General features: G+C 66.9%; 94 protein-coding genes and 1 pseudogene (2 of these 95 only partly in view). 55 read left to right on the forward strand and 40 right to left on the reverse strand.

From position 1 onward, the window contains the following. From LGN19_RS04750 to LGN19_RS04760, 3 genes are all read left to right on the forward strand, one after another. Positions 1 to 1,027, forward strand: partial view of a M20 aminoacylase family protein gene (locus LGN19_RS04750; RefSeq protein ID WP_226213410.1) — the 3' portion only. It extends 158 nt beyond the left edge of the window; the window shows 1,027 of its 1,185 coding nt (coding positions 159-1,185); its start codon lies beyond the left edge, outside the window; its stop codon occupies positions 1,025 to 1,027. A 44-nt stretch (positions 1,028 to 1,071) separates the two neighbouring features. Beyond that, positions 1,072 to 2,391 (forward strand): MFS transporter, encoded by a 1,320-nt coding sequence (locus LGN19_RS04755; protein ID WP_174956163.1) that lies wholly within the window; start codon positions 1,072 to 1,074, stop codon positions 2,389 to 2,391. 234 nt (positions 2,392 to 2,625) lie between these two features. Next, positions 2,626 to 3,168 (forward strand): cysteine hydrolase family protein, encoded by a 543-nt coding sequence (locus tag LGN19_RS04760; protein WP_226213411.1) that lies wholly within the window; start codon positions 2,626 to 2,628, stop codon positions 3,166 to 3,168. Between the two features lie 85 nt (positions 3,169 to 3,253). On the opposite strand, the gene LGN19_RS04765 is transcribed toward LGN19_RS04760, so the two are convergent. From LGN19_RS04765 to LGN19_RS04785, 5 genes are all read right to left on the reverse strand, one after another. Further along, on the reverse strand, positions 3,254 to 4,360 hold the full coding sequence (locus tag LGN19_RS04765) for a porin (RefSeq protein ID WP_122947280.1): 1,107 nt from the start codon (positions 4,358 to 4,360) through the stop codon (positions 3,254 to 3,256). A 63-nt stretch (positions 4,361 to 4,423) separates the two neighbouring features. Next, positions 4,424 to 4,843, reverse strand: coding sequence for a DoxX family protein (locus LGN19_RS04770; protein ID WP_226213412.1), 420 nt, complete (start codon positions 4,841 to 4,843; stop codon positions 4,424 to 4,426). 185 nt (positions 4,844 to 5,028) lie between these two features. Continuing rightward, positions 5,029 to 6,306 carry a c-type cytochrome gene (locus tag LGN19_RS04775; protein ID WP_226213413.1) on the reverse strand — a complete coding sequence of 426 codons (1,278 nt, stop codon included), beginning with the start codon at positions 6,304 to 6,306 and terminating at the stop codon, positions 5,029 to 5,031. A gap of 2 nt (positions 6,307 to 6,308) precedes the next feature. Then, positions 6,309 to 7,928, reverse strand: coding sequence for a GMC family oxidoreductase (locus tag LGN19_RS04780; RefSeq protein ID WP_122947283.1), 1,620 nt, complete (start codon positions 7,926 to 7,928; stop codon positions 6,309 to 6,311). Beyond that, positions 7,928 to 8,434, reverse strand: a complete 507-nt coding sequence (locus tag LGN19_RS04785) for a sorbitol dehydrogenase family protein (RefSeq protein WP_226213414.1) — start codon at positions 8,432 to 8,434, stop codon at positions 7,928 to 7,930. Before LGN19_RS04785 ends, LGN19_RS04780 begins: the two co-directional genes overlap by 1 nt. A 304-nt stretch (positions 8,435 to 8,738) precedes the next feature. On the opposite strand from LGN19_RS04785, the gene LGN19_RS04790 reads away from it, so the two are divergent. Together LGN19_RS04790 and pbpC are read left to right on the forward strand one after the other, a co-directional pair. Further along, the gene (locus LGN19_RS04790) at positions 8,739 to 14,792 is read left to right on the forward strand and encodes an alpha-2-macroglobulin family protein (RefSeq protein WP_226213415.1); all 6,054 of its coding nucleotides are present in this window, start codon (positions 8,739 to 8,741) and stop codon (positions 14,790 to 14,792) included. 10 nt (positions 14,793 to 14,802) lie between these two features. Next, complete coding sequence (pbpC, locus tag LGN19_RS04795; RefSeq protein WP_226213416.1) at positions 14,803 to 17,055, forward strand: penicillin-binding protein 1C; 2,253 nt, start codon at positions 14,803 to 14,805, stop codon at positions 17,053 to 17,055. Positions 17,056 to 17,078: 23 nt separating this feature from the next. Here the strand turns inward: pbpC and LGN19_RS04800 are convergent, their stop codons facing one another. Both LGN19_RS04800 and LGN19_RS04805 read right to left on the reverse strand, forming a co-directional pair. Then, on the reverse strand, positions 17,079 to 17,753 hold the full coding sequence (locus LGN19_RS04800) for a LemA family protein (RefSeq protein ID WP_226213417.1): 675 nt from the start codon (positions 17,751 to 17,753) through the stop codon (positions 17,079 to 17,081). An 81-nt stretch (positions 17,754 to 17,834) separates the two neighbouring features. Then, the gene (locus LGN19_RS04805; protein ID WP_226213418.1) at positions 17,835 to 19,262 is read right to left on the reverse strand and encodes a TPM domain-containing protein; all 1,428 of its coding nucleotides are present in this window, start codon (positions 19,260 to 19,262) and stop codon (positions 17,835 to 17,837) included. Between the two features lie 342 nt (positions 19,263 to 19,604). Here LGN19_RS04805 and LGN19_RS04810 point away from each other — a divergent pair, with 342 nt between their 5' ends. Beyond that, entirely contained in the window at positions 19,605 to 20,294 is a 690-nt protein-coding gene (locus LGN19_RS04810) for a hypothetical protein (protein WP_122947289.1), read from the forward strand. 39 nt (positions 20,295 to 20,333) lie between these two features. On the opposite strand, the gene LGN19_RS04815 is transcribed toward LGN19_RS04810, so the two are convergent. Both LGN19_RS04815 and LGN19_RS04820 read right to left on the reverse strand, forming a co-directional pair. After that, complete coding sequence (locus LGN19_RS04815; protein ID WP_226213419.1) at positions 20,334 to 20,855, reverse strand: GNAT family N-acetyltransferase; 522 nt, start codon at positions 20,853 to 20,855, stop codon at positions 20,334 to 20,336. Positions 20,856 to 20,876: 21 nt separating this feature from the next. Then, a complete protein-coding gene (locus tag LGN19_RS04820; protein WP_226213420.1) occupies positions 20,877 to 22,130 on the reverse strand; it encodes a multidrug effflux MFS transporter in 1,254 nt (417 codons plus the stop codon). A 140-nt stretch (positions 22,131 to 22,270) separates the two neighbouring features. Between LGN19_RS04820 and LGN19_RS04825 the strand changes: the two genes are divergently transcribed. Then, the gene (locus LGN19_RS04825; protein WP_226213421.1) at positions 22,271 to 22,531 is read left to right on the forward strand and encodes a hypothetical protein; all 261 of its coding nucleotides are present in this window, start codon (positions 22,271 to 22,273) and stop codon (positions 22,529 to 22,531) included. Positions 22,532 to 22,622: 91 nt separating this feature from the next. Here LGN19_RS04825 and LGN19_RS04830 read toward each other — a convergent pair whose 3' ends face one another. Further along, positions 22,623 to 23,519, reverse strand: a complete 897-nt coding sequence (locus LGN19_RS04830; protein WP_122947293.1) for a glutamate/aspartate ABC transporter substrate-binding protein — start codon at positions 23,517 to 23,519, stop codon at positions 22,623 to 22,625. 421 nt (positions 23,520 to 23,940) lie between these two features. On the opposite strand from LGN19_RS04830, the gene LGN19_RS04835 reads away from it, so the two are divergent. The 4 genes from LGN19_RS04835 (at position 23,941) to LGN19_RS04850 (ending at position 29,887) form a co-directional block, all read left to right on the forward strand. Beyond that, positions 23,941 to 25,584 carry a S8 family peptidase gene (locus tag LGN19_RS04835; protein ID WP_174976795.1) on the forward strand — a complete coding sequence of 548 codons (1,644 nt, stop codon included), beginning with the start codon at positions 23,941 to 23,943 and terminating at the stop codon, positions 25,582 to 25,584. Between the two features lie 510 nt (positions 25,585 to 26,094). Next, the gene (locus LGN19_RS04840; protein WP_174956174.1) at positions 26,095 to 26,253 is read left to right on the forward strand and encodes a hypothetical protein; all 159 of its coding nucleotides are present in this window, start codon (positions 26,095 to 26,097) and stop codon (positions 26,251 to 26,253) included. Between the two features lie 47 nt (positions 26,254 to 26,300). Beyond that, the gene (gene mgtA, locus LGN19_RS04845; RefSeq protein ID WP_226213422.1) at positions 26,301 to 29,066 is read left to right on the forward strand and encodes a magnesium-translocating P-type ATPase; all 2,766 of its coding nucleotides are present in this window, start codon (positions 26,301 to 26,303) and stop codon (positions 29,064 to 29,066) included. A gap of 77 nt (positions 29,067 to 29,143) precedes the next feature. Further along, complete coding sequence (locus LGN19_RS04850) at positions 29,144 to 29,887, forward strand: transporter (RefSeq protein WP_226213423.1); 744 nt, start codon at positions 29,144 to 29,146, stop codon at positions 29,885 to 29,887. A gap of 70 nt (positions 29,888 to 29,957) precedes the next feature. On the opposite strand, the gene LGN19_RS04855 is transcribed toward LGN19_RS04850, so the two are convergent. Both LGN19_RS04855 and LGN19_RS04860 read right to left on the reverse strand, forming a co-directional pair. Next, positions 29,958 to 30,242, reverse strand: coding sequence for a hypothetical protein (locus LGN19_RS04855; RefSeq protein WP_011354884.1), 285 nt, complete (start codon positions 30,240 to 30,242; stop codon positions 29,958 to 29,960). Between the two features lie 98 nt (positions 30,243 to 30,340). Then, positions 30,341 to 31,216: a LysR family transcriptional regulator gene (locus LGN19_RS04860; protein ID WP_226213424.1), complete on the reverse strand. Its 876-nt coding sequence runs from the start codon at positions 31,214 to 31,216 to the stop codon at positions 30,341 to 30,343. Positions 31,217 to 31,267: 51 nt separating this feature from the next. Here LGN19_RS04860 and LGN19_RS04865 point away from each other — a divergent pair, with 51 nt between their 5' ends. Continuing rightward, positions 31,268 to 31,585 (forward strand): hypothetical protein, encoded by a 318-nt coding sequence (locus LGN19_RS04865; protein ID WP_174956175.1) that lies wholly within the window; start codon positions 31,268 to 31,270, stop codon positions 31,583 to 31,585. A gap of 74 nt (positions 31,586 to 31,659) precedes the next feature. On the opposite strand, the gene LGN19_RS04870 is transcribed toward LGN19_RS04865, so the two are convergent. After that, on the reverse strand, positions 31,660 to 32,703 hold the full coding sequence (locus LGN19_RS04870) for a hypothetical protein (protein WP_226213425.1): 1,044 nt from the start codon (positions 32,701 to 32,703) through the stop codon (positions 31,660 to 31,662). Positions 32,704 to 32,884: 181 nt separating this feature from the next. Between LGN19_RS04870 and LGN19_RS04875 the strand changes: the two genes are divergently transcribed. The 5 genes from LGN19_RS04875 to LGN19_RS04895 all read left to right on the forward strand — a co-directional run bounded on the left by LGN19_RS04875 (position 32,885) and on the right by LGN19_RS04895 (position 36,871). After that, positions 32,885 to 33,982, forward strand: a complete 1,098-nt coding sequence (locus LGN19_RS04875) for a serine hydrolase (protein WP_226213426.1) — start codon at positions 32,885 to 32,887, stop codon at positions 33,980 to 33,982. A gap of 44 nt (positions 33,983 to 34,026) precedes the next feature. Beyond that, positions 34,027 to 34,260, forward strand: coding sequence for a hypothetical protein (locus LGN19_RS04880; protein WP_046548047.1), 234 nt, complete (start codon positions 34,027 to 34,029; stop codon positions 34,258 to 34,260). Positions 34,261 to 34,333: 73 nt separating this feature from the next. Then, positions 34,334 to 34,789 (forward strand): MarR family winged helix-turn-helix transcriptional regulator, encoded by a 456-nt coding sequence (locus tag LGN19_RS04885; protein WP_174956178.1) that lies wholly within the window; start codon positions 34,334 to 34,336, stop codon positions 34,787 to 34,789. 67 nt (positions 34,790 to 34,856) lie between these two features. Continuing rightward, entirely contained in the window at positions 34,857 to 35,420 is a 564-nt protein-coding gene (locus LGN19_RS04890) for an isochorismatase family protein (RefSeq protein WP_226213427.1), read from the forward strand. Continuing rightward, on the forward strand, positions 35,417 to 36,871 hold the full coding sequence (locus LGN19_RS04895) for a DHA2 family efflux MFS transporter permease subunit (protein ID WP_226213428.1): 1,455 nt from the start codon (positions 35,417 to 35,419) through the stop codon (positions 36,869 to 36,871). The genes LGN19_RS04890 and LGN19_RS04895 overlap by 4 nt, the downstream gene beginning before the upstream one ends. Before the next feature lie 46 nt (positions 36,872 to 36,917). On the opposite strand, the gene LGN19_RS04900 is transcribed toward LGN19_RS04895, so the two are convergent. Continuing rightward, positions 36,918 to 37,517 (reverse strand): LysE family translocator, encoded by a 600-nt coding sequence (locus LGN19_RS04900; RefSeq protein ID WP_226213429.1) that lies wholly within the window; start codon positions 37,515 to 37,517, stop codon positions 36,918 to 36,920. A 104-nt stretch (positions 37,518 to 37,621) separates the two neighbouring features. On the opposite strand from LGN19_RS04900, the gene LGN19_RS04905 reads away from it, so the two are divergent. Continuing rightward, positions 37,622 to 38,488 (forward strand): LysR substrate-binding domain-containing protein, encoded by an 867-nt coding sequence (locus tag LGN19_RS04905; protein WP_226213430.1) that lies wholly within the window; start codon positions 37,622 to 37,624, stop codon positions 38,486 to 38,488. A 13-nt stretch (positions 38,489 to 38,501) separates the two neighbouring features. Here the strand turns inward: LGN19_RS04905 and LGN19_RS04910 are convergent, their stop codons facing one another. Then, positions 38,502 to 40,220, reverse strand: a complete 1,719-nt coding sequence (locus LGN19_RS04910; protein ID WP_226213431.1) for a SulP family inorganic anion transporter — start codon at positions 40,218 to 40,220, stop codon at positions 38,502 to 38,504. A 494-nt stretch (positions 40,221 to 40,714) separates the two neighbouring features. Here LGN19_RS04910 and LGN19_RS04915 point away from each other — a divergent pair, with 494 nt between their 5' ends. Next, entirely contained in the window at positions 40,715 to 41,965 is a 1,251-nt protein-coding gene (locus tag LGN19_RS04915) for a mechanosensitive ion channel family protein (RefSeq protein ID WP_226213432.1), read from the forward strand. 54 nt (positions 41,966 to 42,019) lie between these two features. Here LGN19_RS04915 and LGN19_RS04920 read toward each other — a convergent pair whose 3' ends face one another. Beyond that, complete coding sequence (locus LGN19_RS04920; RefSeq protein ID WP_122947309.1) at positions 42,020 to 43,441, reverse strand: PLP-dependent aminotransferase family protein; 1,422 nt, start codon at positions 43,439 to 43,441, stop codon at positions 42,020 to 42,022. Positions 43,442 to 43,596: 155 nt separating this feature from the next. Between LGN19_RS04920 and LGN19_RS04925 the strand changes: the two genes are divergently transcribed. Further along, positions 43,597 to 45,921 carry an FdhF/YdeP family oxidoreductase gene (locus tag LGN19_RS04925; RefSeq protein ID WP_226213433.1) on the forward strand — a complete coding sequence of 775 codons (2,325 nt, stop codon included), beginning with the start codon at positions 43,597 to 43,599 and terminating at the stop codon, positions 45,919 to 45,921. Between the two features lie 12 nt (positions 45,922 to 45,933). Beyond that, positions 45,934 to 46,854, forward strand: coding sequence for a bestrophin family protein (locus LGN19_RS04930; protein WP_226213434.1), 921 nt, complete (start codon positions 45,934 to 45,936; stop codon positions 46,852 to 46,854). Between the two features lie 190 nt (positions 46,855 to 47,044). On the opposite strand, the gene LGN19_RS04935 is transcribed toward LGN19_RS04930, so the two are convergent. The 4 genes from LGN19_RS04935 to LGN19_RS04950 form a co-directional block, all read right to left on the reverse strand. Continuing rightward, complete coding sequence (locus LGN19_RS04935) at positions 47,045 to 47,536, reverse strand: hypothetical protein (RefSeq protein ID WP_226213435.1); 492 nt, start codon at positions 47,534 to 47,536, stop codon at positions 47,045 to 47,047. 90 nt (positions 47,537 to 47,626) lie between these two features. After that, positions 47,627 to 48,142: a GNAT family N-acetyltransferase gene (locus LGN19_RS39865; RefSeq protein ID WP_226213436.1), complete on the reverse strand. Its 516-nt coding sequence runs from the start codon at positions 48,140 to 48,142 to the stop codon at positions 47,627 to 47,629. A gap of 221 nt (positions 48,143 to 48,363) precedes the next feature. Next, entirely contained in the window at positions 48,364 to 49,167 is an 804-nt protein-coding gene (locus LGN19_RS04945) for a hypothetical protein (protein ID WP_226213437.1), read from the reverse strand. A 564-nt stretch (positions 49,168 to 49,731) separates the two neighbouring features. Beyond that, entirely contained in the window at positions 49,732 to 50,760 is a 1,029-nt protein-coding gene (locus tag LGN19_RS04950; RefSeq protein WP_226213438.1) for an HAF repeat-containing protein, read from the reverse strand. Positions 50,761 to 50,912: 152 nt separating this feature from the next. On the opposite strand from LGN19_RS04950, the pseudogene LGN19_RS04955 reads away from it, so the two are divergent. Next, positions 50,913 to 51,443 (forward strand): annotated as a pseudogene (locus tag LGN19_RS04955) (IS66 family transposase); the annotation flags it as partial. Between the two features lie 143 nt (positions 51,444 to 51,586). Here LGN19_RS04955 and LGN19_RS04960 read toward each other — a convergent pair. Continuing rightward, positions 51,587 to 52,618 (reverse strand): HAF repeat-containing protein, encoded by a 1,032-nt coding sequence (locus tag LGN19_RS04960; protein ID WP_226213439.1) that lies wholly within the window; start codon positions 52,616 to 52,618, stop codon positions 51,587 to 51,589. Between the two features lie 201 nt (positions 52,619 to 52,819). Then, positions 52,820 to 53,068 carry a hypothetical protein gene (locus LGN19_RS04965; protein WP_226213440.1) on the reverse strand — a complete coding sequence of 83 codons (249 nt, stop codon included), beginning with the start codon at positions 53,066 to 53,068 and terminating at the stop codon, positions 52,820 to 52,822. Positions 53,069 to 54,515: 1,447 nt separating this feature from the next. Between LGN19_RS04965 and LGN19_RS04975 the strand changes: the two genes are divergently transcribed. After that, complete coding sequence (locus LGN19_RS04975) at positions 54,516 to 55,751, forward strand: right-handed parallel beta-helix repeat-containing protein (protein WP_226213441.1); 1,236 nt, start codon at positions 54,516 to 54,518, stop codon at positions 55,749 to 55,751. 29 nt (positions 55,752 to 55,780) lie between these two features. Then, positions 55,781 to 55,927 (forward strand): class I tRNA ligase family protein, encoded by a 147-nt coding sequence (locus LGN19_RS04980; protein ID WP_226213442.1) that lies wholly within the window; start codon positions 55,781 to 55,783, stop codon positions 55,925 to 55,927. A gap of 36 nt (positions 55,928 to 55,963) precedes the next feature. On the opposite strand, the gene LGN19_RS04985 is transcribed toward LGN19_RS04980, so the two are convergent. Then, positions 55,964 to 57,994, reverse strand: a complete 2,031-nt coding sequence (locus tag LGN19_RS04985; protein ID WP_122947317.1) for an FUSC family protein — start codon at positions 57,992 to 57,994, stop codon at positions 55,964 to 55,966. 146 nt (positions 57,995 to 58,140) lie between these two features. Between LGN19_RS04985 and LGN19_RS04990 the strand changes: the two genes are divergently transcribed. The 19 genes from LGN19_RS04990 to LGN19_RS05080 all read left to right on the forward strand — a co-directional run bounded on the left by LGN19_RS04990 (position 58,141) and on the right by LGN19_RS05080 (position 79,131). Next, entirely contained in the window at positions 58,141 to 59,043 is a 903-nt protein-coding gene (locus LGN19_RS04990) for a LysR family transcriptional regulator (protein WP_174956193.1), read from the forward strand. Positions 59,044 to 59,436: 393 nt separating this feature from the next. Next, positions 59,437 to 60,996, forward strand: coding sequence for a DHA2 family efflux MFS transporter permease subunit (locus tag LGN19_RS04995; protein ID WP_122947319.1), 1,560 nt, complete (start codon positions 59,437 to 59,439; stop codon positions 60,994 to 60,996). 175 nt (positions 60,997 to 61,171) lie between these two features. Continuing rightward, positions 61,172 to 61,501: a hypothetical protein gene (locus LGN19_RS05000; protein WP_122947320.1), complete on the forward strand. Its 330-nt coding sequence runs from the start codon at positions 61,172 to 61,174 to the stop codon at positions 61,499 to 61,501. Between the two features lie 257 nt (positions 61,502 to 61,758). Next, entirely contained in the window at positions 61,759 to 62,094 is a 336-nt protein-coding gene (locus tag LGN19_RS05005) for a sugar ABC transporter ATPase (RefSeq protein WP_174956194.1), read from the forward strand. 136 nt (positions 62,095 to 62,230) lie between these two features. Further along, positions 62,231 to 63,820: an ABC transporter substrate-binding protein gene (locus LGN19_RS05010; protein WP_043183867.1), complete on the forward strand. Its 1,590-nt coding sequence runs from the start codon at positions 62,231 to 62,233 to the stop codon at positions 63,818 to 63,820. A 271-nt stretch (positions 63,821 to 64,091) separates the two neighbouring features. Then, positions 64,092 to 65,345: a hypothetical protein gene (locus LGN19_RS05015; protein ID WP_226213443.1), complete on the forward strand. Its 1,254-nt coding sequence runs from the start codon at positions 64,092 to 64,094 to the stop codon at positions 65,343 to 65,345. 216 nt (positions 65,346 to 65,561) lie between these two features. Continuing rightward, entirely contained in the window at positions 65,562 to 66,443 is an 882-nt protein-coding gene (sapR, locus tag LGN19_RS05020) for a sap1 transcriptional regulator SapR (RefSeq protein WP_226213444.1), read from the forward strand. Between the two features lie 24 nt (positions 66,444 to 66,467). Next, the gene (gene ddpX / locus LGN19_RS05025; protein ID WP_226213445.1) at positions 66,468 to 67,031 is read left to right on the forward strand and encodes a D-alanyl-D-alanine dipeptidase; all 564 of its coding nucleotides are present in this window, start codon (positions 66,468 to 66,470) and stop codon (positions 67,029 to 67,031) included. A gap of 78 nt (positions 67,032 to 67,109) precedes the next feature. Further along, positions 67,110 to 68,711, forward strand: coding sequence for an ABC transporter substrate-binding protein (locus LGN19_RS05030; protein WP_226213446.1), 1,602 nt, complete (start codon positions 67,110 to 67,112; stop codon positions 68,709 to 68,711). Between the two features lie 10 nt (positions 68,712 to 68,721). Further along, positions 68,722 to 69,792, forward strand: coding sequence for an ABC transporter permease (locus LGN19_RS05035; protein ID WP_122947327.1), 1,071 nt, complete (start codon positions 68,722 to 68,724; stop codon positions 69,790 to 69,792). A 66-nt stretch (positions 69,793 to 69,858) separates the two neighbouring features. After that, positions 69,859 to 70,773 carry a nickel transporter permease gene (nikC, locus tag LGN19_RS05040; protein WP_226213447.1) on the forward strand — a complete coding sequence of 305 codons (915 nt, stop codon included), beginning with the start codon at positions 69,859 to 69,861 and terminating at the stop codon, positions 70,771 to 70,773. 1 nt (position 70,774) lies between these two features. Next, the gene (locus tag LGN19_RS05045) at positions 70,775 to 71,689 is read left to right on the forward strand and encodes an ABC transporter ATP-binding protein (RefSeq protein ID WP_226213448.1); all 915 of its coding nucleotides are present in this window, start codon (positions 70,775 to 70,777) and stop codon (positions 71,687 to 71,689) included. Then, on the forward strand, positions 71,686 to 72,462 hold the full coding sequence (locus tag LGN19_RS05050) for an ABC transporter ATP-binding protein (protein ID WP_226213449.1): 777 nt from the start codon (positions 71,686 to 71,688) through the stop codon (positions 72,460 to 72,462). The genes LGN19_RS05045 and LGN19_RS05050 overlap by 4 nt, the downstream gene beginning before the upstream one ends. Before the next feature lie 402 nt (positions 72,463 to 72,864). Next, complete coding sequence (locus LGN19_RS05055; protein WP_226213450.1) at positions 72,865 to 73,416, forward strand: fimbrial protein; 552 nt, start codon at positions 72,865 to 72,867, stop codon at positions 73,414 to 73,416. Between the two features lie 112 nt (positions 73,417 to 73,528). After that, on the forward strand, positions 73,529 to 74,269 hold the full coding sequence (locus LGN19_RS05060; RefSeq protein ID WP_226213451.1) for a molecular chaperone: 741 nt from the start codon (positions 73,529 to 73,531) through the stop codon (positions 74,267 to 74,269). A gap of 194 nt (positions 74,270 to 74,463) precedes the next feature. Continuing rightward, complete coding sequence (locus LGN19_RS05065) at positions 74,464 to 77,061, forward strand: fimbria/pilus outer membrane usher protein (RefSeq protein WP_226213452.1); 2,598 nt, start codon at positions 74,464 to 74,466, stop codon at positions 77,059 to 77,061. A gap of 9 nt (positions 77,062 to 77,070) precedes the next feature. Next, positions 77,071 to 78,054: a fimbrial protein gene (locus LGN19_RS05070; protein ID WP_226213453.1), complete on the forward strand. Its 984-nt coding sequence runs from the start codon at positions 77,071 to 77,073 to the stop codon at positions 78,052 to 78,054. A gap of 155 nt (positions 78,055 to 78,209) precedes the next feature. Continuing rightward, positions 78,210 to 78,464, forward strand: coding sequence for a GlsB/YeaQ/YmgE family stress response membrane protein (locus LGN19_RS05075; RefSeq protein WP_122947335.1), 255 nt, complete (start codon positions 78,210 to 78,212; stop codon positions 78,462 to 78,464). Between the two features lie 331 nt (positions 78,465 to 78,795). Then, a complete protein-coding gene (locus tag LGN19_RS05080) occupies positions 78,796 to 79,131 on the forward strand; it encodes a type 1 fimbrial protein (RefSeq protein WP_226213454.1) in 336 nt (111 codons plus the stop codon). Between the two features lie 67 nt (positions 79,132 to 79,198). Here the strand turns inward: LGN19_RS05080 and LGN19_RS05085 are convergent, their stop codons facing one another. From LGN19_RS05085 to LGN19_RS05095, 3 genes are all read right to left on the reverse strand, one after another. Further along, on the reverse strand, positions 79,199 to 80,074 hold the full coding sequence (locus tag LGN19_RS05085; RefSeq protein WP_226213455.1) for a LysR substrate-binding domain-containing protein: 876 nt from the start codon (positions 80,072 to 80,074) through the stop codon (positions 79,199 to 79,201). A gap of 106 nt (positions 80,075 to 80,180) precedes the next feature. Further along, positions 80,181 to 81,080 (reverse strand): class A beta-lactamase, encoded by a 900-nt coding sequence (gene bla, locus LGN19_RS05090; protein WP_174956204.1) that lies wholly within the window; start codon positions 81,078 to 81,080, stop codon positions 80,181 to 80,183. Between the two features lie 210 nt (positions 81,081 to 81,290). After that, complete coding sequence (locus LGN19_RS05095; RefSeq protein WP_122947338.1) at positions 81,291 to 82,151, reverse strand: peptidoglycan DD-metalloendopeptidase family protein; 861 nt, start codon at positions 82,149 to 82,151, stop codon at positions 81,291 to 81,293. 519 nt (positions 82,152 to 82,670) lie between these two features. On the opposite strand from LGN19_RS05095, the gene LGN19_RS05100 reads away from it, so the two are divergent. From LGN19_RS05100 to LGN19_RS05110, 3 genes are all read left to right on the forward strand, one after another. Then, complete coding sequence (locus LGN19_RS05100; RefSeq protein WP_174956205.1) at positions 82,671 to 83,567, forward strand: LysR substrate-binding domain-containing protein; 897 nt, start codon at positions 82,671 to 82,673, stop codon at positions 83,565 to 83,567. Between the two features lie 32 nt (positions 83,568 to 83,599). Further along, positions 83,600 to 84,349 carry a hypothetical protein gene (locus tag LGN19_RS05105; protein WP_226213456.1) on the forward strand — a complete coding sequence of 250 codons (750 nt, stop codon included), beginning with the start codon at positions 83,600 to 83,602 and terminating at the stop codon, positions 84,347 to 84,349. Positions 84,350 to 84,869: 520 nt separating this feature from the next. Next, on the forward strand, positions 84,870 to 87,038 hold the full coding sequence (locus tag LGN19_RS05110) for a hypothetical protein (protein WP_226213457.1): 2,169 nt from the start codon (positions 84,870 to 84,872) through the stop codon (positions 87,036 to 87,038). A gap of 96 nt (positions 87,039 to 87,134) precedes the next feature. Here the strand turns inward: LGN19_RS05110 and LGN19_RS05115 are convergent, their stop codons facing one another. Both LGN19_RS05115 and LGN19_RS05120 read right to left on the reverse strand, forming a co-directional pair. Next, positions 87,135 to 87,875, reverse strand: coding sequence for a sulfite exporter TauE/SafE family protein (locus tag LGN19_RS05115; RefSeq protein ID WP_226213458.1), 741 nt, complete (start codon positions 87,873 to 87,875; stop codon positions 87,135 to 87,137). 362 nt (positions 87,876 to 88,237) lie between these two features. Then, positions 88,238 to 89,254 carry an aldo/keto reductase gene (locus tag LGN19_RS05120; RefSeq protein ID WP_226213459.1) on the reverse strand — a complete coding sequence of 339 codons (1,017 nt, stop codon included), beginning with the start codon at positions 89,252 to 89,254 and terminating at the stop codon, positions 88,238 to 88,240. 140 nt (positions 89,255 to 89,394) lie between these two features. Here LGN19_RS05120 and LGN19_RS05125 point away from each other — a divergent pair, with 140 nt between their 5' ends. Then, positions 89,395 to 90,306, forward strand: coding sequence for a LysR family transcriptional regulator (locus tag LGN19_RS05125; protein WP_122947343.1), 912 nt, complete (start codon positions 89,395 to 89,397; stop codon positions 90,304 to 90,306). A 45-nt stretch (positions 90,307 to 90,351) separates the two neighbouring features. On the opposite strand, the gene LGN19_RS05130 is transcribed toward LGN19_RS05125, so the two are convergent. Beyond that, the gene (locus LGN19_RS05130) at positions 90,352 to 91,506 is read right to left on the reverse strand and encodes a porin (RefSeq protein ID WP_174956208.1); all 1,155 of its coding nucleotides are present in this window, start codon (positions 91,504 to 91,506) and stop codon (positions 90,352 to 90,354) included. Positions 91,507 to 91,888: 382 nt separating this feature from the next. Between LGN19_RS05130 and LGN19_RS05135 the strand changes: the two genes are divergently transcribed. Further along, a complete protein-coding gene (locus tag LGN19_RS05135) occupies positions 91,889 to 92,986 on the forward strand; it encodes an OpgC domain-containing protein (RefSeq protein ID WP_122949544.1) in 1,098 nt (365 codons plus the stop codon). 61 nt (positions 92,987 to 93,047) lie between these two features. Then, complete coding sequence (locus LGN19_RS05140) at positions 93,048 to 93,983, forward strand: alpha/beta hydrolase (protein WP_226213460.1); 936 nt, start codon at positions 93,048 to 93,050, stop codon at positions 93,981 to 93,983. A gap of 140 nt (positions 93,984 to 94,123) precedes the next feature. Here the strand turns inward: LGN19_RS05140 and LGN19_RS05145 are convergent, their stop codons facing one another. After that, the gene (locus tag LGN19_RS05145) at positions 94,124 to 95,338 is read right to left on the reverse strand and encodes an FAD-dependent monooxygenase (RefSeq protein WP_226213461.1); all 1,215 of its coding nucleotides are present in this window, start codon (positions 95,336 to 95,338) and stop codon (positions 94,124 to 94,126) included. A gap of 166 nt (positions 95,339 to 95,504) precedes the next feature. On the opposite strand from LGN19_RS05145, the gene LGN19_RS05150 reads away from it, so the two are divergent. The 3 genes from LGN19_RS05150 (at position 95,505) to LGN19_RS05160 (ending at position 97,756) form a co-directional block, all read left to right on the forward strand. Beyond that, positions 95,505 to 96,449 (forward strand): LysR family transcriptional regulator, encoded by a 945-nt coding sequence (locus LGN19_RS05150; RefSeq protein ID WP_226213462.1) that lies wholly within the window; start codon positions 95,505 to 95,507, stop codon positions 96,447 to 96,449. Positions 96,450 to 96,483: 34 nt separating this feature from the next. Beyond that, positions 96,484 to 96,843 (forward strand): hypothetical protein, encoded by a 360-nt coding sequence (locus LGN19_RS05155; RefSeq protein WP_175219855.1) that lies wholly within the window; start codon positions 96,484 to 96,486, stop codon positions 96,841 to 96,843. Positions 96,844 to 96,991: 148 nt separating this feature from the next. Further along, on the forward strand, positions 96,992 to 97,756 hold the full coding sequence (locus tag LGN19_RS05160) for an SDR family oxidoreductase (protein WP_226213463.1): 765 nt from the start codon (positions 96,992 to 96,994) through the stop codon (positions 97,754 to 97,756). A 110-nt stretch (positions 97,757 to 97,866) separates the two neighbouring features. Here LGN19_RS05160 and LGN19_RS05165 read toward each other — a convergent pair whose 3' ends face one another. Then, entirely contained in the window at positions 97,867 to 98,202 is a 336-nt protein-coding gene (locus LGN19_RS05165; protein ID WP_226213464.1) for an H-NS family nucleoid-associated regulatory protein, read from the reverse strand. A 338-nt stretch (positions 98,203 to 98,540) separates the two neighbouring features. Between LGN19_RS05165 and LGN19_RS05170 the strand changes: the two genes are divergently transcribed. After that, a complete protein-coding gene (locus LGN19_RS05170; protein WP_226213465.1) occupies positions 98,541 to 99,167 on the forward strand; it encodes a TetR/AcrR family transcriptional regulator in 627 nt (208 codons plus the stop codon). 185 nt (positions 99,168 to 99,352) lie between these two features. On the opposite strand, the gene LGN19_RS05175 is transcribed toward LGN19_RS05170, so the two are convergent. Next, the gene (locus LGN19_RS05175; RefSeq protein ID WP_226213466.1) at positions 99,353 to 100,225 is read right to left on the reverse strand and encodes an NmrA family NAD(P)-binding protein; all 873 of its coding nucleotides are present in this window, start codon (positions 100,223 to 100,225) and stop codon (positions 99,353 to 99,355) included. A gap of 86 nt (positions 100,226 to 100,311) precedes the next feature. Between LGN19_RS05175 and LGN19_RS05180 the strand changes: the two genes are divergently transcribed. Then, positions 100,312 to 101,241 carry a LysR family transcriptional regulator gene (locus LGN19_RS05180; RefSeq protein ID WP_226213467.1) on the forward strand — a complete coding sequence of 310 codons (930 nt, stop codon included), beginning with the start codon at positions 100,312 to 100,314 and terminating at the stop codon, positions 101,239 to 101,241. A 16-nt stretch (positions 101,242 to 101,257) separates the two neighbouring features. Here LGN19_RS05180 and LGN19_RS05185 read toward each other — a convergent pair whose 3' ends face one another. Next, complete coding sequence (locus tag LGN19_RS05185; protein ID WP_226213468.1) at positions 101,258 to 102,151, reverse strand: LysR family transcriptional regulator; 894 nt, start codon at positions 102,149 to 102,151, stop codon at positions 101,258 to 101,260. A gap of 158 nt (positions 102,152 to 102,309) precedes the next feature. Here LGN19_RS05185 and LGN19_RS05190 point away from each other — a divergent pair, with 158 nt between their 5' ends. Beyond that, on the forward strand, positions 102,310 to 103,302 hold the full coding sequence (locus LGN19_RS05190) for an alpha/beta hydrolase (protein WP_319000622.1): 993 nt from the start codon (positions 102,310 to 102,312) through the stop codon (positions 103,300 to 103,302). 182 nt (positions 103,303 to 103,484) lie between these two features. Here LGN19_RS05190 and LGN19_RS05195 read toward each other — a convergent pair whose 3' ends face one another. The 7 genes from LGN19_RS05195 to LGN19_RS05225 all read right to left on the reverse strand — a co-directional run. Further along, positions 103,485 to 106,154: a LuxR C-terminal-related transcriptional regulator gene (locus LGN19_RS05195; protein ID WP_226213470.1), complete on the reverse strand. Its 2,670-nt coding sequence runs from the start codon at positions 106,152 to 106,154 to the stop codon at positions 103,485 to 103,487. A 242-nt stretch (positions 106,155 to 106,396) separates the two neighbouring features. Then, positions 106,397 to 108,394 (reverse strand): acetoacetate--CoA ligase, encoded by a 1,998-nt coding sequence (locus LGN19_RS05200; RefSeq protein WP_226213471.1) that lies wholly within the window; start codon positions 108,392 to 108,394, stop codon positions 106,397 to 106,399. After that, complete coding sequence (locus LGN19_RS05205; protein ID WP_226213472.1) at positions 108,388 to 109,242, reverse strand: hypothetical protein; 855 nt, start codon at positions 109,240 to 109,242, stop codon at positions 108,388 to 108,390. Before LGN19_RS05205 ends, LGN19_RS05200 begins: the two co-directional genes overlap by 7 nt. Positions 109,243 to 109,359: 117 nt before the next feature. Further along, positions 109,360 to 111,606 (reverse strand): hydantoinase B/oxoprolinase family protein, encoded by a 2,247-nt coding sequence (locus LGN19_RS05210; RefSeq protein WP_226213473.1) that lies wholly within the window; start codon positions 111,604 to 111,606, stop codon positions 109,360 to 109,362. A gap of 14 nt (positions 111,607 to 111,620) precedes the next feature. Then, on the reverse strand, positions 111,621 to 113,750 hold the full coding sequence (locus LGN19_RS05215; protein ID WP_122947359.1) for a hydantoinase/oxoprolinase family protein: 2,130 nt from the start codon (positions 113,748 to 113,750) through the stop codon (positions 111,621 to 111,623). 19 nt (positions 113,751 to 113,769) lie between these two features. Further along, positions 113,770 to 114,234, reverse strand: a complete 465-nt coding sequence (locus tag LGN19_RS05220) for an acetone carboxylase subunit gamma (RefSeq protein ID WP_011354810.1) — start codon at positions 114,232 to 114,234, stop codon at positions 113,770 to 113,772. Continuing rightward, positions 114,234 to 115,343 carry the 3' portion of a hydantoinase/oxoprolinase family protein gene (locus LGN19_RS05225; protein ID WP_226213474.1) on the reverse strand. The gene runs 888 nt beyond the window's last position, so 1,110 of the gene's 1,998 nt are visible here — the last part of the coding sequence; its start codon lies beyond the right edge, outside the window; its stop codon occupies positions 114,234 to 114,236. Before LGN19_RS05225 ends, LGN19_RS05220 begins: the two co-directional genes overlap by 1 nt.

Consider the following 115,343-nt stretch of genomic DNA (forward strand, 5'->3'; position numbering starts at 1 on the left):
AGTGCATCGAGGGATCGGCAAGACGGGCGTGGTCGGCGTGCTGCGCGAAGGGCAAGGCACGCGCACGGTCGGGCTGCGCGCCGACATGGACGCGCTGCCGCTCGCGGAGGCCACGGGCCTGCCGTACGCGAGCCGCCATGCGAACAAGATGCATGCGTGCGGCCACGACGGCCACACCGCGATGCTGCTGTGCGCGGCGCGCCACCTCGCGGCCACGCGCCAGTTCTCCGGCACGCTGAACCTGATCTTCCAGCCGGCCGAGGAAAACTTCGGCGGCGCGAAGGCGATGATGGACGACGGCCTGTTCGACCGCTTCCCGTGCGACGCGATCTTCGCGATCCACAACATGCCGGGCCGCGCGGCCGGCGACATGGCGTTCCGCACCGGCGCCGCGATGGCGTCGGCCGACCGCGTGACGATCACGCTGCGCGGCGTCGGCGGCCACGGCGCGATGCCGCATTTCGCGCGCGATCCGATGTCGGCCGCGGGCAGCATCATGGTCGCGCTGCAGACGATCGTCGCACGCGAGGTCGATGCGCAGCATGCGGCCGTGATCACCGTCGGCAGCGTGCAGGCCGGCGAGACGTTCAACATCATTCCCGAAACCGTCGTGATGAAGCTGTCGGTGCGCGCGCTGAACGCCGACGTGCGCGCGCTGCTCGCGCGCCGCATCGAAGCGCTCGCGAAAGGCCAGGCGGAAAGCTTCGGCGTCACGGCGGAAGTCGACTACGACTACGGCTACCCGGTGCTCGTCAATCACGCGGAGCCGACCGCGCTCGCGGCCGACATCGCGCGCCAGATGCTCGGCGCCGAGCGCGTCGAAACCGATGCCGCGCCGTTGATGGGCAGCGAGGATTTCGCGTTCATGCTCGAAGCGCGCCCCGGCTGCTACGCATTCATCGGCAACGGGATCGGCAGCAAGGGCGGCTGCATGGTGCACAACCCCGGCTACGACTTCAACGACGACATCCTCGCGATCGGCGCGAGCTACTGGGTTCGCATCGCCGAAGCCTGGCTCGCGGCCTGACAGCCCTTCATCCCATCGTTCCGCGCCAACCGGGGAAGCCCCACATGGAAACGTCCGCCCTTTCGTTCGCCGGCACGCCGGCCGATGCACGCGCCGCCGCGAAGAAACGCCGGCTGATCGCGGCCGCCGCCGTCGGCAACGCGCTCGAGTTCTACGACTTCACGGTCTACAGCTTCTTCGCGATCCTGATCGGCAAGCTGTTCTTTCCCGTGCATTCGTCGTTCGGGCAATTGATGCTCGCGGTTGCGAGCTTCGGCGTCGGCTTCGTCACGCGCCCGCTCGGCGGGCTCGTGATCGGCATGTATGCCGACCGCGCCGGCCGCAAGAAAGCGATGATCCTCACGCTGCTGCTGATGGCGCTCGGCACCGCGACGATCGCGGTCGCGCCGACCTTCGCGCAGATCGGCCTCGCCGCGCCGCTGCTGCTCGTGCTCGCGCGCCTGCTGCAAGGGTTCGCGTCGGGCGGCGAAGTCGGCGCATCGACGACGCTGCTGCTCGAACAGGCGCCGCAGCATCGTCGCGGCTTCTACGCGTCGTTCCAGTTCTCGAGCCAGGGGCTCGCCGCGCTCGCCGGTGCGCTGACCGGCGTCGCGCTGACATCGACGCTGACTGCCGCGCAGCTCGAAAGCTGGGGCTGGCGCGTGCCGTTCATCATCGGCACGCTGTTCGTGCCGATCGGCTACTGGCTACGCCGCACGGTCGAGGAGGTACCGGCCGCCGCGCCCGCCGCCACGCATGACGAGCCGGTCGCCTCGCTGCCGCTCGCCGCCGTGCTGCGCCATCACGGAAAGGCCGTGTTCGCGGGCCTCGGCGTGACGATCGGCGGCACGTCGATCCACTACATCATCGTGTTCTACATGGCGATCTACGGCGTGCAGGTGCTGCACCTGCCGACCTGGCTGTCGATGACGGCCGGCTGCGTCGCCGGTGCGATCCTGATGCTCGTGACGCCGATCGGCGGCCACCTGTCCGACGTCTACGGGCGCAACCGGATCGTCTGGTGGACGCGCATCGTGCTGATGGCCGCGATCTACCCGGCGTTCATCGCGCTGAACCGCTGGCCGGGCGCCACCTCGCTGCTGTCGATCATCGCCGCGCTGTCGATCGTGCACGCGATCAACATCGGCGCGACGGGTGCGATGCTCGGCGAACTGTTCCCGCGTGCGGTACGCGCCACCGGCGGCGCGCTCGTGTACAGCATCGGCGTCGCGATCTTCGGCGGCTTCGCGCAATTCTTCGTCACGTGGCTGATCGCCGCGACCGGCAATCCGAATGCGCCTGCGTGGTACGCGATCGGGTGTGGCGCGATGACGCTGCTCGCCGTGCGCTGCATGGATGAAAAGGCCGGGAAGGCGCTCGATTGACCGGCGGCTGATGCCCGATGCGCGATTGACTTGGTGCGCGCGCATCGGGCATGATCGCTCCATGCGCCACATCACGACCTCCTCCTCGACCACGACGCGCACGACCGCCTTCGGCGGGCTCGTGCGGCGAGTGCGCGCAAGGTCGTAGCGCCATCCCTCACCTCACAGGCCCCGCCGGTTCCGGACGGGGTCTTGTCGTTTCTCCGTCCGCATCGGTCACTCAGGAGAAACACCATGCCCGAAGTCTCATCCCCGAAACGCGCACTGCTCGTCATCGACATGCAGGTCGGCCTGTTTCACGGCCCCGAGCGTCCGTACGACGGCGAACGCGTGCTCGCGAACATCAACCGGTTAATCGATCGCGCGCATGAAGCCGGTGCGCCGGTGTTCGCCGTCCGGCATACCGGGCCCGCCGGCTCGCCGATTGCGCCCGGTTCTCCGCTGACCGCGCTGGTGCCGGAGCTCGCGATCGATACGACGCGCGACATCGTGTTCGACAAGGCGCAGTCGAGCAGCTTCGCCGGTACGCGGCTCGCCGAATGGCTGCGCGAGGCCGGCATCGGCGAGATCGTCATCGCAGGAATGAAGACCCAGTACTGTGTCGACACGGCGTGCCGTGCGGCCGCCGATCACGGCTTTCGTGCGGTGCTCGTGACCGATGCGCACACCTGCATGGATACGCCGGAACTGCCGGCCGAGCGGATCGTCGCGCATCACAACGCGACGCTTGGCGGGCCGTTCGCGACGCCGACCACGACCGACGCTTGCGTGTTCTGACCGGCAGCAGTCACACACCGTAAACGCAACAACGCACGAGCGGCCACCGCCCGTGCGTTGCGTACCGGTCACGTAACCGCCCCGCTCAGAACGTATGCATCATCCCGACATACGCACCCGTCTGCGACTCGCCCGTCAACGGGCTCGTCCCCGACGTCGCGTCGCGCGGCGTCGCGAGCAGCGAGAAGTTCGAGTTGCCGCCGTTGCGCACATACGCGACCGTGCCGTACAGGAACGTGCGCTTCGACAGGTTGTACGTGGTGCCGAGCACGTACATCATCGCGTGCCCCGACGGATCGTGCGACGCATCGCCACCGCCGTCGCCCACCTTCACGTAGTACCCGCCGCCCGTCACGGCCCATTGCGGGGTCGCCGAATAGGTCGCGCCGAGCCAGTAGTGATCGGCTCGATCGGCCACGCCGGCCGGGCTGTCCGGTGCCTGGTAGTGCGTATACGCGCCCTGGATCTTGAACTTCGACACCTTCACGTTCGCCCCGACGAAATACTCGCGTGACGCGGTGAAGATGTTGCTGAACTTGCCGTTGTTGTCGCGCAGTTCGTCGTAGATGCCGCGCACGTCGAGCAACGGCGAGTGGTACGAGATCATGATCCCGTCCGAGCGGCCGAAATCGTCGGCCGCGCCGTAGTTGAAGCCGCGTGACTGGTTGCCGAACGCGTATTGCGCCTGCACGTCGAAGCCGCCGATCACCGGGCTGTGATACTCGATGTTGTTGCTGGTTTGCTGCCAGTTACGACCGCGCACGAGCGATGCCGACGAAAACGCCTGCTGCACGAACGGGTCGAATTCCCACACGCCGTCGCTGTCGATGAACAGGTTGCGGCCGGCCTGCAGCTGGCCCCACGTGTTGCTCTTCAGCCCGACGTACGCACGCCGCGACCACATGCGGCCGCCGCCCGTCTGGCCGTTCATCACCTGGAACGCGGTTTCCAGGTTGAAGACCGTCGACAGCCCGCCGCCGAGATCCTCGATGCCCTTCAGCCCGAACATGCTGGTGCCCCAATCGCCGCTTTCGGCGCTCCAGCGGGTCCCGCTGCCGCCGTTCGGCTTCGCGATGTGGTTCAGGTATTCGATGCCGCCGTCGACGCGGCCGTACAGCGTCACGCTCGTCTGTGCAAAAGCGGCCGCCGGTGTGGCGGCCGCGATCAGCCATGCGAAATGTTTGAGTCGCAAAATGATGCCCCCTCGAAGTCTCGACCGTCCGGCGCGCGCCCCATGCGCGCGCCCCGGGTCCGCTTATCCGCGATCGATCGAAAAACGCCCGGGGCCCGCCGCGCAAAGCGCAAGCAGGCCGCCGGAGATCGCGATGTTCTTGTAGAAATGAATCATGTTGTTGATCTGCTCGCCGCCCGTCATCGTCCAGTAATGGTGGCCGATGATGCCGGTGCCGATCGTGTAGAGCGCCAGCAGCAGCGCAAGCGCCCGCGTCTGGAAGCCGACCAGGATCGCGATCCCCACTAACAGCTCCATCACGACGGAGATTGCAGCGGAGATGATCGGCGCGGGCGCGCCTTCCGAACCCATGAACGCGATAGTCCCGGGGAAGTCGATGATCTTCTTCCAGCCGAACATCACGAACAGGATCACGAGCAGGATCCGGGCAAGCAGCAGCAGCACATCGCGCTGGGACGCGAGAAACGGTTGATTCGGTGTCATGGTGTCGATCAACGAAAACGATGCGCGTCGCTGAAACAGCCCCGGCGCACCGGATTGCGAATGAACCAGGACGGGCGGCCGCCTGCGCCGCCCGCCCCGCTCTGCAACAACCGGCATCGGGCAACAACCCGATGTGCTGTGCTCCTCCTCTTGTCAGTTATCGCCCTGCTTCGTCACGTACCGCATCAACGCAGCTTCGCGACGTCCTGCTCGGTCACCTTCGCGGCCGGATTGCCGAACTGCCCGGTCAGGTAGTTCGTCAGCGCGGCGATCTGCGCATCCGACAGCTCGTGACGGAACGCCGGCATCCCGACGTCCTCGCTGCCTGCCTTGCGCTGCACGCCGTTCAGGATCACCTGCACGAGGTTGGTCGGATTCGACGCACCAACCGTCGAGTTGTGGAACAGCGGCGGGTAATAGCCGTCCGGCGTGCCCTTGCCCTGCATCTGGTGGCAGGTCGCACAGTTGCCGAGATACAGCCGCGTCGGATCGATGCCCGACGTTGCCAGCGGCACGCCGCGCAGCTTCTCGCCGTCGTCGGACGGCTTGCCCCACGACGCGCGCGACTGCTTCGCGTCGCCATTGGCGACGGCCGGCACTGTGCGGATGTACGTCGAGATCGCGCCGATGTCGGCTTCCGTCATCTTCGAGAAGCTGTGCTCGATCGCCTCGGCCATCGGGCCGGCCGCCTGCGCGAGACCCGGCACGCTGCCGGTGCGCAGGTACTGGACGAGCTGCTGCTGCGTCCAGCCGCCGATCCCTGCATTGGCGTCGGACGTGATGTTGTAGCCGTCCCAGCCCGCGAGCACCGAGCCCGACAGGAAGCTGCCGCCCGTCTCGTCGAGCGACTTCTCCTGCATCGCGATGCCGCGCGGCGTGTGGCACGTGCTGCAGTGAGCCAGACCCTGGACGAGATACGCGCCACGGTTCCATTCGGCGCTCTGCGCCGGCTTCGGCTCGTACGCGCCATCCTTCAGGAACAGCCAGTTCCAGATCTTCAGCGGCCAGCGCATGCTCAGCAGCGCGGGGATTTCGTTCTTCGGCGGCGCCTGCTTGACCGGTTCGACGCCGTGCATGAAGTACGCGTACAGCGCCTGCACGTCGTCGTCGTTGATCTTCGCGTACGACACGTACGGCATCGCCGGATACAGGTTGTCGCCGTTCTTCGACACCCCGTGACGCACCGCGCGCTCGAAGTCCTCGGCCGACCAGTTGCCGATGCCCGTGTCGGGATCGGGCGTGATGTTGCTCGTGTAGATCTTGCCGAGCATCGGGATCGGCATGCCGAGACCGCCCGCGAACGGCTTGCCGCCCTTCGCGGTGTGGCACGCCATGCAGTCGCCCGCGACCGCGAGATATTCGCCGCGCTTGACCAGCGCCGGATCGGCCGCATCGGCCGCGCGTACGAGACCCGGCAGCGCGAGGCAACCGGCGAGGAGGAAGGTGAGAGTAGATTTCCGCACGGTCAGACTTCCTTCTTCAGCGTGTCCGACATCCGCAGCGCGAGCGCCGCGATCGTCAGCGTCACGTTCACCGTACCGACGGTCGGCATCGTCGAGCTGCTCGAGATGAACAGGTTCGGATGGTCGAACGTGCGGCAGTCCTTGTCGACGACCGAGTCGCGTGCATCCGCGCCCATGATCGTCGCGCCCGTGATGTGGTTGTTCGGCGCGAACTCGTCGTTGAAGACGACTTCGGTGCCGCCCAGCACCTTCGCGGCCGTCGCGTAGACCTCGCGCGTGTGCACGGCGCCGCGCTTCACGTAGTCGTCGATCGCATACGTGATCTCGGGGCGCGGGATGCCGATCGCGTCGGTGGCCGTCTTGCTCGGCACGATGCGGTTCTCGGGTTGCGGCAGGATTTCGTGGAAGCAGTCGAACTGCACGAAACGCGCGGAACGGTCGCGGATCTGCGCGTCGAGCTCCGCGGGCTTCATCAGCTTGCCGCCCTTGAAGATCTTCTGCGTTTCCTGGTTGATGCGCGACATGTTCGACAGGTGGATCTTCTTCGCGGCTTCGGTCGCGCGGAACGGACCGTCGCGGAAACCGATCAGCGACGTCATCTCCTGCGGGCCGCGGCCCGGCCACAGCTTCTCGTTCGCGTAGAACGACACGCCGGTACCCGGGTGATCCATCAGGTTGCGCCCGACCATGTCCGAGCTGTTCGCGACGCCGTTCGGGAAATCGCGGTTCGCGGACATCAGCAGGATCTTCGGCGTCTCGATGCCGTTCGCGGCAATCACGAAGTACTTGCCTTCGACGCGGTGGTCGGCGCCCGTCTTGTCCTTGTAGACCGCGGCGGTGATGCGCTTGTCCGGCCCGGTCTCGAGCTTGTAGACGACCGCGCTGTCGATCAGCTTCGCGCCGGCCTGCTCGGCCTTCTCGACGTGCACGATGCCGTTGTACATCGCGCCGATCGGGCAGATCGGCATGCAATTGTTGTTCCCGCAACAAGTCGGCCGGCCGTCGTACGGGCGGCTGTTGCGCGCGACCGGCTCGGTCACCACGTGGAACTTCGGGTCATAGCCGTTGAGCGCGCTCTTGATCGTCTGCTCGTTGAACGACAACGGCAGCGGCGGCATCGGGTACGGCTCCTTGCGCGGCGAGTACAGGTCTTCCTCGGGGCCCGGGCCCCACACGCCGAGTTCCTCTTCGGCGCGCTGGTAGTAATGCTCGATATCGTCGTACTGGATCGGCCAGTCGCGGCCGACGCCGTACACGGTCTTCATCTTGAAGTCGTTCGGGATGAAGCGCCACGCCGACGCGGCCCAGTGCCACGTCGTGCCGCCCACCGCGCGGATGTACTGCGAGTTGAACTTGTGCTCGCCCTTCAGGACCAGGTAGTCGTTCGGCGGGCCGTATTCAGGATGCGGCGCCCACGCGCTCGACGGGTACGGCGCCATGAAATCGGTCTTGTCGACCTGGTTGCGGAAGCGCTCGACGATTTCCCAGCGCGGCATGCGCGGGCCGGCTTCCAGCAGGATCACGGACTTGCCCGCCATCGCGAGCTGATGTGCAACGATCGCGCCTGCGACACCCGACCCGACGACGACGACGTCGGCCTTCTGCGTATCGGTATCGGCCATCAGGCTTGCCTCTCGATCGGTTTGTCGGCCCAGAAGCCGGGTTTGTTGGGGCAATACGACGGGATCACGAGCGTATCGGATACGACGCTGAACATTAATGCTTCTTCATAGGTAATCACGACGTTGTCGACGATACCGAGATACCACGCTTCAAGAATCTTGAGCGCGAGTGCTTCCTGATCGGGATTCAGCGAACCGGACGCGAGTGCGCCGGCGAGTTGCGGCAGGCTGTCGGCCGTCTTGAACGAGCCCTTCTGCAAGGCCTGCAGGAAGCGCTGGCCGAGCACGCGGCTCAACCCTTTCTTGCCGGTCAATGCTTCGGAGAGCGTCATGAACGTATCGAGCGGCGCGGTGCCGGGATCGTCAGCCAGGGCCCGCAACGCCAGCGAGCCTGTGAGGCCCGCCGCCGTCAGCGCCAGTGCGCCCTGCAGCCATTGACGCCGTGTGATGCCAGTTACGGATGCGTCGCCAGAGCGACGCGAGTGGGGGGTGTTGTCGTTGTGCATGTTTCCTTCTCTCGAACACCGGATTCGGGAAAACCACGCTTGATATTTCTCAAACATTGGCGCGGACCTGAAATGTACGCGCACAAATCGGATCGAACAATCTTTTTATAGTCCATTAAATGTTCCGTCATCCGAGACAATCGACATTTCGCTGCATTTTTGTGTCGTCGGCGCGACAAATCTGCGGCAAGCACATCGTTGTCGTACACCGACGACACACTGTGCAGCGCGATGCACGCGCATGTCGGTCGGTTAGAATCCCGTGCAATCAAACAGAAAGCTTCCCTCCGAGGGCAATCGAGCGATGAAGCAGCACAACAAACAGAACAAAGCGAAACGAACCGACCACACCACCCGGCTGCTCTGGCGCATCGGCGCCGTCGCTGTGCTCGGCGGCGCCACGGCACTGTCGCTGCATGCGGGCGCGGCGCGCACGGTAAGCGTGTCGCCGCAAGGCACCGTCACCGAGGTTCGGCAAACCGTCGTCAAGTTCGACGAACCGATGGTCGCGTTCGGCTCGGCCTCCGCGCCGAATCCCGCGCGCGTCACCTGCAACGATTCCACGGCCGCGCGCGGCCAGGGTCACTGGCTCGACGACAAGACCTGGGTTTACGATTTCGAAAACGACCTGCCGCCCGGCGTGCGCTGCGCGGTCGCGCTCAACGACACGTTGCGCTCGGTCGCCGGCAATGCGGCCAGCGGCCCGCGCCGCTTCACGTTCCAGACGGGCGGCCCGTTCCCGGTGAACGTCCGCCCCGGCTCGCGCGAGATCGAGGAACGGCAGATGTTCGTGCTGAAGCTGAACGGCCCGGCCGAACCGCGCTCGGCGCTCGCGAACATCTGGTGTGAAGCGGCCGGCATCGGCAACCGCATTCCCGTCACGGCCGCCGACGACGATGCGCGCAACGCACTGCTCGATCACTTCGGGCTGAAGAAGGATGCCGCGCGCGTGCTGACGCTGTCGTGCGCGCAGGCACTGCCGGCGAGCGCGAAGATGCAGCTCGTGTACGGCAAGGGCGTGACGAGCCCGAGCGGGATCCCGAACGAAACGGAACGGCGCTTCGATTTCACCGTACGCGCACCGTTCGCCGCGAGCTTCTCGTGCGAACGCGAGAACGCGAAGGCACCCTGCACGCCGCTGCGCCCGCTCACGCTGTCGTTCAACGCGCCGATCACGCGCAAGAACGCCGAGGCGATCAAGCTGCGTGGCCCTGACGGTTCGCTCGCGCCGACCTTCGCGGCCGACGACAAGAGCGAGGAAGTCACCACCGTCACGTTCAACCCGCCGCTGCCCGAGCAGGCCGGCCTGACGATCGAATTGCCGTCGGGCCTGCGCGACGTGACCGACCGCTCGCTGTCCAACGCTGACCTGTTCCCGCTCGCGACACGCACCGCGCCGATGCCGCCGCTCGCGAAGTTCTCGTCGGGCACCTTCGGGATCGTCGAGCGCTTCGCAGAACCCGATACGCCCGCGCTCGTGCCCGTCACGCTGCGCAACGTCGAGGCCGACCTGCATATCGACGGCCTCAACACCCAGGGCGCGCAGTTCTCGAACCTGAAGGTCGACGACGACACCGCGATTCGTCAGTGGATGCGCACGGTCGACCGCTTCGACAACTGGTCGATGACGGCCGGTTCGATCGACAACCAGATTCCCGGCCTGCTCGAACGCAAGGGCCAGCACCCCGTCTACGTGCCGCGCGAAGCCGGCGAGAAGGCGCCCGCGCCGAAGGATCGCCGCATCGACGTGCGCTCGCTGACGCTGCTCAAGGGCCAGCCCGGCGTGCAGGCGCTGACGCTGCCGAAGGCGGACCCGAAGGCACTGCGTCCGTTCGAAGTCGTCGGCGTGCCAATCGACAAGCCCGGTTTCTACGTGCTCGAACTCGCGTCGCCCGCGCTCGGCCGCTCGCTGCTTGCGAAGCCGTCGAGCATGTACGTGCGCACCACGGTGCTCGTCACCAACCTCGGCGTGCACCTGAAACAGGGCCGCGAGAACAACCTCGTGTGGGTCACGACGCTCGACAAGGGCAAGCCGGTGCCGAATGCGCAGATCCGCGTGTCGGACTGCAACGGCGACGAGATCGCCTCGGGCAAGACCGACGCGCAGGGCCTGCTGAAGATCGACGGCGCGTTCGAATCGAAGCGCGCCTGCAGTTCGTCCGATTCGGAGCAACGCTTCGACGACTACTTCGTGTCGGCCCGCGTGAACGATCCGAAGACGGGCCCCGACATGGCGTTCGTCAGCTCGGGCTGGAACCGCGGGATCGAATCGTGGCGCTTCAACGTGCCGACCGACACCGACAGCGCGCGGACCGTGCGCGCGCATACGGTATTCGACCGCACGCTGCTGCGCGCGGGCGAAACCGTGTCGATGAAACATTTCATCCGCGCCGAAACGCTGCAGAGCCTCGCGTTCCCGTCGCAATACCCGACGCGCGTGACGATCCGCCATCTCGGCACGGGCCAGACCTACAAGCTGCCGCTCACGTGGGCGGCCGACCACAGCGCCGATACGCAGTTCACGCTGCCGGCCGCCGCGAAGCTCGGCGAATACAGCGTCGAACTCGAAGGCGGCCCGGAAGACGCGCCGACCGCCACCTATTACAGCGGCAGCTTCCGCGTCGAGGCGTTCCGCCTGCCGGTGCTGAAAGGATCGATCGGCGCGCGCGACGCGCAGAAGAGCCCGCTCGTCGCCGTGAAGGAAGCGCCGCTCGCGGTGCAGATCGACTACGTGTCGGGCGGCGGCGCATCGAACCTGCCGGTGCAGGTGTCGGCGCTGATGAAGTGGGCGTCGCCGCCGTTCGCGGATCGCTTCGAGGATTTCAGCTTCACGCCGTATCGCGCCGACACGAGCGACGGCAATGCCGACGATGATTCGCAGGACGGCGACAACGCATCGGCGTCGAACAACGATCCCGACGCGACGAAGCTGATCGCCGACAAGCTGCCGCTGACGCTCGACCGCAACGGTGCCGGCTCGGTCACGCTGAAGGGCCTGCCGGACGTCGACGCACCGAAGCGCATCGCGCTCGAAGCGACGTTCGCCGACCCGAACGGCGAAGTGCAGACGATTCGCGGCGATACGATCCTGTGGCCGGCCGCGGTGGTGGCCGGCATCAAGGCGGGCCGCTGGGTATCGGTCGGCCAGCATGTGCCCGTGCAGGCCCTCGCGGTCGACCTGCAAGGCAAGCCGCGCGCGTCCGTGCCGATCGAGATCAAGGGCGTCGCGCACATCACGACGTCGTCGCGCAAGCGGATGGTCGGCGGCTTCTATGCGTACGACAACAAGAGCGACACGCGCGACCTCGGCGTGCTGTGCTCGGGCAAGACCGACGACAAGGGCCGCATGGCCTGCGACGCGACGCTCGAACAGGCCGGTAACGTGCAGCTGATCGCGGTGGCCAAGGACGGCGACGGCCGCACGTCGAACGCATCGACGTCGGTGTGGGTCACGCGCGAGGACGAACTCTGGTTCGGCGGCGACAACACCGACCGGATCGACGTGATCCCGGAGAAAACCTCGTACGAACCCGGCGAAACCGCCCGCTTCCAGGTGCGCATGCCGTTCCGCTACGCGACCGCGCTGGTCGCGGTCGAACGCGGCGGCGTGATGGAAACGCAGATCGTCGAGCTGAACGGCAAGAACCCGACGGTCGACCTGAAGGTCGGCGAATCGTGGGGGCCGAACGTCTACGTGTCGGTACTCGCGCTGCGCGGCCGGATTCGCGAAGTGCCGTGGTACTCGTTCTTCACGTGGGGCTGGAAGGCGCCGGTCGAATGGGCGCGCGCATTCTGGCGCGAAGGCCGTCACTATGAAGCGCCGACCGCATTCGTCGACCTGTCGAAACCCGCGTTCCGCTACGGCCTCGGCGAGATCAAGGTCGGCACGGGCGTGCACCGCCTCGGCGTGACCGTGACGACCGACGCGACGCGCTACACGGTGCGCAGCAAGGCGCAGGCGCACGTGAAGGTCACGCTGCCGAACGGCCAGCCCGCGCCGGCCGGCACGCAGATCGCGGTCGCGGCCGTCGATGAAGCACTGCTCGAACTGATGCCGAACAACAGCTGGGACCTGCTCGACGCGATGCTGCGGCGACGCGCGTACGGCGTCGAGACGGCCACCGCGCAGATGGAAATCGTCGGCCGCCGCCACTTCGGCCGCAAGGCCGTGCCGGCCGGCGGTGGCGGCGGCAGCGCGCCGACGCGCGAACTGTTCGACACGCTGCTGCTGTGGAATCCGCGCGTGACGCTGGATGCGAACGGCAGCGCGACCGTCGAGGTGCCGCTGAACGACGCGCTCACGCGCTTCCGGATCGTCGCGATCGCGGCGGTCGGCCCCGACCGCTTCGGCACCGGCAGCACGTCGATCCGCAGCACGCAGGATCTGCAGCTGATTTCCGGCCTGCCGCCGCTCGTGCGCGAAGGCGACGCGTTCCGCGCGCAGGTCACGCTGCGCAACACGACCGACCGCGCGATGCAGGTCGTCGTGACGCCGCGCGTGACCGGCGTCGAGGTCGCACCGCAAACCATTTCGCTCGCGGCCAATACGGCAACCGAAGTCGCATGGACGATCACCGTGCCCGAGCAGGCGCTCGACGCGGCCGGCGCGCTGAATTGGCGCATCGAAGCGGCCGAGCAAGGCGGCAAGCGCGCGTCCGACGCGCTGGCGGTCGCGCAGAAGGTCGTGCCCGCGCTGCCAGTCACCGTACAGCAGGCGACGCTCGCGCAGGTCGACGGCACGCTGACGGTGCCGGTGGCCTCCCCGGCCGGCGCCGCGAACAACGCGCAAGGCTTGCCGCGCGGCGGCATCGCCGTGTCGCTGCAGTCGAAGCTCGCCGATGGCCTGCCCGGCGTGAAGCGCTGGTTCGAGCGCTATCCGTACCGCTGCCTCGAACAGCAGACCTCGCGCGCGATCGGCCTGCGCGACCCGGCGCAATGGCAGGCGCTGATCGCACGCATGCTCGTGTATCTCGACAGCGACGGGCTCGCGAGCTACTTCCCGCCGTCGTCCGACGATTCGCATGCCGGCAGCGCGACGCTGTCGTCGTACCTGCTCGTGGTGTCCGACGAGGCGAGCCGTCTCGACCCGCGCTTCGCGCTGCCGGAAGACCTGCGCACGCAGCTCGAGGCCGGGCTCGCGCGCTTCGTCGACGGTCGCCTCGAGCGCAACGCGTGGGCGCCGCGCCAGGATCGCGACCTGCGCAAGCTCGCCGCGATCGAGGCGCTGTCGCGCTACGGCGCCGCGCAGGGCCGCATGCTCGGCTCGATCGAGATCGCACCGAACCAGTGGCCGACGTCGGCGGTGATCGACTATCACGCGATCCTGACGCGCGTGAAGGACATCCCGCAACGCGACGAGAAACGCGCGCAGGTCGAACAGATCCTGCGGGCACGCCTCACGTACCAGGGCACGCAGCTCGTGTTCTCGACCGCGCGCGACGACGACCTGTGGTGGCTGATGACCAGCAACGAGACCAACGCGGCACGTCTCGCGCTGGAATTCGCGGGCGACCCGGCGTGGAAGGACGAGATGCCGCGCGTGACGGCCGGCCTGCTCGCACTGCAGCGCCAGGGCGCATGGCAGACCACGACGTCGAACGCGCTCGGCCTGCTCGCGGTCGAGCGCTTCTCGCGCACTTACGAGAGCACGCCGGTGGCCGGCGCGACGAAGGTCGCGCTCGGCGGCGACGAGCGCACGATCTCGTGGTCGCAAGGAGCGGCACCGGCACCCGCATCTGCCGACACGCCGGCGTCGGCCACCCCGGCCACCCGCGCCGCCGCGGCCCGCAGCTTGATGCTGCCGTGGCCGCGCGCGTCGCAGGCGCCGGCCACGCTGTCCGTCACGCAGGACGGCACGGGCCGCCCGTGGGCCACGATCGAAAGCCTCGCGGCCGTGCCGCTGCGTTCGCCGTTCGCGGCCGGCTACCGGATCACGAAGACCGTCACGCCCGTGTCGCCCGCCGTCAAGGGCGTGCTGACGCGCGGCGACGTCGTGCGCGTGCATCTCGACATCGATGCGCAGAGCGACATGACGTGGGTCGTCGTCAACGATCCGGTTCCGGCCGGTTCGACGATCCTCGGTTCCGGCCTCGGCCGTGACTCCGAAGCGGCGACGCAGGGCGAGAAGACGCCGGACGGCGCGTGGCCGGCGTTCATCGAGCGCGACTTCGACGGCTACCGCGCGTACTACGACTATCTGCCGAAGGGCAAATTCTCGGTCGAGTACACGGTGCGGCTGAACAACGTCGGCACGTTCGGGCTGCCGCCGACGCGTGTCGAGGCGCTGTATGCACCGTCCGTGTACGGCCTGTGGCCGAACCCGCCGATGACCGTGAAGGCGGCCGACGCGGGCAAGTAACGAGACCTTGATGATCGATCTGGTATTGCCGCGGCCGGCGCGTTTCGCCGGCCGCGTATTCGTTGCCGTCGTGCTGGCCGCGCCGCTCGTCGCGCATGCGCTGCCGAGCTACGACGAAGTGCGCCGCAACTGGCGCAGCTCCGACTGGGTGCTGCTCGCGCGCGACGGCACGCCGCTGCAGCGCACGCGCGTCGACCTCACCGAACGACGCGGCGACTGGGTCTCGCTCGCCGACGTGTCGCCTGCGTTTCGCGAGGCGATTGTCGTGTCCGAAGACAAGCGCTTCTATGAACACAGCGGCGTCGACTGGCGCGGCATCGCCGGCGCCGCGTGGGGCAACCTGTGGAACGAGCGCACGCGCGGCGCATCGACCGTCACGATGCAGCTCGCCGGGCTGCTCAGCGATTCGCCGCGCCGGTCGGGCCAGCGCTCGCTGCCGCAGAAGGCGTCGCAAGCGGTCAACGCGCTGCTGCTCGAACGCGGCTGGCGCAAGGACCAGGTGCTCGAGGCGTACCTGAACCTCGTGCCGTTCCGCGGCGAGACGATCGGCCTCGCCGCGTTGTCGCAGGTGCTGTTCGGCAAGGCGCCGTCGGGCCTCGACGCACGCGAAGCCGCGATCGCGGCCGCGCTCGTGCGCGCGCCCAACGCAACGCCCGCGAAAGTCGCCGAGCGCGCGTGCCGGATCCTGCGCGACATGCATGCGGAGCAGGCCTGCGCATCGCTCGACGGCTACGTGCAGCTCGTCATCGCGCGTCCGGCCAGCGCCGCGCGCGACGATGGCGCCGCCCTCGCCCCGCATTTCGCGCGACGCATCGCGGCCGAGGTCCGGCCAACGGCCGGCGCGCAGGTACGCACGACGCTCGATGCGCCGCTGCAGCGGTTCGCGCGCGACACGCTGGTGCGCGCGCTGACCGAACTCAACGCGCCCGCGCACCGGCGCAACGTGCAGGACGGTGCGGTCGTCGTGATCGACAACGCGACCGGCGAGATTCGCGCGTGGGTCGGATCGTCGGGCGCGCTGTCGAGCGCACGCGACGTCGATGCCGTGCTCGCGCCGCGCCAGGCCGGCTCGACGCTCAAGCCGTTCCTGTATGCGCAGGCGATCGACGAGAAACGGCTGACGGCCGCGTCGCTGCTCGACGATGCGCCGATCAACCTCGCCGCCGGCGGCGGCCTGTACATTCCGCAGAACTACGACAAGGATTTCAAGGGCTGGGTGAGCGTGCGCAGCGCGCTCGGCGGCTCGCTGAACGTGCCGGCCGTGCGCACGCTCGTGCTCGTCACGCCGCACCGCTTCGCGCGCACGCTGACCGCGCTCGGCCTGCCGCTCGCGCAGGAAGGCGACTACTACGGCTTCAGCCTCGCGCTCGGCAGTGCGGACGTCACGCTGCTGTCGCTGACCAACGCATACCGCGCGCTCGCGAACGGCGGCGTCGCCCGCAAGGTCATCGACCTGCCCGCGGCGGCTCCGACGTCCGGCGCATCCGGCGCGTCGGCCGCGTCACCCGCCCGCGCCGCCGACGGTACGCGCGTGTTCAGCGAGGCGGCCAGCTTCGTCGTCACCGACATCCTGTCCGACAACAACGCGCGTGTGCGCACGTTCGGCTTCGACAATCCGCTCGCGACACGCTTCTTCTCGGCGGTCAAGACCGGCACGAGCAAGGACATGCGCGACAACTGGACGGTCGGTTTCACGTCGCGCTATACGGTCGGCGTGTGGGTCGGCAATGCGGACGGTTCGCCGATGTGGGACGTGTCGGGCGTCACGGGTGCGTCGCCGGTGTGGTCGGCCGTCGTCGGCTACCTGCACCGCGACCAGCCGAGCCGCGCGCCGCGCGCGCCGGCCGGCATCGAGACGCGCCGGATCACGTTCGAACGCGATATCGAACCGTCCCGCAACGAGTGGTTCGTCGCGGGAACGGCGGTCGACACGATCCGGCTCGCCGCTCCCGTCACGCCGGGCAAGGACGGCGCGCGCGCGCCGCTGACGATCGGCACGCCGACCGACGGCACGATCTTCGCGATCGATCCGGACATTCCGCCGAAGAACCAGCGGATCTGGTTCGAGCGGTCGGCCGGGCGCGCCACGAAGTTCGCGTGGCGGCTCGACGACAAGGTGATCGGGCATGCCGATCGCATCGCGTGGATGCCGTGGCCGGGCCGGCACCGGCTCGAACTCGTCGATGCGCGCGGCAATGTGGCCGATGCGATCAGCTTCGAGGTGCGCGGCGCGTTCGCGAAGGCGGCCGCGCGCAAGCCCTGAGCGCCTGAGCGGGTGAGCCGGCCTTACTCGGCGGCCGCGTTCGCCTTCGGCGACTGCGGTTGCGGTTGCGGTTGCGGTTGCGGTTGCGGTTGCGGTTGCGGTTGCGGTTGCGCGGAGAAGTCGAGTGCCGGCGCGGTCGAGATCGCCGCCTCGTTCGCGACGCCGAAGTTCGGGCGCGGCTGGTAGCCGAAGATCTTCGCGATCACGACGCCCGGGAACTGGCGGATCTGCACGTTGTACTGCTGCACGGTCTTGATGTAGCGGCCGCGCGCGACCGCGATGCGGTTTTCCGTGCCTTCGAGCTGGGTCTGCAGGTCGCGGAACGCTTCGTTCGCCTTGAGCTCCGGGTAGCGCTCGGACACCACCATCAGCCGGCTCAGCGCACCCGACAGCTCGCCCTGCCGCTGGTCGAACGCCGCGAGCGCGGCCGGATCCCTGGCCATCTCCGGCGTCATCTGCACGCTGCCCACGCGCGCACGGGCGGACGCCACCTCGGTCAGCACGCGTTCCTCGTGCGACGCGTAGCCCTTCACCGACGCGGCGAGGTTCGGCACGAGGTCGGCGCGGCGCTGGTACTGGTTCAGCACTTCGGACCACGCGGCATTGATGTTCTCGTCGGACGACTGGATCGCGTTGTAGCCGCACCCCGCGAGCGGAGCCAGCACGCAGCACACGAGCAGGATTCGAAACCATTTCATTGTCGATGTTTCCGGTTGAACGCTCCGGGTGGAGCCATAGGTGAAAAGAAACGGGGGCGCAGGCACGCTGCGCGCGGGTGGCTACCAGCGGCCCGATGCACCGCCGCCGCCGCTCGAACCGCCATCGCCGCGGAACGAATCGGCGCTCGAGCGCGATCGGGAGCCTGACGAGGAAGACGACGAAGACGAGCCGATGCCCATCAACTTCGCCCAGATCACGGCGAGCACGCACAGCACGCCGAAGAGGCCGGACAGCACTTCCTCGACCGAATAATCCATCTCGCGCCCGATCGCGATGATCATGAACAGCGTCCCGCCCACGATCGCCGTGTATTTGCGCACGCGCGCCGAAAGAAACAGGTTGATGCCGAGCAGGCACGGCGCGACACCGGCCGCCGCCGGGACGAACAACGCGGCGCCCAGGATGGCTTCCAGATTGCCGTTGAAGATCGTGCCGACCGGCAGCATCACGATCGGTACGACGGCCGCCACGAGCCACGCTGCCAGGAGTGCCACCCGGCGGCGCAGCTGGCGCCACTGCGCGACCACGCCCAGCACGACGTTGGCCACCCCGAGCAGGAACCAGAACCGCACGCCGCCCGTGTTCACATGTTTCCGCACCGGCAGGCCGTTCGGCTGGTACTGTTCGCCGCCGGTCCGTGCGTCACGGGGCGGTGCATTCGTGGCATCCGTCGTGGTCGCCGTGGCCGCTTCGTATGCGTCGTCACGCCCGCCGGGCGCCGTCGCGGGTGCCGCCTGCTCCGGCGTGGCGACGTCCGCCGGCATCATTTCGCGTGCCAGCGCGTCCACCGCATCGCTGATGCCGCCTTCGATACGGTTCTCGCGGAATGCCGGCACGATCCGCTCACGGATGATCCGGCCCGCGACGATGTCAGGAATCGTGCCTTCGAGCCCATAGCCGACTTCGATCCGCACGGTATGGTCGTTGAGCGCGGCAACGAACAGCAGGCCGTTGTTGACCTCGGCCTTGCCGAGCTTCCACTGGTCGAATACGGTGGTCGCGAACTGTTCGATCGTCGACTGCCCGGTCGACCCGACCAGCAGGATCGCGATCTGCACGCCGAGCCGTTGTTCGAGCGCAGCGAGGCGGTCGGTCAGCTCGGATGCGCAGGCGGCGCTCAGCACGCCCGTGGTGTCCGTCACGCGGCCTTTCAGCGGCGGTGCGGCTTCGGGTTTTGCGGCGACCGGATAGGCCGCCGCCGCGGCCACGTGCGAACAGGCCGATTGGGACGGGTTAAATGGCGTGGCGGCCGACGATGCCGCGACGGCGTTGCTGCCGTCTTCGGTTGGCGCTGCAATGGCCGCACCGCCGAACAGCACGACCGCACCCGCCAGCAAGGCCGTGGCCTTCCAGAAGCCGGGGCTCCGGGCCTCACCCTTCGTGCTGCGTGCGTGCCGAATGCCGTTTCGGGTCGTGCCTGCCCACGATGCCGGCTCGCCCTCGCCACCCGGCAGGCCCGGCCGGCCCGTCTGTCGTTTCAAGTTCATGTCGGAAACGGCGCGCCGGCTCCATCGGGCGCGGCGCGTTCTCTCGTCGTTTTTAATCGTCCCGCAGCATAACCAATCGCGAAGGGAACTGAAAGGTTTCCGGTCGACTTCCGGACCTCGTCATTTCAGTCTGCCGTCGTATCGCCCCGATGCCGGCAATGCCGTGCAGCGCATGACACGCTCGACGGCAGGTCGCCCCCGGCCGCAAGCGGCCGCAAGCGGCCGCAAGCGAGCCAAGCGGACCAACCGGGCAAGCAGCCCCCCGTTTCGGGACCTAGAATATGAACGGCACCGCCTCACCGGCGCCTACCGGTTGCCCCACTCTCCTCAAGGCCAGCGACCATGAACATTCACCCCAGCCGTTTCATCCGCCCCGCGCTGGGCACGCTCTGCATCGCCACCCTCGCGACGCTTCAGGCGTGCGGCGGCGATGCCTGCTTCGGCGTGGATGCCTGTTTCAACAACAACACGCAGACCGTCGCGCTCTCGGGCACCGCCGCGACGGGCGACGCGCTCGCCAGCGCGCAGGTGGCGGTCAGCTGCGTGACGGGGTCGGCGACGACGCTGACGGACGGCGGCGGCAACTACCAGGTGACGGTCAATGCCGTGCTGCCGTGCGCGATCACCGTGACGTCGGGCGGCACGAGCCTGCATTCGCTAGCGTACGCGGGCGGCACGTTCAATACGACGCCCGAGACCGAGCTGATGCTGGTCTATCTCGCCGCCCAGCTCGGCACGAACACGGCCACATTGATCGGCAATTTCCAGCAGAATTCGCGCTACCAGCAGGCGATGAACAATGCGAACACCGTACAGGCCGCACAATCGGCCGTGGTGACGAACCTGCAGCAGCGCTATTCGGTCACGCTCGCGGCGCCGGCATTCCTGACCACGTCGTTCACGGTCGGGCAACCGGGCGTCGACAGCGATCTCGTCGCACTCGCGAAAGCCGGCGCGATCGACTCGAACGGGATGCCGGATCCGGTTGCCGTTTCGCTGCTGACGCAGGCCGGCGCGGCGCATCCGCTGTAAGCGGCCGGCGGCGGGAAGAAGCTCGCCAAGGATCGGGCGTCAGGCGCGCGCTTCGGGCTCGCCGTCGGCCAGCAGCGCCCACCGTTCGTGGTCGCGCCATTCGCCGCCGATGCGCAGATAGCGCGGCGAAAAACCCTCTTTCGTGAAACCGAGCCGCCGGACCAGCGCAATCGATGCGTGGTTGCCGGGCTGGATGTTCGCTTCGAGCCGATGCAGCCCGAGTTCGCCGAACGCGACGCCGATCGCCGCGCGCAGCGCCTCGGTCATCAGCCCCTGGCCGCTGAACGCCACCATGCCGTAGTACCCGAGATACGCGCTCTGGAACACGCCGCCGACGATCTCGTTGAGGTTCACCACGCCGACCACCGCCCCGGACCCGCGCTCGCGGGCGACGAGGCCGACGTTCGGCCCCGTCAGGCAGCGGGCGAACCACTGGTCGAATCCCGCCTGGTCGGTGAACGAGTCGACCCACGGCAAATGGTGGCTCCGGCTCGCGCGGTTGGCGGCGATCAGGTCGGCGCCGTCCGTTCGGGCGACGCGGTTCAGCAGGATCGAGGGCATGAGTCGGTCGACGGGCAGCACTTAAGCGGCCTCCCCGCTCCCGCACACGACGGACGCAGCCTGGGCCTGCTGCTGCGACAGGTACCGCAGCAGCTTGGTGACCATCCACACGACGATGCACGACAGCGCGACGAAGAACACCGCGAGCGGCGTCAGGACGTGGATCGACACGAAACCGGCCAGCCCCATCATCGCGGACGACACGAGCAGCAGCGCGCAGCCGAGGATCGCGCTCGTCAGGCCGGCGATATGCGGAAACAGCGAATTGCCCTTGGCCATCAGCGTCGGGTACATCGCGCCCGCGCAAAAGCCCATCACGAGCACCGGCGTCGCGAGCGTCCATACGCGCAGCCCGACTGTGAGCGCCAGCACCAGCATCGCAACCGACGCCCCCGCCATCACGCGCGCGCCGATGCGCAGCCGTTGCTCGGCGCTCGGCAGCCCGCGCCCGTGAATGCGGTTCGACAGGCCGCCGAGGAAATACATCAGCCCGATCCCGAGCGCGAGATAGCCGAAGAAGGTCGGCGGCTTGTGCAGCGTGGTCTGCACCATGAACGGCCCGACGATGTTGAACACGAGCAGGATGCTGTAGCACAGCCCCTGTGCCAGGAAGCAGCTCTGGAACACCGGGCTCGCCAGCACCTTGCCCGCGTTCGTCATCAGCGTGCGCGGCTCGAGATGCACCGGTTTCGGCAAGGTTTCGCGGTAACGCCACAGCAGCGCCCACATCGCCAGCGAGTACACCAGCAGGAACACGAGGCACGCGCGCCAGCCGAACCATTCCTGCAGGTGCGCGCCGATCACCGGCGCGATGATCGGTGCGAGCCCCCACGCGATCGACATGTACGTGAACGCGTGCATCAGCGCCTGGCCGGAGAACGAATCGGTGATGATCGCCTTCGCGAGCAGGTTGGTGGTCGCGATGCCGAAGCCCTGCAGGCAGCGTGCCAGCACGAACGTCTCCAGGTTCTGCGCGCCGAGCGACAGCAGGCAGCCGATCGTGTAGATCACGAGCCCGAACGCGAGCACGCGCTTGCGGCCGTAAGCGTCGGCGATCGGGCCGAAGATGAGCTGGCCGAGCGCGTAGGCCGCCATGTAGCCGGACACGCTCGACTGGATCGCCTGTGGCGTGGTCGCGAACGAACGCGCCATGTCGGGCAGCGCGGGCACGTAGATGTCGATCGCGAGCTGGCCGGCGGACGCGAACAGGCAGATCAGGAACAGCAGGAAACGCGGCGAGTTCGACTCGCGCGCGGAAGTGAGCGTGGCGTTCATGACGACTGGGAAGGATGACGGACAGCAGTGACGCAGCCGTGCGATGTTCGAACTGCGAACACACGTGCGTCATGGCGAATGCCGTATTGTGCCTGTTGTCCGGTCACGCAGCCGGATTCCCCTGGCGTGGACGAGGTTGAATGCCGATTGCGGCATGCCAGGAAATCCGCTATCGGCATGGCGTCCGCAGCTTTTATCCTGACTTGAGCCGGCACCCGATGGCCCGCCGGCACGTCGCGCTCGCCAACGCACGCGCGATGCCGATGCCGCACCCGGTCGGGTTCGCGATGGCGCCGTGGGCGATATACCCGTCATCGCGCCGGCGTGGCCGCCGGCACCTTCGGCAGCGCCAGCAACCGCCGGCCGTGCCGGCTGCGCGCGTGCCGGAAATCAAGGCCTGACGCGTTTCGCGCCCCCCGCCTTCCGCACCGTAACCGCCGGCACGCGCCGGCGGTTTTTCACGATCAAACGTCGATCAGCACCGCATCCAGATCAATACTGCGCCTGATCCGTCGGATTCCTGAACAGCTGCTTCATCTCCGCCGACAGCGGATAGTCGAGGCTCACGCCCTTCGGCGGAATCGGCTGCGTGAACCACTGGTTATAGAGCTTCTCGGCCGCACCCGACGTCTGCATCTTCGCGATCACGCCGTCGACGACATGCTTGAACGCCGGATCGTCCCTGCGCATCATGCACGCGTAGTTCTCGTGGACGAGCGGCGTGCCCGTCACCGTGTACGCGCCCGGGTTGCGGTCCTTCGCGATCTCGCCGTACAGCAGCGGCTCGTCCATCACGAACGCCACCGCGCGCCCGGTCGTGACGTTCATGAACGCTTCGGCGTGATCCTTCGCGCTGATGATCGTCATGTTCATCGCCTTCTCTTCGTTGAGCTTGCGCAGCAGGCGCTCGTCCGACGTGCCGGCCGTCGTCGCGACCGTCTTGCCGGCCAGGTCCGCGAAATCCTTCACGCCCGAATCCTTGCGCGTGCTGAAGCGGATGCCGTACAAAAAGATACTGTTCGAGAACGCGGCCTGCTTCTGTCGCTCGAGCGTGTTCGTCGTCGATCCGCATTCGAAATCGATCGTCCCGTTCTGCAGCAGCGGAATCCGGTTCTGCGACGTGATCGGGATTTCCTTCACCGCGAGATTCGGCACGTTCAGTTCCGTCTTCAGCTGGTCGATGATGCGCGACGCGATGTCGCGCGAATAGCCGATGTTCTTCTGCTGGTTGTCCGAATACGAGAACGGCACCGACGATTCGCGAATGCCCAGCGACACGACACCCGTGTCCTTGATCTTCTTCAGCGTGCCGGTAAGGGCCTGCGCGTGCGCGGTACCCGCCAGCGCACAGGACAGCGCGACGGCCAGCCAGCGTAAGCGGCGATCCATGCTTTTCTCCTGACGAAACATTGATCGAATCGCGATCGTACGCTCGACAAAATTCGCGTCGCATCAGGGAAAGCGTAAACAACCTTCCACCGTGGCCGCCCGTTGAAAGACGTTTGCCGTGCCGCGCAAACCGGCCCGCGGCGCAGGTTTCGCCCGACCGGCCACGCGTGGACTCGCCCCGCCTTCTGTGCCACACGTTCCAAACGCGCGTTCATGCTGCAACGCACCAACGTAATCGTTTGCGCGCCCGCGGATTTTTCTCGTGAAACGTACTCAAGAAGCCGCCACGCCGGCCGTTACCCAGTGCATGGCGCGTCGCAGCAACCTTGCCGCGACCGTCAGAAAAAAAAGACAAGGTCCGGGTCAGCCGGACCAGCGCCACCGCCGGCACGACGGTTATCTACGAGGATCGAGTTTCGACATGAGAGCCAAACGTTTCAATTTCGCGCTGGCGCGCTCCGCACATGCGCGCATGCTCGCCGGCATGCTGTCAGCCGCCGCTCTCCTACCCCTCGCCGGTTGCGGCGGAGGCGGCGGTGACGGCAGCAACCCGTCTTCCTCCAACGCAGCGCCGGCCCCGACGCCCGCTCCGACCACCCCGACACCCACTCCCACGCCCACCACGACCGGCAGCAATGCATGCGCGACGCAACAGGCCGCCGTGCAGATGGCAGCGCAGACCGCGCCGGCCGAACCGCCGATCGATCACCTGATCGTCAAGCTCAAGACGCTGACGGCCACGCGTGCGATGGCGGCCATCGACAACGGGACGCGGCTCGACGCCGTGATCCAGCGCTCGATGACGCGCTGGACGGCGCCGGTCGCCGGCAGCGCACGCGCCTATGCGAGCACGGTCGGGCAAGCGCCGGTGAACGTGCAGGTCGAACGGACGATCTCGAGCGGCGCGGCCGTGCTGTCGCTCGGCCAGCGTATGGCCGCCACCGACGCGGCCGCACTCGCGCAGGCATTCGCAGCCGATTCGGACGTCGACTACGCGGAACCGGATCACCCGATGCAGATCCGCGATACGCCGAGCGATCCGCTGTACAGCCAGCAGTGGTACCTGTCCGACCCGACCGCCGGCATCGACATGCCGCCGGCCTGGAACGTGACCAAGGGTTCGCCGACCGTCGTCACCGCCGTGCTCGACACCGGCTACCGGCCGCATGCCGACCTCGCCGCCAACCTGATGCCCGGCTACAGCTTCATCAGCAACGTCAACACCAGCAACAACGGCCTGACGCGCGGCCCTGACGCAACCGATCCGGGCGACTGGGTCACGCAGCAGGAACTCAGCAATGCGAACGGTCCGTACTACAACTGCGCACCCCAGCCGAGCGACAGCAGCTGGCACGGCACCCGCGTGATGGGCGTGATCGGCGCGACCGCGAACAACGGCGCCGGCATCGCCGGCATATCGTGGCTCGGCCGAATCCTGCCGGTTCGCGTGCTCGGCAAGTGCGGCGGCACGACGAGCGACATCGCGGACGGGATGCGCTGGGCGGCCGGCATTCCTGTCAGCGGCGTACCCAACAACCCGACGCCCGCGAAGGTCATCAACTTGAGCCTCGGCGGCGTCGGCGCGTGCAGCACGACGTTCCAGCAGGCCATCGACGACGTGACCGCGAAGGGCGTGACCGTCGTCGTCGCCGCCGGCAACGACGGCCTGTCGACCGGGCTCGACCAGCCCGCGAACTGCCGCGGCGTGATCAGCGTCGGCGCAACCGACGCGACGGGCCGCCGCGCGTCGTTCAGCAACTTCGGCGCCGATGTCACGCTCAGCGCACCGGGCGTCAACATCCTGTCGACGTCGAATACCGGCACCACGACGCCGGGCTCGGACACCTACGGCCTCGCGAACGGCACCAGCCTCGCGACGCCGCAAGTGTCGGGGGTCGCCGCGCTGATGCTGTCGGTGAACGGCAATCTCACGCCCGCGCAGATCCAGCAGAAGCTGCAGGGCGGCACGCGCACGACCAAGCTGGCGGCCGGCACGTCGTGCACCGCGATGCCGGCGGGCTCGGGCATCCTCGATGCAGGGGCCGCCGTCGCGTCGGCCAACTAGTCACCGGCACCCTGCTTCGACGCGGCCGCGCGCATGCCGATCTCGCATGCGCGCGGCCGTTTCATGGGCGGCGAGCCGGCGTTTCTCCGCTCGCGCATCGACTCGATTACATTTCTCGAAATAACGACTGACAAAAGGGTTGACGCTTCGCACAGCGACCCATTACCATCGCTCCCGTCTAATTACATGGAGTGTTCTGTGAACACCGATGCGAGTTGTAGTTGGTGCTTGACCAACTTGACTGCTGCCTGAGGAAAACGCGCAGAGCCTCGTCTTCTGCCGCATCCCGGGAAGCAGGATGCGGCGTCCTTCCGGCCTGACTGGCCAGATCTCCCGCCGAATTTTCATTGTTGTCGAATGCACGCGATGCGCCGTCGCGCGCGTGCGTTCGTGTTGCGCGCAGCGTCAGCCGCGCGCGCCTTCCGTTCGCGTGCCGTCCGGCCGCGCGCCTTCGTGCGTGCGTCGCTGTCGATCGCCCGTGCCGATCATTCACAACCGAAAGGAGTGCAGATGAACTCAGACGACAGTAGTCGATTACCGCTCGCCGGTGCGACGCTGCACATCGCCCCTTCGGCCGCACCGCACGCGCCGGCGAGCGTTCCCGCCTTCACCGATCCACAGCCGATCGCGCCCGACGCGACGCGGCGGGAAGCGCTCGTGCGTCGATAACGTCACGGTCGCTCCCCGCCCGCCGACTCGTGCGCAAGGAGCGACTCATGACGACACGACACAACACATCGCAAAAGAAACAGCGTGGCTTCATCAAGGCCGGCACCGGCCCGCAGAATGACCCGCGCATCATGCGCGCCGCGCAGGAAGCGGCCCGCCCGCTCGAAGACACGCTGAAGTCGCTGCACACGAGCACGCGCGGCCTCACCTACGACCAGGCCGCCGACCGCCTGCAGCACTACGGCCCGAACGAAATCGCACACGACAAGCCGCCGCACTGGACCCGCCAGTTGCTGCTCTCGTTCCACAACCCGTTCGTCTACGTGCTGCTGGTGCTGGCCGCCATCAGCTTCTTCACCGACGTCTACTTCGCGGCACCCGACGATCGCGACTATGTCGGCATGACGATCCTGCTGACGATGGTCACGATCAGCGCGCTGCTGCGCTTCGTGCAGGAATTCCGTTCGCTGCGCGCGGCCGAGAAGCTGAAGGCGATGGTCCGCACGACCGCGACCGTGCAGCGCTCGGTGACCGACACGTCCGAACCGGCCCGCCGCGAGGTGCCGATGCGCGAAGTCGTGACCGGCGACATCGTGCACCTGTCGGCCGGCGACATGATTCCGGCGGACGTGCGCCTGCTCGCGTCGCGCGACCTGTTCATCAGCCAGGCCGTGCTGACCGGCGAGGCGCTGCCCGTCGAGAAGTACGACACGCTCGGCGCGGTCGCCGGCAAATCCGCCGGCACGCGCGCGGCTGCCGCTGCGACCGATACGTCGGCATCGCTGCTCGATCTCGAGAACGTCTGCTTCATGGGTACCAACGTCGTCAGCGGCACGGCGACGGCCGTCGTCGTCGCGACCGGCGAGGACACCTACTTCGGTTCGCTCGCACGCAACGTCGTGAGCCACAAGCGCATCGAGACGAGCTTCGACCGCGGTGTCTCGAGCGTGAGCTGGCTGCTGATCAAGTTCATGTTCGTGATGGTGCCGATCGTGTTCATGATCAACGGGCTGACAAAGGGCGACTGGCTGAGCGCACTCACGTTCGCCCTTGCGGTGGCCGTGGGCCTCACGCCCGAGATGCTGCCGATGATCGTCAGCGCGAACCTCGCGCGCGGTGCGGTCGCAATGGCGCGCCGCAAGGTCGTCGTCAAGCGGCTGAACTCGGTGCAGAACTTCGGCGCGATGGACGTGCTGTGCACCGACAAGACCGGCACGCTGACGCAGGACAAGATCATCCTCGAGCATCACCTCGACCTGTCGGGCCACAAGGACGAGGAAATCCTGCGGCTCGGCTGGCTGAACAGCTTCCACCAGAGCGGCCAGAAGAACCTGATCGACATCGCGGTCGTCGCGCGTGCCGACGAGATCGGCGAGCGCGTGAAGCCGCAGGGCTACAAGAAGATCGACGAACTGCCGTTCGACTTCGTGCGGCGCCGCCTGTCGGTCGTCGTCGAGGATGCGCGCGGCACGCACCTGCTGATCTGCAAGGGTGCGGTCGAGGAGATGCTGGCCGTCTCCACGCACGTGCAGGATGAAGACGGCGTGCGCCCGCTCGACTTCGTCGCGCGCAAGCGGCTGCTCGAACAGGCCAGCGCGTACAACGAGGACGGCTTCCGCGTGCTCGTGCTCGCGACGCGCACGATCCCGCGCGGCGACGAGCGCCAGCAGTACCGCACCGCCGACGAGCACGACCTCGTCGTGCGCGGCTTCCTGACCTTCCTCGATCCGCCGAAGGAATCGGCCGCGCCGGCGCTCGCCGCGCTGCGCGAAAACGGCGTCGCGGTGAAGGTGCTGACGGGCGACAACCCGATCGTCACGATGAAGGTGTGCCGCCAGGTCGGCCTCGAACCCGGCAAGCCGATGCTCGGCACGGAAATCGAAGCGCTCGACGACGCGACGCTCGCGCAGGTCGTCGAACGCACGACCGTGTTCGCGAAGCTGACGCCGCTGCAGAAGGCGCGCATCGTCAAGGCGCTGCAGGCGAACGGCCACACGGTCGGCTTCCTCGGCGACGGCATCAACGATGCGCCCGCGCTGCGCGACGCCGACGTCGGCATCTCGGTCGACAGCGGCGCCGACATCGCGAAGGAAACCGCCGACATCATCTTGCTCGAAAAGAGCCTGATGGTGCTCGAGGAAGGCGTGATCAAGGGCCGCGAAACGTTCGGCAACATCCTGAAGTACCTGAACATGACCGCGAGCTCGAACTTCGGCAACGTGTTCTCGGTGCTCGTCGCCAGCGCGTTCCTGCCGTGGGAGCCGATGCTCGCGACGCAGCTGCTCGTGCTGAACCTGATCTACGACACGTCGCAAATGCTGCTGCCGTGGGACAAGATGGATCCCGAGTTCCTGAAGAAGCCGCGCAAGTGGGAAGCCGGCAACATCAGCCGCTTCATGCTGTGGGTCGGGCCGACGTCGTCGGTATTCGACATCACGACCTACATCCTGATGTGGACCGTGTTCGGCGCGGGTGCGATGTATCACCTGAACGGCGGCACCGGCGGCCAGATCGTGATGAACTCGGGCTGGTTCATCGAGAGCCTCGTGTCGCAGACGCTCGTCGTGCACCTGCTGCGCACGCAGAAGATCCCGTTCCTGCAAAGCACGGCCGCGCTGCCGGTGCTGCTGTCGACGTTCACCGCGATCGCGATCGGCTGCTGGCTGCCGTTCTCGCCGTTCGCGGATTCCCTCGGCTTCATGCACCTGCCGGGCACCTTCTGGCTGTGGCTCGCCGCGACGATGGTCGGCTACATCCTGCTCGCGCAGATCGTCAAGACGATCTACGTGCGCCGCTACAAGCAGTGGTTCTGATGGTCCTGGCCTGAAGCCGGCCGGCCCGCGCTCCCCGGCGTGGGCCGGCCGGCTCGCCACGCACGACAGGTGATCCAATGAAGAGAATGCTTCCGCTCGCAGCCGCGAGCGCCCTCCTCGCGCCGTTCGATGCCCTCGCCACCCATCCGCTCGTCAGCGACGACACGGGCACGCAGGGCAACGCGAACTGGCAGTTCGAGTTCAACGCCGAGGAAACCTCGAAACAGGAAGAAAACGGCCGCCACCAGCTGTGGAATGCAACGCTCACGCGCGGATTCGGCGACCACGTCGATCTCTACGTGAACGCGCCTTACACGCATCTGCAGACGCGCACCGATGAAAACGGCGCCGGGATCGGCGATGTCGAGATCGGCATGAAATGGCGGTTCGTCGAGCGCGGCCCGCTGTCGATCGCGCTGAAGCCGAAACTGACCGCGCCGACCGGCAACGACCGGCGCGGACTCGGCACCGGCCGCGTGGGTGCCGGCGCCACGCTGCTCGCGCAGCTCGACGTCGCACGGTTTTCGTTCCTCGCGAATGCGGGCATGACGTACCAGCCGAATCGCCAGGGCGACCTGACGTCGATCTGGGCTGTGTCGGGCGCGGCGATCTACAAGGCGACCGACACGCTGCAGATCGTGGCCGACATCGGCACGTCGCGCAACCCGGAAAGCGGCGCCGGCGCGAATCCGGCGTTCGTGATCGCGGGCGCGATCTATTCGCCGAAGCCGTGGCTTGATCTCGACATCGGCTACCGGCGCGGGCTGAACGACCAGACCTACGATCATTCGGTGATGGGCGGCATGACGGTGCGGTGGTAACGAGCCGATACCCCGCATCGAACCGCATACCGAGCCGAAAGACGACGGGCCGCTTCCAGCGGCCCGTTTTCTATTGCGCGTCGTTCGCGCCGAACAGTTGCGCGCACACGGCGCGACCTTCATCGGTCAGCGCGGCGCTGCCGGTGCCGTCCTCGTTCAGCGTCGTCGCGCTCAGGCCCGCGGCATCGAGCTGCGTCAGCACACGGCGCAGCGTGCTCATCGGCAGTTGCGTGCGTTTCGCGATCTTCGGCAGCGACCAGGTCTTGCCGGCCGGATCGCTCGCGGCATCGTTCAGTGTCGCGAGCGTCGCGACGAGTGCGGGATCGAGCGGGGAGTCGTCGGATTCTGAAGTCATGGGTTGCGGTCGGTGAGCGAGACTGGGGCTTTCGTTCGGGCATCCGGCACGCGATCGGGCGAGCGCCGCCGGCTGAGGACACTATACCGCTTCGTCCATCATGCATTCTTGATCGCGGCACGCATGAACGACACGAAGCGTGTGGTGACGGGATCGTCGCGGTCCGACAGCCACGCGAGCCCGACGCGCCACTTCGCGTCCTTGCCGTCGAGCGGCAATACCGTCGCGTCACGCAGCAGATATTGCGCACGCGACGGAATGAACGCGACGCCCGCGCCGGCCGCGACCGACGCAAGCACCGACTGCACGTCTTCGGCCTGCTGCGTCACCTGCGGAACGAAGCGGCGCTCGACGCACCACCGGTCCACCTGCGCGGCCAACCCTTGCCCGCGTGCACGCTGCAACGCGATGAAGCCAATCTCGTTGAGCGTGCCGAGATCGGCCGGCACGCGCTTCAGGCCGAGATGCGGCGGCACCGCCAGCGCCAGCGCCTCGTCGATCACCTTGAACGACGACAGTCCCTCGTCCGACGGTAGTCGCAGGAACCCGGCGTCGAGCTTGCCCGCGCGCAACCGACGCGTCTGCTCCGCGGACGACAGGTCGCTCAGCGTAACGGCGATGCCGGGATTCCGGCTGCGAAACTCGGCGACGAGCTTCGGGACGAGCGTGAGCACCGACAAGCAGATACCCAGCCGCAAATGACCGCGCTGCCCGCTCGACAGCTCACGCGCGCGGGCGAGAATCTCGTCCGCATCGCGCACCAGCGCCTGCGCGTCGGGCAGGAAGCGCTCGCCGAACGATGTGAGCTCCGCGCCGTGCCGGCCGCGCTCGAACAGCTTGCCGCCCAGGCTCGCCTCGAGCGCGCCGATCTGCTTGCTCAGTGCCGGCTGGCTCATGTGCAATGCATCGGCCGCGCGGCTGAAATGACACAGCTCGGTGACAGTCAGGAAGGTTCGCAGCAGTTTCAATTCCATTCTTAAAAGGAATCGTAACGATAGAAACATTCATTTTACCGATCGAATGCGATGACGTTCAATACGGACATGCCCTTTCCGGAATCGACCGTCATGTCCCTTGATCTCGTCTGTGAATGTCCGCCCGACGACACTTCGTGCGCACCGGCCGCCATCGACAAGCGCGCCGCGACAGCCGATCTGCGTGCGCCGAAACGTCGTGCTGAGCGAGTCGAGCGTACCGAACGCGCTGACGGCCGCGGCCGCCGCTTTCGCTTCGGCGACGCCGTGGACGCGATGACCACGCTGAACGACGCGCCGCCGCGCCCCGTGACCGGTTCGATCGCGATCAGTTTCGCGGTGGTGTCGCGGCGCAACTGGCCGCGTTGAATAGCGTGCGGCACCCGTGCATGCTTTTCATGCCGGTCGCCGCCATCGCGAGCGACGTCAAATGCGCGATGCGCTTACCCGAGCGCCAGGTCGGCGATATCGATCCGATAGAGGTTACCGTCCGTACCGACCGCATGAAGCACCCGGCCGCGGCCAGTCATTCGCGCGATTCCGACCGGTTCGGCACCATTGCGCTGCAAGCGATACGTGCGCACCAATCGAGCATCGCCACCGCCATCGATACGCACCAGGTACAACATGTCGCGTTCCTGATACGAGCCGCAGAACAGCGCCACGTAGCCGTCGTGCCGCGTCGCATCCTCCATGACCGCGAACGCGTAGCTGCCGTTGACCGGCATGCGCGATGACCAGACTGTTTGCCGGTCACGCACGCGGACGAGCGCGAATGTGTTGTAGTAGTAGATCCACGCGTCCCGGTCGTTCGGAACATTGAGCGCGTAACAGCAGTCGATCGGGCCGAACCCCGGCGACGGAGCAAACGCATAGCGCTGCTCACCGGCCCGGCTCCACGCAACCAACCCGGATTCGCCGACCGGCGAATCCCAGCCGAGATTGCCGTACACGCCCTCGTCGAAATAGGACGTCCAGATATCCCCGGCAGCCGTGGCCTGCACGGCCTCGATGCCGTCGCCAAGCAGGATTGCGCCGCACGGCGTGCCGTCGCGCCGATAGAAACGCCCGTTCAGGTCGAAATCATCGTCTCCGCGACGGACGGACCGGCAGCAAACCAGCAGCAGATCGTCGCCGACAGGCTGGACGTCGTGAATATTGAACGGCTCGTTGTCGATCACGCAGTCCATGCGAACCTCGCCGCCGTGCCAGGCCATCACGCGATACCGCTGCGACGTCGACGGCACCGTTTTCGGAAACGACGCGCCGCCGGCCCCCTCGGTACGATAATCGAGCGGCTCCAGCGCGAACACCATGTAGACGGCATCGTCCGGCCCCACGTTGAAGGCCACGAGATCGCCCGTCTCGCCAAGGCTGTCGATCGACGCATACGGCGACACGGTCAAATCATGCGGGCGCGCGGACACGGGAAGCTCCTGAAAGGTGACCCCGGCATCTTGCCGACGCAGCCACCGTTTGTCACGCATGCGCGGTGGAGCGGCTCGCGTGCACGGCGCGACGCGCCATGACGGGCACCGGCGCGCGAATCGTCGCTCCATGCGTAAACGAATCGTCATCTTCGCGCGATCGACCGTATAATTTTCCGCATCCCGCTGACCGCCCACGCATTTCACGCAGCCTCGCCACGCGTGAAAAGGAGACTTTCGCTTGACCGGCCTCATCGCGCGCCTGCCTCTCGCCCGGACCACCCTGCTCGTCGCCCTGTCGATGCTGATGCTCGCCTTCTCGACGAACGCATCGTCCGCACAACGTCAGTCGCCGCAGCGCGCAGCGCACGCGCAGTCGCATGCGAAAAAGGTCGTCAAGCAAGCCGCCAGGAAAAAGCCCGCGCAGCGCAAACAGAAGGCCGTCAAGCACCGCCGCCCGCGCGTGAAGCATCACGCGGTCAAGCGTCAGGCGGCACCGGCCCCGCAGCAGCGCCGCGCGAAACGTTCGAGCGCCGTGCGCCCGCGTCCGGCCGCCGGGCCGCGCCTGATGGCGAGCTGCGGCTACACCCCACGCGCGGTCAACTCGCTCCATTCACGGGCGGCCTACGTGCTCGACGTCGATTCGGGCACGCCGCTGCTGGCCCGCAACGCGCGTACCGTGCGACCGATCGCATCGATCTCGAAGCTGATGACGGCCGTTGTCGCGCGCGACGCCGACCGTCCGCTGAACGGCGTGCTGCGCGTCACCGCGCACGACCGCGACACGATCAAGTTCACCGGGTCGCGCCTGCAGGTCGGCTCGGAACTGTCGCGCCGCGAGATGTTCCATATCGCGCTGATGTCGTCGGAAAACCGCGCGGCCGCCGCGCTGAGCCGCGACTATCCGGGCGGGCGTACCGCGTTCGTCAACGCGATGAATAGCGAAGCGCGCCGGCTCGGCATGCGCCATACGCACTTCCGCGAGCCGACCGGCCTGTCGCCGCACAATGTATCGACGGCCGAGGATCTCGCGAAGCTCGTCGGCGCAGCGGCACATGATCCGCTGATCCGCTATTTCTCGACCGATACGTCGACCACCGTGCGCCCGGGCGACGGCGAGCTGCTTTATGTGAATTCCGACCCGCTCGTCCGCTACCGCCGCCTGCCGATCCGGCTGCAGAAGACCGGCTTCATCAACGAGTCGGGACACGGCGTCGTGATGCGCATGCGCGTCAAGGGGCGCCGCGAAACGGTCGTGTTGCTCGGTGCCCCGACCCGCGCGGGCGTATCGAGCGATGCCATCAAGATCCACCGCTGGCTGTCCTGCTCGATCCAGTAAGCGCGCACGGGCGGCCGGCGCGTTCACCCAACGGGAGCGATGCCATGCAGGACGAATACCGCTTCAACGCATTCGGACGGCCGCTCGCCGTCGTGCGGACCAACGACGGCTGGGCCGTGTTCGATCTCGGCGCCGAAGGCAAGCGGCGCCCCGCCAATCTGCATGTTCCGCCCACGCTCGCCGCGGACGAACTCGCGCAATACCTCGGCGACCTGCTGCACGAAGCCGCGACCCCGCGATACAACGAAGTCGTCCCGATCCCGCCCCGCGGCGCGTAACCGCGCACCGGGCCGCATCTCGATCCGGCGGTCAATTCGACAGTTAAACTTGCAAGTTTGACTGTCGTGTTCTATGATCCGCCGCATGAACCCGCCACGCAAACCCGGCGTTTCCGCCGATATCGTCGCCGCCGACCTGACCCTCGCGGTCGGCCAGTTGATCCGCCGGCTCCGCTCCGAGATCGAATCCGGAGGGCTCGGCATGTCCCAGACGAGCGCGCTCGCGCGACTCGAACGGCACGGGCCGATGACGACCGCCGATCTCGCGCGTGCTGAAGCGATGAAGCCCCAGTCGATGAAGGCGACGCTTGCCAGCCTCGAGGAAGACGGCCTGGTCGAGCGCGAACCGCATCCGACCGACGGCCGCCAGATCCTGTTCCGGCTGACCGCGGCCGGCCTCGACGCACGGCTCAAGCGCAACGCCGCGAAACACCAATGGCTCGGCGCCGCGATCGAGCAGCTCGATCCCGAAGACATCGATACGCTCGCCGCCGCAATCCCGCTGATCCGCCGCATCGGCGAGCAATGAATCCGGCCCGCGCGCCCCTCGGCATCCGCGCGCACGGCTTTCTTCGTCCCTTTCACGGAGCCCCATCATGAGCGCAACCCGTCTCGACACGCACACCGCACTCGTCGTCATCGACCTGCAGAAAGGCATCGTCGCCCTCCCCACCGCGCACCCGGTCGAACCGGTGATCGCGCACACCCGCGCGCTGCTCGACGCATTCCGCAGCCGTGGCCTGCCGGTCGTGCTCGTCAACGTCGCGGGCGGCGCACCGGGCCGCACGCAGCAGCAGGTGCGCCTGGACGCCCTTCCCGCCGACTGGGCCGACCTCGTGCCCGAACTGAACCGGCAGCCGGGCGACCACCTCGTGACGAAAAAGACCTGGGGTGCCTTCACCGGCACCGACCTCGACGCGCACCTGAAAGCCGCCGGCGTCACGCAGATCGTGCTGACCGGTATCGCGACGAGCATCGGCGTCGAGTCGACCGCACGGCAGGCGCACGAACTCGGCTACAACGTGACGCTCGCCGTCGACGCGATGACCGACCTCAGCGCGGACGCGCATGTGAACAGCGTCGAGCGCCTGTTCCCGCGCCTCGGCGAGACGGGCACGACGCAGGACATCGTCGCGCTGCTCGACCGGCGCGGCGCGTGAGCGACCCGCGCACGCGGCCGGCGCAGGACCCCGCGACCGGCCGGCCCGATCCGTCGATCTGGAAGGTCAGCGCGGTCGCGGTGCTCGGCTCGCTGCTGTCGCAGCTCGACGCGACGATCGTCAACGTGTCGCTGTCGAGCCTCGCGACCGACCTGCACGCGAGCCTCGCGACGATCCAGTGGGTCACGAGCGGCTATCTGCTCGCGCTCACGCTGGTGCTGCCGCTGAACGGCTGGCTCGTCGACCGGATCGGCGCGAAGGCGCTGTACCTGTGGTGCTTCTCGGCGTTCACGCTCTCGTCGGCGCTGTGCGGGCTCGCGTGGTCCGCGCCGTCGCTGATCGCCTTCCGCGTGCTGCAAGGCGTGAGCGGCGGGCTGCTCGCGCCGATGGCGCAGATGATGATCGCGCGCGTCGCCGGCCAGCAGATGGCGCGCGTGATCGGCTACGCGGCCGTGCCGGTGCTGGTCGCGCCGATCCTCGGCCCGGTCGTCGCCGGCGCGATCCTGCAGCACGCGTCGTGGCGCTGGCTGTTTCTCGTGAACCTGCCCGTCGGCGTCCTGGCGCTCGCGCTGGCCGTGCGGTTCCTGCCCGGCGACCGCGACGACACGCAGCCGCGCGAACTCGACTGGGTCGGCCTCGCACTGCTGTCGCCGGGGCTCGTGCTGTTCCTGTACGGCATCGAGCGGATCAACCAAGCGCTCGGGATCACGGCGATCGTCGCGGCTGCACTGTTGCTCGCGGCGTTCCTGCGGGTCGAAACGCGCAAGGGCGACCGCGCGCTGATCGACCTTGCGCTGTTTCGCGGCAAGGTGTTCGGCGCGGCCGCGTCGACGCAGTTCCTGTCGAACGGCGCCCTGTTCGCGGGCCAGATGCTGATTCCGGTGTTCCTGATCCAGGCGTGCGGCCGCACGCCCGGCGAAATGGGCTGGCTGCTCGCGCCGATGGGACTCGGCATGCTCGTCACGTATCCGTCGATGGGCGCGCTGACGAGCCGGTTCGGCGTGCGCCGGCTGGCCGCCGCCGGCGCCCTGCTCGCGCTGTTCGCGACGCTGCCGTTCGTGTTTCTCGCGCTAAGCGGCTACGATCCTTACCTGCTCGTGCCGGCGCTGTTTCTGCGCGGCATGGGCCAGAGCGCGATCGGCGCGCCGTCGATCTCCGCCGCGTATGCGTCGGTCGAGCGCCGCAACCTGCCGATGGCGACGACCTCGCTCAATATCGTGCAGCGTCTCGGCGGCCCGACGTTTACGACGGTGTGCACGCTGTTCCTCGCGTGGCGGCTGCAAGCCGAATCGGCGACGGGCGGCGACACACCGGCGAACGCCTATGCGTGGGCGTTCGCCCTGCTTTGCGTACTGCACGCGGCGAGCTTCGTCACGACGCTGCGGCTGCCGTTGTGGTCGGCCAGCGCGGGCGGGCAACCTGCCGGCGCCGCGCGCGCCGGTACGCGCTGACCGCGGACGCTACGTCATGCTGCGCCGCGCCGCATGCGTAGCGTCGCTACGGCAGCCACATCGGCACGATCGACACCACGAGCAGCACGCCGAGCGCGGCATTCAGCCAGTGCCACTGCCGCTCCGTGCGCAACACGCGCGCGAACAGCAGCCCGGCGAAACACCAGAGCGACAGCGACGCCATCGCGGCCACGCCGAACGCCAGCCCGAGCAAGACGCCGAGCCGCGCCGGGCCGGACGCGAGCGCGGCGAACGACGCGGCCGCGCCGAGCGTCATCGCCCAGCCTTTCGGGTTGTGCCAGAGCATCCAGACGCCGCTGACGAACCCCTGCGGCCGGTGCACCGCAGCATCGAGCCGCGGCTTTCCGCCGCGCCCGATACGCACGGCCAACCACACGAGGTACACCGAACCGACCGCCTTCATCGCGAGTTGCAACGCGGGCAGCGCTAGCAGCACGCCGCCGAGCCCGGCCGCGGCGGCGGCGGCCATCGTCGCCAGGCCGACCGCGATGCCCGCCATCAGCGGCAGCGACCGTCGATAGCCGAAATGCGCGCCCGAGGCGGTCGCGAGCGTCGTCGCGCCGCCCGGCGTCACGGTGGATACGATCACGAACAGCATCAGCGGCAGGTAGTCGCGGAACGGCACGGAAGCTCCCGGTTGTCGTCGTCGAAGCCCCGTTTTACCCGCGATCCTGGCATTACGACAGCGAAAGCTTTTTATGCCTGTCATTAGCGCTCATAATACGCCGCATGGTACGCAATCTCGACATCGCGCTGCTGCGCGCCTTCGTCACGGTCGCCGATCATCGCAGCATGACGGCGGCCAGCCGCGCGCTGCACCTGACGCAAGGCGCGATCAGCCAGCAGGTCGCACGGCTCGAAACGCTGTCCGGCCCGCTGTTCGTCCGCGAACACCGCAACCTGCTGCTCACGGCCGACGGCGAGCGCCTGCTCGGGCAGGCGCGCCGGCTGCTCGCCGTGCACGATGCGCTGCTGACCGACCTGACGGCCGGCGCGGTCGAAGGCACGGTGCGCGTCGGCGCACCGCAGGATCTCGTCGGCACCTGTCTCGCACCGATCCTGAAAGGCTATGCGCAGGCGCATCCGCAGGTCGCGCTCACCCTCGTGTGTGCGGCGTCGCCGGAGCTGCGCCGGGGGCTCGCGCAGGGCGAACTCGACGTCGCGCTGATCGAGGCGCCGGTCGGGACGTCGCGCGGCGAGTGCATCGCCGTCGACCGCCTGGTCTGGGTCGGCGCGAAAGGCGGCACCGCGTACCGGAATACGCCGCTGCCCGTGTCGATGGTCGCGCAGACCTGCGCGTTCCGCCCGACGGTGCTCGACGTACTGCGTGGCTGCGATCGCGCGTGGCGCACCGTGTTCGAGAACGGCAGCATCGACGCGACGGCCGCGACCGTGCGCTCCGACCTCGCCGTGACCGCCTGGCTCGCGTCGACCGTGCCAGCCGACCTCGACATCCTGCCGGCCAGCAGCGGCCTGCCCGCGCTGCCGAACTTCGCGATCAACCTTCATCTGCCGCGCGGCCAACGCACGCCGGCCGCGACGGAACTCGCCCGCCACCTGCGCAACGGTTTCGCGCGGGTGCGGGCAGCAGCCTAGCTGCCGGTTCCCGCTACACCATGCCCGGTTCCTGCGGCGCCGGCGTCGTGCCGGCGGCCTCGAGCGCCTGGTGCAGCGTCGGAAAAATGCGTGACGGGCCGACGATTTCCGTGATCCGGTGACGATCCATGTCCGCGCGCAGGTAGCGGTTGACCCGCCCGAACAGCACGCCGATCCCGCGTGCCTGCAGCATCTTGACGAGATCGGTCAGCGTCCGCGCGGCCGAATAGTCGACGTCGGTGATCGCGCCCGCATCGACGACGAACCAGCGCACCGGCACCGGCGCCGCCTCGACGAGCTCGGTCACTTCGGCGGTGAACAGATGGTCGTTCGCGAAGAACAGGTCGGAGCCGAACCGGTAGACGATCAATCCCGGCGCCGTCATCGCACCGCGCCGCGCGGGCACGGGCTGCCACCGCCCGTTGCCTTCGACCGGTTCGAGCACCATCGTGTGCGGCTGGTAGCTGTGGCGCACGTGCCGCATCAACGACAGCGCGACGGCCAGCAGGATGCCGTGCTCGACGCCGACCGTCACGACGGCCACGGCCGTCACCAGCGCGAGCGTGAATTCGCCGGGGCTCTCCTTGCGGATCGCGGCGAGGCTGCGCACGTTGATCAGCCCGAGCGCGATCGTGAACACGATGCCGGCCAGCACCGCATGCGGCAGATACTGCAGAAACGTGCTGAAGAACAACAGGACCACCGCCACCACGGCGGCAAACGCCAGATGCCCGATCTGGCTGCGCACGCCCGCGCCGTCGGCCATCGCCGTCTGCGTCGGGCTGCCGTTGACGACGAATGCGCCGCCCACCGCCGCAGCCGCGTTCGCGGCCGCGAGGCCGAGGATGTCGGCATTGGTATCGACCTCCTCGTCGTACTGCTGCGCGAACACGCGCGCGGCGGCCGCGCTCTGCGCAATGATCATCACGAAGCACGACGCGGCGACCGGCACGAGATCGAGGAACTGCTGCCACGTGACGGACGGCCAGCGCAGCGGCGGCAACCCGCCCGCGACCGGCCCGAGCACCGCGATGCCATGCGCGGCGAATCCGAACACGTCGCTTGCCGCGATGCTGCCCGCAACCGCGATCATCGGCATCGGCACGCGCGGCAGGAACCGCTTGCACGCGAGAATCGCGACGACGACGAGCGCCGCGAGCGCGAATGTCGGCCGGTTCGTGTGGACGAGATGCGTGACGACGTAGTCGAGTTGCGCGAGGCTGCGCGACGCCGGATACGGCACGGCCAGCCCGAGCATGTCGCCGAGCATCGCGATCGACACCTGCACGCCGACGCCGGCGAGAAAACCGACCAGCACCGTACGCGACAGGAAATCGGCGAGAAAGCCGAGCTTGAAGATGCGCGCGAGCAGCAGCATCGCAGCAGTCAGCAGCGCGACCATACCGGCCAGCGCCACATACTCGGCGCTGCCGGCCGGCGCCATCGACGACAGCCGGCTCGCGAAGATCGTCGCGGTCGCGGAATCGGCCGCCACCACCAGATGCCGCGACGCGCCAAAGCACGCGAACGCGACGAGCGGCAGGAACACCGTGTAGAGGCCCGTGACGGCCGGCATGCCGGCGATGCGCGCATAGCCGAGCACCTGCGGGATGTCCATCGACGCGAGCGACATGCCCGCGAATATGTCGCGGATCGCCCCGCCGCGGCGGATCGGGAGGATGCCTTTCAGCAACCGCGCGCCTGACGGGCGGCTTTCGTTGGAATCTTGCATGCGTGAATTGCGTGAATATGGGGTGACGCGGTTCGCGAAATCGTTCGCGCATCGTGCCCCGTGCAGGCATTGCATGGCAAGTGCGCGAAGGTGGCGCATGGCGCTCACCGTCGGTGGACGGGCCGCGCGCAAAGACGAACGGCGCACCGACAATCCATGCGACGCCTGCATGATTGCACGGATCGCCGCTCACGCGCATTGAAGCGCGCAGGCCCGCGGTAGCGGGGCCGAGCCGATCTCGGGGCGATGTGCAACGCATCCGGCAAGACACGCGCGCGGCGCCATTCGGTGACGCGCTTTCATCCCGCGCCCTCACCCGATTACAGAGGAGACCTGCGCAATGGTGAGAAGGTTCGGGAGCCTCGCGCCCGGCATTCACCACAACGTGCGCGGAACCCGATGGCACAATCACGGTCCCTTTCATGCGCCCTTCACCGGGCGCGCGCCGCATCGCGGCGCCGATTCAACGCACGAGAAGGCCCCTGTTTGCCCCTATGACCCTGAACGAATCCTGGTTTGCGCCGCTCGTCGGCATCCTCATCCTGCTCGCCGCCGCCGGCGCGATCACCGCTGTCGTCCATTTCCTGCTGTTCCGCGTGGTCGCGCGGCTCGCGCGGCTGTCCGCCACGCGGATCGACGACGCGCTGTTCGAGTTCGGCGCATTCAAGTGGCTGAACCGCATCGTCCCGTTCGTCGTAATCAAGCTCGGGCTCGGCGCGGTGCCCGGCATTCCCGAGTCGGCCGCGCAGGCCGCCGACAAGGTGCTGTTCGCGCTGATCGTGTTCCTCGTGACGATGACCGTCAGCGCGACGCTTTCGGCGCTCGAACACACGCATCGCACATACCAGCGCGATCAGCGCGACCAGCCGCACCTGTCGCTGAAAGGCGCGATGCAGCTCGTCAAGCTCGTGATGTTCATCACGGCCGCGCTGGTCGTGATCGGCGACGCGACCGGCAAGCAGATCGGCCTGCTGCTGTCGGGCATCGGCGCGATGTCGGCGGTGCTGATGCTGATCTTCAAGGACACGCTGCTCGGCCTCGTCGCGGGTGTGCAGCTGTCGTCGAACGACATGCTGCGGATCGGCGACTGGATCACGATGCCGTCGGCCGGCGCGGACGGCACCGTGATCGACATCACGCTGAACACCGTCAAGGTCGCGAACTTCGATCACACGATCATCACCGTGCCGACGTGGAAACTGATCACCGAGAGCTACCAGAACTGGCGCGGGATGACCGAAGCGGGCGGACGCCGCATCAAGCGCGCGCTGTTCGTCGACGCGACGAGCGTGCGCTTTCTGTCCAACGACGAGATCGAACGGCTCGAACGCCTGACGCTGCTGAAGGACTATCTCGAGGACAAGGTCGACGCGATCGAGCAATGGAACGGCACACTCGGTGCGGCCGGCGACTGTCCGGCGAACCGCCGCCAGCTGACGAATCTCGGCACGTTCCGCGCGTATGTCGCGAACTACCTGAAAGGCCATCCGCGCATCCGCCGCGACATGACCTGCATGGCACGGCAGCTGCCGCTCACGGCCGAAGGCATTCCGCTCGAACTGTACTGCTTCACCGACACGACGACGTGGGTCGACTACGAGGCCATCCAGTCCGACCTGTTCGATCACCTGATCGCGGTGCTGCCGGAGTTCGGGCTGCGCGTGTACCAGCACCCGTCGGGCTTCGACATGCGACAGATGGCCGGTGCCGCGCAAGCCGGGCGGCAGGCGCCGCACGCGGGTTGACGCACGCGACGGCGGCCGGTCATCGGCCGCCGCCTGCCGCGCGGCCCCCGGCACTCAGCGTGCCGCGCACTCCGACGCGAGCCGTCCGAGCACCTTCAACGCGTCCTCGATCTGTCGCGACCACGGATAGCTGTAGTTGAGCCGGATGAAATGCCGGTAATCGGTGCCGGCCGAGAACATGTGCCCTGGCCCCACCGTGATCCGCTGCGCGAGGGCCAGCGAATACAGCTTCATCGCATCGACCTGCGGCGGCAGCTCGACCCACAGCACGTACCCGCCCTGCGGCTGCGACAGCCGCGTGCCTTCGGGAAAGAAACGCCGCACCATCGCGCTCATCAGGCTCGCCTGCTGCGCGTACTGCTTGCGCATGCGCCGCAGGTGGAAATCGTAGCCGTCGTATTTCAGGTATTCGGCGATCGCGAGCTGCTCGATCGCGGGCGTGGCCAGCGTGTTCAGGAATTTCAGCTTCTCGACCTGGTCGCGGTAGCGGCCCGGCATCGCCCAGCCGATCCGGTAGCGCGGCGACAGGCTCTTCGTGAACGATGCGCAATGCAGCACGAGCCCGTCGCGGTCGAACGACTTCAGCGCGCTCGGCGTCGCTTCGCCGTAGTGCAGCTCGTGATACACGTCGCTCTCGATCGCCGGCACGCCGTGTTTCGCGAGGAGTTCGACGAGCGCGCGCTTGCGCGCATCCGGCATCTGGAAACCGAGCGGATTCTGGAAGTTCGGCATCACCATGCATGCGGCGATCCGTTCGCGTTCGAGCAGCCGTTCGAGCGCGTCGAGATCGATGCCGTCGACCGGATGCGTCGCGACCTCGAGCGCACGCATGCCCATGCGCTCGATCGCGTGCAGCATCGCGTAGAACGTCGGCGATTCAACGGCGATCGTGTCGCCGGGCCGCGCCACCGCCTGCAGGCACAGGTTGATCGCCTCGGTCGCGCCGATCGTCATCACGATCTCGTCCGGTTCGACCGGAATCCCGCGCTCCGCATAGCGTCGCGCGATCTGGCGGATCAGCTCCTGGTTGCCGGGCGGCAGATCGTCGATCACGCCCCAGCGCGTGCGGCGCCGCCCGATCGTCTGCGCGTAGCGCGCGAGCTTCTGTACCGGAAACTGCGACGCATCGGGGTACGGCGAGCCGAGCGGCACCGCGTCGTCACGCGCGATCGAGCGCAGCGTCGACAGCACGAGCCGGCTCACGTCCACCGCCGACGGCTCGGCCGCCGGCGCCGACACATGCAGCTCGGCCTCGGCCGGCGCCGGGGCCCGCGCGCGCACGAAATAGCCGGACTGCGGCCGGCTCTCGATCAGCCCGCGGCTTTCCAGCACAAGATACGCGCGCAGCACGGTCGTGACGCTGAGCTGCTGCTGCCGGCTCGCCTGCCGCACCGACGGAATCCGCTCACCGGGCCGGTACACGCCACGCTCGATTTGCGCGTGGAGTTCGTCGGCCAGTTGTTCGTAGCGCTTCACCCGCCTCCCTTTCAAAAACCATTCAACAACACAGTTGCGATCCGCACTGTGCGAGTTGGCGCAACTGTACTCTTTTTTGAAGTGAACAGGTGTACACACAGCCGGACGGGGGCCACGCGTACTCTGCAGCCATCGACCCCGACACCTGCTGCATCATGAAAAAGAAATCCGCCACCGCGCGCATCGAACCGTACACCCACCCGGCCGCCGGCTGGGGCGCGCTGAAAGCCGTCACGATCAACCTGATCAAGGAAAAGGTCGCAGGCGGCAACTACCGTACGCTGCTGCGCCAGAACCAGCCGGACGGCTTCGACTGCCCGGGCTGCGCATGGCCCGACCGCCAGCACGCATCGACGTTCGAATTCTGCGAGAACGGCGTGAAGGCGGTGGCCGCCGAAGCGACGAGCAAGCGCGTGACGCCCGAATTCTTCGCCGCGCACACGGTCACCGAGCTGCTCGAACAGTCCGACTTCGAACTCGAACAGCACGGCCGGCTCACCGACCCGATGGTGTACGACGCGCGGACCGACCGTTACGTGCCGATCGCGTGGGACGACGCGTTCGAACTGATCGCGCGTCATCTGCGCGCCCTGCCCGACCCGAACCAGGCCGCGTTCTACACGTCCGGCCGCGCGAGCAACGAAGCGGCGTTCCTGTATCAGCTGCTCGTGCGGCTGTACGGCACGAACAACTTCCCCGACTGCTCGAACATGTGCCACGAGGCGACGAGCCGCGGGCTGCCGGCGTCGGTCGGTGTCGGCAAGGGCACGGTCACGCTCGACGATTTCGAACACGCGGACACGCTGCTGATCTTCGGCCAGAACCCGGCCACCAACCACCCGCGGATGATGGGCGAACTGCGCGAGTGCGCGAAGCGCGGCGCGACGATCGTGTCGATCAACCCGCTGAAGGAACGCGGCCTCGAACGCTTCGCCGATCCGCAAAGCCCCATCGAAATGCTGACGATGTCCGGCACCAAGATCGCGTCGACGTTCATCCAGCCGACGATCGGCGGCGATTTCGCGCTGATCAAGGGGATGGCGAAGCGCGTGCTCGAACTCGACGACGCCGCGCGCGCCGCCGGTGCGCCGCGCGTGCTCGACACCGCGTTCATCGATGAACACACGGCCGGCTTCGACACGTTCGCCGACGACCTGCGCAATGAAAGCTGGTCCGCGCTGACGGCCGAAAGCGGCGTGCCGTACGAACAGATCGACAGCCTCGCACAGCTCTATGCGAGCAGCGAGCGCGTGATCGCAACGTGGGGCATGGGCATCACGCAGCACAAGCATTCGGTCGCGACCGTGCAGATGCTGACGAACCTGATGCTGATGCGCGGCAACATCGGCCGCCCCGGCGCGGGCCTGTGTCCGGTGCGCGGCCACTCGAACGTGCAGGGCAACCGTACGGTCGGCATCGAGGAAAAGCCGTCGCAGGCGTTCCTCGACCGGCTCGGCCAGGTGTTCGATTTCGAACCGCCGCGCCACCACGGCTACGACGTCGTCGAGACGATCGAGGGGATGCTCGAAGGCCACGTGAAGGTGCTGATCGGCCTCGGCGGCAACTTCGCGATGGCGACGCCCGACACGCCGCGCACGTGGGAAGGCATGCGCCGCTGCGACCTCTCCGTCCATATCACGACGAAGCTGAATCGCAGCCACCTGATCCACGGCCGCGACGCGCTGATCCTGCCGACGCTCGGCCGCACCGAGATCGACCTGCAGGACAACGTCGCGCAAGGCGTGACGGTCGAGGATTCGATGAGCATGGTCCACGTGTCGTACGGAATGAACAAGCCTGCGTCGCCGAACCTGATGTCGGAGCCCGCAATCGTCGCGCACATGGGGCACGCGCTGTTCGGCAGCGGCAAGATCGACTGGCTGGCCTACAAGGACGACTACGCGAAGATCCGCGACGCGATCGAGGCGACGCTCGACGGCTTCTACGACTACAACACGCGCATCGCGCGGCCGGGCGGCTTCCACCTGCGGGTCGCGTCGCGCGACCGCGAATGGCTGACGCCGACGGGCAAGGCGAACTTCATCGCGCACGCGCTGCCGGCCGACACGCCGATCCAGCGTGCCCGCGCGCAGCACGGCGAACGCCTGATGACGCTGATGACGACGCGCTCGCACGATCAGTACAACACGACCGTCTACGGGCTCGACGACCGCTATCGCGGCGTGTTCGGCCAGCGCCGCGTGGTGTTCGCGAACCGCGACGATCTCGCGATGCTCGGCCTGAAGGCCGGCGACTGGGTCGACATGGAAACCGTGTGGCACGACGGCATCGAGCGGCGCGCGGACGGCTTCCTGCTCGTCGAATACGACATCCCGCGCGGCTGCATCGGCGCGTACTACCCGGAAACCAACCCGCTCGTGCCGCTCGACAGCGTCGGCGACGTATGCAACACGCCGACGTCGAAGTCGATTCCGGTGCTGCTGCATCGCGCGGCCGCGCCGGCCTCGATCGCCGCCTGACGGAGCGCGGCGATGATCGTTCGTCCGCGCGAGCACTGGCTGCGGATGCTGCTCGTCTGGAACGGCTCGGTGCTGCCGACCATCCTGCCGCAGCTCGTGCTGACGCTCGCGATCAGCCTGGTCGCGGTATGGGGCGGCGGCCGCGTGCTCGGCGAGAAAGTGCCGCTGAACCCGACGCCGTTCACGCTGATCGGCCTCACGCTCGCGATCTTCGCGGGGTTTCGCAACAACGCGAGCTACGAGCGCTACCGCGAAGGCCGGCAGCTGTGGGGCGGCGTACTGACCGCCACGCGCACGCTGGTGTCGCAGGCGCTCTGCTACGGCGCGATCGACCGTGACGATGCGTCGCGACGCGCATTCGTGCGGAAGGTCGTCGCGTACGTCTATGCGCTCAAGCATCAACTGCGCGGCACCGATCCGGCTGCGGACCTGCGCGGGCTGCTCGACGATGCCACCTATGCGCGCATCGCCGGTTCGCGGTTTCGCCCGGTCGTGATCGTACATGCGCTGCGCGAAGCGTTCGCTGCGCGTGCCGATGCAGGCCGCCTCGCCGACACGCGGCTCTGGATGCTCGACGCGCGCCTCGACGATCTGGTCGCGATGGTGAGCGGTTGCGAGCGCATCGCGTCGACGCCGATCCCGTTTTCATACGACGTGCTGCTGCACCGGACCATCTATGCGTACTGCGTGCTGCTGCCGTTCGGTCTCGTCGATTCGATCGGCGCGGCGACGCCGTTCGTCACCGTGTTCGTCGCCTATACGCTGATCGCGCTCGACGCGATCGCGCATGCGATCGCCGAACCGTTCGGTGACGGGCCGAACCATCTCGCCCTCGATGCGATGACGCGCCAGATCGAGCGCACGCTGCTCGAACTGAACCGCGAGCCGCTGCCGGCGGAAGTGACGCCCGGCAAGGCCTATCGGCTCAGTTGAGCCGGCCGACTCAAGCCGACAGTGGCACCGGTGACGGCTTCCACACCGGCTGACCCACGGCCAGGGGCCGCGTAGCGCACGCTGATGATGCAGCAGTACCTGCGCCTTATATGACAGGGATCAGCGCGCAAACCTATGCCGCGAACTACGCTTGCCCTTTCGAGAATCGACGCGTTCCGACCTGAAGCAGTCAGCCAATTTTCTCGAAGCTGGCCGTTCGATCCAGGCGCGAGTTCGCTCCAAGCGCATCCCAAACTTGCATTCCCCGATACCAACCGACGATGGGTATCAGTGCCGCTGCGCCGAAAATTGAACTCATTAAAATGGCAAGTAGATGCTCGCCCGCAACTGACCTGAAAACAAACCCTAAAACGACGACGGCCACGAAAAGCGCACCAAACAAAATGGCGACAAAGCGCAGCGACGATATTGAGGAAACACCCTCAATGCGGCCGCTCTGATGGTCGCGCCACCCCTCCAACGTTTGCCAATCATTCGGGGCCCGGAGTACTGCGGTTACGATCATTCCGCTCTCAACTCGAACAGTTCCGAGGATCTGCACAGCGTATTGTCGCTGACCGTCTATGGTGGCATTGAATACAGTGTTCGTCCCGAACCTTGTTCGGGTCGTTACCGCGCCCGACACATCGTCGATTGCCGCTGTAACCCGGTAGAGCTTCATTTTTCTAATGCTCCAGTCATCCAACGACGCTGATTGTCGACGATGCAGGCAATTGCGTCGAGCGACTCTTCATGGCCGGTAACGAGCGTTCTAGTCAGGTCCATGCAGAGCAAGCTCGTGAGCGTCTGCCAGTCGGATTTCAAAGTGCGCACGCCCGCGAATCTCTGCGATCAGGCGAAATCCGCATTTTTCCGCTACCCGAACAGAGGCTCGATTTTCAACCGAGCATGACGCTGCCATGCTTACGATTCCACCCGAGTCAAACGCCCGCAGCAGAAGTTCGCGAACCGCCGGAACCGCGTAGCCTTCTCCCCAAAAGGCGGGTAACAGGAACCACCCACAATCAGCCAACCCGAGATCCCGAACTGTATATCCGACGCTTCCGATCATCCCTGCCACGTGCTGAAATTCCACGGCATAGAAGAACCGTACCCGCTCGGCGGAACTTTGCTGCGCTATCGCGTCAGTCAGAGCTTTTTCGCATTGCTGTCGCGTTCGCGGGAGCCATGACACATATCGTGCGACACGAGAACTCATCTGCAATTCGCAGAACCGATCGGCGTCAGACAGCACATGCTCACAGAGTCGAATACGGTGCGATTTCATCCTGATACGCCGGCGTTCGAGAACCCAATTTGTCAACGATCCGTCCGCATGCGTCGAGCGTCGGCTATTGGCCGCATGGCGACATTACCGCATTGCAACGTACGGCAAACAGGGAAACCCGGTGACCCGACGATATTTGCAGGCAGTAACCGCCCGACGAGGCAACGGACTACCGCTCATAATTCAGCCACCGCCGACGATCTGCTTAAGGTCAACTTCGGTCAGGGTTGCACATTCCCTTGCCTGGAGCCGATGGCCGCAGCAATGCGGCTTTGCGCAGCGACGAGTTGGTCATCCGTGGTCGCCACCAGCCACAGACGTGCCTGCTCCTCGATTTGGCGGTTGTGATCCTTCAACGGGCCCATCGCGGCAGCGGCCTTCCAGACGACCGGGGCGATTCGGCTTTTCCTGCCTGACGGCGCGCCTACCAGCAGGCAGTAAGGTCCCAGCGGGAGCGATACAAACGGAAGTGCCGGACTGGCACGCACGCGCCAGTCGATGAAGGGCGTGTCGCCGATAAGCAGCGGCATGGGCAAGCCGTGGAGCACACTGAAATCGTACAGCGCCAGTTGCTCCCGCATGCCGGCGTAAATACGCCGGATGTCGTCGACAACCGCCGCGCGGATCTCGTCATCGAACATTGGCTCCTGCGCGTATCGGGCAAACGCCTTTCGAGCCTCCCATTGATATGCGCTGAACAGGCCAATCTCCACGCAGTCCTGCACTGCGCGCTGGACATCCGCTACAGAACCGGCTTCCTCCGGCGTACCCAACTGCGCGGCCCGCAAAAACCGGGCAAGTCCAGCCTCGTGGATCGCAGGACCCTCCGCAGATGCATCGTCTTCAGCGCCCTTGCCAAGGGGCACATAGATATATTTCTCGGCCGCGAAATGCGACTTCTTGCCCTCGTCAAACCTGATTTCGCCATCAACGCAGTCCAGATAGCGAGTCCCGATTCGACCATGCTCCCAAACCCAGTTTTTCAGGAGCGGACGTAGTGGATGCAGTCTGTCGTGATCGGTCATGGAAACCTCCAGGTTGCCCAGTATAGTTCCAAGTTGTCGATTGTTTCGTGGAGGACATCGCGATCAATCGGTCCACTACCGCCGTTGGAGCCCGCGCAGCCTCAACGGCTGTTTAACCGGATATCAGTGGCCCCGTGCCTACGCGCTGAGCGGCAAGTGCTCGGCCTTTGCAGGCGTTCACGTGTCGGCTGCGGTAGGTCGACTTGACGCTACCTTGCAGACGTTCGGCTGAGCATCTGCACCGAACGTCTGCTGTATGGCTCAGCGAATAGGCACTTTCGCCCCTTCTCGCTCATTCGACAACAGCTCGCCTCGCTGTCTCTTCCGGTGACACAGCGGCCATTCGCTTGCTGGATTCGCCGGCGCGTGCTCGAGCCGTTGGCTCGCAGTGAATGGCAATCTCTTTTATCGGAACCGCTTAAATTGCGGATCACGAAAGCCGAAGACTGCCATTGCCTTCGGCACGAAAACCGGGGCCGCTCAGTTAGGTAATGACGGGTCAATCATGCTCCGGCTCCTTGGTCGCTTTGCCGTTCAATGATCTTGACTGGCACCCCGAAAATGCTAACGGCTCCATAGCACCGCGTGATTGACCCCGTCGCTAGTTTGCGACCACCCGACGACCTCACCTCTCTCGTTGATGCCAGTGGCAGCGCTGTAGTTGCCACCAGGAAGCGCGCCTAGATCGATCATCACGCCCTTCTCAAACAGAAATGCGTGCACGACCCCACTCGCGATATCCGAATAGCCGACCACTTGACCGCCATTGTTAATAGCAGCCGCTCCGCTCCTGCTACCCCCAGGCAGTGTCCCGAGGTTGGTCATCACCCCATTGTCGAACAAGAATGCGTGCTCGTTCGTCGTTCCGCCTGAGATGCCAACGACTTGGCCGCGATCGTTTATTCCGGCAGCAACGCTATAGAGCGCGCCAGGAAGCACGCCCAGGTCCGCCATCACCCCGTTGTCATACAGAAAAGCATGTTTCCCGTTCTGGGCAATCGACGCACCCACGACTTGGCCGAGATTGTTGATCCCCGATGCGTCGCTGAAGTTACTATCAGGGAACGCGCCAAGATCCTTCATCGTGCCTTTTTCAAAGAGAAAGGCGTGCCTGAGGTTGCCTGCGGTTCTCGACTGCCCGACAATCTGTCCTCGCTCGTTGATCGCGGAAGCGCTGCTCGTTATGCCACCGAGCGTTCCGAGGTCGGTCATTGCTCCATTCGCAAAAAGAAAGGCGTGGGGGTGGAGTGCGGTGCTCGATGTACCAACCACTTCGCCGCGACTGTTGATCGCCGCAGCTCCACTTCCGTTTCCGCCCGGAAGCGTGCCGAGGTTGGTCATCCCTCCGTTACCAAGGAAAAATGCGACGCCGTTGTTCGGGTCGCTTGCGGGGGCCGCTTGTCCAACCACTTGCCCCTGACTGTTGATTCCAGTCGCAGAACTATTGATGCCACCGGGCAGCGTTCCTAGATCCTTGATAGTGAAGCTTTGGCCTGCAGCAGGTTCAATCGCCATGACGCACAGCAAGGCGAAGGTTGTCAGGACGCGATAAACGCAGCGCCCATCGATTGATAGCTTCCAGGGGGAGTACATTCTTGCCACCTTTCGTAAGAAGAGAGATCGTCTAGGCGTGCGTTGAAACTACGCCGAACCAATTTCCCCCGGGCAATCAATGTCTCCAGTCCACCTTGCCTGCAGTGGACGTACTTCTTGGCTGCGTGTGAAATGAATGGCGTCCGTTGATGGGCGTGAAGCTCGATCCGGCCAGCATGGGCCGCTGGGTCGGCCAATGTGAGGCGCTTTGCGAGCCGCTGACCGAGGCGCTGCGCCGCTACACGATGGCAACGTCGAAGTCGCACGTGGACGACACGCCGATCCCGGTGCGGATGACGGACAAGCTCGCCACACTGTCGAAGAAATCCGAACTGACCAAAGCGATCCGTTACTCGCTCAACCAGTGGGACGCGCTCGTGCTGTACTGCGAAGTGGGCAATGCGGAGATCAGCAACGCCCTGGCCGAAAACGCACTGCGCTGCGTGAGTTTGGGTCGCAAGAACTTCTTGTTCGCCGGCTCCGATAGCGGGGGCGAACGAGCTGCCGCGATGTACGGTCTGATCGGGACGTGCAAGCTCAACGGGATCAACCCACGCACCTACCTCGAATACGTCCCGACCCATATCGCTGACCATCCGATTAACCGCATCGACGAACGGTTGCCCTGGAACGTGGCCAGAAAGCTGCCTCGGCAGGTTGACCCGCCGGCGTCAACTGACTGATTGCCACCCAGTGACAACCAGGTAGTCCGATGCCCGATCATGCCTCACGCGGGCGTCGTGTTGTGGACGGCCGTCGTGAGGTGCTTACCGAGCTTGCTCAACACGATGGTGTTCACGCACATCCCGGTAAAGCCTGTTTCCGTCTATGGCGTCCAGAGAACAGCGTGCATGGCTCCGCTCGCAGTATTCGCGACGCCAACCACTTGTCCATGATCGTTAATCCCCAAAGCTCGGCTGAAGGTACCACCCGGGAGCGTACCGAGATCGGACATCACCCCGCCTTGAAACAGAAAAGCATGCACGGCTCCGCTGGCGGTGCTCGCCTCGCCGACCACCGCACCGCGGTTGTTGATTCCGAAAGCTGCGCTATAAGTGCCACCGGGGAGCGTACCGAGATCGGACATTACCCCGTTGCGAAGCAGAAAGGCGTGCAGGGGCCCGTTCGCGGTGCTCGCCTCGCCGACCACCTCGCCGAGGTTGTTGATCCCGAAAGCTTCGCTATAAGCGCCACCGGGGAGCGTGCCGAGGTCTGACATCACCCCGCTTTCAAACAGGAAAGCATGTGCGGGCCCGGTTGTGAAAACCGCCCAACCCACGATTTGGCCGCGGTTGTTGATCCCGGTCGCGACGCTAAAAGCGGCACCGGGGAGCCAGGTCACCCCCCCGTTTTCATACAGAAAAGCCGCTGAATGTGGACGACCGTGTCTGGGGCCAGCGTTGCCGACCACCTGGCCGCGATTGTTGATGCCGGTAGCGTCGACGCGGCTGTCAATAGCGATGTTCAGGCCGGTCATCACCCCTTTTTCAAACAGAAAAGCGTCCGTAGGCCCGACGCTCCTGATAGTCGAACTTCCGACCACCTGGCCTCGCTCGTTAATCGCGTAAGCTTGGCTGGATCCGCTGCCGGAGAGCGTGCCGAGGTCGGTCATCACCCCACCTTCAAACGAGAAGGCATGCGTGTCCCCGCTCGCGGTGTCCGCTTGGCCCACCACTTGGCCGCGATTGTTGATCCCGGCAGCTTGGCTGGCGTTGCCACCGAGCGTGCCCAGGTCCTGTATGGCGACACTTTGGGCGGAGGCAGGCTGGAAGGCCGCGACAGCCAAAAGGGCGAAAGCCATCAGGACGCGGTGAACGTAGTAGCGCCCACCGCTATTTACTTTGCGTGCGGATTCCATCTTGATCCCCTTCCTGGGACATGGCCCACCTCGCAATCTGTCGCAGCCAGGGCCAAAGCTGCCGCGAAGGCTACCGACAGACTGTTCGGATACGTCGTGCTCATGACGCGCGCACCGATCAAGCCCAATTGACTGGAGGTATGCGGGTTTTGTCTACAAACGCACTAACCCTCGCCCCTCCCCGGCGCCTGCGTATCCAAGCTATAGGCGTGCCCGACGTGTTGGGGCATTGATTTCATTGAAAAAAAACCGGCGATTGGTTATGGCTTGGTTGAGAAAATCGAAATATGTTTCATGCACGACACGGCGCGGACCTCGCCAAGCCGTGGAGCGTAGACGAAGAGCCTCTTTGCGCTCGTCGATATTGGCTTCCGGCGAAAACACGATGTGTTTCAATGCTGGGACTCGGCCAAGCTCGGACACCGGCGGACAAATCGCGATCGTCTCCATGATTGGCGATCGTGGACGCGATCTCATGCGATGCCCAGGTTAGCCCGGGATCATGCATGCCGAGCGTGCGGAACGGGAAACGGCCTTGGCGAGGCACTTACCATTCGGACATGTACCAGCGCGTTCCACCGCAATAGATAAAAATCTGACCATTGATTTGGAAGTCTGCAAAGAATGACTGATAGCGGCGCGCTAGCCAGTCGCCACAACCTGCGCCGGCGTCAGGATGGCGTGAAGGCAATGGTGAACACGTGGCCCGACAAATTGAACCAGTGCCGGCTGTAACGTCGCCGGTACGGTTAAGGCAAACGAGCCGTCGAATTGCATTGCCTAACGAACGACCGCTATGGTTGGTCAAGCCGACGTTCCAATGTCCTCGTGACCGCGTGGACGAACGGCCGGTAGCTGTCACTCGCCATCAGAGACAACTGCCGAATGACGAACATCGAGCTGCCCCGTTGGGCTGCTGACAAACTCGGGCTATATCTAGCCGATCCAAACTTCCGTACCGATTGGAACCTCGGGCTTGGATAGCGCTTCAAGCGTGCACGACCAGCGTCGCTCCCGGGATCGCGGAGATGACTTCGAGTGGTTTTATGCAAGCAGTCTGAAGCTCGAAGACGCTAGCTGGGAGTTTTCCACGCACTGCGCGTGACCCAACGCCGCCGACTCCGCCGGCAGTCTGAATACAGAACGAAAACAGTGACATGAGCGACAGCAAATTATCAGATGAAGATCTGGCGCGAGCGGTCTCGACCTACCTCCTTCGCAAGCAATTGCGGCCGAGCAAACCTTGCGTAAAAGGCAATTGAGACCAATGCCATCATTGGACATCCTCACCGCCGCCAATGGCTTTGGAGGATTATTCATTAGCCGGAAGTGCCGAGAAATCGGAAACCGCTATGACACGTGCAACCGTTTACCGATATAGGTGGTACGACCTTTCCACCGACACCAACGATGTCCGCCCGATGCGCGGAGCGCGAGCCGAATGCAGCATCCGTGCAAGAGCTGGGGAAGCTTTTACGACAGTGCGATGACGATCGCCGGCTGCTGCGCTGGCACCGACAGGATCATGCCGCAATGACGGCGATTATCGACCAATATGCTGCTGTGAGACACGAATTGGCGATGCATCGAGCATTAAATGCTGACGCTACCCCGTCGTCAACGTCAAGAACCTGGGCATGACGTTCGACGGTCGCCCGGTTGTGTCGGAGGAAGATAAAACCGCTTGCGGCGCAATCCTCATTGCTTCGCAATCCATTAATCCGCGCGCGCATTTTCGAGTACCACACTGCGATCTCACTACATCGTTATTTTTCTGCGCGCCATCATTATCTTCACCTTGATTCCATTAATGTTGCCTGACGCACTGACGCATCAGGTTCACGACCCATAACGTCATTACGCTTCACCCAACTTCACACCCAATAAGAGTTCCGATATGAATCGATCATTCCGAATCGCCGCCGTATCGATCGCCGCGCTTTGCGCCGCGTCATTCCAGATCGCGCACGCCGCGCCCCCCGACGTCACGGTCTATCCGCCCGCCAATGGCAGCGATCAGTCCGATGCGCTGCAACAGGCGTTCGACGCGCTGCAGCCCGGCCAGCGGCTCGTGCTCGCGCCCGGCCAGTACGTGGTGAGCCGCTCGCTGACCGTGAAGAATCCGCAGGTCGTGATTTCCGGCTATGGCGCGACCCTCAGCGCCACCCGCAGCGAAGACCAGACCATCGTGATGAGCGGCAAGAACTCGACGCTTGTCGGCGTGACGCTGGTCGGCACCGGCACGACCCGGCTGACGACGCCCGAGTCCACCAAGGTCGAGGTCACCGGCATCGGCGTGCAGGTGCTCGACGTCTCGGTGCGCGGCGGCAGCAGCGCCGGGCTGTTCGTGTTCGGCGGCACGGACGTCGCGCTGGTCGGCAACGACGTGCGCGACACGCTCGCGGACGGCATCCACACCACCTACGGCTCGCGCAACGTGCTGGTGCAGGACAACACCGTGACCGGCACCGGCGACGACCTGATCGCGGTCGTCAGCTACATCCCCGACGGCGCGATCAGCAGCAACGTGCTGATCCGGAACAACAACGTGTCCGGCAACTACTGGGGGCGCGGCATCACGGTGGTCGGCGGCGCGGACGTGACCATCACCGGCAACACGGTGCGCGGCGTGGAGAAGGCAGCCGGCATCCTGGTCGGCCAGGAGGACGGGTACAACACCTACGGCGCGACCAACGTCGTGGTGTCGAACAACACGATCTCCGACATCTCCTTGCCCAATCCCGGCAACACCCGGCCGGAAACCGGCATGGCCGGCATCGACCTGAACACCTACTCCGGCAAGGTCACCCGTGTCGCCGTGCTGGACAACCGGTTGTCCAGCGTCCGGTACTCCGGCGTCCGCGCGCTCGGCAACGTGTGCCAGTTCAGCATCGAACGCAACACGCTCACGTCGATCGGCGGCACGGCGCTCGACCTGATACAGGCCCCCAGCTGCGCACCGAGCCAGATCGTCTGCACGGCCAATACGCTCGATGGTCGGGCGTTGACGCCAACGGGCTGCGTGGCGAGCGCGACGCTCGACATCACCGGCGCGAACGTCTCGCGCATGCCGGTGGTGCGCGATGCGTTGCGGCAGCCGCGCAACGCGGCGGCCACCGCGCAGGCGCACTGACATCGCGACGCGGGGCGCGCGGCGAGGCGTTGCACTGGCATCCGCCGTTCATGGGCCAGCGCTATGCGCACTGGGTCGACGGGCTCAATGGCGACTGGCTGATCAGCCGTCAGCGCGCGTTCGGCGTGCCGCTGCCGGCGGAAGTGACGCCCGGCAACGCCTATCGGCTCAGTTGACGCACAACCCGCCGCGCACGCGCGTCGAGCGCTCCGTCAATCCCGGCGGCCGCGCAGGAAGCCATCGTGCGCGGCCGCCGTCTCCGCGATCGTTCTCAGCAACACCACACCGCGCAGCAGCGCGCGACCGTCGTCGCTGTCGACTTCGGTCACGCGTCGCAACAGCGCGCGGGCTGCCGCGTTGCTGGTCCGCTCCAGCCGCGCGAAGTCCGCGTGCCCGACCCGCCCCCGTACCAACGCGACCGCACGGCGCGCCGCCGGCTCGCGCGTCGCCAGTTCGGCCAGTGCCAGCAGGCTGTCGCCGATCGTCCAGGCCGCGAGCAGGTCGCGCAGGTCGCGCTCGATCAGGCTGGGTGGCAGACGGCCCGCGAAACCGAGTTCACGCCCGAGACGGTCGGCCGTGCGGCTCAGCCACGCGCTCGCCCGCCACGCCCGCGGATTGCGCGCGATGCGCGCCAGGTCGTCGCGCACCGCGCGATGCAGGCGCCGCCGGCTCGTGCCGGGATCGCCGGGAAACACGAGCGCGAACACCAGCGCCCCGAACGCGATGCCGAGCAGCGTGGCGAGCGCCGAATTGAGAAACGCGGCGTCGCCGATGCGCGCGGTATTGTCCGGCGACGTGAAATTCCAGAAGAAGATCGAGAAGCCGCTGCCGATACCGGCCGTGCGCGGATTGCGCATCGCGATGCCCGTGCCGATCATGAATACGCCGAGGATGTACGCGAGCATCTCGAAGCCCGACACCGCCGGCAGCAGCACGAAATTGCAGAGGGCGCCCGCGACCGCCGCACCGGCCGCCCCTTTCAGGAAGCCGACCGTGGCACCCACCGAGTTCGGACGCGTCGAGAACAGCGCGCAGACCACACCCGTGATCGCGACGAACCCCGCGCCCGACGGCCACGCGGTGACGATCCAGAGCGCCGAGGCGACCAGCACCGCGATGAACGCGCGGATCCCGTTGTGCCACGCGAGCACCGGATCGTGGTGGAACGCATAGCGCACGCGCGACGTCGGCGGATTCGGTCGGTCCAGCTGCGCCTTGCCCGCCAGGGCGGCGTCGAACCCGGCAAGCAGCGCCGCCAGCCGGTCGAGCGTGAGCAGACGCGACGGGTCGGAGCCGGCCGGCTCCGCGGCCTCCGCACGCACCGCGTCGTCCACGCGCGCGCGCAATGCAGTCAGCGCCGGGCCCGCTTCGCCCGACGCCGCCACGCCGTCGAGTACCTGCGCGGCATCGGCGACCAGCGGGTCCGGCGTGCCGCCGCTGCGCGCCGCGTGCTCGTGCAGCGCCTGCCCGGCGGCCTGCGCGGACAACACGCCCAGCACCGCCGCGCGCAGGTGGCCGATCGCGTTGCGCACCGGGGGCGCGCCAGCGGCAGCATATTCGGCCGCCGTGTCGAGTTCGAGCGCGTCCGCGAACAGCCGGTGCACGGCTGCGCCGTTCGCCTCGCGGCGCAGCGCGCCCGCGCCGACGGCCACCGCGCGGTCGAGATAGCGCGCGAGCCGCGTGCGGACGTCAGCCAGCGGCGAACCCGGTGCGAACACCGTCTCGAACGCCGCGCCGCACAGGATGCCGACCACCACGTACAGGAATCGCGCGGTCGCGATGTCGAACGCGTGCAGCGGCGCGGAGACGGCATCCATCGCGATGATCGCCGCCGTATAACCCGCAAGCACGGCCGCATATGCGCGGAAATTGCGCAGGAAGGTCGCGACGCCCGCGCACAGCCCGATCCACGCGGCGAGTGCCGGCAGGAACAGCTCGGGCGTCTGCGCGAACGCACCGGTCAGCATGAGCGCAACGGCCGCGCCGATCGCGGTGCCGAGAATCCGGTACTGGCTCTTCGACAAACCCATCCCGCGACTGCCCTGCGCGACGATCCATACGGTCGACGCGGCCCATTTCGGGTCGTCGAGGTTCATCCGGAAGGCGATGTAGAGCGCGAGGAGCGACGCGGCCGTGTTGCGCAACGCGAAACCGAGGGCGCCGGGCGGCAGCGTGGGCCGTGCGTCGCGCAGCGCAGTGCGCACGGCCGCGAGCGACGGGAGATGGGGCAAGGCGAATTTCATGCGGCGAGCATACGGGCGCGCGCCGCCGCCACTAAGAGGCGCGGACAGGATGCGTTATTGCACCGGGCAAGATAATCGCTGCCGCATGAAGCATTTCCGCCGCGCAAAGGTAAGATGCGCGCAGACCGAACACTGAAGCACCCCGTATGGACTTCGAAAGCATCCGGATATTCCTGCGCGTCGTCGAGCGCGGCAACTTCACCGCCGCCGCCACGCACCTCGACATGCCGCTCAGCCGCGTAAGCCGCAAGGTCAAGCAGCTCGAGGACGAGCTTGGCGTCCAGCTGCTCTACCGCACCACGCGCCGCGTATCCGTCACCGAGGCCGGACGCGACTACTACGAGCGCTGCCTGCGCGCCGAGGACATCCTGCTCGACGCGGATCGCCAGGCCCGCGCGCTGCGCACGGCGCCGGAGGGCACGCTGCGCGTGCTGGTGCCCTACTCGATCGGCCTGTTCGAACTGGAGCCGACGCTCGCCGAGTTTCGCCGGCGCTATCCGCTGGTCCAGCTCGTGCTCATCTACGACAACAACCCGCTCGATCTCGTCGAGCACGGCTTCGACGTGGCGCTGCGTGCGGGCGTGCTGACCGACTCCAGCTACATCGCGCGCTCGCTCGGCTGGTCGCAGGCGAAGCTCGCCGCGAGCCCCGCCTATCTCGACCGCGCCGGCCGGCCCGTCACGCCGCAGGATCTCGCGCAGCACGATCTGCTGCTCGTCGGCCGCGACGCGCCCGGCCTGACGCTGCGGCTCACCAATGCGGCCGGCGACGTGGCCGACGTGCCGGTGCGGCCGGTGCTGATCACCAACGAATCGGTGACGGTGCTGCGCCAGGCCGCGAGCGGCGGCGGCATCGCGCTGGTCTCGACGCACTACACGGCCCGCCGGCTCGAACGAAACGAACTCGAAATCGTGCTGCCCGACTGGCACCGGGCCGACGACGTCGAGCTGCACGTGCTGTACCCGCGGCGCGCGACACTCGACAGCAAGGTGCGCGCGTTCGTCGACTTCCTCGCGGAAGTGTTCACCGCATGGCGAACCGCACCGTAACCGGCCCGGTTCGCCCACCGATTATTGCGCGCTGCGAAATCGATTAATGAGCCGGCGCGTGTTGATGGCGGCTCGCCACCCCGTTAGCCTGTCGCGATGCAAAACGACTCCATACGCGACATCAGCCGCCTGAGCGCTGCCCGCAGGCGCGTCACGCGCGTCCCGCCTTCCTGACCGGCAGTCTCCTGCCTCCCGAAGCCCGCCACGGCTTCGCGCATTCGATCGAGTCGCACGTCGCACGCGTCGGCCCCATGTAACGGGCCGCGTCGCGCACGCCGTGCCCCCTTCCGTGCAGCAGCCGCGCCGCGCCTGCGTCGCTTTCGCGCGCGGGCGCGGCCGCGCGTGCCCGCCGCAACGGGCCGCATCCGTCACGCACGTTACGCAGGAAACCTCATGTCCACTCCGTCATCTCCAGCGCCGCTGTCGGGCGGCCGCCTCGCGATCGGCACGATCGCGGTATCGCTCGCGATGTTCATGAACGTGCTCGATTCGTCGATCGCGAACGTCGCCATTCCGACGATCTCGGGCGACCTCGGCGTGTCGGTCGACGAAGGCACGTGGGTGATCACGATCTTCGCGGCCGCGAACGCGGTGTCGATTCCGTTGACGGGCTGGCTCACGCAGCGCTTCGGCCAGGTACGCCTGTTCGTCACGTCGATCCTGCTGTTCGTGTTCGCGTCGTGGCTGTGCGGGATCGCGCCGAACCTGCCGACGCTGCTCGCCGCGCGGATCCTGCAGGGCGCCGTCGCCGGGCCGCTCGCGCCGCTGTCGCAGGCGCTGCTGCTCGGCGCGTGGCCGCGGCAGAAATCGTCGAGCGCGCTGGCGCTGTGGTCGATGACCGCGCTCGTCGGGCCGATCGCGGGGCCGTCGCTCGGCGGCTGGATCACGTACGACTACAACTGGTCGTGGATCTTCTACATCAACATCCCGGTCGGCTTCTTCGCGGCGGCCGTCACCTGGATCGTGTTCCGCGATCGCGAATCGGCCACGAAACGCATGCCGATCGATACGGTCGGCCTGCTGCTGCTCGTGCTGTGGGTCGCATCGCTGCAGATCATGCTCGACAAGGGCAAGGATCTCGACTGGTTCAACTCGCCCGTCGTCGTCGCGCTCGGCGTCGTCGCGCTGATCGGCTTCGCGTTCTTCCTCGTGTGGGAGCTTTACGAAACCAACCCGATCGTCGACCTGCGCCTGTTCACGCAGCGCAATTTCGCGGGCGGTACGATCGCGATCTCGGTCGCATACGGGATGTTCTTCGGCACGCTGGTGCTGCTGCCGCAGTGGATGCAGGGCTATCTCGGCTACCGCGCGGTCGACTCGGGGCTCGCCACCGCGCCGCTCGGCGTGTTCGCGATCCTGCTCACGCCGGTCATGGGACGCTTGCTGCCGCGCACCGATCCGCGCTACATCGCGACGCTCGCGTTCGTCGGCTTCGCGGTCGTGTTCATGATGCGCACGACCTTCTATACCGACGTGTCGCGCTGGGATCTCATTTTGCCGACGCTGCTGCAGGGCGTCCCGATGGCGATGTTCTTCGTGCCGCTGACGTCGATCATCCTGTCCGGGCTGCCGCCGGAAAAAATCCCGGCCGCCGCCGGCCTGTCGAATTTCGGTCGCACGTTCTGCGGCGCGGTGGGCACGTCGCTGATCAGCAACGCATGGAACGACCGCACGATCCTGCATCACGTGCGGCTCACCGAACAGGCGAGCGTCACCAACCCGATCTTCGCGCAGCAGGTCGACACGACGCGTTCGCTGCTGCACCTGAGCCCCGATTCGGCGCTCGCGTTCTTCAACGCGTCGGTCGATTCGCAGGCGGCCGTGATGGGGTTGAACGACATCTTCTACGTATCGGCGATCATCTTCATCGCGATCATTCCGCTCATCTGGATCACGAAACCGTCGCGCTCGGGCGGCGGCGATGCCGATGCGGCGGCGGCCGGCGCGCATTGATCCGCCTGCGCGACGGGCGGGCTCCGTGCCGCGCACGCCGGGGCCCGCGTCGCCACGCGCGGACGTAATAAAGACTTGCAATCGATACAGGCCGAAACGTCAACAGGTGGGGCCCGCTCCGCGTTTTTTCATCAAGCGCCCACGATCCGGACGCGCAACGACAGGAGAAAACACCATGCGAGCCCTTACCCGCCATCTCGCGATTGCCGCCACCCTGATGTCGGTGCTGACCGGCACCGCGTTCGCCGACACGCCGTGGCAACAAGCGCATCCGCGCCGCGAAGAGGTCAACCAGCGCCTCGCAAACCAGAATCGCCGGATCCATCACGAAGTGAAGGAGGGCGAGATGTCGCACGCACAGGCCGCGCGCCTGCACCGTGACGACCGCAAGATCCGCCAGGAAGAGCGGGACATGGCTGCGCAGGATCGCAGCCACATCACGAAGAGCGAAAAGCACGTGCTGAACCAGCAGGAAAATGCGGTCAGCCACCAGATCGGCCAATAAGATCGACACCACCGGCAAGTGCCCATTCGCCATCACCTGAAACGCCCGCTGCCGCCATGCGGTAGCGGGTGCTTGTTGTGTATCGAATCGTTTCAACGCGTCAACGCCGTCAAATGCTGCGGGTATACTCGACCGTCAGCCGCCTGTCGCATCGTCGTCCGTCATCAACGGCCCGATTCCGGGCGGTTTCGTCGCGAAGCTTCGCGTTTCGCCTCCCCCGCGCCCCAGCCTCGATACGAGACACACGACGACCCATCATGAAACGATTCCTGCTGCTCCTTCCCGCCGCCCTGCTCGCCGCCTGCGGTTCCGCGCCCTCGTCCGACTCGGCCGCCTCGTCCGGCGCAGCGCCGATGATCTACGTGTCGTCGCAACGCCCGGCCTACGCGATCGCCAACTGCCTCGACAGCCGCCTGTCGGGCACCGAGCAATCGCAGCACAACGGCGTGACCGATATCGCCATCGGCTCGAACTCGTACTTCGTCACGCTGACGCCGTCGGGCAACGGTTCGGTCATCAAGGTCGTGCGCGGCTCGGGCAACGAGCCGGCCGAGGAAGCGATGCGCTTCGCGGTCGCGCGCTGCGCGATCTGATCCGAACCTGCCGATGCCGGGCGTCCGCCCGGCTCGCTGCTGCGCGCCACCCCGCCGGCGCGCACGCCGAATATTTTCATCCGGGCGGCCGTCGATGAGAGAATCGCACCCACGATTCCCTTTCCACGGAGCCCGCATGAAGCACCTGCTGTCCCGCCTGTTCGTCAGCGCCGCGCTCGTCGCGCTTGTTCCGGCGCTGCCGGCACAGGCGGCCACGCCGCCCGGCATCTTCGTCGTCGCCACGCAGCTCGGCGAATTCACGACCCTCGACCCGAGCGGGATCTACGAGCTGGTGCCGTCCGAGTACGTTGCGAACACCTACGAACGCCTGGTGCGCGTCGACCTGAAGGATCCGACGCGCTTCGACGGGCAGATCGCGCAATCGTGGACGGTCGGCGCCGACGGCGTGACCTACACGTTCAAGCTGCGCCCCGGCCTCACGTTCCATTCCGGCAACCCGGTGACCGCCGACGACGTCGCGTGGTCGTTGCAGCGCACCATCCTGCTCGACAAGGGGCCGGCCGGCGTGCTCGCCGATCTCGGTCTCACGAAAGCGAACGTGACGCAGAAGGTGCGCGTGGTCGATCCGCAGACCGTCGTGCTCGAAACCGACCGCAAGTACGCACCGAGCTTCGTGCTCAACGTGCTGAGCGCCTGCCCGGCATCGGTCTTCGACAAGAAGCTGCTGCTGTCGCACCAGCAGGGCAACGATTTCGGCAGCGGCTGGCTCCGCACCAACGACGCGGGCTCGGGCCCGTACCAGCTCGTCAAGTGGACGCCCAACGAGAGCATCGTGCTGCAGCGTTTCGACAAGTACCGCACGCCGTACCCGATGAAGCGCATCGTGCTGCGTCACGTGCCCGAAGCGTCCGCGCAACGGCTGCTGCTGGAGAACGGCGACGCCGACGCCGCGCGCAACCTGAGCCCCGACAGCCTCGCCGCGCTGACGAAGGCCGGCAAGATCAAGGTCGCGTCGTGGCCGGTGTCCGCGCTGCTGTACCTGAGCCTGAACACGAAGAACCCGAACCTCGCGAAACCCGAGGTGCAGCAGGCGATGAAATGGCTCGTCGACTATGACGGCATCCAGCGCAACATCGTCAGCACGACCTACAAGGTGCATGAAACCTTCCTGCCCGAAGGCTTCCTCGGCGCGTCGAACGCGCGGCCGTACAAGCAGGACGTCGCGAAGGCGAAGGCACTGCTCGCGAAGGCCGGCTTGCCGAACGGCTTCGACGTGACGATGGACATGCCGAACGACTATCCGTACCTCGAGATCGCGCAGGCGCTGCAGGCGAACTTCGCGCAGGGCGGCATCCGCGTGAAGCTGATTCCGGGCGATGCGAAGCAGGCGATCGGCAAGTATCGCGCGCGCCAGCACGACATCTTCGTCGGCGAATGGTCGCCCGACTACATGGACCCGAACAGCAATGCGCGCGGCTTCGCGTGGAATCCGGACAACTCCGACCAGTCGCCGACGAAGATGCTCGCGTGGCGCAACAGCTGGGACATCCCGCAACTGACGAAGGACACCGAGGCCGCGCTCGTCGAGCCGTCGCCCGCGAAGCGCGCGCAGCGTTACGACGCGCTGCAGAAGGCCGTGCTCGCGAACTCGCCGTTCATCATCATGTTCGAGAAGGTCGTGCAGGTCGCGACGCGCCCCGGCGTGACCGGGCCGGAAATCGGGCCGATCAACGACCTCGTGTCATACCGCACGCTCGCGAAGTAATGGCGGCGACCCGCGCGGCCGGGCACACCGGCACGCGGGTAATCGCCGCGGCCCGCCGCGCCGGCGCCAGGCCGGGCGGCGGCCGTGATCTACAATGAGCGGCGCTACCGCCCCGCTTCGGCCCGTCGGCACGCACGATGATCGTGCCGCACGACATCACCGCGTCCGCCATCGAAAAGCCGTGTTCCAGCGGCGGCAGGACAGCAGGCAGTCAGACACGCAGCACGAGCGCCGCACCGGCTACCGGGCGTGCGCTCCACGGGGAGAAGACATGCATTCGAGCGAGCACGCGGTCTGCGTGGCGATCAACGACAACAACCGCGCATGGTATGAAATGCTCGTGCCGTTCCTGCTGTCGCTGCGGCACACCGGCTACGACGGCCGGATCGCGGTGATCGGCTACGGCCTCTCCGAACGCAAGCGGCAGATCCTGGCGAGCCAGTCGGTCGACGTCATCGAAGCGTCGGACACGTATGCGCTGCCGGTCGGCCGCTTCATCGAGGCCGCCGAGTATTGCGCACGCAACCCGCAGATCCGCAAGCTCGCGCTGTACGACGCCGACATCTGGTTCTGCGCGCCGGGGTTCGACCTGTTCTCGCAGATCGGCGACGACCGGATCCACGCGTGCCCCGACCCGCTGTTCTGCACGTTCGTCGTCGCGCCGCTGATCGGCGAGCGGCGCGATCATCACTGGCGGCTCGTCGTCGACGAAGTCTCCGCGCGCCACGGCGGTGCGCTGCAGGCCGGGCTCGTTGCCGGGACCGCCGACGCGTGGGCGCGCTACGCGAGCCATCTGCGCGACTGCATCGCCCGCATCGGCACCGATTTCCAGGAATGCTTCGGGATCGATACGACGTTCCTGCACCTGTGGAGCGCACAAGGCGAAACGGCGCTGCTCGATCCGGTCCAGAACTTCGTCAGCAAGTACGGCATTCACGAAGCGTTCGACGGGAGCAACGGCACGACGACGCTCCGGTATCGCGGCGAGCCGATCCGCGCGCTGCACATGACCGGCGACATCCGCTTCCTCGACCGGTGGCGCTACTACGCGAACCGCACCGACGCCGCGCTGCGCGACGGCGCGCCGTTCGCGCTGTCGGACGGCACGCCGGCACAGTCCGACGCAGTCGCGGCGCGCATCGCGGCGACCGACTACGTGCGCTCGGCCGGGCTGACCATCGCGTCCGCCGCGATCGAGGAAAGCGCGGGCGCCTACCTGCAGGCGATCGACGAACCCGGCGGCACGATGCTGATCGGCAGCGGGAACCACGAAGTCGTGTTCACCGCGACACGCGACATCGCGCGGCTGAACGTCTACGTCACGCACCCGTCCGGCTCGCCGTCGCCGCTGCTGTGCGAAGTGCAGGTCGACGGGCAGGCGCAGCGCAAGGGTACCGAGCTGATGGCGCATTTCTCGTATCGGATCGTGGCCGGCACCGTCATCACGCTGCGCTCGACGAGCCTCGGCGGCCAGCAATGCAATGCGATCTGGCGGTTGCGCGAGGCGCCGGACATGCAGCAGTAGGCTGCCGGCGGGCTGCCGTTTCCTGACAGGCATAAACGCAAAATATGCCTGTCAGGAATAATTTGCCGGCGTACTCATGCCCCTTCCCCGCCATCCAGCGCGCTTCCGACCCTATCACCTATCCTCACACCATAGTTTTTATCCGCTGGCGCGAATGATTTTGGCTTCGTTAGATGGATGACATTCGATCATCAGACGACAACGATCTAACAGCCGATGACCTGCGCGTTTGCCCATACCGTCGAATCCCGCTATGCCGAGCTGACGCCGACCGCCAAGCGCATCGCGAGCTACATGCTCGCGAACCTCGACCGGCTCGGGCTCGAAACGGCCGACCAGATCGCGCAGCAGGCCGGCACCAGCGGCATCTCGGTCGGGCGGTTCCTGCGCAGCGTCGGCTATCGCAATCTCGACGACCTGAAGCGCGAGCTGCGCGGCGGCGGCGACCGCCCCTGGATGATCACCGACCGGCTCGACGAATACCGCCGCGTCTCGGGCACGCAACCGGCCGAACCCAACGGCAGCCGTACCGAAGGCCCGCTCGCGTCGTCGCTCGAACGCGAGCTCGATGCGATCCGTCACGTGTACCGGCTCGCCGAAGGCCCGGTGTTCGCACAGGTGGCCGACCGGATCGCCCATGCGGATGCCGTGTTCATCCTCGGCATCCAGTCGACGCGCGGGATCAGCAACGCATTCAGCAGCTACCTCGAATACCTGCGCCCGCGCGTGTTCTATTCGGACGGCCAGTCGGGCTCGTACGTCGATTCACTGAACTCCGAATTCGAGCGGCCGTACTGCATCGTTACCGACACGCGCGCGTATTCGCGCAGCGCGCGCCGCTATTGCCAGGCGGCCGCCGAGCGCGGGCAGCCGTTCGCGCTGGTCACCGATCTCTCGTGCCCGTGGGCACGCGACTGGCCGTCCGACCTGCTGCAGGTGAAGACCGACGTCGGCCAGTTCTGGGATTCGCTCGCGCCGCTCACCTGCCTGTTCAACCTGCTGATCACGGCCGTGGTCGACCGCCTCGGCCCCGCGATCGACCGGCGCGTCGCGCGCAACCGCGAACTGCAGCACACGTTCGATCAATTCGAATCCTGAATGCGAGGGCCTTGCGAACCACCGATGAATACTCACCGCCTCGTTGAAATCACGCCCGCCACGCATCGCGTCGACATCGATCTCGTCTACGCGACCGACCGCAACCTGACCGGCAAGCCGATCTACCGCCACGCGCACTGCCTGCTGCTGGAGCCGGCCGAAGCCGCATTGCGCCGCGCGGTGAACGTCGCGGCGCAGGCCGGCTTCACGCTGCGCATCTACGACGCGTACCGGCCGCCGCAGGCGCAGCAGGTGCTGTGGGATTTCCTGCCCGATCCGAATTTCATCGCCGACCTCGGCCGCGGCTCGAATCACAGCCGCGGCACCGCGCTCGACCTGACGCTCGTCGGCGCGGACGGCGAGCCGCTCGACATGGGCACCGGCTTCGACGAGATGGTCGCAGCCTCCGGCCACTTCCACGCGGGGCTGCCCGAAACCGTGCAGCGCAACCGCCTGCTGCTGCTCGGCGTGATGCACGCGGCCGGCTTCGCACATATCGACAGCGAGTGGTGGCACTACGAATTGCCGGGCTCGCGCGGGTTGCCGCAGATCGACAATGCCGACAGCGGCCCGTGGCGCCTGATGTGATGGCCACACGCATTCCCTTCACCGTTCACGTTCGACGCTTTCAACGACTTCAACGACTTCAACGACACTGGAGCGCACATGAAATTGCTGACATCCCGGCTCGTCGCGGCGCTGGCCGCCGCGTCCGTACTCGCCGCCGTTCCGCTTTCCGCCGCGCGCGCGGAAACGCCGAAGGACATGTTCGTGATGGCCACGCTGCTCGACGAATTCACGACGCTGGATCCGGGCGAGATCTACGAGCTGGTACCGGAGGAATACGTCGCGAACACGTACGACCGGCTCGTGCGCGTCGACCTGCGCGACCCGTCGAAATTCAACGGCGACGTCGCGCAGTCGTGGACGGTGAGCCCCGACGGGCTGACCTATACGTTCAAGCTGCGCCCCGGCCTGAAGTTCCACTCGGGCAACCCGCTGACGGCCGACGACGTCGCGTGGTCGATCCAGCGCGCGGTGCTGCTCGACAAGGGCCCCGCCGCCGTGCTGACCGGCATCGGTCTCACGAAGGCGAACGTCGTCGCCAATGTGAAGAAGCTCGACGACCTGACGGTGTCGGTCACGACCGACCAGAAGTACGCGCCGACCTTCGTGCTGAACGTGCTCGGCTCGTGGCCGGCGTCGGTGCTCGACAAGAAGCTGCTGCTGTCGCACCAGCAGGGCAACGACTTCGGCAACGCGTGGCTGAAGACCAATGAGGCCGGCTCGGGCGCATACAAACTGGTCAAGTGGACCGCCGGCGACAGCCTCGTGCTGCAGCGCTTCGACGACTACCGGCTGCCGCTCGCGATGAAGCGCATCGTGCTGCGCCACGTGCCCGAAGCCGCGAGCCAGCGCCTGCTGCTGGAGAACGGCGACGTCGATGCGGCGCGCGACCTGAGCCCCGACGATCTCGCGTCGGTCGTGAAGTCCGGCAAGGCGAAGGTGTCGGCCTCGCCACAGGCGACGCTGCTGTATCTCGGCCTGAACACGAAGAACCCGACGCTCGCGAAACCCGACGTGCAGGAAGCACTGAAGTGGCTCGTCGACTATGCCGGCATCCAGGGCAACGTGGTGAAGACGACCTACAAGGTGCACCAGACCTTCCTGCCCGAAGGCTTCCTCGGCACGCTGAACGCGAACCCGTACAAGCTCGACATTGCGAAGGCGAAGGCGCTGCTCGCGAAGGCCGGCGTGCCGAACGGCTTTTCGGTGACGATGGACGTGCGCAACGACTATCCGTACACCGAAATCGCGCAGGCCGTGCAGGCGAACTTCGCGCAGGCAGGCATCAAGGTGCAGCTGATCCCCGGCGACAACAAGCAGACGCTCGCGAAATACCGCGCGCGCCAGCACGACATCTACATCGGCGAATGGTCGGCCGACTACATCGATCCGCACAGCAACGCGCAGGGTTTTGCGTGGAATCCCGACAATTCCGACAAGTCGAGCTATAAAATGCTGGCCTGGCGCAACAGCTGGGACATCCCGCAACTGACGAAGGAAACCGACACCGCGCTCGCCGAACCGACCGCCGCGAAACGCGCGCAACGGTATCAGGCGATGCAGAAGGAAATGCTCGCGCGCTCGCCGTTCGTGATCATGTTCGAGAAAGTCGCGCAGGTCGCGACGCGGCCCGGCGTGAGCGGGCTCGAAGTCGGGCCGATCAACGATCTCGTGTCGTACCGCAACCTGAAGAAGCAATAAGATTCGCCGCATGTCGACTCCCGTCTCCTCCCTCGAAGCACTGCGCACGCTGCCCGCGCGGCGCCCGGCCGTGCGCTGGGCCCTGCGCGTGCTGCGCTGGGCGCTTACGCTCGCCGTCACGTTCGTGGGGCTGCTCGCGCTGACGTTCGTGATCGGCCGCAAGGTGCCGATCGATCCCGTGCTCGCGATCCTCGGCGATCGCGCGTCGGCCGAGGCGTACGCGGCCGAACGCATCGCGCTCGGGCTCGACAAGCCGCTCGTCACGCAATTCCTGATCTATGCGCGCGACGTGCTGCACGGCAATCTCGGCATGTCGCTGCTGACCGCGAACCCGGTGCTCGACGACATCAAGCGCGTATTCCCGGCCACGCTCGAACTGGCGACGATCGCGACGCTGATCGGCATCGCGATCGGCGTGCCGCTCGGCGTCGCGGCCGCCGTGAAGCACAACCGGCCGATCGACCACATCGCGCGCTTCGTCGGGCTGATCGGCAATTCGGTGCCACTGTTCTGGCTCGGACTGATGGGGCTGCTGCTGTTCTACGCGCGGCTGCACTGGGTCGGCGGGCCCGGCCGGCTCGATCCCGTGTACGACGGGATGGTCGACACACGCACGGGCAGCCTGCTGATCGACTCGGCGCTCGCGGGCGAGTGGGACGTGTTCCGCAACGCGGTGTCGCACATCGCGCTGCCGGCCGCGATCCTCGGCTACTACTCCGTGGCCTACCTGAGCCGCATGACGCGCTCGTTCATGCTCGACCAGCTGAGCCAGGAATACATCGTCACCGCACGCGCGAAGGGGTTGTCGGAACGGCGCGTGATCTGGCGGCACGCATTCGGCAACATCATGGTGCCGCTGCTCACCGTGATCGCGCTCACGTACAGCAACCTGCTCGAAGGCTCGGTGCTGACCGAGATCGTGTTCGCGTGGCCGGGGCTCGGCTCGTACCTGACCGGCGCGCTGCTGAACGCCGACATGAACGCGGTGCTCGGCGCGACGCTCGTGATCGGCGCGATGTTCATCACCGTCAACCTGCTGACCGACGCGCTGTACCGCGTGTTCGATCCGCGGGCGCGCTGAGGGCCGCATCGACATGACCGCTTCCACCCTGCTTCTTTCATCGCCCATGCCGAAGGTCATCCAATCATGAACGCCGAGCGCCTCACGCTGCGCGCATGGCTGCTGTCCGACGCACCCGCGTCGCGCTCGCAGGCCGCGCTCGGCCTCGCGTACCGACGCTGGCGCCGGTTCGCCACCAACCCGCTCAACCTGTTCGGGCTCGCGATCCTCGTCGCGCTGATCGTGGTCGCGATCATCAGCCCGCTGATCATGCCGCACGATCCGCTGCGCCAGGTGCTGTCCGACCGCCTGCTGCTGCCCGGCTCGCCGTCGCACTGGTTCGGCACCGACCAGCTCGGCCGCGACATCCTCTCGCGACTGATCGCCGGTTCGCGCCTCACGCTCGGCATCGCGCTGCTCGTCGTCGTGATCGTCGTGCCGATCGGCCTCCTGATCGGCACGACGGCCGGCTATTGCGGCGGCTTCGTCGACAGCGTGCTGATGCGCATCACCGACGTCGCGCTCGCGTTCCCGAAGATCGTCCTTGCGCTCGCGTTCGCGGCCGCGCTCGGGCCTAGCGTGATCAACGCGGTCGTCGCGATCTCGATCACCGCGTGGCCCGCGTATGCGCGGCTCTCGCGCGCGGAGACGATCCGCATCGCACAGGCCGACTACATCCACGCCGCGCGGCTGCAGGGCGCGTCGGGCCCGCGCATCCTGCTGCGTTACATCATGCCGATGTGCATGTCGTCGGTGATCGTGCGCGCGACGCTCGACATGGCCGGCATCATCCTGACCGTCGCGGGCCTCGGCTTCCTCGGCCTCGGCGCGCAGCCGCCGAGCCCCGAATGGGGCTTCATGGTCGCGTCGGGCCGCAACGTGCTGCTCGACGCATGGTGGGTCGCGACGCTGCCCGGCTGCGCGATCCTGCTCGTGAGCCTCGCGTTCAACCTGCTCGGCGACGGGCTGCGCGACGTCTTCGATCCGCGTCATGGAGCGTGACATGCCACTGAATTCCGCCCCCTCGCCCGTGCCGCTCTGCGAAATCGACGGCCTGAAGATCGGATTTCGCGGGCACGACGGCACCGTCACCGATGCCGTGCGCGACCTGTCGCTGACACTCGCCCCCGGCGAACGGCTCGGCATCGTCGGCGAATCGGGCTCCGGCAAATCGCTGACGGGCCGCGCGCTGCTAGGCCTGCTGCCCGACGCCGCGCGCTGGTCGGCACGCACGATGCGCTTCGCGGGCCACGACCTGCTCGCGATGGCCCCGGGCGAGCGCCGGCGGCTGTGCGGCAGCCAGATGGGCATGATCCTGCAGGACCCGAAATATTCGCTGAACCCGGTGATGACGGTCGCGAAGCAGATGGGCGAAGCGTTCCGGCTGCGCGAGCCGGGCCTGCGCGGCCGCGCGCTGCGCGAGCGGATCGTCGACGCGCTGTCGGCGGTGCAGATCCGCGACCCGGCGCGCGTGGCCGATGCGTATCCGCACGAGCTGTCGGGCGGCATGGGCCAACGCGTGATGATCGCGATGATGGTGTCGACCGGTCCGCGCCTGCTGATCGCCGACGAGCCGACTTCCGCACTCGACGTCGCCGTGTCGATGCAGGTGCTCGCGGTGCTCGACGCGATGATCGCGCGGCACAACACGGGCCTGATGTTCATCAGCCACGACCTGCCGCTCGTGATGTCGTTCTGCGATCGCGTCGCGGTGATGTACGCGGGCCGCGTGGTCGAAACCTGCGCCGCGCGCGACCTGCGCGACGCATCCCATCCCTATACGCGCGGGCTGCTCGCGGCGAACCCGCCGCTCGCGAACCCGCCGGACGAACTGCCCGTGCTGCGGCGCGATCCGGCGTGGCTCGAGCCCGCGTCGCACGCCGGCACGCCCGCCGATCGACAGGAGGCCGCACGATGATCGACGTCGATCACGCATCGATCCGTTTCCCGACCCGCACGGGTCACGTCGACGCCGTGCGCGACGCGAGCTTCGCGGTGCGCGACGGCGAGGTGTTCGGGCTCGTCGGCGAATCGGGCTCCGGCAAGTCGACGCTGCTGCGCGCGCTGACCGGCCTTGTGCCGCTCGCGTCCGGCAGCCTGTCGATCGACGGCCGGCCGGTGGGCGGCACGCCCGATCGTGCGTTCCGCCGTCACGTGCAGATGGTGTTCCAGGATCCGTACGCGTCGCTGCATCCGCGCTTCACGGTCGACCAGACGCTGCGCGAGCCGCTGTCGATCCATGGCATGGGCGACACCGATGCGCGCATCGCCCGCGCGCTGTCCGAGGTCGGACTCGGCCCCGCGTTCCGGTTCCGCTATCCGCACCAGTTGTCGGGCGGCCAGCGCCAGCGCGTCGCGATCGCGCGCGCGCTGATCGTCGAGCCACGCGTGCTGCTGCTCGACGAGCCGACGTCCGCGCTCGACGTGTCGGTGCAGGCCGAGATCCTGAACCTGCTGCGCCGCCTGCATCGCGAACGCAACCTGACGATGATCCTCGTCAGCCACAACCTCGCGGTGATCGGCTTCCTGTGCCAGCGCATCGCGGTGATGCAGCATGGCGAGATCGTCGAGCAGCTCCGGATCGAGGACGTGCGCGCCGGGCAGGTGGCGCGCGATTACACGCGCACGTTGCTGAATGCGACCGCAGGCTATCGCCGTCTCGACCCGGCGATCGGCGCGCCGGCGGCCTGACGCGCGGCACTCGGCGAACGCGCGCCCCTGCGCGCGCGTCGCCTGACATGACCCGAACGCGACGCGACAGGCCTGCCGGCCTCATGCTCCGTCGGCCGGTTATTCCAGTTCCAGTCCGCTTCGAATAGCGCGACCGCCAGAATCGGCCCCTCGACCGATTTCCGGTGTCGGCATGCTCGCCCGCGCGAGCCCCCTCCTGCCGGCCCCCACCTCCCTCCGCCCGTCTGCCGACTTCGGCGAAAAATAAATTAGTACGTGTACTAGGCGAAATCACCAATCATTAGTACCAGTCAAATTACAAAATCCTTACATAGATCGCATAATTTCATCCGAAACGCGCCATTCTGAGATTTAAATTCAACGAGCGCTTTCGAAAACCGAAGTTTATTTGGAGATTTAAATATGCGAATCATCAAGCGCAGCGCAATCCCGTTCCTGCTCATCGCCGCCGGCGCGGCCTTTTCGTCCGCGGCCCACGCCGCGGACGGCACCGTCAACTTCCGCGGCAACGTCATCGCGTCGACGTGCAGCGTAGACAGCGGATTGGATCTCACCGTCCCGCTGCCGCCCGTCAGCACCAGTTCGCTCGCCGATGTCGGCTCCGTCGCCGGCCGCAGCGGGTTCTCGCTTGCGCTGTCGGGCTGCACGGTCGGAGACAACAACCCGGTGAAGGTCGGCGTCGTGTTCGAGAACGGCTCGAACGTCGATCAATCGAGCGGCCGACTGACGATCGATTCGGGCGCCAAGGCAGCCGAGGGCGTCCAGATCAACGTGCTGGATTCGCAGCAGCAGCTCATCCCCATCGGCGCGCAAACCGGCGCAAGCACCCAGTTGGTCGATATCGATGCCGACGGCAAGGCAAAGCTGAACTACTTCGCCGAGTACTACGCCTCGGGTGCCGTGAAGGCCGGCGACGTCGCTTCGCGTGTCGAGTACTCGCTGATCTATCAGTAAGGACCCGCGTGTGGAGATCGCTGTCCCGGCGATCTCTACCCGTCACGCCGCGCGACGCGGAACCCGCCGTTTCCGCCCGCTTCCCGTCCCATCGATCCGAGTCCACACGCCCATGAAACTGTTGAAGCTCTTCCGTACGCTGACCCTCGCCGTCGCCGCATTCGCGTCGCAGGCCGACGCGAGCGTCGTGATCGCCGGCACACGCGTGATCTTCCCGTCGAGCGAGCGCGAAGTCACGATCCAGCTCACGAACGACAGCAAGCGTCCGGCGCTGGTACAGGCATGGCTCGACGATGGCGACAGCCGCGCGTTGCCGGAAAACATCGACGTGCCGTTCACGCTGACGCCATCGATCTTCCGGATGGAAGCCGGCAATGGCCAGACGCTGCGTCTCGTGCACACCGGCGAACCGCTTCCCGCCGACCGGGAATCGCTGTTCTGGCTGAACGTGCTCGAAGTGCCGCCGAAGGCATCCGCGGCCGAGAGTCGCAATCGCATCCAGCTGGCGTTCCGCTCGCGCATCAAGATCATGTATCGCCCGACCGGGCTGGCCGGCAACGTGGACGACGCACCCATGCAGCTCGGCTGGCGCGTGGTTCGCGCCGACGGCGGCTATGCGCTCGAGGCCAGCAATCCGACGCCGTTCGTCGTCAATTTAGGCAACGTGCTGCTGAAATCCGGCGGGCGCCAGCATGACGCCGGCATGGGCTACGTGCTGCCCCGCAGCACGCAACGATTCCCGATCAAGGATCTCGCCGGTGCACCCGCCGCCGGTGCAACCGTCGAGTTCGGCAGCATCAACGACTGGGGCCGGGCAACCGACATCGAACGTCCGGTCAGCGTCGAACCGTAACGCGACCGAGGCCGGCAGCGCATCGCAACGGTGCGCGCCGAGCGCTCTCCCTCTTTTCGTCCGACGTCGCTCCGGCCGTTCAGACCGACACGGAAACCCCTGATTTGCCATTCGCCGCCGCGCGGAGTGCACGCCTGCGCACCTGCGCCGGCGAAACGCGCCCGCACGACCCGAACCTTTCTGGAGTATTGCGCATGACCCCGACCCGACTGCCGCGCCGCGGCGCGGCCGACGTGCCGCGCGTCAAGCCAATCCATCTGCTGGTGGCGGCCTGCGTCGCCGCGTGGTCCGTCGATGGCCGCGCAACGACGCAGGCCGCCGCCGAAAGCACGCTCGCGCACGTCGAGTTCGACGGTGCGTTCCTGCAGAATCGTCTGGGCAAGCACGTCGACGTGTCGCGCTTCGCCCAACGCAACGTGACGGCCCCCGGTGTGTACTCCACCGACATCCATGTCGGTCCCGACTGGATCGGCCGCTACGACGTGCGCTTCGTGGCCGCGCCGGATTCGGGCGACGCCCGGCCGTGCTTCGACCGCGCGCTGCTCGAGCGCGTCGGCGTCGATTTCGGCAAGCTCGCGCCGGACGTCGTCGCGCAGCTTGGCGACGACGGCGCCTGCCAGCGACTCGAGCAAGTCGTGCCGGGCGCCAGCGCGGCATTCGACTTCGAGCGGCAGACACTGCGGCTGTCGATCCCGCAGGCGTCGCTCGTGCGCAAGGCGCGCGGCTACGTGAGCCCCGATCAATGGACCTCCGGCGAAACCGTCGGCCTGCTCGGCTACAACTTCAATCTCTACACGTCGAAGGCCAGCGGCCACACCGCGCAGACGCAAGGCTATCTCGGCCTGAACGGCGGCGTGAACCTCGGCAACTGGCGCTTTCGCCACGAAGGCTCCTATTCGTGGTCGTCGCGCGGCGAGCGCCGCTACCAGGACATCGCGACCTATCTCCAGCGCGACTTGCCGTCGCTGTCGTCGCAACTCGTCATCGGCGAAAGCTACACGTCGGGCGAACTGTTCGACTCGACGCAGTTCCGCGGCGTGCGCCTGTCGACCGATGACCGGATGCTGCCCGACTCGCTGCGCGGCTATGCGCCCGTGGTGCGCGGCATCGCGAACAGCAACGCGAAGGTGACGATCCGCCAGAACGACGTGACGATCTACGAGACGACGGTCGCGCCCGGCAATTTTGAAATCGACGACCTCTATCCGACCGGGTACGGTGGCGACCTGCAGGTGTCGATTGCCGAAGCCGACGGCTCCGTGCATTCGTTCTCGGTGCCCTACGCCGCCGTGCCAATGTCGCTGCGGCCGGGCATCGGCCGCTACAGCTTCGTCGCGGGCACGCTGCGCAATCCCCACGGATCGAGCCAGCCGCTGTTCACGCAGGCCACCTACCAGCGCGGCCTGACCAACCTGCTGACGGCCTATGGCGGCGTCACGCTCGCCGGCGGCTACGCGTCGGCGATGCTGGGCGGCACGTTCAACACGTCGTTCGGCGCGTTCGGCGCGGACGTCACGCATGCGCTGACCGCGATCCCCGGCGCGAAGCGCTACAGCGGTTCGAGCGTGCGCGTCAGCTACGCGAAGTCGGTCGACGCGACCGGCACCGATATCGCACTCGCCGCATATCGTTATTCGACGGACGGCTATTTCGGCCTCAACGATGCGATGCAGGCGCGCGACGCCGCACGCGACGGCCGCTCGGCCCAGTCGGTCTGGCGTCAGCGCCATCGCGCATCGCTGGCGCTCACGCAGCGCCTCGGCACGACCGGCGGGCGCATCAATGCGACGGCATCGGCCGTCAACTACTGGAATCGTCCGGGCTCGGACGTCAACTACTCGGTGGGCTACACGAACCAGTTCCGCAACCTGTCCTACAGCCTGACGGCCACGCGGCAGCGCAGTGCCGGTGGCGACATGGGCACGCTCTACTACGCCAGCGTTACGATCCCGTTCGGCCGCGAGCGCCCGATGACCGTCTCGGGCAACGTGTCACGCGACACGCTCGGCCGCACCCGGTTGCAGTCGACGTTGTCCGGATCGCTCGGCGACGACCACGCGCTGTCGTACAGCGTCAGCGCGAACCACGCGTCCGGATCGAACTCGGCCACGGACGGCAGCGCCAACGTCACGTACCGCACGCGCCTGGCGGAAGTCAACGCCAGCGCGGGCGCGAGCACGGATTTCCAGCAGGGCTCGCTCGGCGTGCGCGGCGCGCTGGTCGCGCATCGCGGCGGCATCACGTTCTCGCAGCCGGTATCCGAGACGTTCGCGATCGTCGAGGCGCCCGGCGCAGCCGGCGCGCGCGTCACGAACGCGGCGGGCGTCAGGGTCGACGGCAACGGCTACGCGGTCGTGCCGTACCTGACGCCATACAGCCTCAACACGGTCGCACTCGATCCGAAGGGCATCCCGATGGATGTCGAGCTGAAGGAAACCAGCCGGCAGATCGCGCCGCGTGCCGGTGCGGTGCCGCTCATCCGGTTTGCGACCGACACCGGCCGCGCGGCGCTCGTTCAGGCGCGCCAGGCCGACGGCACGCCGCTACCGTTCGGCGCCGCCGTGCACGACGACACCGGCAAGGAAGTCGGCGTCGTCGGCCAGGCGAGCAAGATCTTCGCGCGCGGGCTCAACGACAGCGGTTCGCTGACCGTTCAGTGGGGCGCCGACGCCCACTCCGCCTGCCGGATCGCCTACGCGCTGCCGGTTGCGGAGCGTCGCCGGCCATTGCCCGGCATACAGACCGTCAAGAGCACGTGCCTGTCCGATTCGACGACCGCCGGCATTCAGTAAGGAATCCCTATGTCTCACTTTCGCCAATCGTCCGCATTGACCCGAACCACGAATCCGGCCGCCGCGGTGCGCGTCGCATGCCGCCCGCTCCGCACGCTCGCGGGCGCCTCCGCGCTTGTGCTCGCATCCGTCGCCTTCGCGACCGACACGATCGCCGCCTCCCTCTATGCGTTCGGGCAGGCCACCGTTTCCAGCCCCGGAAACGCCACGCCGGGCATGGTCGTCGCGCGTCACTACTTCACGCCGCAGGACGTATGCGGCGCGAGCACCTGCCAGATCACGGGCATCAGGATGTACCCCAAAGGCGGGGTGTGGGTGTCCGACGGCCCCGACCTGGAAACCAATGTGTCCGGCTTGTCGACGCGCATGCTCATCGACGGCAACGTGGCCGTCTCGTCGACGAAGGCGACGCTGCGCAATACGCTCGAAGTCATGCTGTTCCGCGACAGCCGGCCGCCGCAGGATGGGTCGCTCAATTCGGGGGCGCTCAGCGCCTATTACTCGATCGAATACAAGTCCGGCATCTTCGGCGCCTCGTCCCCGGTCTTCCTCGCCGCGAAGGTCAGCTTCATCAACGGAACGTGCTCGATTCCCGACCAGACCGTCACGCTGCCGCCCGTGCAGCACCATGTGTTCAAGGGTGTCGGTTCGACCGCCGGCGCGACGGACTTTCAGGTGCAGTTGAACAATTGCCCGGCCGGCTACAACCGGATCGGCTATCAACTGGCGCCGCTGGACGACATGGTCACCGGGTCCCCCGGCGGGATGCAGTTGCGCCCGGATGCCACGGCCAGCGGCATCGGCATCCAGATCGCCGACGCCGCGACGGGCCAGCCGCTACCACTGAGGAAGTCGCACACCGTGACGAGCTACAACCCGGCCACCGGCGGATCGCCGTCGATTCGGCTCCGTGCGTCCTACCTGCAGACAGGCGCGAAGGTCGGTGGCGGTTCGGTTCATGCCGCGACGCAGGTTCTGCTCGACTATCAATGAATGACGCGCCGCCGGGGCGGCCCTGACATCCGCATGACGCGGCAGCGTGCGATACTCGGCCCGTCGCGGATCTGTTCGGCTCCACCGGGAACCCCGGTGCGCCGGACGAGTCCATCTCCGTTCGTCAACAGCTCAACCGCATTAGGGAGGCGTTCATGCTGCAATTCATCGAAACCCTGGTCGTCGGGCTCATCGTCGGCCTCCTCGCCCGCGCGCTCAAGCCCGGCGACGACAAGATGGGCATCCTGATGACCACCGTGCTCGGCATCGTCGGCTCGCTGTTCGCCGGCTACGTCGGTCGCGCCGCCGGCTGGTACGCGCCGGGCCAGGGCGCGGGCTGGATCGCGTCGATCGTCGGCGCGATCGTGCTGCTCGTGATCGTCGGCGCGGTACGCAAGCGCATGAACTGAACGGCGCCCCTTCGGCTCCGACGCAAAACGGCCGCTCGGCTCCGAGCGGCCGTTTTGCTTTCCGGGCGGCGCAAGGCCGTTGCCTACACAACGGTCATGACGACCGTTCGTCCGCCAATCTTATGCCACCCGGCATTTCCCCGACTTGCGATTGCGCAGATTCAAACTACATTGTTTTTAGCAATAGGCAATCGTTTGCTTATTGCCATTATCTCGATTTTTTCATTCAAGAGGCCGGATCGTTTTGCCGTTTACGCATACAGCATCGCAGCGTTGACGGACTGCCACCCGAGCGGCCCCGCTGCGACGCGCTTCCTCTCTGGAGCCTGTCATGAAGCATCGCCATATCGCTGCCTCGTTCGCCCTGGCTGCCTCGCTTCTGGCCACTTCCTCGTCCTTTGCCGCCGGCGCGTCCGGCATCATCCACTTCTCCGGCATGATCGTCGAGCCGCCCTGCTCGTTCGCGCTCGATACGGCCGATCTCGCCCAGGGGCACGTACGGCCCGACTGTCCGCGCCCGGCAAGCGGCCAGATCGCGTTCGTCGACGCCGCGAGCCAGCAGGCCATCAAGACCACGACCTTTACTCAGGCCTCGCGCGCAATCGTTTTACCGAACCGTCCGGGCAACAATCAGGCGCCGATGATCGCCGTCGTGACGTACCAGTAAAGCCGTTCGCCGGCGCGGTATCCAACGGATTCCGCGCGCCGGTTTGCGCACGTGCGCGCTTCGCCGGTCAATCGCGATGGCGCGCGATCCAGTCGCTGAACGCGCGGATCTTCTGCTGGTTGCCGATGTTCTCGGGATAGACGAAGAAGTAGCGCGCGCCCGTCTCGAGCACGATGTCGAACGGCCGTTCGAGCCGGCGCGCGCTGACGTCGTCGTCGACGAGCGTCACGTCGCCGATCGCGACGCCGAAGCCCTGCATCGCCGCGTTCGTCGCGAGATCGAGCGTGTCGAACGTCGGCCCGCGCGCGGGATCGACACTGCGCTCGCCCGCGTGATCGAGCCACGCGCGCCAGTCGCGATGGTCGCGGGTCGGATGCAGCAACGTATGGCGCACGAGATCGCCGACCGCGTCGAGCGGCGACGTCTGCCGCAATTCAGGCGCGCACACGGGCGTCAGCCGCTCGTCGAACAACGGCAGCGCGAACACGCCGGCGCCCGGCGGCGACGTGCCGTAGACAATCGCCGCGTCGAACGGCTCGGTCGAGAAATCGACGACGTGCTGCCACGCGGTCGTGATCTGCACATGGAGATCGGGATGCTCGCCCTGGAAGCGCATGATGCGCGGCAGCATCCAGCGCATCACGCAGGTCGGCACCTTCAGCGCGAGATCGGTGCGCTGCCGCGTGAGCTTCATCGAAATATCGTCGATCCGCGCGAAGCTCTCGTTGACCACCGGCAGCAACTGCTCGCCCTCCGCCGTCAGCGTGAGGCCCTTTGCATGCCGCTTGAACAGCGGAAACCCGTAATGCGCCTCGAGCGTCTGGATCTGCCGGCTCACCGCGCCCTGCGTGATGCACAGCTGCTCGGCCGCGCGCGTGAAGCTGCGGTGGCGAGCCACCGTCGAGAAGATCTGCAGCGCGTGCAGGGGCGGAAGTCGGCGCATGAAGAAGGCAAACGGAAAAACGGCGCGGAAGGACCGCGCGCCGAACCCGGCGCGCGCTGTCCGACACGATAAGCCAAACGCCGGTTTTGCGCGAGGCGCGGGACGCTCAGGCCGTCGCGGTGAGCGCGCCCGCCACGATGCGCGCCGCCGACGCGACGACGTCCGCGCGGGCCGCGGCGGCGGCCTGCGGCTGCGTGAACGACACGGCCATCACGATCGGCGCGCGCGACGGCGGCCACAGCACCGCGACATCGGTCGTCGTGCCGTAACCGCCCGTACCGGCCTTGTCCGCGACGCGCCAGCCGGGCGGCACGCCCGCCGCGATGCCGGTCGCGCCGCGCGCGCCGCCGACCATCCATTCGGTCAGCTGCGTGCGCTGCGGCTCGAGCAGCGTGTTGCCGAGCAGCAGCCGCTGCAGCGTGTCGACCATTCCGACCGGTGTCGACGTGTCGCGTTCATCGCCAGGCGCCGCGTTGTTCAGTTCGGGTTCCCAGTGATCGAGGCGGAACGACGTGTCGCCACTCGCGCGCGCGAACGCCGTGACGGCCTGCGGGCCGCCGAGCACGCCCATCAGCAGGTTGCCGGCGCCTTTGTCGCCCGACTGCAGCATCGCCACGCAAAGCTGCTCGATCGTCATGCCCGTGTCGACGTGGCTTTCCGTGATCGGCGAGCCCGACACGACTTCATAGCGGCGGTACAGGATGCGGCGCGGCAGCAGCGACGCGTCGAGCGAGCCGCGCGCGAGCATCGCGGCGGCAGCGACGACCGCGTACGTGCCGCACAGCGGGAAGCGCTCGCGCGCATGGTGAGCGATGCGCACGCCGTTCGACGTATCGAGCGCGGCGACGCCGAGCCGGCCATTCGAGGCCTTTTCGAGCGCGGTCAATTCGGCCTGGGCGGCATGGGCGCGCCCCTGGTCGGCGACCGGCGCGGAGCTGCACGCGGCGACGAACGGCGCGGCAACGGCGGCAAGCAACAGCGAGCGGCGGGTCGGAGAGTGGTCCATGAATGTGGTGGGTTCTATCGGAAACGGTGGCACGGAGCAACGCGGGCACGCGTCGAAGCAGCGCGCCCGTTCACGCCGACGGCCGGCCCGCGGCGGCATCCGCCGCACATCCCCGAAAGACGACCGTCGGCCCCGCGAAGCGCGGGACGCGCATGAACAGGCCCTAGCGTAGCAGCGACCGCCGCCACGTTCCAGCGCGACGGCCCTGCTTCACCCTTGTGACGAAGGCAGGTACGGCATCGGATTGACCGGCTTGCCGTCGCGCCGCACTTCGAACAGCAACGCGACACGCGCGTTGTCGAGGTCGCCCATCTCGGCAATCTCGTCGCCCTGGCGCACGATGTCGCCCGTCTTCACGAGCAGCTTGCGGTTGTGCGCATAGGCGGTCAGGAAATCCGCGTTGTGCTGGACGATGATCAGGCTGCCGTAATCGTTCAGGCCGGTGCCGGCATACATCACGCGGCCGGCGGCCGCGGCACGGACCGGGTCGCCGGGCCGGCCGGCAATCTGGATGCCGCGGTTCTGCCCCGGCCGGAACCCGTCGACGATCTTGCCGTTCGCGGGCCACCTGAGCGCGACACCGCCCGCATGCCGCTTCGTTTCCTTGACGACCTGACGGTCGCTCGCCGTCGCTGCGGCGGTCTGCGTCGTTGCAGGGTTGCCCGCTGCGCCGTTGCTCGCGGCCGACGATGCGGCCACCTGCGTGCCGGCCGCGCCCGGCGGCGGCAACGGCTGCTGCTTGACGATGCGGAGCACCTGTCCCATCCGCAGCTTGCCGTTCGCGCCCAGCTTGTTCCAGGTGCGCAGGTCGGCGATGCTGCAATCGTTCGCGGACGCGATGCCCGTCAGCGTGTCGCCGCGCTTCACGACGTACTTCTGCGCGACCAGAATCGGCGCCGGCGGCGGGCTGGAGGCCGACGGCGCAGCGACGGGCGCGCTCGACGGCGACGACTGTCCCGCCTGCGTGTCGCTCGGCGGGACGGACTGCGTGCCTGCACAACCGGCCATGACGAGCACGGCGGCCAGGCCCGGCAGCCACGCCGCGTGACGGTGAATCTCGCGCGTTTTCATGGACGATCCGACTCCGGTTTGACAATCTTTCAAGCATCTCAAAAACGGAACGGCCGACGTGTAACCGGATGCAAACAATGATGACAAACGATCACGAACCGGATGCCGGCCGGCATGCGTTACCGGTAATACGGTCCGATCCAGAAAAACTTGATGGTCTTTTTGCAGGAAAGCGGAAGAATTTTCGTCTCGGGAAACTATGACGGATTTGTTTCAATAGACGCGAAGCGGCGACAGCCATCCGCCGCGACGTTCAACGCAACCATGTGACGAGTTCGGAACAGGCCCACGCGATGCCGATGCACAGGAACAGCACGTGCGTCGCAATCTTGAACGACACGCCCCACGACGGATCGATCTGCATGACAGGCTCCCCGGTTGATGTGCGGCCATGATCCGCCACCGATCGCGCCCCGAAAATGCGGAACCGGCGAATCGAACCTCAGGCTGCGCCTGAGACCCCGGCCGGGATTCCCTGCTAACTTATCGGCCATTCCAACATGATCGCCCCCACTCATCATGCGCTTTGACCTGACCGACCTGCGGCTCTTCCTGAACATCTGCGAGGCCGGCACGATCACGAGCGGTGCCGAGCGGACCCACATCACGCTGCAGGCCGCGAGCGAGCGCATCCGCGGCATGGAGGACGAACTCGGCGTGCCGCTGCTGCACCGGACCAAGTCGGGCGCGCAGGCAACCGATGCCGGCCGCGCGCTCGAACACCACGCGCGCACCGTGCTGCAGCAGATCGACCACATGCGCGGCGAACTGCAGCAATACGGGCAGGGGCTGCGCGGGCATATCCGGCTGCTGTGCAACACGGCGTCGCTGAGCGAATACCTGCCCGACGCGCTCGCCGACTACCTGCCGCATCATCCGAAGCTGTCGATCAGCGTCGAGGAGCGCTCGAGCCAGGAGATCGTGCATGCGATCCGCAACAAGACGGCCGAGGTCGGCATCGTCGCCGATTCGGTCGGGCTCGGCGGGCTCGAACAGAAGCCGTTCCGCGAGGACTGGCTGATCGTCGTCGTGCCGGCCACCCATCCGCTCGCGGCACAGGACACCGTCGCGTTCGACGCGATCGCCGATGCCGACTTCATCGGCCTCACCGACGGCAGCGCACTGCAGGTGCATCTCGCGGACCAGGCGCGCGCGCTCGGCAAGCGGATCCGCTATCGCGTGCAACTGAAGAGCTTCGATGCGATCTGCCGCATGATCGCCAGCGGCGTGGGCATCGGCATCGTGTCGCGCCACGCGGCCGAGCGCGCGATGCAGACGATGGATGTGCGGCTCGTCGAGCTGTCCGATCCGTGGAGCCACCGTCGGCTGAAACTGTGCGCGCGGTCGTTCGACGCGCTGCCGAAGTACACGCGCGAATTCGTCGCGTTCCTGTCGGGGGAAGCGGGGGCGCGGTAACCTGCCGTACCGATGCATCCATCCGCTCCGACATGATGCCCGCCACCCACGATTCGCCCGCCCTTCCTGCTCGCCGGCTGGTGATCGTCGAGGGCATGATGGGGTCCGGCAAGTCGACCGCGATGCGCTTCATCGCGAAGCACCTGATGGCGGCCGGGCGCGACGCCGTGGCGATTCACGAACGGACGGACCCTCATCCTGTGCGGGCCACTGACGAACTCGAACACTGGTTCGAGCCGTGGCGCGATGCGACGGCCGCGCAACTTGCCGGGCGCGCGCTCGCGCGATGGGCAGCGTTCGCCGCCGACGGGCTACGCAGCGACACGATCACCGTGCTGGACGGGCAACTCTTTCACGGCGACCTGACCCACCTGCTCCTGATGGAAGGCGCCCCGCCACTGATCGAGACGTACGTGCGCGAACTCGCCCGCACGATCGCCCCGCTCGCGCCGCTCGTCATCTACTTCTGGCAGCGCGACATCGACGCAGCCATCCGCACGGTCTGCGCCGAGCGCGGCGACGACTGGGTCGCCTATCAGACTCGCTGGAAACTGGCCGCGCCGTACTGCGTGCGGCGCGGGTTCACCGGTCTCGACGGGCTGATCGCGCTGTACCGCGACTACCGTCGACTGACCGACGCACTGTTCGATCAACTGCCGCTCGACAAGCTGTCGATCGAAAACGGCGACCGCGACTGGTCGACCGTCGAATGCCGGATACTCGACGCGCTGAAGCTGCCGCGCGCGACTGACCGGGACGACCGTCATGGGCAAGCCCTCTAGGACACTGCTGTTCGCAGCGGCGCGCACAGGGAACTGGCACATCGTCGCGACCCCGCTGGCCGATGCGCCGGCGCGCCGATGACCGCCGACTTCACTGCGAACCTTATGGATAACGTTTTCTCTTAAATATTGGTGAACCTGCGTCGCCGAAAAGTCCTTCAGCCAGTCGCTTCCGCATCGACTTCCCGCGCTGCGCCTCATAATAAATTCCGCTAATTCACGAGATATTCGGATCTCGCCCCCTCCCTTCTTCCCACCATCCGGGTTTTTCCCGCCCCGCCAGACGTGAAAGTTCATTGACATCATGCCGATCGCTGCCTAAATTTGGAAAACGTTTTCCAATGCATCCGCGCGACGCCGGTCACGGCCCGTGCAGGGAGAACGCTTGCCCGCTCGATTGGTAATTCAGGCCGTTTGCCTTCAGGGATCAGGGTTGCAAGGCGGAGGCCAGGTACGGGCATCGAGCGCGGCGACGGCCACACCCGCCCGTCCTTCATCACTATTCAAAACTGGAGACACAATGCATCCGCGCAGCAGATTCGCGCTCGGCGCCGCGCTCAGCGCCCTTTCCGTCCTGTTCGTCAGCGCCTGCGGCGGCAACGACGTGACCGATACGCCGCCATCGTCTTCGCCGCCCCCGTCCACGACACCGTCGCTCGCGGCCAACTCGCTGCAGGCGCTCGTCTACGGCGCGCCCGACACCAGCGTGCCGGCCGGCACGAACATTCCGGTCACGATGATGGGCCAGATGCGCGCACTGTTCGACCTGATCCGGAAATCGTCCGACTTCACCCAGGTGGTGATGGATCTCGGCGACGGCACGCCGGTCCACGTGCTCGACACGAACACCGGCGACAAATTCCTGCCGGGCAAGCTCGCGCTCGGTCTGTCGTACATCCTGATCGACATGAAGTCGAAGAACGATCCGCAATACGCGAGCTACCTCGCGACCTACCAGACGATCACGACCGCGATGATGGCGCAGTCGGGCAGCAACTACACGTATGCGAATACGTCGTGGGGCGAGTACTACTACCTCGTCGCGCTGAACAACCTGAAGGCGCACGGGATGCTCAACGAAGTCTTCAGCGACGCGATGCTCGCGACGCTGCAGCAGCGGCTCACCTTCTGCGACATGTTCGGCCCCGATGCAAGCGGCAAGACCAATACCTGCCCCGCGACCGGCACGCCGATCGACATCGCGTCGCTCAACACCGCGCAGAACTACTATGCGGTGTCCTACGGCATTGCCGGACTGCGCCAGAAGCTCGGCTGGAGCAGCCCGTCGTTTGCATCGAAGACCGATCCGTCGGTCGCGACGATGGGCGCGCGCGACGCGCTGCTGTACACGCTCACGAACCATATCCGCAACGACTCGTCGGGCGGGTTCTCGGACGAAGCATCGAACACGCACACGACCTACTACGACCAGGCGCGCTTCGACCGCTACAGCACGCTGCTGATCGGCGAAGTGACCGAGCGCACGTTCGAGATGGGCAACGAAGCGAACCTCACGCCCGAGCTGAAGGGCTATCTGCGCAAGTCGGTCGACCTGATCCTGCCGCAGCTGAACGCGAACGGCCAGGGCTTCAACTACGGCCGCTCGATCGGCCCGTACGGCGATTCGGCGTTCATGGAAGTGCTGACGGCCGCGGCTAACGCCGGCGTGCTGACCGACCAGGAGAAGCAGGTTGCGTATGCGTTCATCTACCAGGCCGCGCATCGGTTCGACACGTACTGGTACGACCCGTCGCTGCGGACGCCGTCGGTGAACATGTGGGTCAAGGGCCGCGGCACGGACGCGTATCGCGGCAAGCCGCGCGTGATGGGCGAGAACTTCAGCCTGCTGCACCAGTACCTGTACGTGAATGCGTGGTGGAACAAGCTCGGCTTTGGCGGCCAGGCGCCGATGGCCGACGCGGACTACAACGCGTGGCTCGATGCGCTGCCGCGCTACACGCTCACCTGGTACAACCAGCCCGGCGACACCGCGCATCCGTACAGTGCGGCGCTCGTCACCGTGCGCGACGGCCGGCGCGTGATCAACCTGAACCTCAGCCAGGCGCCCGACTACAACTCGTACACGCCGTACTACCCAGTGCCGTTCTCCGACAAGCTGATCTACGGCACGACCGATCTCGGCTACGCGCTGCTGGTGCCGCAGGTGTCGTACAACGGGAAGACCTACATGCCCGTCACGTACTACAAGAACCTGAGCGTCCAGCAAAGCAACGGGCAGGTGATCGTGTCATTCGATACCACGAAGTTCCGGCTCGCGTCGAAGAACGCGGCATACACGACGGATCTCGACCTGCAGGTGCATACGGTGCTGACGTTCGCGCATGGTTCGATCGCCCGCAGCGACACGCTGAGCTCGGGCACGCTCACCGGCAACCTGTCGGTCGAAACGGACTTCACGTCGTTCGCGGATTTCGCGTCGACGCAAGCCAATGGCGACGGCGTGTCGGTCACGTACGCGAACAGCGCCGCAACCGGCTACGCGGCGTCCGGATTCGACGCCTGCGCGCTGTCCGCCTTCGACACGGTGAACGGCACGACGAACCCGCTGTCGACGACACCGATCGGCCAGTTGCATTCGAACTTCGCGTGCACGACGAAGCCGTTTGCACTCGGCGCGGGTGCGACCCGCACGTTCGGGTGGACGCTGAAGTACGCCGACCCGGTGTGACCCACGCTCCATGAATGATCCTGAAGCCGGTTGTCGTTGAAACCGGCTTCAGGAGCGTCACGGACAACGGGCATCACGCGCGTCGGCGATGCCCGTTCAAAGCCACCCCGACGCCGCCATATACGCACCCAGCGCGATCAGCCCGACGAAGAAGCAGCGCTTGAACGCCTTCTCGCTCATCACGCGCCGCGCATATTGCCCGCCGGCCATGCCCGCCAGCGCCGGCACGAGCGCGAGCGCCGACACGCCGAGATCGACCGTCTCCAGCGCGCCCGTCACGCGCAACTGCAGGCCGAGCACGATCGTCGATGCGGTGAACGACAGCCCGAGCGCCTGGATCAGGTCGTCCTTCGACAGCCGCAGCGCCTGCAGGTACGGCACGGCCGGCACGACGAACACGCCGGTCGCGGCCGTCACGACACCCGTCAGGTAGCCGACCACGGCCGACAGCCATTTCTCATGGCGGCCCGGCGCGGGCAGCCGCGCGGCGGCCAGCCCCCACAGCCCGTAGAGGATCAGCACCACGCCGAGTGCCGCATGCGTCCAGGTGCTGCCGGCTGCGAGTGCGGGCAGCCCGCCCGTCAGCGTGCCGATCGTCAGGCCGGCAAGCAGCGGCCACAGCCGGCGCAGCAACGGCCGGAACGACGGGCCGAGCCACAACTGCCACACATTGGTGATGAACGACGGCACGAGCAGCAGGCTCGCCGCGGCCGACGGCGGCATCGCGAGCGTCAGCAGCCCCATTGCGATCGTCGGCAGGCCGAGCCCGATCATGCCCTTGACCGCGCCGGCCAGCAGGAAAACCACCGCGATGATCGTCAGCGTCTGAATGTGCATGAAGGCATTCCGTCCAGTTGAGTACGGCGCCGATGGTGAACCCCGATCGCGCTGCCCGCCATCTGGCTTTGCCTGAGGCTGGCTAGGGCTTGCCGGACGGAGCCGGCGGCGCGATTGTGCCGTTGTGCCGTTGTGCCGTTGTGCCGTTGTGCCGTTGTGCCGTTGTGCCGTTGTGCCGTTGTGCCGTTGTGCCGTTGCGTCATTGCGCCGTTGTGCCGTTGCGCCGGCGAAACACGCGCCGCCGGCGTCAAGTCGGGCAGGGTCGTCCATGCAACGCCATCCAGGTTGCCGAACCTCGCCCCGGCCCCCGGATTCGAGCCGAATAAGGGGGCTGTTCCGAAACCAACGCCGATCCGAGGCGATCAGTCCCCGTGAGATGGCCCCCGCCCCTGCTCGCTGTCGAGGTGCGCCATCTGTGCGGCCGGATAACGCTCACCGGCAGCCGCCCCGGCGGGAACCGCCGCTTCGATGCGAGCAATGTCATTGACCGTTAGTTGCACATCAGCAGCCTGAAACGCGTCCTGAAGCTGCGTGCGCTTGCGCGCGCCGATCAACGGCACGATATCGCCGCCGCGCGACAGCACCCACGCGATCGCGACCTGCGCCGGATTGCTGCCCTTCTCGTCGGCGATGGCGCGCAGCGCGTCGACGAGCGCGAGGTTGTGCGCGAGGTTCTCGCCCTGGAAGCGCGGGCTCGCCGCGCGGAAATCGCGCTCGCCCTGCCGCGCCGTGCTCCAGCGTCCGCCGAGCAGCCCGCGCGACAGCACGCCGTAGGCCGTCACGCCGATCCCGAGTTCGCGGCACGCGGGCAGGATCCCGGCCTCGATCCCGCGCGACAGCAGCGAATACTCGATCTGCAGGTCGGCGATCGGCGCGACGGCCGCCGCGCGGCGGATCGTGTCGACGCCGGCTTCCGACAGGCCGATATGGCGCACGTACCCGGCCTTCACGAGATCGGCGATCGCGCCGATCGTCTCCTCGATCGGCACCGCCGGATCGACGCGCGCCGGCCGATAGATGTCGATGTAGTCGGTACCGAGCCGTTTCAGCGAGTACGCGACGAAATTGCGGATCGCCACCGGCCGCGCGTCGTAGCCGACAAACCCGCCAGCCGGATCGCGCAGCGCGCCGAATTTCACGCTGATCAGCACCTGGTCGCGTGCCCGGCCGCGCAGCGCATCGCGGATCAGCATCTCGTTGTCGCCCATGCCGTAGAAATCGCCGGTGTCGAGCATCGTGATGCCGTGGTCGAGGGCCGCGTGCAGGGTCGCGATGCTTTCGTCGCGGTCGGCCGGTCCGTAGAAGTCCGACATCCCCATGCAGCCGAGCGCGAGTGCCGACACCCGCGGGCCCGTACGGCCCAGTTCACGCGTATCCATGTCCGTTTCCTTGAGTGATGAATGAACAGGCCGGATTCTGGACGCATCGCGATGCGCGATAAACGCGAAACACTCAACCAAACCATTCGACGCTGATTAACAATGGAGCCTGCTCCCCTCCACCCACGCACTCGCCCCGCATGGATCATCTGCAAGCAATGCGCATCTTCGCGCGCGTCGCCCATCTCGGCAGCTTCACGAAGGCGGCCGAGCAACTGCAATTGCCGCGCCCGACGGTCAGCAATGCCGTCCAGTATCTGGAAAAGCACCTGAAGACACGCCTGCTGCAGCGCACGACGCGGCGCGTCGCGCTGACGGCCGAGGGCGCGACCTATTACGAACGCTGCATGCGGTTGCTGGCCGATCTCGACGATGCGGAAACGCTGTTCGAGGACGCCGGCACGATGCCGCGCGGCGCGATCCGCGTCGACCTGCCCGAGCGCTTCGCGCTGAACCAGGTGATTCCGGCGCTACCGGGTTTCCACGCGCGCTACCCCGACCTGCGTGTCGTGATCGGCACGACCGACCGCTTCGTCGATCTCGTCGCCGACGGCATCGACTGCGCGGTGCGGGTCGGCACGATGTCCGACACGTCGCTCGTCGCGCGGCGCATCGGCGAACTGGCGCAGATCAACTGCGCGGCGCCCGCGTATCTCGCGCGGCACGGCACGCCGCGCTCGCCGGACGAGCTGCCGGACCACGTCGCGGTCGGCTATTTCTCGAGCCGCACGGGCCGCGAGCTGGACTGGGAATATGCGGACATGGATTCGGGCCAGCTGCACGCGGTCAAGATGCGCAGCGTCGTGGCGGTCAACAGCTCGCAGGCCTATCTCGCGTGCTGTCTTGCGGGCCTCGGGCTGATCCAGGCACCGCGTGAAGGGCTCGGACCGCTGCTTGCCGATGGCTCGCTGGTCGAGGTGCTGCCGGAATGGAATGCGGAGCCGCTGCCCGTGTCGGTCGTGTTTCCGACCGGCCGGCATCTCGCGCCGCGCGTGCGGATCTTCGTCGACTGGCTCGCGGAAACGCTCGGGGGCACACCCCGGGCAGACTGACGGCAGCCGGCGCCGAGGCGCTCGGCCTCGGCACCGCCCACCCGATCAGAACTTGTGGCGGATCGCGGCGCGCACCGCGAACTGGTTCGACGACGCCGACGGGCCGTCGGTGCCGACCACGTAGCCGCCGTCGGCCGCAGTGCCGGTCTTGTCGCCGGCCACCTTCTGCCAGGCGCCCTGCAGGTAGACGTCGGTGCGCTTCGACAGGCTGTAGTCGGCCATCAGGCCAACGGTGTGGTATTTCGGCTTGAACGACCCGGCCGCGGCATCGAACTTGCCGTCCGTGTACACGTACTGCGCGCCCAGATAGAAATCGGGCGTGAGCTGGTACTTGCCGTTGATCTCGAAGTTCTGGAACTTCGTCGCGGTCAGCCCGAGGCCGGCGAACGTCGCTGCCGGCAGGTAAACGGTCGACACCGGGTTCTTCACGTCCGTCTTCGTGTAGACGAAGCCGACCGTGGCCGGGCCGAACGTGTAGTTGACGCCGCCGCCGAAGATCCGCAGGCGGTCGGCGACGAAGTTCGCATCGTCCGCCGCGATCGCGCCCGCGCTGCCGACGCCCGGATTGTTCGCCTGCAGGTACGCAGCCGCGACCTGCAGCCCGGCGAGCGAATACTGCGCGCCGAGGCTGTATTGACGGTTGTTCGAGAAGCCGGTGCTGTTGCTGAAGCTGTATGTGCCGCCGAACGTCAGGCCGTTCCAGTCGGCGCTCGCGTACTTGACCGTGTTGTTGACGCGGAACGAGTTGTCCGTGTTGTCGTTGTCGAACGGGTGCGAGAACAGCGTGCCGCCCCAGTTGCCGTTGGCCGTGAGCGGCGCGAGATAGTCGACGACCGAGTCGTACTGGCGGCCGAAGGTCAGCGTGCCGAAGCGCGACTCGCTCAGCCCGACGAACGCCTGGCGGCCGAACATGCGGCCGCCCTGGCCGAGCCGGCCGTTGTTCACGTCAAAACCGTTTTCCAGCGTGAAGATCGCCTTCAGCCCGCCGCCGAGATCCTCGCTGCCCCTCAGGCCCCAGCGGCTGCCCTGCGCATAGCCGCTCGCGAGCTGGTAATTCGATTTTCCGACCCCATTGACGTTCACGTTGTTCGTGTAATTGAAGCCCTCGTCGATCACACCGTACAGCGTCACGCTGTTCTGGGCGAAGACCGGCGCGGCGAAAGCGGCCAGCGCGGCGGCAAAAATGACGTGCTTCTTCATGACGGATCTCCGGAGCCGGGGGCCGGGCATGGTCGAGCGCCCGGCGATTGTTTGGTCTGTTGTATGTGTGGCCCGCAGGGCGGACGACGCGGTGTGCGGCCGCGTGAGGTCAAAATGGTGTCACGTCGCAAACCGTCCGTCCATCGGGGTATATGAACCCTGCTCAAACCGTTGCGCTCGTCCAACTGCCCCGTTGCGCAGACTGCCTGACCCGGCTTATCGGCAGCGGCAGGACGACCGACCATCCGCGTAAACCCGGTGTGCGCCGCATCGGTGGCACAATGCGCATCCGTTCGTCATTTCTTCACGAAGTCATGCTTCACCCCGATTCATGCGCGGCGCGTGCCGGCCGCGCCCGCGGCCCGCGCCGGGAGGCGGTCCGATGACCGCACCGGCCCGGGCCGGCCGCTACGCCGAGCTCGATTTCTTCCGCGGCCTCGTGCTGCTCATCATCGTCGTCGACCACATCGGCGGCAGCATCCTGTCGCGCGTGACGCTGCACGCGTACGCGCTGTGCGACGCGGCCGAGGTGTTCGTGTTCCTCGGCGGCTTCGCCACCGCGATCGCGTACAACTCGCTTGCCGAGCGGCACGACGAGGCCGCCGCGCGCCAGCGCTTCATCCGGCGCGCGTTCGAGATCTACCGCGCGTTCCTCGTGACGGCCGGCCTGATGCTGCTGATCACGGCCGCGCTGAACGCGTTCGCGATCGACGGCCCGAACATGCCGACCAACGACCTCGACGGCCTGCTCCAGAAGCCGCTCGCCGCGTTGCGCGACATCCTGCTGTTCCGCCGCCAGCCGTATCTCGCGTCGGTGCTGCCGATGTACGCGTTCTTCGCGCTGCTCGTCCCGCTCACGCTGCCGCTCGCACGCACGCAGCCGTGGCTCCTGCTCGCGTTCAGCGGGTCGCTCTGGTACGCGGCGCCGCACGTCGCGCGCTTCCTGCCGACCGTCGAAGGCGCGCCGTGGGACTTCAATCCGTTCGCGTGGCAGTTCCTGTTCGTGCTCGGCGTGATCGCGCGCTGCCAGCCCGTCTACCAGACGCTCGCACCGAAGCCGCAGGGCTGGCTGCTGACGGCCGCGGCGCTCGCGATCGTCGCGGCCGGCGCGTACTACCGGCTGCGCATCGAACCGTTCCCGACCGATCCGTCGATCAAGCAGAACCTCGGCGCGCTGCGGCTCGCGAACTTCCTCGCGATTGCGTGGCTCGCGGCCAAGCTCGTCCACCTCGGCTGGATGAAGAAGGTCGCGCACGCGATGCCGTGGATCGGCACGATCGGCCGGCAGGGGCTGCTGTGCTTCGTCGCGGGCACCGGCATCTCGCTCGCGGTCGACTCGCTGCTTTACCAGGCGACCGAAGGCTATCTCGACGTGAAGCTCGGCCTGATTGCCGATGTCGTCGCGATGGGCCTGCTGTACCTCGTCGCCAAACTCTACGGGCCGCTCGTCGCGCGGCTGCCGTTCCGTTCGCGGCGATGACGCGCCGCGCCGTCATGCGCCGCTGCTACGATAGCCGGCGCCTCTCCTGAAACGCTTCGACATGCGCCGACTCGCCCTTCCGTTCGCCATCGCCCTGATCGCCGGCTCCATCGCCACCGCCCGCGCCACGCCGGCCGCGTCGGCGGTATCGCCCGTGCCGCCGCCACCGGCCGTCCAGACCGCGACGACCCCGTCGGCCGCCCTGGAGCCCGCGGTCAACCCGGGCAGCAGCGTCGTGCTGCGCACGTTCCGGTCGGCATCGCTGAAGCGCGACTGGTCATATACGGTCTACCTGCCACCCGGCTACAACCCGGAAGGCGCGCGCTACCCGGTGATGTACCTGCTGCACGGCAACGCCGGCAACGCGAACGACTGGGTCACGCAGGGCCGGCTGCAGGCCACCGCCGACACGCTGATCGAGCGCCGCGAGATTTCGCCGGTCGTGATCGTGATGCCGCAGGGCGGCACCGACTGGTACGTCGACCGCAAGGAAAAGATGCAGAGCGCGTTCCTCAACGACCTGCTGCCCGAAGTCGAAGCGCACTTCGCGGTGTCGAACCAGCGCGCGGGCCGCGCGATCGGCGGCGTGTCGATGGGCGGCTTCGGCGCGCTGCGTTTCTCGCTGCTCGAACCCGGGCTGTTCTGCGGCGCAATGCTGCTGAGCCCCGCGATCTATGCGAACGAGCCACCGCTCAATTCCGCCGCGCGCTACGTCGGCGTGTTCGGCGACCGGCAGTTCGACCCGCGCGTGTGGCACGAGCTCAACTACCCGGCACTGATGCGCGGCTACTTCGCGCGCAGCTGGCGGATCCCGATGTTCATCGCGGCCGGCGACGACGACCTGACCATCCAGGCGGAATCGAGCGTGCTGTACACGCACCTGCGCCGGGCGCAGAACCCGGCCGAACTGCGCATCGTCGACGGCGGGCATACCTGGGACGTATGGCGCGGGCTGCTCGGGCAGGGATTGAAGTACGCGCTCGAATGCGTGAAGTGACGGCGGGCGGGCACTGCCCCGCCCGTCTTCGTCTGGCCGGCCGGTGACCGGTGGGCAGCAGGCCGACGACCAGCCCCGTATTCCGCGAACGCCATCCCGGCGTGCCTTTCGGGCCCGACGCCGGGCTCAAGGTGGCAAGCTCAAAACCACGTGCCACCCTGCCGTTCGCTCGGCTCCCCGGCCAGCGCGTCGAAATCGTGAATCCAGTCCAGGTGATGCAGCACGCTGTCGCGCTCGGCGAGACGCGCATTGCGCGCCTGCGCGGCCGGCCCGTCGGGCAGGTGCAGCACATCGGCCACGGAGATCGACGCGTACTGCACCTTGCGCGTGCGGCCGCGGCGCAGCCGCTCGTACGCTTCCTGCGCTTCGCGCCAGTTGCCCGGCCCGGCCTGCGCCAGTTGCGCGGCCAGCACCACCGCATCCTCGATCGACTGATTCGCGCCCTGCCCGTGGTGCGGCACCAGCGCATGCGCGGCGTCGCCGATCAGCGTCACGCGCCCGCGGCTCCAGCGGCCGAGCGGCGGCCGATGGAACAGCCCCCAGCGCTGGCTGATCGGCACGGCGGTGATCATCTGCACCACCGCCGGATGCCAGTCCCTGAACGCGCGCAGTTGCTCGCCCTCTTCCGACGGCATCACCCAGTCGCGCGACGGCCACGGTGACGGATGGCGCTCGACCAGCAGGAAATTCTGGTCGCCATCGTCGCCGATCGGATAGTGCAGCAGGTGCCCGTGCGGCCCGATCCAGTACTGAAGCGTCTCGGGATCGGGCAGCAGGCTCAGCCGCGCGGCCGGCACCACGCCGCGAAACCCCGAGCAGCCCGAATACAGCGCGTCGTCGTAGCCGAGCATCCAGCGCCGCGTGATCGAGCGCGCACCGTCCGCGCCGATCACGAGATCGGCATCGACGCGCACGCCATTGTCGAACGACAGCGTGACGCGATCGGCGTGCTGCGCGAGATCGGTCAGCCGATGGCCGAGATGAATGGATTCAAGGCCGACCGCCTTCGACAGCACGGCCTGCAGATCCGCGCGATGCACGCCCCAGTACGCGCCACCGAATTGCCGGCGATAGTCGGGGTCGCCGCGATGATGACCGATCAACGCGCCGCTGCGGCCGTCGCGATAGACGAGCCCCGGGATGTCCGCGCACACCGCGTCGAAGGCCGCGCGCAAGCCCATCCGCTCGTAGAAGCGCGTCGCGTTGGCCGACAGCGCGACGGCCGCGCCGACTTCGCGCAACACTTCCGTCTGTTCGTAGAGCTGCGCGTCGATGCCGTGCTCGCGCAGCGCGAGCGCGAGCGTCAGGCCGCCGATTCCGGCGCCGACGATCGCAATCTTCAGGTTCGTCTGCATGATGAAGGTGTCTCCGATGTTCCGATGGGGGTCTGCGGCTCGCGCAGCGGTCATGTCGATTGCATGTGCCGTATCGGTATTTTCAGGAGGCGACCTTCATCCCGCAATAAAATGAAGGGAATCTGCTTCATCACTGAAAGCAATGAACTACGCAAGGCGAAACCCCATGGAACTGAGCGATATCGACCTCAATCTGCTGCTGCTTTTCCAGCGGCTGATGCAGGAGCGGCGCGTGTCGAGCGTCGCCGAGCAGATGAACATGAGCCAGCCGGGCGTGAGCAACGCGCTCGCGAAACTGCGCCGCCGGCTCGGCGATCCGCTGTTCGTGCGCGGGCCGGGCGGCGTGGTGCCGACGCCGTTCGCACTCCGTCTCGCGGAACCCGTGTCGCAAGCGCTTGCGACGCTGCATGCCGCGCTCAATCCCGAGACCGGGTTCGATCCGTTGCGCGCCACGCGCACGCTGACGATCGGCATGACCGATATCGGCGAAGTCGTGTTCCTGCCGGCATTGCTCGAACACCTGTCGCAAGCGGCGCCGGGCATCGCACTCAATACCGTGCGCGACACGAGCGTCAACCTCGGCGACGAAATGGCCGACGGTCGCGTCGATCTCGCGATCGGCCTGCTGCCGCAGCTCAAGGGCGGCTTCTATCAGCGCCGCCTATTCGATCAGCGCTATGTGTGCCTGTTCCGACGCGGGCATCCGCTCGAGGAAGCGCCGCTGACGGTCGACGCGTGGCGCAATGCCGAGCATCTGGTCGTGGTGTCGGCCGGCACCGGTCACGGGCAGGTGGACGAATGGCTGAAGCGCCGCCGCGTGACGCGCCAGGTGCGGCTCACGGTGCCGCATTTCATGAGCGTGGGCTACATCCTGCAGCGCACCGACCTGATCGCGACGGTGCCCGAGCATCTCGCGCAGCAGCTCGCCGCGCCGTTTTCGCTGGGCTGGCGCGCGTTGCCCGTCACGGTGCCGGGCGCGCCGATTCACATGCTCTGGCATACGCGGGTCAATCAGGACGAGGGAAACCGGTGGCTGCGCGACGTGGTCGTCGATCTGTTTGCGGAGACCGGCACGCGAGCAAGGAAGGCCGCGCCCGGCAGGAAGAAATAATCACGGTTATCGCCTGCCACGGAGACACCAGGCCATGAATCCCCGACGCGTGCATTCGCTCTATCTCAGACATTGCCCCGAAGTCCAGTTGGTCAAATGCGAGTGGATCCATCTGCTGACGACCGGCAGCGTCGATCGCGACCTCCTTCGCAAGATGCTGTCGACGATCGGCGCCGTGGAAGTCCTGATCCACGTCCGCCGCAAAATCGGTGACTTCCTGCCGATCGAACCCGCGATCACCTTTATCGGCGAGCACATCGGCAAGGGCCAGATGCTCGTTTCCGATCGCGCATTCACGCACTTCGTCATCGTCGCGCACAACGGGGTGGCGGCTACCTGGCCGCAGTGCCTGACGCGAAGCCGGATCGAACTGCTGCCGGACGCAGCGGAATAGTCGGCCGACCGTCGGGCGGCATCGCGATATCGCGCTTTCCGATATCGATTGAATCCGTGCGCCGCCCATTTCGACTACATTGCCGAAGTGGCACTATCGTCGTTCATCCGCAGCCTCACCCGTCACTCAACCAGCAGGAAATCAAGCCATGTCTGTCTCGAAGTCGCAGAAATTCGCAGCCGTCACGGGCGCCGGCTCCGGCATCGGTCGTGCAGCGGCCATCGCGCTCGCCCAGGCGGGATTCACCGTCGCGCTGCTCGGACGCAAGGAGGAATCGTTGCGCGAAACGCAGGACGCGATCCAGGCCGCCGGCGGCGACGCGCACGTGTTTCCTGCCGACGTCACCGACGAAGCGTCGGTCGACCATGCGTTTGCGCAGATCGCGCAGCAGTTCGGCCGGCTGGACGTGCTGTTCAACAATGCCGGCCGCAACGCGCCGCCGGTTTCCCTCGACGAATACGATTTCGATGTATGGAACAGCGTCGTCGCGACGAACCTGACCGGCGTCTTTCTGTGCGCGCGGGCCGCGTGGCGCCTGATGAAAGCGCAAACGCCGCAGGGCGGCCGGATCATCAACAACGGTTCGATCTCCGCGCACGCGCCACGCCCCGATACCATCGCGTACACGGCCACCAAGCATGCGGTAACCGGGATCACCAAATCGCTGGCGCTCGACGGCCGCCGGTACTACATCGCGTGTGGCCAGATCGACATCGGCAACGCGGCGACGTCGCTTACGGACCGGATGACGCAGGGCGTCCCGCAGGCCGACGGCAGCCTCGCGCCAGAGGCGCGCATGGACGTCACGCATGTCGCGAACGCGATCGTCCAGATGGCGAACCTGCCACTGGACACGAACATCCTGAACATGACGATCATGGCGACGGCCATGCCGTTCGTGGGACGCGGATGAACGCATGCGCACATGGCGCCGCTGCCTGAAGGCGCCACGCTGCCCGCGGTGCTGACGCCGCCGGGCCGAACGCCGGCGAAGCCGCCGTCGCCGCAGCCCGGTGCCGTCCGTCAGCTGGACCGGGTTTTCTTGCCGGTGGACGGCGGCTTGACGATGACGAACTGACGGCGATCCTTGCCCCGGATCCACAGCGGCGCGTTGCCGCGCCCGCTCCACTCCTTCCCGCTCGCCGGATCGCGATAGCGCGCCGGCAGCACTTTCACGATGTACGCCCCCCGGCTGCCGTTGCGGCCGACCAGGTCGCGATGCTTGATCGCGTAGGTATCCATCAGCGAGTGAACCTCCGCGATCGCATCGACGCGTTCGCGCGCGCGTGCGCGCTCGATTTCCTCGTCCAGTTCGGCCAGCTCGACTACGAGCTGTGCATAGGTCTTGCTCGCGCTCATCTTCCGCTTCCTGCCCCGCATCCGCATGCTAACCAGCATGATTCGCATGACTAACTGACTGTTTCACGTCGCCCCGTGACGACGGCATTCACTCGATCGGCAAGCGACTCGCATCGGTGCATCGAAGCACGCGACACGAAGGCAACGACACGCCGCCATACACCGGCACACACCGGCACACGGTGCGCGCCTCCGCGTCGACACGATCGCCCGCCCGAAACGATCCCCGCTCGTGCATCCGGCGACACAATCGCGCCCCGCATTTCACATATCAAGTGATATTTGAAATGCGATCGTAATGGTATCCATCTTAAATATCAACTGATATCCTGCCTGCCATGAACATGGCCACCCTTCCCCCGCGGCTGAGTCGCGAAGAAAGCCGCTTGCAGACCCGCACCCATTTGCTCGCCGCGGCGAAGCGGCTGTTCGTCGACCGCGGGTTCGGCGCGACGTCGCTCAGGGATATCGCGGCCGAGGCCGGCTATACGCAGGGTGCGTTCTATTCGAACTTCGCGAGCAAGGAGGCGCTGTTCGTCGAACTGATGCGGGAGCGCTCGAAGGCGCAAGTGGGCCAGATCGCCCAGGCGCTGGGCGACCCCTCCGCGTCCGGGGAAGACATATTGAATGCGCTGGATGTCTGGTCGCGGACCGTCGATGCCGAGCCCGAGTGGTCGGTGCTGGGCGTCGAGTTCAAGCTTCAGGGGCGACGCAACCCCGCTTTTGCCCTCGCGTCCCAGGCGTTGCTGGACGCTCATCGCGATGGCCTCGCCTATTGCATCGAACAGGTTTTCGCGCGGCTGAAGAAAGTGCCGCCCGAACCGCCGACCGTCCTCGCCATTGCGTTCATGGGGCTCTCGCAGGGCCTGTCGTTGCAGCAGTCGATCCTGTCCGAGGTGCCGATCGGGCACATGATCATGGTGTTCCTGCGCAGCCTGCTGGCCACGGCCGCGCCGGTGCGCTGACCGCAAAGGTCACGCGGGCGACCCGGCAACGACCGGCTCCGCGACGGAGCCGGCTCGCGCGTGACGCCGTTCGACCCGCTGCGGCCGTTCGACATACGCGATGACGCCCGTGTCCGGGCAGTGCCGCCGCTCCGCTCACGAACACCGCACGGCCGCAACGACGCGCCGGCTGCGAACGGGCGGCGTCACGCCCGCAGGATTTCCACGGCGACCTGTTCGAACGGCACGCGCCCGTGTCGAAGCTCGACCGTGTCGTCGCTCCCGAAATCGATGTGGCCGCTGTTCAGCCCGCGATTCAGTTCGATGAATCCATCGATTGCGACGCTCGAGAACGGATTCGTCGCGAGTACCCCGGCCCACGCGGACGGCTCGAGCGCCACCGGCCGCACCGGCCGATTCAGTGCGCGCGCAAAGATCGCCGCGATGTCGCCGGGCGAATACGCCATCGGCCCTGCCAGACCGATCTTCCGGATGCCCGCCCAGTCTTCACGCAGAAGATCCGCCGCGACGCGGCCGATATCCTCGGTCGCGACCATCGGAATGGCGCGCTCGACCGGCACGAGCAGGCTCGGCAGGATACCTTGCGTGCGAACCGGATCGACGACGCGCGCCCAGTTCTCCATGAAATACGCCGCGCGCAGGAACACGACCGGAATGCCCAGTTCCGCCAGCCGTTGCTCGGCCGTGCGATTGGTCGCGATCACGCCGGTGCCGTCCGGCCGATCCGCGCCGACCGACGACAGCAGCACGAGTTTCGGCAAGCCCGCCGCGCGCACCGCGTCGGCGACGGCACGTGCCGTCACGTCCGCGTGTTCGAACAGGTTCTCCAGCGCATAGTTGGGCGGCTTGACCAGATACGCGCCGCGCGCACCGGCAAATGCACGCGTCAAGGCCGCGGAGTCGGCCAGATCCGCGACCGCCACTTCCGCGCCCTGCGCAGCCCAGCGCACCGCCTTCGCGCGATCGCGCACGACCACGCGCACCGCGACGCCCGCATCGATCAGGGCCTGGGCCGCGACGGCGCCCGTGCGCCCGGTGACACCCGTAACAACGAACATGTGTTCTCCCGTCAGACGCTCCACCCGTTGGAGCGATGGCTTCGATGATGTAGGCTGGCATCACATAACTCAAATGCATACCAATCATGTCCAGCATGCACGAAGTGGATTTGCGCGCCGTCGATCTCAACCTGCTCAAGCTGCTCGACGCGTTGCTCAAGGAGCGCAGCGTCACGCGGGCCGGCGCGCGGCTCGGCCTGACGCAGCCGGCGGCAAGCCGCGCGCTGGGCCGCCTGCGCACGCTGCTCGACGATCGCGTCGTCGTGCGCACGCCGAAGGGGCTGGAGTTCACGCCACGCGCGGCGTCGCTCGCCGTGCGCGTGTCGCGCGTGCTGTCGGAAGCGGCCAGCATCGTCGCGCCGGCCGTATTCGATCCGGCCACCGCGCGCGGGCAGTTTTCGATCGCGAGCCTCGATCACATGGCGCTGACGCTGATGCCTGACGTGAATGCGCGGCTGGAACAGCGCGCGCCCGGCATGAATCTCGACGTGCCGCCGTCACGCGGCAACAACGTCGAACTCGTGGTGGACGGCACGGCCGGTATCGCGCTCGGCGCGTTCGACGACGACACCCTGCCCGCCGGCATCTATCGTCGCAAGCTCTACGACGACAGCCTGGTCTGCATCGTGCGCAACGGGCATCCGGCGCTGTCCGCGCGGCTGACGCCGAAGCGTTTCGCGGCACTGTCGCACGTGCTGGTGACGATCGGCGGCCGCGGTGGCGAGCGGGTCGACGCAGCCCTCGCGCAGCACGGGCTGCAGCGGCGAATCGCGATGCGGCTGCCGCATTTTCTGGTGGCGCCGATGGTCGTCGCGAAGAGCGACATGACGCTGGTGCTGCCGCGCCGTCTCGCATGGCACGTCGCGCAGTCGATGCCGGTCACGCCGGTGCCGCTGCCGGTCGAGGTGCCGCCGTTCGCGTTGACGATGATCTGGCACGAGCGTACGCACGACGATCCGGCGCACGGGTGGCTGCGCCGGCAGATTGCCGAGATCGCGCAGGACATGGCGCCGTAGCGCGCGACCGCGAACGCTACCCCCGGTAGCGCAGCGCGTCGACCACCAGCGAAAACGCGGGGGACGCATGACGGCGGCTCGGGTAGTAGAGGTAGTACGGCTCGTAGGTCTTGCGCCAGCCCGACAGCACTTCGACCAGTTGCCCCGAGGCAAGCTGATCGGCGACGTACGCATGCGGCAGGTACGCCAGCCCGAGCCCGCTCAGCGCCGCATCGCGCGCCGACCCGATGCTGTTGCCGACCAGTTGACCATCGACCTTCACGCGCTGCTCCTTGCCCGCTTTCGCGAACACCCACGGGAAATATTCGCCGTGCGTCGGCAGGCGCAGGTTGATGCAGAGATGCTCGGTCAGGTCGCGCGGGTGTTTCGGCGCCGGCCGGCGAACGAAATACGCCGGCGCCCCGACGACCGACATCGGATGCGGCGCGCTGATCTGCACGGCGATCATGTCTTTGGCCACGAGCCCGCCGCGCCGCACGCCCGCGTCGTAGCGGCCGCTGACGATGTCGGTCAGCCCGTAATCGATATTGAGTTCGACGCGTATGTCCGGGTACGCCGGCAGAAGCCGCGTCACGGCCGGCTGCAGGACATGCTGCACCGCATATTCGTCGGCATTGAGGCGGATCGTCCCGGCGGGTTTGTCGCGCAGGTGGGTAATTTCGTCGAGGCCCGCGTCGATCTCGCCCATGGCCGGGCCGATCAGTTCCAGCAACCGGCTGCCCGCGGCGGTCAACGAAACGCTGCGCGTGGTGCGCGCGAACAGCTGCAGGCCCAGCCGCGTCTCGAGCGCGCGGATGACCTGGCTGAGCGCCGACTGCGAGATGCCCAGGCGCGCGGCCGCGCGCGTGAAGCTGCCTTCTTCGGCGACCAGCAGGAAGGCCGTCAGGTCCTTGAGGTTGTTGCCGTTCATTCAGAAGCTCCGCTTATTACTGCATCAAAATTTTTCTGGATTATCACCGAGCCTGTCAAGGTCTAAAGTCCTCCTTGCCGCGAGCACCGACGGTACGCCCTCCCCGACGGCATGCCGGCGTCCGGCTCGCTCACCGGGAGACCGTTCCCGATCCACTCATCGCGCGCAGGGCCCGACCGTCGACACGGCCGGCCACGCGCACACGACAGGACCTCACCATGAAAACCGTGACCTTCAAGAACCGCATGTGGGACGTGGCCGCCGATCTGCGCTTTCCCAAGGACTTCGATGAAACGAAGACCTACCCGGCCATCGTCTGCGCGCACCCGATCAGCAGCTGCAAGGAGCAGACGTCGGGCCGCATCTACGGCGAACAGCTCGCCGAGCAGGGGTTCATCACGCTGGCCTTCGACGCATCGACCCAGGGTGCGAGCGGCGGTGAGCCGCGCTTCAGCGAAGATCCGGCGCTGCGCGTGGAAGACTTCCGCTGCGCGGTGGACTACCTGGTCACGCTCCCGTTCGTGGACGAGCAGCGGATCGGCGTGCTGGGCATTTGCGGTGGCGGCGGTTATGCGGTCAATGCCGCGATGACCGAGCGCCGGTTCAAGGCGGTGGCAACGGTGGTCGGCGCCAACTATGGCCGCCTCATGCGCGAAGGCGACATGACGCCCGACTCGGCGCTGAAGACGCTGGACGCGATCGCCAGCCAGCGCACCGCGGAAGCACGCGGCGCGGAACCGCTGCTGACGACCTATATCCCGAACTCCCGTCAGGAATGCGAACAAGCGGGCCTGACCAATGTGGACATCGTCGAGGCGGTCGACTACTACAAGACGCCGCGCGGCCAGCAGCCCGGTTCGCCGAACCAGCTGCGTTTCGCGAGCCTCGCGCCGGCGGTCGGCTGGGATGCGTTCTTCCTCGCCGAGCACCTGCTGACGCAGCCGTTGCACATCGTCATCGGCGGCGGCGAGCCGGGCGCGTTCGGTTCGTACCGCGACGGCTTCGACCTGTACAGCCGCGCGCGGTCGAGCGAGAAGACGCTGCAGATCGTGCCCGGCGCCACCCACTATGACCTGTACGACCAGCCTGCGCCGACCGGCCAGGCGCTGGAGCAGCTGGTGCCGTTTTTCCGGAAGCACCTGGGGGCGTAACGCGACGGCGTCTGCCCGCTGCGAGCCGGGCCGCCTGGCGGGGGAACGTGCCGACGGCCGGCCTTGCCTGGACGTGGCCCGGCGGTCGGCTGCCGCCGCACCCTCCCGTGCCGCGCCTGCCTGGGCCGGCGTACCGAAGAGGACGGCAACGCAACCCGCGTTGCCGTCCTCTCCGCATTGCTTCACCGCAAGTCGAGTTGCGCCTTGAGAATCGCCTGCGCGCGATTCTTCACGTCCAGCTTCAGGTACACGTTCTTCAGATGAAACTTCACGGTGTTTTCGGACAGGAACAGTTTCTCCGAAATCTCCCGATTCGATGCCCCGCTGCACAGCAGCCGCAGAATTTCCTGTTCGCGCTGCGACAGTGCGCCGTACCACGCCGCCGTATGGAAACGTGGTTCGGAGGCCTGCACCGTATGCGGCATCTCCGCGTCGAGCGACTGGTCGAGTAACGCGACCAGTTCGGCGCCTTCGTCGAGCAGCGCCCGCCGGCAGCCGCCGGCGTTCGCCGTTTCGCGTACACCCTGCAGCGTTCGCAGCGCGAGCCGCGTGTGCCCCTGCCGATGCTGCACCAGCGCCTGCAGCACGTGCAGCTTGACCGACAGCAGCGGCCGCGCCGGCGTGATCGCCAATGCGGCTTTCAGCAGCTCGCCGGCCCGGTCGAGTTGCTGCCGGAACAGCGCGAGCCGGATCCGGCCGAGCAGCCGCCCGCTCAACATCTCGGTGATGGGAATCCAGACGGGATCCGATGGCGACGCGTCGTCCGTCACGTGCTGCAGCAGCGCATCGACACGCGCCGCATCGCCGCTGCGCCCGGCAAAGTAAAGCCGCTCCCACGCGATCATCTGGCGCACGCCGGACCACTGGCTCTGAAAGCTCAGGCGCTCCAGCGTGTCTAGCGTGTCGCGCGCCTGAATCATCCGGCCGCGTGCCGCGTGGATGCGCGCGATCGACACCATCGACAGCGCGATGAATTCCGGCACCGCCGCCAGCGCGATCTCGTCCTCGAACTGGGTCGCCAGCCTTTCGCCAATGTCGAGCGCATCGGCTTCATAGCACGCCCAGATCCGCGAGGCCGCCAGCGCCACGGCCGCCATGCCGCGATTCACGTAGGGCCACGGCCGTGTGCCCGACGTCGCGCGCGGCGCTTCGGTCGCGAGCCGCGGTTGCCCGCTGGTGACCTGCAGGATGCAGCGCAGCGCGAGCGTGTATCCCTGGCTGAACGCGGCCTGCGCGTGATCGTTGTGGCTGTTCGCCAGCACGAGCATGTGGTGGATGTCTTCCTCGTTCCACGTCGCCATCGCGCTGAACGTCAGCAGGTTCGCCGCGGCGCCCAGTTCGAACGCCTCGAAGATGTCGCGCGCCGGCTGATGCAGCACGGGGATGTTCGCGAGACGCGCGGCGCCGCGCAGATCGTTGTTGAACATCGTCGCCATCGCCAGCACGACATCCGGATTGTGCGCGGTGCCGTCATGTTCGCCCGCACGCGTCTGGTCCAGGTATGACAGCAACGGATGCGTCGGGCTCCCGCGGCGCAGGAACACGAGCGCCCACGCCACCTTGATCGCGAGACTGCGGTTGCCGAGCACTTCGTTCAACGGAAGCCGGTCGAACCAGTACACCACCGTGGCCAGTTCCGCGCCCGCGATCAGCCGCGAGGCCCATTCGTCGAGCGTGCGCACCGCAAGCGCGTACTCGCGCGCCTCGACCGCGTGATACATCGCCTCCTCGGGCACGCCGTGGCGCACGTACCAGTGCGCCGCGCGCCGGTGCACGTCGAGCACGCCATCGGGATCGTCCTGGCCGAGACGATCGGACAGGAAGCGCGCAAACAGGCTGTGATACCTGTACCAGCCCGGATTGCCGTCGAGCGCCTCCAGAAACAGGCCGTCCTGCTCCAGTCGCTGCAGCATGGCGTCTGCGTGATGCGTGCCGGTCGCCTCCGCGCACAGCGATCCGTTCAGGCGCCGCAGCAACGATGTCTTCAGCAGGAACACCTGCACGTCCGGCGGCTGCAGCGACAGCGTGTTTTCCGACAGGTAGCGCACCAGCTCCAGCGGCCCGCAATCTCGCATCTCGTCGACCGTATGCCAGGGATTGCCGCGCGCAAGCGCAAGCTTGAACAGCTGCAACCCCGCCGGCCAGCCCTCGGTGCGCGCCTGCACGAACGACGCGATCTCCGCGTCGAGCACCCCGTCGTCCCGGGCGGTCATGAACTCGACCGATTCCTCGGGCGAGAAGCGCAGGTCCTCCATCCGCAGCACCAGCGCCTCCTCGGCGACGAGCAGCGTGCTCACGCCGATGTCCGGCAAATTGCGCGACCCGATATAGATCCGGCAGCGGCCTGGCAGCGCGCGCAACAGGTCGCGCAAGAAACGCAGGATCGCAGGATCGCGGATCCACTGGAGATCGTCGATGCACAAGCCGATCGGGCCGGGAATCTGCCCGAATCGATCGAGCACCCAGTCGATCATGTTGTCGGTCGTCGCCGGCGACTGCTCGGGCGCCGGGCCGCCCGCGTCCGCCACCATCTGCGTGACCAGCGCGATGAAGTACGTTTCGAAGCGACGCGGATCGTTGTCGTTCTCGTCGAGCGTCAGCCATCCAACCGTCCAGCGCTTCGCGGTGCCGATCTCCATGATCTGCCGAAGCAGCGTGGATTTGCCGCTGCCGAGCGGCGCGTGCAGGATCACGACGTGCGGCACGCCGAGCCGCGTCACGCGTTCGAGCAACGCGTGACGCACGATCGCGCCGCGCCGCGCGGCCGGCGGGGAAAACTTGTGCTCGCGCAGATCCACGCCGTCATGACGCACGCTGCGCGGGATCGCATTTCGGGAAACGGTCACGATCATCCGGGTGAGGGGTCGGGTCGCTCATCCTGCCGCATTCGCGCGGCAGCTTCAAGCCGTGGCATCGCCTTCCGGCATCGCACGCGCGTCGGGCAGCGGCGGCGTCCACCCGCCCACCCGGGAAAACGCGGAGAACGCTGCAAACGGATTGCAGCAATAAGGCCGCAGGCACGCCGCCGATTCGTGCGCTGCGGGGTCGTCATCGCCTGGCGCGGCGGCTGCGTCCGGGAACGGGGCAGTCGCGATCATCGCGGCACCTCGGCGGCAAACGCGACGTAGGCATCCAGCGCGGCCGGATTGGCCATCGCGTCGCGGCTCGCCGCCTGCTCGACCGGACGCCCCATCAGGATCTTGCGCACCGGCACCTCCATTTTCTTGCCCGTCAGCGTGTACGGTATCTGGTCCATCGCGACCATCGTGTCCGGCACGTGGCGCGGGCTGCACAGCGTGCGCAACCGTTCGGCGATGCGCGCGCGCAGCGCGTCATCGAGCGTCTCGCCATCGCGCAGCCGCACGAACAGCGGCATGAAGAAACCGCCGCCCGGCAACTCGCAGCACACGACCAGGCTGTCGGCCACCTCGTCGATCTCCTCGACGACGCGATAGATCTCCGCCGAGCCGATTCGCACGCCGTATCGATTCAGCGTCGAATCCGCACGGCCGTAGATGTAGCAGCCGCCGTCGCGTGTCAGCCGCATGAAGTCACCGTGCCGCCATACGCCGGGGAAATAGTCGAAGTACGACTCGCGATAGCGCGCGCCGCCGTCGTCGTTCCAGAAGAAGATCGGCATCGACGGGGCCGGCTGGGTCACGACGAGTTCGCCCACTTCGTCGACGACCGGCTGCCCGTCGTCGTTCCACACGTCGACCGCCATGCCGAGCATGCGCGCCTGGATCTCGCCCGCGTGGACGGGCAGCGACGGCACCGCACCCACCAGCCCGCTGCACAGCTCGGTGCCGCCCGATTGCGACGTGACCCACAGGTCCGGTTTCACGTTGCGGTAGAACCACGCGAACGTCTCGGGCGTGCTCGGCGCACCGGACATCAGCACGCTCCTGAGTGCCGACAGGTCGAACTGCCGCCCCGGCTCGATGCCCGCCTTTTCCATCATCTGCACGAAGGTCGGACTGCCGCCGAAGCAGGTGGCGCCCGCATCGGCCGCGAGCCGCCACAGACACTCGGGGCCGCCGTGCATCGGGCTGCCGTCGTAGAGCACGGCGGAGGCGCCGGTCAGCAGCGCGGCGACCAGCAGATTCCACATCATCCAGCCGGTCGTGCTGTAGAAGAACATCACGTCGCCCGGGTGCAGGTCCATATGCAGATGCATCAGCTTCAGGTGCTCGGCAAGGATGCCTGCATGACCATGCACGATTGCCTTAGGCAAGCCCGTGGTGCCCGACGAGAACACGATCCACAACGGATGATCGGCGCCGACCCGCTCGAAGCGGAACGTATCGGCCGGCACGTCGGGGCCGGCGAGCAACGCGTCCCATGCGTGCACCGCGCACGGCAGCGACGCCGCGTCGGCCGGCATCGCGTCCGCCACGTGCGGCAGCCAGACGAGCGTCTGCAGCGACGGCAGCGCCTGCGCGATCTCGGCGACCTCGCGCCGGCGGTCGAATACCTTGCCGCCGAAGCGGTAGCCATCGGCGGCGATCAGCACCTTCGGCGCGATCTGCTGGAAGCGGTCGACGACGGTGCGCACGCCGAAGTCGATCGCGGCCGACGACCATATCGCGCCGATGGCGGTCGTCGCGAGCATCGCGACCGCGCACTCGGGTACGTTCGGCAGATACGCGACGACGCGATCGCCCGGCACCACGCCGAGTTCGCGCAGGCGCGTCGCGAAGCGCCGCACCTGGCTCGCGAGATCGGCAAGCGACATCGTTTGCAACGGTCGCGTTTCGGACGCGTAATGGAAGGCCGGCGCCGCCCCCGCATGCGCGGCGTTCTGCAGCACATGCTCCGCGTAGTTCACGCGCGCATCCGGAAACCAGCGCGTATGCGGCATCGGTGCGCCATCCGTCACGCGTCGCGCCGAGCCGTCGTACCGCACGCCGTACCATTGCCAGATCGACGCCCAGAACGCGTCAGGCTCACGTACCGACCAGCGCCATAGCGCGTCGTAGTCCGCACAGACCAGATCGCGATCGGTCGCGAGCCAGTCGAGATAGCGCGCAAGATGGGAGCCGCGCACGAATGCCTCGCTGGGTGTCCACAGCAGTTCGCCTTCGTTCACCATGTCAATCGCCTTTCATGTAAGAGCGCGAGCCGTTCGAGAACGGTCTCCGGATGCGCCGCGGCGGGAATGTCGGCCACGTCGAACGCCTTGGGGTCCGGCGCCGGCAGGCCGCCATCCTGCCAGAACGCGTCCGGCACGACGATACCGGCCGCGCCGTGCCCGCATCGCGTCGGCGCGATCGTGAAATCCGGGCCCTGGCCGTCGGCAAGCGAAACGGCCGCCGGCCATTGCATTCCCCAGTCCCAGCCGTAATGCGTCGCGACGTTCGCGACGGGTTGATAGAGTTCGAGCCACAGCGCAGTTTCGTCTGCGTCCCAGGTGCGCGACTCGCGCAGCAGCACCGCGTCGACGCCCGCCGTCGCGAATACCCTCAGAAAATCCGCAATGCTCGACGCCGCGGCATCGGCGGCGTCCTCGTCGACCTCGCCGCCCGGCGAACCGCCTGCCGACGCAAGCGCCAGCGCCGCCCAGTCGCGTGGAGACGGTAGCACGAGTGCAAAGATCGCATCGGGCAACGCCGCGCGCAACGCGCCCGCCAGCGCGGCCGCATGCTCGCGCAGCGGCGTGCTCGCGATACATGCCTTCAGCGGCAGATGCGCGCGCTTCGTGTTCGCGGCCATCGCCCCCTTCAATGCCGTGTCGCGCGTCAACCATGCGGCGGCAAGGTCCGCCAGCGGCAGCGTGAGCACGTCCGATCCGAGCAACCCGTGCGCCTGGCGTGCCCACGCGACGCACGCGGCACTGTCGAGCCACGGCGCGCTGCCGCCCGCGAGCAACGGCACGCTGTAGCGAGCGTGATTCAGCCAGAGCGGCCGGCGTACCCGAGCGGTATCGATGAGTCGAGACATGATGCGTTCCAGTTCAGCATGAGGCCGGGCGGCCGTCGATCACGCAACCGCCGCCCGTCCTGCAGGAAAAATCGTTCGGCGCGGCGGCCCCCGCCGCGCCTCGGCCATGGCACCGGCTTATGCCTGCGCCGCCTTGCCGGCCAACTGCGCCTCCAGCTCCGCGATGCGGACATCCTTCGGATCGAGCATGAATGCCCCCTGTATCGCGTCCGCCGGCATCCTGACGCGCTGGCCCAGCGTCGTCGCGTAGATCTCGGTGCTGTCGTTCCAGCTACCGAAGTACGGCAGCGTCGCAGGCGGTTCGGGCGTCACCCAGGTGTCGCAGAACGCGTCGAACGGCTTGCCGCGCGCGATCCGTGCGAGCCGTTCGGCCGCCCGCGCTTCTGCCGTCGCCTCGACATCCACGACCAGCGTCTCCTCGTCGTAGACGACCTTGTAGATGTCGCGTGCGTTCTCGTGCGACATCAGCTCCTCGAGAAGATCCTTCATCACGAGCGCCGGATCGCGTTCGAGCACGTCGCCATAGCCGCCGCCCGAGCCCTGGCAGATCATGTAGATCTCGCCCTCGTTGCAGATCTCGAACGTCATGCCCATGTCGTGGCTGCTGTACTGCGCGCCCGGAATCGGCCGCTTGTTCATCAGCTCGACGATGTCGAACGTGTCGACGGCCTTCGGGTTCTCCTCCAGTACCTTGAAGATGTTGATGCCCTTGATCTTCATCAGCTGGTAGCTCGGGCACGAGTAGCCGCCGAACAGCCCCTGCGCCGACGGGAACTTCGAGCCCTCGCAGCCCGTCATGAAGCCCCACAGGCCCGAGCCGCGCGCGGTCGCGATCTGCTCGTAGCCCATCCCGCCGCGATACTTGCCCCAGCCGATCCGGTCCTTCGCGAGCCGCTGCGCACCGAGGCGGATGATCGGCGTATCCTCTTCCGCGATCTCGTGCTCGCCCGTGTCGCACATGAAGCCGAACACGGGCGAGATCGAATGCTCGCCGTCCGCGTGGCTGCGCGCGCCCTGCCCGTTGCCGTTGATGTCCGCGCAGAAGTTGCCGGTCACGTCGCCGTGCTGCGTCAGGCCGCCGTAGATGAACGTCGCCGCCTGGTCGTACTGCGACGCGATCACCGCCGAGTAGCGGTGCGGCAGGCTGTAGCTCAGCTTGTTCATCGGAATCGTCCACACGACGCAGCCCTTGAACAGCGGCATCAGGCTCATCGCCTGCGGCATCTCGCCTTCCGCATCGAGGATCGAGTTGCGATCGGTGATGATCTCGATCGGCGACAGCACGGCCATCGTATGCGGCAGGTCGGGCCAGATGTTCTGCAGCAGGCCCGTGCACAATGCAGCCTTGAACGACGCGATGTTGGTATTGACCGAGCGGTTCATGAACTGCGGCGCCGAGCCGCGGAAATCCATCACCATCCGGTCGCCCTTCACGGTGATCGCGCACGAGATTTTCTGCAACGCGTTCTCGCGCAGGCTGGAATCCATGAACTGCAGCACGCGCGTCGTGCCGTCGGGCAGTTCGCGAATGCGGCGGCGCATTTCCGTTTCGACGTCTTCCAGGTGCGTGCGCAACGTGCCGATCAGCGCGTCGCGACCATACTGGTCGAGCAGCGCGATGATCCGTTCGCGCAGGCGCAGCACCGCGTGCAGCTTCACCTTCATGTCCTCGAGCTGGAGGCGCGGGTCGCGCACCGAGTTCTGCAGGAACGTGACGAGGTCGCGCTTCAGCTCGAAGTTCTCGACGATCTTGAACGGCGGCATCTTGATGCCTTCGTCGTACTTGCTCTCCGCCTTGGCCGGGAGCCCGCCCGGTTCGGTCGAGCCGTTCTCGCCCTCGTGGATCGTCGACGACAGCCAGCACACGAGTTCGCCCTTGTAGAACAGCGGCATCATCATCGACTGGTCGGTGTTGTGGATGCCGCCGTAGCGCGCGTCGTTGTGGATGAAGCCGTCGCCGTCCTTCACGCCGACCGTCGGGTCGTTCACCCAGTTCTTGATGATGAAGCGGATCGGATAGAAGCAGCACGCGGCGAACGCGATGATCCCGTGCGGCGCGATCATCGACAGGTCGCCCTGCGCGGTGTAGATCGCGGTGACGAGGTCGCCCCACTTCGCGCCCGGCGCCGCGCCCATCTGGTTCACCATCGTGAACGCTTCGGACAGCGCCGAGTTGATCAGCCCGCGCACATGGTGGACCTGGTGCGGGTCGACGCCGCGCTCCAGCACGTCGTTTTCCACCTTCGAGCGCGGCAGGATGCTGTGATTGCGCATGATCTCGGGATCGGGGCCGAGAAACAGCGTGTTGTCGGCGATGAACTTGTCGAGCAGCGCCCGGTCTTCCGCATTGATGTCGTTTTGCATGTCGAACTCCTTGCTTACTTGCGCAGGAACCACGCGCCGCCCTGGGCCGTCGCCTGATAGATCCAGCCCGGCTCGACGAGGAACGTCGTCGCGCGTGTCGTGATGACGGCCGGCCCTTCGATCTGCGTGCGCTCGGCACGCGCGCGGTCGTCGTAGATGGCGGTACGTTGCGGGCCGTCGTGCCCGACGAAGTGACAGTCGCGGTAGCCGACCGGCTCCGGCGGCGGCAGCGGGTTGTCGCTGACCGCGAGCTTCGCGAACTTCACTGACGGCTGTTCGACGTACGCACATACGCGCAGCGTGTTGATCCGCACGCCGGTTTCCGGGCTTTGCGAGCCGTCCCCGAAGCGCGAGCCGTAACTCTCGTGGAACAGCTCCATCAGCGTCAGCACGTCGCGCTGCGTCTTCAGGCGCGAGATCGGCGTGACGACGGCCGTCTGCACGCGCTGGTTGCCGTAGCGCATGTCGAGTTCGAGCCGGTAGCGGATCTGCGACGGGTCCATCCCCTGCCGTTCGAGATCCTCGCGCCCGCGCCGCTCGAGTTCCTCGACGCCGCGGTTGAACGTGTCGAAATCCAGGAAGAACGACTTCGTGTTCGGGTTGAACAGCACGGTCCACGTGTTCATCTCGTGGATATGCATCTGGTTCACCGTCCCCGCACCGCATGCGGAGAACGTCGACGAATACGGCGGCGCCAGCACTTTCGCAACCCCGAGCGCGGACGCGATCCCGCACGCATGCAGCGGCCCGTTTCCGCCGTACGCGAGCACCGTGAATTCCTTCGGCTCGAAGCCGCGCGTGCGCAATTCGGTGGCGATGCCGTTCGCCATCGATGCGTCGACCTGCTTCTTGATCAGCTTGGCGGTTTCGATCACGTCGAGATCGAGCACGTCGCACAGGTCGTCCTGCATCGCCTGCTTCGCGCGGCGCGGATTCAGCGGAATGCGGCCGTTCGCGTAGTTCTTCGGATCGAGATAGCCGAGCAGCAGGTCGGCGTCGGTGACGGTCGGATGCTGGCCGCCCCGGTCGTAACACGCGGGCCCCGGATCGGAGCCGGCCGATTGCGGGCCGATCTCGACCGTCTTGTACATCCGCTCGTAGCGCGCGATCGAGCCGCCGCCCGCCCCCAGCGCGACGAGGTGCACCATCGGCACGCTGACGAGCCAGCGGTCGATCACCGGGTTGAAGTCGTAGAACTTCTGCCCGCCCTGCACGACGATCCCGATGTCGAAGCTCGTGCCGCCCATGTCGGTCGCAACGACGTTGCCCAGCTCGGCCGCTGCCGCCAGGTACTCGCTCGCGGCGATGCCCGACACCGGCCCGGAGTGGACGGTCTGCAGTGCGTCGGTCGAGTTGAGTTGCGCCATCCCGCCCGAGTTGTGATTGACCAGCATCGGCTTCGTATAGCCCTGCTGGCGCAGGTTCAGCTCCAGCGTGCCGAGCCCGTGGTACATGATCTGATGCAGGAACGCGTCGATGATCGACGACGTCGCGCGCGAATACTCGCCCTTGCGGCCGACCACCTGGTGCGACAACAGCATCGGAATCGCACCGAGCATGTGCGCCGGGTACTCCTCGAGGAAAATCTCGCGCACGCGCAGCTCGTGCACCGGGTTCACGACGCTGTTCGTGAACATCACGACGAGCGCCTGCGCGCCGGCGTCGACGAGTTCACGGATGCGCAACCGCACGTCGTCCTCGTCGAGCGTCCAGAACACCTGGCCGACGTAGTCGACACGCTCGCGAATCTCGCGGATCAGCGGAATCGCCACGAGCGGCTCCGGGCGCGCGGCATTCGGAATGTCCATCTGCTCGTGTTCGGACAGCCCTTCCCCGTAACCGCGGGCACGCGACAGCGGCACCGTGTGCTTGAAGCCCGTCGTGACGAGCAGGCCGACGCGCGGGCCCTTGCGCTCGATCAGCGCGTTGGTGCCGAGCGTCGTCGCGTAGCGCACCGAATCGACTTCGGACAGCAGCTGGGTCGGCGTCAGTTCGAGCTGGCGGCACGCGTCCGCCAGCGAATCGTTGAAGCCGACCGCCAGATTGTGGTGGGTCGTGAGCGACTTGCCTTCGACGCAATGATCGCCCCATGCCACGAAGCAATCGGTGAAGGTGCCGCCAATGTCGACGGAAACACGTTTCATGATCGAATCTCCCCGTGGCTCAAGTGGACGACGCGTCGGTGCCGGCACCGACTGCGTGGCGATGATGGGCGGCTGCATGCAGCGCGCGCTGCAGCTTCACGCGTTCGAGTGCAAGATCGGGCGCCTGCGCGGGCTCCGTCATCTCTTCGCGATCCTTCCATTGCAGCTTCAGCGCGTCGATGTCGAGATCGATGTCGTGCAGCGGCGGATGGCCGGGCGGCAGGTATTCGGCTTCGACGAGCACGCCACATTCCGGGCAGTAGTATTCGAGAATCCGGCACCAGTCCGGGTCCGGCGAGTACGTGCGCGCGTAGCGGTTCGGATCGAGCAGCGGCTTGTGAATCTCGCGCGGATCGCGATCGTGGACGAGCAGGCCGCGTTTGTAGTTGTCGCGCGCGCTGCCGTGCGCGTGACCGCAGCGCCGGCACTCCCACTGTTCCGTGCCGAGATCGATGCGCAGGGTTTCGGTAATCAGGACTTTCATTATTCGTTCTCCGTGCCGCGACTGAGCAGGATGTCTCCGGCGGAATTGATGTCGAAATGCCAGCCGGCGTCGATGCGCCCCGTGAAGAAGGCTTCCTCGAGTACCGCCGGGCCGGCCGCGCGTACCGCAATGCCCTTCGGCTGATCCTCGACGCGGTACAGCGGCAGGTCGACTTCGCGGCCATCGACCACGACGTGCCGCGTGCCGTGCGCAACCGCGGGCTGGTGGTCGGCTTCGCCGAAACGCCCGTCCAGCGTCGCTTGCGGCATGCGCTTGATCGCGGTCAGCGACACGGACAGCGTCGCGTCCGGCGCAAGCCCGGCCGGCAGCGTCGTGCCGTTCACCGCGTACTCGGTACTCCGGCCGTCGGCGCCGGTCGCTTCGACCGTATAGACCAACCGGCACTCGTCGATCGCCGCGTCTTCACCGAACATCGCACGCGACGCCTGCGTGAACAGCGTGTCCATCGCCGCAGCGAGTGCGCTGTCGGTCGCTTCGGCAAGCGGCGCCGAGAAGCTGTGACCCACATCCGAAAAGCCGATTCCGTACGCGGAAAACACGGCCGCCAGCCCCGGAATCAGCACCCGCTTCACGCCGATCGCCTCCGCAACGCGGCACGCGACGAGCGCGCCCGCGCCGCCGAACGCGGCAAGCGTCGTGTCGGGCCGAATCGGTGAATACGCGGTGAGGCTGTCGGCGACTTTCTTCACCCACGCGGCTTCCATCGCGGCGAGCGCTTCGAGGTCGCCCATCTTCAGCGGATCGGCCACATGCGCATGAATCGCCTGGCGAGCACGCGCCTTGTCGAGCTGCAGCTTGCCGCCAAAGAACGACGCGGGATCTAGCAAGCCTGACAGCGTGAACGCATCGGTGATCGTCGCCTGCGTGCCGCCCAGGCCGAAACAGGCCGGCCCCGGCGCGCTGCCGACGCTTTCCGGCCCGACCGCGATGCGTTCGCCCTGCACGCGGATGATCGAACTGCCGCCGACGCCCGCGCTGACCACGTCGCACAACGCGAACGACGTCGCGACGCCTTCGACGCTGCCGTGCCGGTCCGCGCGCACGCCCCGTTCGTCGACGACACCGATGTCGGTCGTCGTTCCGCCGAT

The sequence above is a fragment of the Burkholderia sp. AU30198 genome (assembly GCF_020419825.1).
Taxonomy (GTDB): domain Bacteria; phylum Pseudomonadota; class Gammaproteobacteria; order Burkholderiales; family Burkholderiaceae; genus Burkholderia.

Excerpts from the sequence above, each read along its gene's own strand:
- LGN19_RS04975 (WP_226213441.1), top strand. The coding sequence starts at position 54,516 with ATGAATCGATCATTCCGAATCGCCGCCGTATCGATCGCCGCGCTTTGC.
- LGN19_RS04815 (WP_226213419.1), bottom strand. The coding sequence starts at position 20,855 with ATGCCCTCGATCCTGCTGAACCGCGTCGCCCGAACGGACGGCGCCGAC.
- LGN19_RS05030 (WP_226213446.1), top strand. The coding sequence starts at position 67,110 with ATGAAATTGCTGACATCCCGGCTCGTCGCGGCGCTGGCCGCCGCGTCC.
- LGN19_RS05125 (WP_122947343.1), top strand. The coding sequence starts at position 89,395 with ATGGATCATCTGCAAGCAATGCGCATCTTCGCGCGCGTCGCCCATCTC.
- LGN19_RS05165 (WP_226213464.1), bottom strand. The coding sequence starts at position 98,202 with ATGAGCGCGAGCAAGACCTATGCACAGCTCGTAGTCGAGCTGGCCGAA.
- LGN19_RS04885 (WP_174956178.1), top strand. The coding sequence starts at position 34,334 with ATGATCCGCCGCATGAACCCGCCACGCAAACCCGGCGTTTCCGCCGAT.
- LGN19_RS05105 (WP_226213456.1), top strand. The coding sequence starts at position 83,600 with ATGATGCCCGCCACCCACGATTCGCCCGCCCTTCCTGCTCGCCGGCTG.
- LGN19_RS04960 (WP_226213439.1), bottom strand. The coding sequence starts at position 52,618 with ATGGAATCCGCACGCAAAGTAAATAGCGGTGGGCGCTACTACGTTCAC.
- LGN19_RS05060 (WP_226213451.1), top strand. The coding sequence starts at position 73,529 with ATGAAACTGTTGAAGCTCTTCCGTACGCTGACCCTCGCCGTCGCCGCA.
- LGN19_RS04850 (WP_226213423.1), top strand. The coding sequence starts at position 29,144 with ATGAAGAGAATGCTTCCGCTCGCAGCCGCGAGCGCCCTCCTCGCGCCG.
- LGN19_RS04870 (WP_226213425.1), bottom strand. The coding sequence starts at position 32,703 with ATGCGTGACAAACGGTGGCTGCGTCGGCAAGATGCCGGGGTCACCTTT.
- LGN19_RS04965 (WP_226213440.1), bottom strand. The coding sequence starts at position 53,068 with ATGGAGACGATCGCGATTTGTCCGCCGGTGTCCGAGCTTGGCCGAGTC.
- LGN19_RS04840 (WP_174956174.1), top strand. The coding sequence starts at position 26,095 with ATGAACTCAGACGACAGTAGTCGATTACCGCTCGCCGGTGCGACGCTG.
- LGN19_RS05000 (WP_122947320.1), top strand. The coding sequence starts at position 61,172 with ATGCGAGCCCTTACCCGCCATCTCGCGATTGCCGCCACCCTGATGTCG.
- LGN19_RS05175 (WP_226213466.1), bottom strand. The coding sequence starts at position 100,225 with ATGTTCGTTGTTACGGGTGTCACCGGGCGCACGGGCGCCGTCGCGGCC.
- LGN19_RS05210 (WP_226213473.1), bottom strand. The coding sequence starts at position 111,606 with ATGCAAAACGACATCAATGCGGAAGACCGGGCGCTGCTCGACAAGTTC.
- LGN19_RS04760 (WP_226213411.1), top strand. The coding sequence starts at position 2,626 with ATGCCCGAAGTCTCATCCCCGAAACGCGCACTGCTCGTCATCGACATG.
- LGN19_RS04810 (WP_122947289.1), top strand. The coding sequence starts at position 19,605 with ATGAACATTCACCCCAGCCGTTTCATCCGCCCCGCGCTGGGCACGCTC.
- LGN19_RS04825 (WP_226213421.1), top strand. The coding sequence starts at position 22,271 with ATGCCGATTGCGGCATGCCAGGAAATCCGCTATCGGCATGGCGTCCGC.
- bla (WP_174956204.1), bottom strand. The coding sequence starts at position 81,080 with ATGGACCACTCTCCGACCCGCCGCTCGCTGTTGCTTGCCGCCGTTGCC.
- LGN19_RS04865 (WP_174956175.1), top strand. The coding sequence starts at position 31,268 with ATGACGTTCAATACGGACATGCCCTTTCCGGAATCGACCGTCATGTCC.
- LGN19_RS04820 (WP_226213420.1), bottom strand. The coding sequence starts at position 22,130 with ATGAACGCCACGCTCACTTCCGCGCGCGAGTCGAACTCGCCGCGTTTC.
- LGN19_RS04855 (WP_011354884.1), bottom strand. The coding sequence starts at position 30,242 with ATGACTTCAGAATCCGACGACTCCCCGCTCGATCCCGCACTCGTCGCG.
- LGN19_RS05070 (WP_226213453.1), top strand. The coding sequence starts at position 77,071 with ATGTCTCACTTTCGCCAATCGTCCGCATTGACCCGAACCACGAATCCG.
- LGN19_RS05080 (WP_226213454.1), top strand. The coding sequence starts at position 78,796 with ATGAAGCATCGCCATATCGCTGCCTCGTTCGCCCTGGCTGCCTCGCTT.
- LGN19_RS04800 (WP_226213417.1), bottom strand. The coding sequence starts at position 17,753 with ATGAAATGGTTTCGAATCCTGCTCGTGTGCTGCGTGCTGGCTCCGCTC.
- LGN19_RS05205 (WP_226213472.1), bottom strand. The coding sequence starts at position 109,242 with ATGTCTCGACTCATCGATACCGCTCGGGTACGCCGGCCGCTCTGGCTG.
- nikC (WP_226213447.1), top strand. The coding sequence starts at position 69,859 with ATGAACGCCGAGCGCCTCACGCTGCGCGCATGGCTGCTGTCCGACGCA.
- LGN19_RS04890 (WP_226213427.1), top strand. The coding sequence starts at position 34,857 with ATGAGCGCAACCCGTCTCGACACGCACACCGCACTCGTCGTCATCGAC.
- LGN19_RS04935 (WP_226213435.1), bottom strand. The coding sequence starts at position 47,536 with ATGAAGCTCTACCGGGTTACAGCGGCAATCGACGATGTGTCGGGCGCG.
- LGN19_RS05075 (WP_122947335.1), top strand. The coding sequence starts at position 78,210 with ATGCTGCAATTCATCGAAACCCTGGTCGTCGGGCTCATCGTCGGCCTC.
- LGN19_RS04755 (WP_174956163.1), top strand. The coding sequence starts at position 1,072 with ATGGAAACGTCCGCCCTTTCGTTCGCCGGCACGCCGGCCGATGCACGC.
- LGN19_RS05215 (WP_122947359.1), bottom strand. The coding sequence starts at position 113,750 with ATGAAACGTGTTTCCGTCGACATTGGCGGCACCTTCACCGATTGCTTC.
- LGN19_RS05005 (WP_174956194.1), top strand. The coding sequence starts at position 61,759 with ATGAAACGATTCCTGCTGCTCCTTCCCGCCGCCCTGCTCGCCGCCTGC.
- LGN19_RS05010 (WP_043183867.1), top strand. The coding sequence starts at position 62,231 with ATGAAGCACCTGCTGTCCCGCCTGTTCGTCAGCGCCGCGCTCGTCGCG.
- LGN19_RS05130 (WP_174956208.1), bottom strand. The coding sequence starts at position 91,506 with ATGAAGAAGCACGTCATTTTTGCCGCCGCGCTGGCCGCTTTCGCCGCG.
- LGN19_RS05170 (WP_226213465.1), top strand. The coding sequence starts at position 98,541 with ATGAACATGGCCACCCTTCCCCCGCGGCTGAGTCGCGAAGAAAGCCGC.
- LGN19_RS05180 (WP_226213467.1), top strand. The coding sequence starts at position 100,312 with ATGTCCAGCATGCACGAAGTGGATTTGCGCGCCGTCGATCTCAACCTG.
- LGN19_RS04880 (WP_046548047.1), top strand. The coding sequence starts at position 34,027 with ATGCAGGACGAATACCGCTTCAACGCATTCGGACGGCCGCTCGCCGTC.
- LGN19_RS04995 (WP_122947319.1), top strand. The coding sequence starts at position 59,437 with ATGTCCACTCCGTCATCTCCAGCGCCGCTGTCGGGCGGCCGCCTCGCG.
- LGN19_RS04945 (WP_226213437.1), bottom strand. The coding sequence starts at position 49,167 with ATGACCGATCACGACAGACTGCATCCACTACGTCCGCTCCTGAAAAAC.
- sapR (WP_226213444.1), top strand. The coding sequence starts at position 65,562 with ATGACCTGCGCGTTTGCCCATACCGTCGAATCCCGCTATGCCGAGCTG.
- LGN19_RS05045 (WP_226213448.1), top strand. The coding sequence starts at position 70,775 with ATGCCACTGAATTCCGCCCCCTCGCCCGTGCCGCTCTGCGAAATCGAC.
- LGN19_RS05160 (WP_226213463.1), top strand. The coding sequence starts at position 96,992 with ATGTCTGTCTCGAAGTCGCAGAAATTCGCAGCCGTCACGGGCGCCGGC.
- LGN19_RS04985 (WP_122947317.1), bottom strand. The coding sequence starts at position 57,994 with ATGAAATTCGCCTTGCCCCATCTCCCGTCGCTCGCGGCCGTGCGCACT.
- LGN19_RS05115 (WP_226213458.1), bottom strand. The coding sequence starts at position 87,875 with ATGCACATTCAGACGCTGACGATCATCGCGGTGGTTTTCCTGCTGGCC.
- mgtA (WP_226213422.1), top strand. The coding sequence starts at position 26,301 with ATGACGACACGACACAACACATCGCAAAAGAAACAGCGTGGCTTCATC.
- LGN19_RS04805 (WP_226213418.1), bottom strand. The coding sequence starts at position 19,262 with ATGAACTTGAAACGACAGACGGGCCGGCCGGGCCTGCCGGGTGGCGAG.
- LGN19_RS05185 (WP_226213468.1), bottom strand. The coding sequence starts at position 102,151 with ATGAACGGCAACAACCTCAAGGACCTGACGGCCTTCCTGCTGGTCGCC.
- LGN19_RS04990 (WP_174956193.1), top strand. The coding sequence starts at position 58,141 with ATGGACTTCGAAAGCATCCGGATATTCCTGCGCGTCGTCGAGCGCGGC.
- LGN19_RS05200 (WP_226213471.1), bottom strand. The coding sequence starts at position 108,394 with ATGGTGAACGAAGGCGAACTGCTGTGGACACCCAGCGAGGCATTCGTG.
- LGN19_RS05145 (WP_226213461.1), bottom strand. The coding sequence starts at position 95,338 with ATGCAGACGAACCTGAAGATTGCGATCGTCGGCGCCGGAATCGGCGGC.
- LGN19_RS05055 (WP_226213450.1), top strand. The coding sequence starts at position 72,865 with ATGCGAATCATCAAGCGCAGCGCAATCCCGTTCCTGCTCATCGCCGCC.
- ddpX (WP_226213445.1), top strand. The coding sequence starts at position 66,468 with ATGAATACTCACCGCCTCGTTGAAATCACGCCCGCCACGCATCGCGTC.
- LGN19_RS04930 (WP_226213434.1), top strand. The coding sequence starts at position 45,934 with ATGATCGTTCGTCCGCGCGAGCACTGGCTGCGGATGCTGCTCGTCTGG.
- LGN19_RS05065 (WP_226213452.1), top strand. The coding sequence starts at position 74,464 with ATGACCCCGACCCGACTGCCGCGCCGCGGCGCGGCCGACGTGCCGCGC.
- LGN19_RS05110 (WP_226213457.1), top strand. The coding sequence starts at position 84,870 with ATGCATCCGCGCAGCAGATTCGCGCTCGGCGCCGCGCTCAGCGCCCTT.
- LGN19_RS04780 (WP_122947283.1), bottom strand. The coding sequence starts at position 7,928 with ATGGCCGATACCGATACGCAGAAGGCCGACGTCGTCGTCGTCGGGTCG.
- LGN19_RS04835 (WP_174976795.1), top strand. The coding sequence starts at position 23,941 with ATGAGAGCCAAACGTTTCAATTTCGCGCTGGCGCGCTCCGCACATGCG.
- LGN19_RS05150 (WP_226213462.1), top strand. The coding sequence starts at position 95,505 with ATGGAACTGAGCGATATCGACCTCAATCTGCTGCTGCTTTTCCAGCGG.
- LGN19_RS04830 (WP_122947293.1), bottom strand. The coding sequence starts at position 23,519 with ATGGATCGCCGCTTACGCTGGCTGGCCGTCGCGCTGTCCTGTGCGCTG.
- LGN19_RS04905 (WP_226213430.1), top strand. The coding sequence starts at position 37,622 with ATGGTACGCAATCTCGACATCGCGCTGCTGCGCGCCTTCGTCACGGTC.
- LGN19_RS05220 (WP_011354810.1), bottom strand. The coding sequence starts at position 114,234 with ATGAAAGTCCTGATTACCGAAACCCTGCGCATCGATCTCGGCACGGAA.
- LGN19_RS04790 (WP_226213415.1), top strand. The coding sequence starts at position 8,739 with ATGAAGCAGCACAACAAACAGAACAAAGCGAAACGAACCGACCACACC.
- LGN19_RS05195 (WP_226213470.1), bottom strand. The coding sequence starts at position 106,154 with ATGATCGTGACCGTTTCCCGAAATGCGATCCCGCGCAGCGTGCGTCAT.
- LGN19_RS04950 (WP_226213438.1), bottom strand. The coding sequence starts at position 50,760 with ATGTACTCCCCCTGGAAGCTATCAATCGATGGGCGCTGCGTTTATCGC.
- LGN19_RS05095 (WP_122947338.1), bottom strand. The coding sequence starts at position 82,151 with ATGAAAACGCGCGAGATTCACCGTCACGCGGCGTGGCTGCCGGGCCTG.
- LGN19_RS05085 (WP_226213455.1), bottom strand. The coding sequence starts at position 80,074 with ATGCGCCGACTTCCGCCCCTGCACGCGCTGCAGATCTTCTCGACGGTG.
- LGN19_RS05135 (WP_122949544.1), top strand. The coding sequence starts at position 91,889 with ATGACCGCACCGGCCCGGGCCGGCCGCTACGCCGAGCTCGATTTCTTC.
- LGN19_RS05035 (WP_122947327.1), top strand. The coding sequence starts at position 68,722 with ATGTCGACTCCCGTCTCCTCCCTCGAAGCACTGCGCACGCTGCCCGCG.
- LGN19_RS05155 (WP_175219855.1), top strand. The coding sequence starts at position 96,484 with ATGAATCCCCGACGCGTGCATTCGCTCTATCTCAGACATTGCCCCGAA.
- LGN19_RS04860 (WP_226213424.1), bottom strand. The coding sequence starts at position 31,216 with ATGGAATTGAAACTGCTGCGAACCTTCCTGACTGTCACCGAGCTGTGT.
- LGN19_RS04770 (WP_226213412.1), bottom strand. The coding sequence starts at position 4,843 with ATGACACCGAATCAACCGTTTCTCGCGTCCCAGCGCGATGTGCTGCTG.
- LGN19_RS05050 (WP_226213449.1), top strand. The coding sequence starts at position 71,686 with ATGATCGACGTCGATCACGCATCGATCCGTTTCCCGACCCGCACGGGT.
- LGN19_RS05140 (WP_226213460.1), top strand. The coding sequence starts at position 93,048 with ATGCGCCGACTCGCCCTTCCGTTCGCCATCGCCCTGATCGCCGGCTCC.
- LGN19_RS05015 (WP_226213443.1), top strand. The coding sequence starts at position 64,092 with ATGCATTCGAGCGAGCACGCGGTCTGCGTGGCGATCAACGACAACAAC.
- LGN19_RS04785 (WP_226213414.1), bottom strand. The coding sequence starts at position 8,434 with ATGCACAACGACAACACCCCCCACTCGCGTCGCTCTGGCGACGCATCC.
- LGN19_RS05120 (WP_226213459.1), bottom strand. The coding sequence starts at position 89,254 with ATGGATACGCGTGAACTGGGCCGTACGGGCCCGCGGGTGTCGGCACTC.
- LGN19_RS39865 (WP_226213436.1), bottom strand. The coding sequence starts at position 48,142 with ATGAAATCGCACCGTATTCGACTCTGTGAGCATGTGCTGTCTGACGCC.
- LGN19_RS04915 (WP_226213432.1), top strand. The coding sequence starts at position 40,715 with ATGACCCTGAACGAATCCTGGTTTGCGCCGCTCGTCGGCATCCTCATC.
- LGN19_RS04925 (WP_226213433.1), top strand. The coding sequence starts at position 43,597 with ATGAAAAAGAAATCCGCCACCGCGCGCATCGAACCGTACACCCACCCG.
- LGN19_RS04910 (WP_226213431.1), bottom strand. The coding sequence starts at position 40,220 with ATGCAAGATTCCAACGAAAGCCGCCCGTCAGGCGCGCGGTTGCTGAAA.
- pbpC (WP_226213416.1), top strand. The coding sequence starts at position 14,803 with ATGATCGATCTGGTATTGCCGCGGCCGGCGCGTTTCGCCGGCCGCGTA.
- LGN19_RS05100 (WP_174956205.1), top strand. The coding sequence starts at position 82,671 with ATGCGCTTTGACCTGACCGACCTGCGGCTCTTCCTGAACATCTGCGAG.